This is a genomic window from Cocleimonas sp. KMM 6892 (assembly GCF_035798195.1).
GTDB lineage: Bacteria > Pseudomonadota > Gammaproteobacteria > Thiotrichales > Thiotrichaceae > Cocleimonas > Cocleimonas flava.
Genome location: NZ_JAPFBV010000001.1, coordinates 634,386 through 749,728 on the forward strand (window position 1 = coordinate 634,386; position 115,343 = coordinate 749,728).

Consider the following 115,343-nt stretch of genomic DNA (forward strand, 5'->3'; position numbering starts at 1 on the left):
CCGCAAATGATCCATGAGTATTGTCTACCTCAAATTCAGTGCACCACTCTTTCCATAATTCTATTCGAGTTTTGGTGTGAATTAAGGGGAAAGCTTTTATATCAGACGGATCTTTGAATATTTGCTCACTCAAAATACTCGGCGAAGCCACTACAATGAGCTGTTCCGAAAAAAGCATATCGTCACCTTCTTCAAATAAAGGCGATACTTCAGAAACGATTGCACAATCAATTTGGGTATATTCAAAATCCGGACGATCATCGGATATAGACAGATCCAGAATAATACCGGGATGAGTCTCTTGAAACTGTTTCAAGCGAGGCACTAACCACTTCAACGCAAAGCTCGATAGAGAACTGACTTTTATAATATTGACACCCGATTGCGTGGCACGGATTTTATTCGTCGCTTCCAGAATACTATTCAACGCAGGACTAATCTGAATATAAAACTCTTTGCCCGCTTCAGTAGGTACGCTTCCTGACTTACCTCGTTTAAACAGCCTGCAATCTAAAAAGGCTTCCAGCTTGGTAATATGGCGACTCACGGCACTCTGACTAACGAACAACACTCTAGCCGCTTCACTGATAGAACCTTCTCTTACAACTGCTTCGAAGGCTTTGACTGAATTTAATGGCGGCAATTGGTGATAAATCATATATGACTTTTAGGCATGGATAGCGTAGAAAATTATATTATCCACCCAATAAGAATGAGTGTAAATTTAATCTAGACAAATTCATCAATGCAAAAACAATGCAATAGTCAAAAACTCTCTACTGATAACAACTGATGTATTAACCAGGAAATCATCATGAACAAGCATTCCAACATCATGCAACGAACCAGCAACCCTCAATTGCCGACTATTGCAAAAGGTGAAGGGGTTTATTTAATCGATAAGCAAAATAATCGCTACCTTGATGCTTGCGGGGGTGCTGCAGTTTCTTGCCTAGGACACTCCAATAAACGCGTCAAACAAGCAATTATCGATCAGATTAATGCTGTGCCTTATGCACACACCAGTTTCTTTACCAATGATTCCCAAGAATTACTCGCCGAACACTTGATTGCACATTCTGAAGGTGATTTTTCTCAGGTATATTTTGTTTCTGGTGGTTCTGAAGCTGTAGAAACCTCATTGAAGCTCGCCAGACAATATTTTCTGGAAAAAGGAAAAACCGATAAGAAATACTTTATTGCCAGAAAGCAAAGCTACCACGGTAATACACTAGGTGCATTAGCGATTGGCGGCAATCTATGGCGACGTAAACCTTTTGATCCATTACTTGCTGAAGGTCATCATATTTCAGCCTGTTACGAATATCGAGAGCAGCGAGAATCAGAAACGAATTTCGAATATGGCCAACGTATTGCCAATGAATTAGAAACCATGATCCTCGACCTTGGCGAAGAGAATGTAGCCGCCTTTGTGGCAGAGACGGTCGTAGGTGCAACAGCTGGCGCATTAACCCCACCCGAAGGTTACTTTAAGCGTATTCGAGAAATTTGCGATCAATATGATGTGCTTTTAATTCTAGATGAGATTATGTGTGGAATGGGCAGGACAGGCACCTTGCATGCCTGCGAACAAGAAGGTGTACAAGGCGACTTACAAACGATTGCAAAAGGTATTGCGGCAGGTTATCAAGCACTTGGCGCTGTGCTCATCAGCAAAAAAATTGTAGATGCGATTGATAATGGTACTGGCTTCTTCCAGCATGGTCACACTTATATTGGGCACCCTACAGGGTGTGCCGCAGGCTACGCCACGCAATTAGAAATTCAAGAGCAAAATTTACTGGATAATGTCAAACAACAAGGCTTGAATCTCAAAAAAGCTCTTAAAAAGAGCTTTGCTGCAGATGATTTGGTGAGTGAACATATTGGTGATATCCGTGGTCGAGGACTCTTTTTAGGTGTTGAATTAGTTGCTGACAAAGCCTCGAAACAACCTTTTGACCCAGCGCTTAAGCTACATAAACACATTAAAAAGAAAGCCATGGAAAATTTATTAATGGTTTATCCAATGGGCGGAACACTAGACGGTGTCAATGGAGACCATATCCTCATCGCACCTCCTTTTATTATCGATGAAGAAAACGTGGCTCAAATTGCCGAACGCTTAAATAAGTCCATTAGAGAAGCAATTCTCTCTGTGAAATAGCCTAAACTTAAGCACTAACGGACAAAACATCTCAATAATTAGAACCCATAAAATGAAAGACACCCCCCTACTTATAGCGGTTGCTCCGAATGGCGCAAGAAAACTAAAAACAGATCATCCCCAGATTCCGTTAAATGCAGAAGAGCTATCAGAAACAGCATTGAATTGTGCTGCGGCTGGCGCTTCGATGATTCATTTACACGTAAGAGATGAAAACAATCGACACAGCCTATCTGTCGATACCTACAAAGAAGCGATACAAGAAATACAAAAAGCAGAACCTAATATCTTCATACAAGTAACTTCAGAAGCGGTTGGCATTTACTCTGCCGAAGAGCAATTTGAAATGATTCATGCACTCAAACCCAATGCAGTATCGATTGGGCTCAGGGAGATACGAGATTTAGACGAACACATCATTACCGATCACTTTCACAAAATGCGAGAGACAGAGACATTTCCCCAGTTGATTCTCTATAACGACCATGATTTAAACATGTATTACGATTGGGTAAAAAGAAAAGTCATTCCTGGAAAGGCTTACCCTATTCTTTTAGTGATCGGAAAAGAAACCCCTGAAGGATCTTTTGACAACAGCGTACTTAGCGCTGAAATCACTGACAAGCTACCTGCATCAAGCTGGATGATTTGCGCATTTGGTCCTAATGAGTACCCAGCAGGACAATTAGCGACAAAATTAGGAGGCCACATAAGACTCGGTTTTGAGAACAATTGCGAATTAGCTAACGGAAGTATTGCAAAAAACAATGCTGAACTGATCTCACAAATGGTAAATTACTTGGCTTCTGAAAACATCGCTGTTGCCAACTATCAACAAGCGATAGAAATAATGAGGCCAGATTGGTAATGACAACAAGTAAAAAAGCACTATGGACACCTAGTCAAGACACAGTAGATTCCGCTAATGTGACAGAATTCATCGAGCTAGTGAATAAAAACTATCAGGCATCCGTTACCAATTTTGCAGAATTGCATGCTTGGTCGATAAAACACCCGGAAAATTTCTGGTCACAAATCTGGGATTACTCACACGTCATCGCAGACCGCGGTGAGTCTGTTCTTGAAAATAAAGACAAAATGCCAGGTGCTGTCTGGTTCTCTGATTCTTCGTTAAATTTTGCTGAAAATCTTCTTAATAATTTTGAACGAAGCAATAACAACAACCCTGATCAAACCGCGATTGTTTTCTGGGGCGAAGATCAAGTCAAAAGAAGCTTGAGTTTCGCTGATTTAAAATATCAAGTTGCCAGCATGGCAGCATACCTGAAAAGCATCGGTCTTAAACAAGGTGATGTGGTCGCCGGCTTTATGCCAAACGTACCAGAAACGGTGATTTGCATGCTGGCGACAACCAGCATCGGTGGAGTGTGGACGTCTTGCTCACCTGATTTTGGCGTTCAAGGTGTAGTAGACCGCTTCGGACAAGTAGAACCTAAGATATTTATTGCCGCTAATGCTTATTTCTATAATGGGAAAACGCACAACTGCCTGGACAAGGTAAAAGAGATTTCAGAAAAGCTAACCTCTGTTGAACAGTTAATCACGGTTCCCTATGCGGATTCAACAACACTAGAAAATGCTGTTAATTACCCTGATATTCTAGAAACACATGCGAATGCAGAGCTTGAATACACACGTATTGGTTTTAATGAACCCCTTTACATCATGTACTCTTCAGGCACAACAGGTGTTCCAAAATGTATTGTACATGGCGTTGGCGGAACTTTACTCCAGCATTTAAAAGAACATTTATTGCACGTTAACCTGAAGCCAAAAGATAAGATCTTCTACTTCACTACTTGCGGCTGGATGATGTGGAACTGGCTGGTTAGCGCCCTATCTACGGGTGCGACTCTCATGCTTTATGACGGTTCACCATTCTATCCTGATGAAAATATTCTATGGGATTATGTCGATCAGGAAGAGATCAATGTATTTGGCACATCTGCAAAATATATCGATGTATTGCGCAAAGATGATGTCGATTTAAAAAGCTCTCATTCACTTAAAAGCCTGAATAGCATTTTATCGACGGGCTCCGTATTAGCCCCTGAAAGTTATGACTATATTTATGAAAAAGTGAAAACTGACGTGTGCTTATCATCCATATCAGGTGGCACTGACATTGTGTCCTGTTTTGCACTCGGTTGCGCTGTATTACCTGTTTATCGTGGAGAACTTCAGTGCAAGGGTCTCGGCATGCAGGTAGAAATCTGGGATGACAAAGGCCAACCTGTTATTAACGATAAAGGTGAACTGGTTTGTGCTAAGCCTTTCCCTTGTATGCCTATAGGCTTCTGGAATGATCCGGATGGCAAAAAATACTTCGATGCTTATTTTGCTACTTATGAAAACACCTGGTGTCATGGCGATTATGTAACCGAGACCGAAAACGGCGGATTAATTTTCTACGGTCGCTCAGATACAGTATTAAACCCGGGCGGTGTCAGAATCGGAACGGCTGAAATCTATCGTCAGGTTGAAAAGCTGGATGAAGTTCAGGAATCAATCGTTATAGGACAAAACTGGCAAGATGATGTTCGTGTAGTGCTGTTCGTGAAACTTACGGGCGACTTAAGCTTAGACGATGAGTTAATCAACAAAATCAAGAAACAAATCCGTAGCAATACCACGCCTCGTCATGTGCCAGCGAAAGTACTTCAAGTGGCAGATATTCCACGCACCAAAAGTGGAAAAATTGTTGAACTCGCAGTACGAAATATAGTCCATGGAGATAGTGTTAAAAATATCGAATCTTTAGCGAACCCAGAAGCCCTTGAGCTCTACAAATCAAGGGAAGAGCTGCAAAGCTAAGTGCCTTGATTAATGATTTTCACCCATTTAAAATCAAGGCGTTGACTCGATTTTAATCGTTCGGATTTTCCGGACATATCTAAGGAGATACAAAATGGCAGATGTAGAAAGCGCTATCGCAAACGTAAAAAAGTTCGACAAAGGTGCTGATGATAAATTAATAACTGCAGTTTTTAAGGGGTTGGGCCCATCTGTTCACAACAAAGACTCAAGCTCAGTGGCTTGTTCAGACCCAAAAGAATTAGCGACCGTTAAGAAAAACTACTTAATGAAAAAGCTAGGACTTGAAGACGGACCAGAGCTTGATGCAGCAATCAAAGAAGTGTGCGAAACCATGAAAGAAGACCGCATCAAATCGCGCGTTACTTTCTACTACCTTCTTTGCAAAAAGTTTAAAAAAGAATCTGTATACGCATAATTTAAGATAATTAACGTTTAGATTTTCAAAATGCTAATAGTTGGTCTTACAGGAGGCATCGGCAGTGGTAAAAGTACCGCTGTCGATGCCTTTCGTGTTTTGGGCATTCCCATAATCGATGCAGACAAAATCGCCAAAGACATGGTAGAAATTGGCAGCAAAGCACTCGACGAGCTAGCAGAACATTTTGGTGACGATGTGCTAACCCAACACGGAGCACTGGATCGTCAACAACTCAAAAGCATCATTTTTAAAGACGAAAGCGCACTGCAAAAAGTGGAAGATATCCTTCATCCACGTATAAAAAAAGAAATTAAAGATCAAATTGCCGAAGCTACGGATACCTCTGACGCAGACTACTTAATCGTAGATATCCCTTTACTGGTTGAGAAAAACTATCAGGAAATGTTCGACAAAATCATTGTTGTGGATATTTTGCCAGAACAACAAATAGAAAGAGTGAAGCAACGCGATAATCTCAGCACGGCTCAGATAGAAAACATACTTAAAGCGCAAGCCAGCAGGGAAGAGCGCATTGAACACGCGACACATATACTGGATAATTCAGAGTCGCCAGACTTTTTACAAGAACAAATAATATCACTGCATAAAAATTTTCTCGGTTTATCCAGACCTCAGCTCTGATATACTAAAACGATACTTGATTTAGAAAGCTCTAAACATCTAGATCAAAACTGAGATGTCCTATTGCAACAATTCTAAAATTAAATCGAGTGGGTTTTAATTACTAATAACTATGGCCGTTTACCAACAACCTTTAAATGAAAAAATCCGCCTGTTCATGAGATTAAGTTACCTCATCAAGCGATTTAATAAACATTTAGAAGACCCTACCCCCGTAAATTGCCAGGCAGCCATCATGGTGCTGTTAGAACTGTATAATTTATCATCACGTTTAGATGTTAAAAATGCCGCACTTCATGTGTTAGATATTCAAACACAAGCCGTTAGACAAGTGGAAGGCATGCAGGGCGTCGATAGCACAAGAGCCAATAGAATACTCGAGAAACTCGATGAAAAGAGTAAGCGCCTTTACAGCTTTCGCGGGCAATTGGGCCAACAGTTAAAATCACACAACTTTCTGAATATATTAAAACAACGTGCCTCTATTGCTGGTGGCATCAATGATATTGACGTTCCGCTATTTAATTACTGGCTCAATAAAGATGAAGAAGAAAGAGTTAGAGATTTAAAAGGCTGGGGCAGACCCTATGAGATTGCATTTGAGGCAATCGAGTTATTGATGGAGTTAATCTATCAAGGCAAAGAAGAAAGCGAAGCCGTTGCAAAGGGTGGTTTCTTTCAAGCGACGCTAAACCCAAACACTGACTATCAAATTCTCAGTCTCGAACTGGATGAAAGTGCTGAACTTTACCCAGAAATTAGCGCAGGCAAACAACGTTTTTCCGTTCGCTTTGTTGATGCCAGTACCCTTGAAGAAAAAGGGAAACAAATCATTGAAGATGTGAACTTCAAATTAACGCTATATAGCTTCTAAAAAGCGTTAACACTTTTAATTACTTACGTTATAAATACAAAAATATAGATACAAAAAAGGCCGATTTAGAAAACTAAACCGGCCTTTTTTTATTAAAGCCACCCCCCTACTTTAGAGGTTTTTTTTACAGGGTGACTTAATCGCCTATCACTCAAAACTTAGTGCAGCGTTTGATTTCCAAACACAAGCTTTCCATCTTTAGCATCTACAAAAATAGTATCTCCGGCAACAAACTCACCTGCCAATAATTTTTGCGCTAATGGATTCTCAAGCTCACTTTGAATCGCACGTTTGAGGGGACGAGCACCATAAACCGGATCAAATCCTTCTTCACCGAGTAAATCAAGCGCGCTATCAGTAAACTCAATATGCAATTCGTTTTCTTCTAAACGCTTGTTCAAAATACCAAGCTGTAGCGTTGCGATTTGACGAATCTCAGCTTTGCCTAGTGGTCTGAATACGACGCTATCATCGATACGGTTGATAAACTCAGGACGGAAGTGTGTTCCAACGACTTCCATTACGGCACTTTTCATCTCGTCGTAATTTTCCGCATAACCTTCTTCACCCGCCATTCTCTGAATAACGTCTGAGCCCATGTTAGATGTCATGACAATAACGGTATTTTTAAAGTCTACAGTACGTCCTTGACCATCTGTCAATCGACCATCATCCAACACTTGAAGCAAGATATTGAACACATCAGGATGCGCCTTTTCAACCTCATCCAGCAATACAACTGAGTATGGCTTGCGACGAACGAGCTCCGTTAAGTAACCACCTTCTTCATAGCCAACGTAACCTGGAGGCGCACCGATCAAACGAGCCACAGAATGCTTCTCCATGAACTCAGACATATCAATACGAACCATCGCATCTGGCGTATCAAACAAGAATGTTGCCAACGCTTTAGTTAACTCAGTCTTACCGACACCCGTTGGGCCGAGGAATAAGAAAGAGCCATTCGGACGATTCGGATCTGAAAGTCCGGCACGTGAACGTCTTATCGCATTCGATACCGCAATCACCGCTTCTTCCTGACCGATGACCTGTTTGCGCAACTCATCTTCCATACGGAGTAATTTATCGCGCTCACCTTCGAGCATTTTAGACACAGGAATTCCTGTCCAATGCGCCACGATCTCAGCAATTTCTTCTTCTGTTACTTTGTTTCTAAGTAACTGGAATTCTTTTGTGACATCTGAATCACCGGCTTCTTGTATCTGCTTTTCTAACTCAGGAATACGTCCATACTGCAACTCAGACATACGCTGCAAATCACCCGCACGATGTGCTGTCTCGAGCTCAATACGCGCCTGATCGAGTGCTTCTTTGATGTGCGCTGTTCCCTGAACTGCTGCCTTTTCAGACTTCCAGATTTCTTCCAGATCAGAAAATTCTTTTTCCTGATCATCAATCTTCTCTTGTAACTCATCGAGGCGCTTTTTCGATGCATCGTCAGATTCTTTCTTCAATGCTTCCCTTTCGATCTTGTATTGAATCAGCTTACGCTCAAGCTTATCCATCGCCTCTGGTTTAGAGTCAATTTCAAGACGAATACGTGATGCTGCTTCATCGATCAAGTCGATTGCCTTATCCGGCAGTTGACGATCCGCGATATAACGATGTGACAGTACCGCAGCACTCACAATCGCTGGGTCGGTAATTTCTACACCATGATGCGCTTCGTACTTTTCTTTCAAGCCACGAAGAATTGCAATCGTGTCTTCAACGGTTGGTTCATCAACAATAATTTTCTGGAAACGACGCTCGAGAGCCGCATCTTTTTCAATATATTTACGGTACTCATCCAGCGTTGTAGCACCCACACAGTGAAGTTCTCCACGTGCTAGAGCAGGCTTCAACATATTGCCGGCATCCATAGAGCCTTCCGACGCACCTGCGCCAACCATAGTATGAAGCTCATCGATAAACAGAATGACATTTCCTTCTGATTTTGCGATATCGCTAAGCACTGCTTTTAATCGTTCCTCGAAGTCACCACGGAATTTTGCACCCGCTAATAACGCAGCTAAATCCAATGACAATAAGCGCTTATTCTTGACGCTATCAGGTACTTCGCCATTCACAATACGTTGTGCCAAACCTTCAACCAAGGCTGTTTTACCAACACCTGGCTCACCGATTATTACGGGATTGTTTTTAGTTCGACGCTGTAATATTTGCACCATGCGACGAATCTCTTCATCGCGGCCGATAATAGGATCTATCTTGCCTTGTTCCGCACGTTCGGTAAGATCGATTGTGTATTTTTTGAGTGCCTCACGCTGATCTTCTGCATTTGGATCATCCACAGACTGACCGCCACGCATTGCATCAATGGCTTGTTCTATAGCTGCTTTGGTTGCGCCATTGTTCTTTAATATTGTGCCAAGCTCACCCTTATCTTCTAGCGCCGCTAGAATAAAAAGCTCAGATGAAATGTATTGGTCATTTCTTTTCTGTGCCAGCTTGTCCGTCACATTTAATACACGCGAAAGATCGTTTGATATATGCACTTCGCCAGCGTCTCCGCCAGACACACTCGGCATGCGATCAATCGCTTCGCCTAATTGTGAACGTAGTAAATTTACATTCACACCTGCCTGCATTAATAATCCGCGCGCACTGCCGCCTTCCTGGTCGAGCAATGCCAGCATTAAATGATTGGGTTCTATAAACTGATGATCGCGCCCTAGTGCTAGAGACTGAGCATCTTGTAGTGCCAGTTGAAATTTACTGGTTAATTTATCTGTTCTCATAGTCGTACCTACTTTAATTTTATGTGGGCATTAATTTCTTTAAATTACTCACTTGATGCAAACATCATGTGGACTACATTAGTTATATTCAAGATTCTTATACTAGTTAGTGACATATATCAAGTCAGGATATAACTCCTGAAAAAAGCCTTGTAAGTAGGGGGGTGGCTTAAGCGAAATTGACTTTAAAAAAGATTTGAATAAATTAAGAAAAAAGATGCATCCATTTATTTTAACCACACGTAGTTGATAATTAGATGTCTGCAGGTCGTCATATACCCAAGCATTTGATTGATTCGAATGCTTGGGTTTTTATTTGATTTTTTTGATGAGGTCTATATCCATAAAATTATTTAGCATTAAATCAAAAATAGTTTAGTCGCGATAATCAACAGAGAAACACCCAAAATAAGGCGAACAAATTTCTCGCCCTTTTTCAGAGAAACTTTCACCGCAACAAAAGTACCCAGAACCATTCCCACAGATAGCGCCACCGCGGCAAACCAGTCCACATTTCCCGTTACAATAAAAACAATCACTGCTGGTACAGTAAACACCATGACGATAAATACCTTGTGCATATTGACCTTTATTAGATCCATGCCATACAAGTGCAATAAAGCCGACATAATGATGAAACCCACACCGGCCTGAATGAATCCACCATAAAAACCTACGGCGAACATCACTGGCCATGCGAGCCATTTTTTCCACTTATGATTTTTAGCGTGAGCTATGACTTCTGATTTGGGAAACATTAAGGTGAAAATGATTAACACCATCACGACACCGAGCACTTTGGTGAATAATGCATCATCAATTTTTACTGCATAAAATGCACCCAGAATACCACCCGGGAGTGTCATCAAAGCTAGTTTTAAACTTAAGGGGAAATCGGAATGCTTATTCTTTTTATAGGCAGCCACTGCCGTTAAAGCTTCGACCTGAATAGCGATCCTATTAGAACCATTCGCAACGGTTGCGTCGTATCCTAAAAAGATCATTAAAGGAATCGTTAGCGCAGAACCACCACCTGCCAGAACATTTAAAAAGCCAGCCACGGCACCTACGACAGCTAAAATAACAAAGCTTACAGGATCAGAAAATGTCATCAGAAAGCTGCTTTATTCTTCTAGCTTAGTACTTCTAAGATGACTACCTACAGCAATCCAGGCACCAACAAGTCCGAGTAAACTACTGGCGAATAAAATAAAGAACGTTGTAGCGACACTTAAGCCACTGATAACAAAGGTGCTTCCGTATAACCGAGCCAATTCATTCACGGGCCCAACAAACCATAACAGCGCGAGATGAACCAGAACCAAACTCATGACTCCGCCAAACAAGCCGTACCAAACACCCGTATATAAAAAAGGCCGTCGAATATAAGCCGCTGTTGCACCGATTAATTTAGAGACCTTAATCTCTTCTTTTCGGTTTTCAATATTCAACCGTATGGTGTTACCGATTACCAAAAGAACGGTTAATGCCAGCAATGCCGAAATCACAAATATAGCCCTTTCTGCGATACGCAAAATACTGCGCAAACGCCTTACCCATTCGATATCCATTTGGACTAAATCAATTTCAGGATAAGTGTTTAGCTTAGCGGCGAGCTTTTCCATATCCTCTTCAGGATTGCCGATAAGATTAATATGGGGAGTTACTACCAGCACATGTGGTAAAGGGTTTTCGTCGAGTGTCTCTAAGGTTTCAGCGAAGCCCGTGATCTTGCGAAAATCTTTTAGCGCTTCATCACGCGGTACTAATACGACTTTATCAATTTGCGATAATTCTTCTAAGAGTTCGCCACGATCACGCGCACGCTGTTCTGAAATATCCTGTTTGATAAACAACGAGATCGTCGGCACTTCACGTTTATCGTCGGTCAATGATTTTAGATTTTGCAGTAACAGATGCAGACTCGCTGGCAAACATAACGCAATCGCAATCGCTGCTAAGGTTATCCAGGTCGATAGATTAGATTGCCAGAGTTTTGCAAGGCTATATACAATCGCCTCTTTATGGTGACCCATTAGGCTTCCCAAGAATGAGCCTGACTGGTGGTATTTAGCGCCCATTTTTTAATCCAGCTTTTGTATTTGTTGTTTTCACTTTACGTAAAACAATGATTCGCTTCTTCATTTCTTTAATCAGTTCATGGTCATGACTTGCGATCAGTACGGTAGAACCATATTCGTTGAACTGTTTAAACGTATGCATGATATCGCTTGCCAAATCGGGGTCTAAATTACCTGTTGGCTCATCAGCCAGAATAATCGCTGGCTTATTCACTACCGCTCTAGCGATACCGACACGCTGCTTTTCACCCGCCGACAACATCATCGGAAACTGATCTTCTTTAGACAATAGATTTACTTTATCCAAAGCCGCTCGGACTCTGCGTTTGATATCCTGATGCCGCATACCTTCTATTTTTAAAGGCAGGGCGATATTGTCGAAAACACTTCGATCGAGCAGTAAGTGATGGTCCTGAAAGATCATTCCGATATTACGTCTGAAAGCAGGAGTCTTACGTTGCTTAATCGTTTTCGTATTTTGGCCTGCTACAATGACTTCACCGGACGAAGGCTCATCTAACAAAGCAATTAGCTTTAACAGGGTACTTTTACCCGCACCTGAATGCCCAGTTAGAAATGCCATTTCTCCCTGATTGAGTTTCAAATTGACGTTATAAAGCGCCAACTGCCCAGTAGGGTATTGTTTACTTACCGCGTTAAATTCAATCATTGAATATAGTTTTTATTAGATTAGAGGCCCGTTTCAGGAAGTTTCGAATAACCTTGTCAAATTCTACTAGATTGTTCAGAATTTCCTTTAACGATACAGTGTACCTATTTTAGTGATGAACGCAATTGGTGCTTTTTCAAATCAGCACAATTTATTGGTGAGAAATACTATGAATAAATCGATAAAACTAATGTCATATTTACTGCTATGTGGTGCTTTCCTCATGTTTTCCGCCCACGCAGAAGATAAAAAGATGGGTGAATATTTCGGCGCAAAAACAGCAACCCATCCGGAATGGTTTAAAGAGAGTTTTCTCGATTTTGAAGAAGATATTGAGGAAGCTACAGAGAACAATAAACGACTGGTCTTATACTTTTGGCAACCCGGATGTCCTTATTGCAATCAACTTTGGGAAGAGAACTTTTCAAGTGAGGACGTCGTAAAGACATTCAGAGATAATTTCGATATTATCGCGATGAATATGTGGGGGGATCGCGAAGTAATCAGTGTTGCTGGTAAAAACTTCACAGAAAAATCGTTCGCCGCCGCGTTAAATATCAAGTACACCCCAACCCTCTTGTTCTTCAATGAAAACAAGAAAGTCGTGCACCGCTTAAACGGCTATATTCCCGTTGAAGAATTCCAGCAAAGCATGCGTTATGTTGCTGATAAAATGGAAAAATCACAGTCATTTGGGGAGTATGCCTCTGCTACCAAATCTCCTAAAAAAGCTGCTAGTAGCGATGATCGAAAAGCGCTTATTCCAGAAGATTTCTTCGATAAGACAGGCTCGGACTTGACTCAGAAAGCCAAAGAAATAGATAAATATCTTGCCGTGTATTTTGAAAAAGCGGATTGCCCTAATTGTGAGCTATTACACAACAAAACACTAAAAGATGAAGCAACCCGGGAATTAGCCAAAAAATTTATTTCAATTCAACTGGATAGATTTTCTGAAGCCCCAATAACAACGCCGTCAAATGTAAAGCTCTCATCAAAGGACTGGGCAGACCAACTCGGAATATCCTATCTACCTGCCATTCTCTTCTTTAATCATGAAGGAAAAGAGGTGATGCGTGTGGATGCCCAACTGAGAACTTTTCATATTCAGTCTGTTTTTGATTATGTCATTTCCGAAGCGTATAAAACGGAAGAAAATTTTCAGCGGTATATATCAGCCCGAGCAGAAAGAATCAGAGAAGAAGGAAAGGATGTTGATATCTTTGCTTACTAAAGTGCTTTCAATGCAACCATAAAATCTAAAGGCATCCCCCTACTTACAATGAGATTATTATTTCGTTTTTAGAAATGGCCTACTCATGTATGCGAAAGCTAAATACTAGCTCGCCTTTAGCCGAAACTAGAACTAAGCATGTATAAGGGGACTTTTTTATTTAATTTATTGAATTCATTTAATTTCTAATAGCCAAGACAACCGCTCATCATAAAACTTTCTGATTATTCAAAGCTTACTTTATAGTAAATAATGCCCAAAAAATTGAATAAGGTAACATCAGCCATGGTTAGTGATCCCCCAATCACACCATTAACTTTCACAAAAGAACACGCCCAATTGGTAAAAGACCAATTAAAACGTATTCTGGAAAGCAAACATTTTAGTTCCGCAAAACAAATGCAGAACTTTTTGTCCTATGTTGTAAAAAAAGTATTGGCTGGCGAAGGAAACTCCCTTAAACAATTCACAATTGCGATCGAGGCACTTGAATTTCCAGATGACTTTGATCCAAACCAAAGCCCTGTCGTCCGAATTTTAGGTGGTCGAGTAAGAACCCGTTTAAAGAAATACTACGACCAGGATGGAAGTAACGACGAGATAATCATCAACATTCCTACCGGCTCCTATTCACCAGAATTTCTTGGTGTAGAAGACATTCCAGTTACTACTAAAAAGAAGCAGGAAAAATCCGGTAACAAACAAAAGAAAATCATCGTGGAATCCACAGGACCGTTGCTTACATTAGCCTGCTTCTCGGATAAGACACAAAGCAATGAGGTGAATAAATCACTTTATTTAATCAGCGATAACATTGCCACAAAGCTCAGTCATTTTGTCTTTTCCAAGCTGATTGTATCGATTCCTTTTGCGGATAAAAGCAACTCGGAAGGATCACTGAAAAAGATTAAAAAGAAGCACCAGTCGGATTATTCTTTAACGTTATTGCTACAGGAATTACCAGACAAAAGAAACAATCTGATTTACAGACTTTATGATTCTAATTCAAAAGAGGTTTTGTGGTCAGAAGATTATATTATTGATGCAAAATTCTCATCAGAAGAACTATGCAAAATCAGCGGTAAGATCACTGCAGAAATAGCAGATATTTATAAAGGGGTTATGCAAGCTCATTGGACTAGAAATCTGCTTATAAACCCGGAACAGATTCCCGCAGAAAATCAGGCGCTGGCATATTATCGATATTATTCGAGCCATCTAAATAAAAGATCCATGCTCAAAGCCGTAAGAGTGTGTGAAAGCATTCTGCAGCAAAACCCCAAAGATTTGGTCGCCAATATTATAATGGCAGAGTATTGCCGCCGAGACTATGTGTACGGTTACCGATTAATTGAGCAACCTTTACAAACAGGTAAACTGTGCGCAGAAAAAGCAATACGTATCAGACCAAATTCGCATGAGGCACATTCTGCCTTGGCACAAATCTTATTTTGTTTGAATGAGTGGTCGCACGCTAATGAAGAATTCTCTTTAGCTCGTAGAATTTGCAAACATCATCCTGTGATTGAATATGTCGCGGGTTTCCATCTTTGCATGATGGGAAAATGGGAAGAAGGTATGTCACTAGTCAATGCAGTGCTGGAATTGCCTTATATTCCATCGTGGTATCACACCACGCCTTTCCTTAACTTTTTTAGACAAGAAAAGTACCAGGACGCATTAACGGAAGCCAAAAAAATCACTTCTCCAGGCATCATTCATGGTCCTTTAGCGCGAGCTGTATGCTTTGCCAAGTTAGGCTTAATCAAAGAGGCAAAACTTGAACTTGACGAAGTAATTGCCAGACACACTCATTTTTTAAAATTCGGCAAACTAGGTCTGGTTCGCTTTTTAGGCTCGGAAGAATTAGCAGATAAAATCTGGAACGCTGTAAAACTTATAAAATAATTCGGGAAAGACTTAAACTACTCGTCTTCAGCCAGTAAAGCACCAGCGAATTCGTAAGCATCAAATTCTTGTAAGTCATCAATCGACTCACCCACACCGATAAACCTGACAGGAATTCCTGTTTTTTCTGCCATCGCGAACAAGATACCGCCTTTCGCTGTACCATCCAGTTTAGTAACCGTTATTCCTGTAACGCCCAATGCCGCATTAAACTCAGTGGCTTGTGCCAAAGCATTTTGACCAATACTTGCATCAACGATTAACATAACTTCATGAGGTGCATTTGTATCGATTTTTTGCATCACGCGTTTAACTTTCTTCAGCTCTTCCATCAAGTTAGTTTGCGTATGTAAACGACCAGCAGTATCTGCAAGCAGCACATCAATCTTTTTCGCTTTAGCCGATTCCATCGCATCATAAATAACCGAAGCACTGTCTGCTCCCGTACCTTGTGCAACCACAGGAATATCGTTTCTTTCTCCCCAAACCTGCAATTGCTCAACGGCTGCTGCTCTGAAGGTATCACCCGCAGCAAGCATCACAGATTTCCCTTCATTCTGGAATTGTTTAGCCATTTTACCAATGGTAGTGGTTTTGCCAGCGCCGTTAATACCCACAAGCAAGATCACTGCTGGGCCATCAATATCTTCTAAATCCAATGGTTTAGCCACAGGGCGTAATATTTTAACCATCTCCTCGTATAATGCCGTCATCAAGGCATCGTAATCGCTTAATTCATTACGAGAGGTTCGCTTGGTCAAATCATCAATGATCCGCTGGGTTGCTTCGATGCCCACATCCGACATTAAAAGTCGGGTTTCTAACTCTTCAAGAACATCGTCATCGATTTTCTTCTTGCCTAAGACAAGCGCACCCATTCCTTCTGTTAAGGTACTGCCTGTTTTAGATAAACCGGATTTCAGGCGATCAAATAAGCCCTCTTTTTTAGGTTTTTCTTTTGGAATAGCAATGGCTGCTTCAGGTAGTTTAGGAGCTGCTGCTTCAGGGGCTGGGGCAACTTCTTGTTCGAGATTAACTTCCTGAGTTTTTTCTTCGTTTTTTTGCTGATCTGTTACCGCATTATTTGCCTCGGCAATTTCTGCGTTAACATGTTGTTGTTCAGGAACTTTTTCAGCCAAAACTTGTTCTAAGCTATCTGTTTCTGGTTGACTCTGATTAGCCGTTTCTGCAGCTTCATCTAATACAGTTGAAGAGTTTGGATCCTTACTGGCATCTTCTGCGTTAAAACTAGAGTCATCCTTGGATTCTGTGAGAGAATCCGTAGTTTGAGTGTCTATTGATTGCTGAATTGATTGCTGAGCTTCTTGTTCGACCGAAGCTTCTATCTGCTCATCTTTAGTCTCTTCAATTACTTTAGTTTCTTCAACTGGCTTTTTTTTCTTAAATAGTCGGAACATTGTTATACTTTAACTTTTTTGGGTTTATATGCGAAAAATAATGAATAGAAGTTTATCACCTGAGACACCAGCTCGTATTAGTTTTTTATCTATCCTATTGTTGTCACTTTTAAGTCTTACTCAACCAGCATTAGCCGAAAATGAAAACCCGGTTCACGAGTACGAACTCGATAACGGTTTAAAGGTTTTAGTGAAGCAAGATAAACGCGCCCCTGTTGCCGTTATCCAGGTCTGGTACAGAATTGGCACAAGCTATGAATACGAAGGTATCACGGGCTTATCTCATGCTCTTGAGCACATGATGTTTAAAGGCACTAAAAAGTATAAATCCGGCGAATTCGAAAAAATGGTATCTGCCATCGGTGCTCGGAACAACGCATTTACTTCTCAAGATTACACTGCATATTACGAAGTTTTGGCTAGCGACAAACTCGAAGATGCGATGGAAATTGAAGCTGATCGCATGAGAAACCTGGTTTTTGATCCAGCAGAATTCAAAAAAGAGATCGAAGTGGTTAAAGAAGAACGTCGTTGGAGAACCGATGACAAACCCAGCTCTCTGACTCGCGAACAATTTAACGCAGTCGCATTCCTGAACAGCCCTTACCGTGCTCCTGTAATAGGTTGGATGGTAGACCTTGAAGGCATGAAACTGAAAGATGCCAAAGAATGGTACAAAAAATGGTACACACCCAATAACGCAACACTAGTCGTTGTAGGTGATGTTGAACCTGAGAAAGTATTCGATATGGCGAAGAAGTATTTCAGCGTTTACGCCAGTAACGATTTACCTGAAGTTAAAGCCAGAACGGAAGTTGCACAAAAAGGTAAGAGAAACATCGAATTAAAGCTACCGGCGAAATTAGCAAATTTACGCATGGGCTTTAAAACACCCGGAATGATCAGCGCCAAAAAAGGCAAAGTCCCAGCCTGGGAACCTTATGCACTCGAAGTACTTGCTAACATACTTGACGGTGGCGACAGCGCAAGATTTGCTAAAAATCTGGTTCGTGGTAAAGAAATTGCTGCTTCTGCAGGCGCTGGATACTACGGCTACGGTAGATTAGATAACCTTTTGGTAATTTCAGGTGTTCCTGCCAATGGCGTCAAAACCAGCGACCTGAAAAAATCACTATTGGATGAAATCAACATCTTAAAAACTGAGTTAGTTAGCGATGCAGAACTTAAGCGCGTAAAAGCACAAGTGATTGCAGGTGAAGTTTTTGAACGCGATTCAATTCAGCACATGGCAACCTTATTGGGTTCTTTAGAATCAGTCGGGCTTGGTCATAAATACATCGACCAATACGTACCTGGTGTTCTTGCCGTTACCGCTAAACAGATTCAGGAAGTGGCAAATAAATACCTCATCGAAGACACATTGACTGTCGCAGAGCTTATTCCACTCCCCTTAAATTCGGGTAAAAAGCCTGCATTTAAAGCCAACTAACAAGTGAGAAATATTAAAGAGAGCAATAAGCTAATGACAACAAAGCTAACGACAATAAAAATCATGACTAAAATTCTTTTCACTGGGCTGGCACTGTTATTCGTACAGTTGAGTTTTGCTGCACCAAAAATTGAAAACTGGACAACAGATTCTGGATTACGTGTCTATTACGTCAACGTACCTGAATTGCCAATGCTGGATTTACGCCTAACCTTCGCGGCTGGTAGTGCCTACGATGGCGAGAAAATGGGAATCTCAGGCATGACCACCAGCATGCTAAGCAAAGGAGCGGCAGGTTTAAATGCTGACCAGATTGCAGAAGCATTTGAAACCGTAGGTGCTGAATTCTCAACCGGTACTGGCTTAGATTCTGCATGGATAAACTTACGTTCTTTAACCTTTGAAGAACAATTAGAACCTGCCTTACAAAACTGGTTAAAAGTCATCCAGAAACCTAATTTCCCAGAAGCCGATTTCGCACGCTTAAAGAAACAGGCGCTGGTAGGTTTAGAGGCCGAGAAACAAGACCCTGGCTCCATCGCTAGCAAAGCGTTTTACGCTAATCTGTACGCGGGACACCCGTACTCGCAACCTCAAAATGGTAATGAGAAAACTATTGATGCTTTAACCATCGATGAACTCAAAGCATTTTTTAAACAGTACTATGTAAATAAAAACGCGCAACTGGCACTAGTAGGCTCGATCAGTAAAGAGCAAGCCAAGAAGATCGCACTACAAGTGTCTAACGCACTCCTGGATGGTGACAGAGGCGTTGGCGAAAAAGCCGCTGATATCCCACCAGTTAAACCATTAACCGAAGCGAAGGTCGTGCATATTCCTTTCCCTTCATCGCAAGCACACGTAATGATCGGTCAACCAGGCAATAAGCGTGGCGACAAAGATTACTTTACGCTTTATTTAGGTAATCACGGTTTAGGAGGCAGTGGCTTTACCTCTCGTTTGATGAAAGAAATTCGTGTTAAACGTGGTCTTTCATACAGCGTATACAGCTACTTCATCCCGATGAAAGAAAATGGTCCATTCATGCTTGGGCTACAGACAAAACTCTCTCAAACAGATGAGGCCATTAAAGTCGCAAGAGACGTACTTAACACCTTCCAGAAAGATGGTCCATCTGAAGAAGATCTTGCTGCCTCAAAGTTGAATATTACAGGTGGATTTCCTCTACGTACCGCAAGCAATAGCGACATCATTGGCTATATTGACATGATTGGTTTCTATGGTTTACCGCTTGATTACTTGGATACGTTTACTAAAACTATCAACGCTATCACTAGAGATCAGGTTGTAGATGCATTTAAACGCAGGTTAGATACCGATAAGCTACTTACGATTATTGTTGGTGGCGAAGCGAAAGACGAAGAATCATCAGCAAGCAAAGATACCGCAGAAAAAGCACCTGATCTGACAAAAGCCCCAGTACTGCTTGCGGCAAATGAAGCAACCGCTAAGGCAGGCAACGAAACAGCAACTGATGAAGCCGCCGAAGATGATGCGGCTGAAGACGAAACTGCAGAAGACGAAGATGAAGAACCGGACTGCGACTAAAAAATCGCCTAACAATCATTCTGCCAGCCGCAATAATTCTTCCAGCAACGGAAAAAAAGGGTCAAATACCTTAAGAATAATTGGTGGTGAATGGCGCAGTAGAAAACTTCAATTTCTAGATGCGCCGGGTTTACGCCCTACTCCCGACCGAATCCGAGAGACTCTATTCAACTGGTTACAAGGCTCTATTCATGGCTCTCACTGTCTCGATTTATTTGCAGGCAGTGGGGCGATTGGATTAGAAGCGCTTTCTCGTGGCGCTAAATCCGTGGACTTCGTAGAAAAGAACGCAGCTGCCAGCAAACAGTTAAATTCAAATCTCAGCCTTCTCAAAAGTGATTTAACCGTGTTTCAAGTTGACGCTCTTCGTTTTCTGGAACAGCACGAGGCCAATCAACCCTACGATATTATTTTTCTCGACCCGCCATATCGACAAGGTTTGCTGGATAAGTCCCTAGAATTGTTAATCTCCAAATCATTAATCAATGAACACTCGTTGGTTTATTTAGAACATGAATCAGAAGAAGCATTCGATTTTACTAAGTTTGACCTAGAAGAAATTAAACAAGCATCGGCAGGTCAAGTACAAAGCTACCTGTTACAAGCTATTAAATAAAAAAACGCCCCAAAGTAGGGGGGTGCCTAAGCGCTCTTAAATAGTCTTTTTATTATGTTTATGGGTCAATCAGTAGTTCGATTTATGCGATAACTCTGATCAATCACTATACGTTGCTTCAGCCCTTTTCCAACAATGGCGGGGATATTATTGTATAAACTTTTATGCATTGCCTTTATCGCTGGGCTTTCAATTGATAAACCTAATTTTACCGCAACATACTCAGCCTCTATCGCAAACAGAATCTGTTCGAGACTGTCGTTGCTCGAATCTTCCAGAGCTTTCCAGTCGCTGATAATTTTAGTCAGTGGTTTCTCAAGATCACGGTTTTTATATAAATGATCCCTTAAAATTGCTGCTTGCTGGGCAGATAATCGAATCAGTTCCTGTAGCGTTTCTACTTCGTTTTTAAGACGCTCATCCAGACTCGCCAAAAACCTCAATAACTCACCAATCGCAAAATTATTAAACGGTATTATGCTTTCACGTAAGGCTTCATTCAAAGCCATCTGTTTTTTGGATTTCGACGGATTTCTATTCGCATCTAATAACTTTCGCGACTGATCGAGACTTTTAACCATCACATCCTGCACGCTATAAATATGCGCCTGATAGTCTTTCTCTGCTTTTTTTAACTGGGATTCTATCTGCACCGCCTGCTGGGAAAACTTGGCCAAAACATCCTGGCTGTCCATCGTATTGTGCGCAATCCACGCGCGCCTCACTTCCTTGTCGGCTTCAAGATAGGCCTTATGCAGATTTTTATAGGCAACGCCCCATTGGTCTTTAACATGCCTGATAACATCCGCATGATTGGGGTGTTCCATCTCCATATTTTCTACGTTACGAATCAAACCATTCATGGAAGAAAGGTTCTTCAGTAAAGAATGTCGGGATTGGGTCAGCGGTTCGTAGACACTACTGACAAAGGATTCTAATTTGATTTGATTATTTTCTTGCTGAATTTCAGCACGCCAATTTGAAATGCCTTTAAAAATCAGCGCAAAAATGATGATACTAGGGATAAACAAAACCCCAGCCAGCGTCGACATTTTTTCCGGAGGGAGGCGTCCATCTTTTTTGATTTGACGCATCAGTAACACTAAAACGGCAAAAACCAACAGTGATAACAGCAGAAAAATAACTAAAATGAAATTAGCAAATGTCAAAAATCACACCCATATTTGTCGAATTACTAACGTGATAAATTACTAGCTGGATAAACGCCAAGAAAAATTGATCATAAGGCTATTTTTTAAATAACTCAAAGTTTATATGCGAACGGTAGGTTAGATGCTTTGTAGATAATTTTTATAGTTAAAGCATCCACTCTTTATTGATTTCTGAATCTTTTAGCGGCTTCACTTTAAATTCTCTTTCTTCTTCGCCAAGCAAGCCAACACCAAATGTCACTTCGTCGGCATCTCTGCCCTGTCCATAACGTGCCGTAATACTCGCGGCCAAATGAATATCTTCCGCAGAAATATCACTACCATCCAGTAGTGTTAACGGACCGCCATGACTTAAAGTAGAAAGATAGGTGAATTGTTTTTTATATCCCTGCAAAAAGCGCGACTCGCCTTCTTCACGCGCAATAATCATTTTAAAATTATCACGAGGACGGAAATGGCGACCGATTTTCAATAACATGACATCATCAAGTTCGTAGGTTTTACCTTCCGCACGATGGCCTAATAAATCCTTCATTTTATCGGAGTAATTAGGATCGGTAAGGAAGCAACAACCACCTGCTGGCTGTGCATATTCATCAAAATTCCATTTTTCAGCTAAGGCAATTTGAGGTTTACGATTACGCCCAGAGAAGTCGAATAGTTTTTCACGATCTACCCAGCCTTCTTTTTCTGGTTTCGTCAGTGGCAAATTTTTGGCACAAAGGGGACGCAGCAATAAATCATCCGCACCGGATTCACTCGCGATAATCGGCATGGTTTGTTTGCGCTGTGACATAGGTCGCTGCCCCATCACTTCGCCAGTCACGATAAAATCGAAGTCATTTTCGGCAATCCATTCATGGGCTTTTTTAACCATGAAGATTTTACAATCCAGACAAGGGTTAATATTAGTCCCGTAACCATGTTTAGGGTTAATCACCACATCTTTGTATTCTTCAACAATATCGACGATATGCAGTTTTATGCCTAATTGTTCTGCAACCCATAAGGCATTGTTTCTTTTTGGCTTTGAAGACTTCTTCTTGCGAATAGCATGAGTATGCCCTTCCACGCAAAAGCCCGTGAAAAAGTTAACCCCTTCAACATGAATACCTTGTTCAATCATTGCTTTGGTTGCTAATAAAGAATCTAGACCACCAGAAATGAGTGATACTGCTTTGCGTTGTTCTGACATATCGATAAAAATTTAAGTGCGTTAAAAGCGGGATTATTACAGCGTTACCTCTATTTGTCACATTTACCCATTAAAAACCAAGTAATGCAGGTAAAAATACACTTCTCGCAGCAAAAATGGGGCTTTGGTTTTCACACTTTGATAACGAGTGGTCGGTGTTGCAGAAGCTTGGACAGCGACCAGACCAATGTCTTCTGCCATCATCATTGCGCGTTTGCTATGCAACGGATCGCTGACGACCAAGGTACTAGTTAAGCCTTTTGTTATGACTAATTTTTGCGCCTGGAGTAGATTACCTCTGGTGGTCTGAGATTCAATTTCCGTCAAAATATCTGTTTCTGGAACACCCAGAGTCACCGCCAGGTTTTTAGCGACAATAGATTCGGCATGCGTTTCGCCATCACCCAAACCACCGGTGAAAATGATTGTTTGGATATTCCCTGCTTTGTATAAATTAACCGCGTGATTAATCCGCTCTCTAAAAACAGGGGAAGGTTTATCGTCATATACCGCAGCACCAAGCACGATAGCCACATCAGCCTTGTCCGTTAATTGTCCGACCGGAAATGTTGCTATCTGATAAGCAAGAAACAATATCCATAAAAGGAAGACGAAGACTAACCACTTGCTAGCTTTGAATAGACGAGGAAAAAACATAAGCACTAGTTTATACGAATTATTTAGCTAGAGAAAAAGTGCCTCGCAAAGCATAAGTTCTTTGAGTTATATCAGACAACAAAATAAAAAACCCTTTATAAGTAGGGGGGTGCCTTAAGTAACAATCAGGCAGTTACAACTAGGCGCTATTGACAAGATACCAAAAGGTATCATATTATATAGTACCATTTGGTATCACATTGACTATATGACTGACAAGCTGCAACAATCCTTCAAAGCCCTCGCCGATCCATCCCGACGTGAGATCTTATTGCATTTGAGCAAACAGGATATGACCATCAAAGAAGTCTCTGAACACTTTGATATGACACGTGCCGCAGTAAAAAAACACTTAACGATATTGCAACAAGGCAACCTGATCTCTATTGAAAAAAGCGGCAGAGAACGCATCAATAGCCTAAAGCCTGAAGGCTTAAAAACAGTCACTAACTGGATGGCGTATTTTGATTCATTCTGGGATCAGAAACTGAATAACTTACAACAAGCAATGACAAACTACACGCAAGAGAAAGATCAAAAAAAGAAATAAAAGGAGAAAAAAATGAATAACAGCACGATTCACAAAACAGCCTTTTTTAACGCCCCACAAGAAACACTCTGGGCATTCCTGACCGAAGCAGACAAGCTCGGCCTTTGGTATCACCCCGCACGCCATGATCTGGAAGAAAATCAGGATTATGCCTTATATGATGCCGATGAAGATGACGGCGAAACTGCATTAATCTGGGGCAGCGTTCTCGAATGGCAACCCGTTTCAAAACTCGTCTATACCTTCAATATTTTTCCACTAGAAGGCGTTAGCACCACTGTCACCTGGCAACTGGAAAAAGCCTATGGCGGCACATTACTTACCCTCACTCATGAAGGCGTCGGCGACATTAATGAAAACCCACTAAACTTATTAATGGCACTCGACGATGGCTGGGATGAGCATCTCGGCAAACTAAGAGCACAATTGAAAAACAAAGAACAACAGACCCCAAGTTGCTCGGATCATTAAAGGATTCGATCATGAATAAAATTAACAGTGTTACTCGTGAAGAATGGCTAAAAGCCCGAAAAGACTTCCTGATTAAGGAAAAAGAATTCACTTACGCCCGCGAAAAGTTAAGCGAAGAGCGCCGTAATCTACCTATGGTGAAAATCGAAAAAGATTATCAATTTAACGCTGAAAGTGGCAGACAGACTTTGAGTGAGTTATTCGGCGATCACCAGCAACTCATTATTTACCATTTTATGTATGGTGCTGACTGGGAACAGGGTTGCCCGAGCTGCTCTTTCTGGGCAGATAATTTCGACGGAATAGATACTCATCTAGCTGCTAGAAATACATCTTTTGCCGTGACATCAAACGCGCCATTAGACACTTTAATTAAATATAAAAAACGCCTTGGCTGGAACTTCAACTGGGTATCTTCAACAGACCTTGAGTTCGGTACTGATTTTGGGGTGAGTTTTTATGATGAGGAAAATGACGGTGCTTATAACTATAGCGAGTGGACGCCAGAAGGAGAAATGCCGGGGATTAGTGTTTTCATTAAGCAAGACGGCGATATCTATCATAGTTATTCCACGTATGGACGAGGACTAGACATGTTAAATGGCGCTTATCATTACCTAGATTTGACACCCATTGGGCGAAATGAAAAAGACCTTGAATATACTCAGGCGTGGGTCAAACGGCATGATGAGTACTAGAAAAACCATGAAATATAAGACACCCCCCTACTTTAGGACACTTTTTTAAAAAAGCGCCCTAAAGTAGGGGGGTGTCAAATTAATGCTAAATGATTAACTAAACCCTTTCAAAGACCGTTGCAATACCCTGTCCATGACCAATACACATTGTCGCTAAGCCAAAGGTTGCGTCTTTCTGTTGCATAATATTCATTAAGGTTGTGGAAATTCTTGAACCAGAACAACCTAGTGGATGCCCGAGTGCAATTGCGCCACCGTGGAGATTCACCTTCTCATCCATTACATCCATAATGCCTAAGTCTTTCAGGACGGGCAGTGATTGCGCGGCGAATGCTTCATTGAGTTCGAACACATCAATATCAGCTACCGTTAAACCTGCTCTTTTCAGTGCTTTTAACGAGGCAGGTACTGGACCGTAACCCATAATAGCTGGATCAACACCTGCTAATCCCATTGATACAACGCGTGCGATTGGCGTTAGCCCAGCCGCTTGTGCTGCTTCTGCCGACATAATCACCATTGCTGATGCGCCATCGGATAATGCAGAAGATGTTCCAGCTGTAACCGTTCCGCCTTTGGGATTAAACACTGGGCGTAATGCAGAAAGTGTTTCAACTGTGGTTTCTGGACGAATGACTTCATCAATATTAGCCATCATCGGGACACCTAAGTCATCGTGGCCTGGTGTTGGGACTATTTCATTGGCGAATTTTCCGTCAAGCGTTGCTTGCTGTGCGAGTCGGTGCGACCTTGCGCCAAACTCATCTTGTGCTTCGCGAGTGATACCGTGTTGAACTGCCAGCATTTCAGCGGTCATGCCCATCATATTCGATGCCATTGCCGCATGCTTGGCAAAACCGGGGTTAATATCGATACCGTGATCCATCGGTACATGACCCATGTGCTCTACACCGCCAATTATGTAGCAATCACCCTGCCCTGACATAATGCTTTGAGCCGCTGTTTGTAATGCCTGCATCGAAGATCCACACAGGCGATTGACTGTTTGCGCCGGTACTTCATGAGGCAAACGTGTTAGTAAAGCCATTGTTCTGGCAATATTCAAACCCTGTTCCATGGTTTGATAAACACAGCCCCAAATCACATCATCTACTTTTGCCGGATTGAGGTTTTCATTACGGTCGAATAAGGCTTCAACTAAATGCGCGGATAGCGTTTCGGCACGCGTGACTTTATATATACCATTTTTAGATTTGCCCATTGGCGTTCTCACGCAATCAACGATTACGGCATCTCTCGGATTATATTTGTTACTAGAAATGCTCATGCTTCACCCCCAAAGAACTGGACATTATTAACAGCCATATCGGCCAATAGTTTTGGTACTTCGTAAGCCGCACCCAAATCAGAATATTTATTTGCCATCGCGACAAACTCTGCGGTGCCGATGGAATCGATATAGCGCAACGCCCCTCCTCTAAAGGGTGGGAAGCCAATACCCCAGATTAAACTCATGTCTGCTGCTTCTGGTGAATCAACAATCTTATCTTCAAGACAACGAACCACTTCTAAACACAATGACAACATCATGCGCTCGGTGATTTCTTCATCGCTGAACTCCTCTGCGCTTCGAATTGCGCTTGAAGTTTTAGCAACAAGTGTCGCGGCTTCTTCATCAATAAGCTTTTTCGGTTTACCACGTTTATCTGCTTCGTATTTATAATAGCCACTACCTGACTTTTGACCCAGGCGACCTAGTTTATACATAGCTTCAGTGCTTGAATTGAAATCAATTTTCATACGTTCTGGATAACCCTCTGCCATAACAGCAGAACCGTGACAGGCAACATCAAGCCCAACCACATCCAATAAATAAGCAGGTCCCATTGGCCAACCAAAGCGTTCCATCACTTTATCGATATGCAAGAAGTCAGCACCATCATTGACGAGCTTTTCAAAAGCATTTAAATACGGGAATAACACGCGGTTTACCATGAAGCCTGGGCAGTCATTAACCACAATCGGCTTTTTACCAATCGCCAAGGCATAAGCGACTGTTGTTGCGATCGTTTCATCTGATGTTTTCTCACCACGGATAATTTCAACCAACGGCATTAATGGCACAGGGTTGAAAAAGTGCATGCCACAAACACGTTCTGGTTTTTTCGTGGCTGTTGCAAGTTCTGTAATGGAGATCGTTGAGGTGTTTGATGCGAGAACGGTATCTTCGTCTACGATATCTTCCAGCTCTGCGAGCACCATTTTCTTGATCTTCACGTTTTCGACAACGGCTTCAACGACGATATCGGTATTTGCCACATCACCATAAGTCAGCGTGGTATTGATGCGAGCTAGCGTATCTGCCATCACGTCAGTCGTCATAATGCCGCGACCCACACGTTTAGCGAGAAGCTTTTTCGCTTCTTTCATGCCTAATTCCAGGGCTTCGTTGTTGATGTCTTTCATGATAATCGGCGTGCCTTTCAGCGCACTTTGGTAAGCGATACCGCCTCCCATAACGCCTGCACCCAAGACAGCTGCGGATTCAATTTTTGCCGCAGTTTTTGTGAGCTTTCTCGCCTGGCGATTCAACGCCTGATCATTAAGGAATAAACCAACCAAATTCGCCGCAACTTCGGTTTTGGCTGCTTTAACAAAGCCTTTGACTTCGACAACCATGGCTTCGTCACGATGCATATTGGCGTGAGTTTGCATCGCATCGAGTGCAATTTTTGGTGCAGGATAATGGGGTCCTGCTTTTGCCAGAATCATGCCTCTGGCTGTTTCGAATGACATTAACTGTTCGATTTTATTCAGCTTGAGGCCATTACGCTTTTCTTCACGGCGCGCTTCGTAATCCATCGAACCGTCGATACAACGTTTCAATAAGGTCATCGCTGCATCGTATAACTGATCTGGTTCTACAACCGCATCAACCGCGCCTTTTTTCAGGGCTTCTTCCGAGCGTTGTTGTTTACCCGTTGCAATCCACTCCAGTGCGTTATCCAGACCGATCAAACGAGGTAGACGGAAACTGCCACCCCATCCCGGGAATATGCCCAGACTGATTTCTGGCAGGCCAACTTTGGATTTTGTGGTGATTACGCGGTAATCGGTTGATAACGGCAGCTCGAAACCACCGCCTAATGCCACGCCATTGATGGCACAGACCGTGGGAAACGGTAAATCTTCGATCTCCGCGAATGCTTTTTGAATGTCGAGCAAGCGCTGTTCGAATTCTTCATCGGGTAATGCGAACCAACCCAGAAATTCAAAGATATCTGCACCGACGATAAAATCACGCTTACTGCTGGTGAACAGTAACCCTTTGATCTCGGAGACTTTCTCTTTGATTGACGAAACGGCTTCAATCACTTCTGAAATAGTGGCGAGATTGAGTTTATTTACCGACGAATCTTGCAGATCGAAATTTAGCTCTGCTATACCGTCTGAATTAAGTTTGACGGTTAGGCATTTGCCTTGATACATCATGCTTGCTCCTTTTTGTTATTACTAGCATTGTTATTACTTGTATTCTTATTGATTTATTAGTCACCCCCCTACTTACATCCGTTTTTTTGGACAGTGGGAGTCGTGATATTGAATTTAATTACAAACTTTAGTGTAGATCATTTGAACAAATAGTTATGTAAGATAAATCAAAATTAATGTTAGGCTTTAAAACTATAAAAATAAAATTAACACAACAATTAATACATATATGACGAGGTGAAAAATGACATTTAGCGCTTTTCAGGATGCATACCCGGAAGCACTCAGCCATTGCTATGGTTGCGGCAGTAATAACGATCACGGTTTACAACTAAAAAGTTACTGGGACGGTGATGAAACTATCGCCAGATACAATCCACGCCCTGAACACACGGCTATTCCTAATTTTGTCTACGGTGGCTTGTTAGCATCTATTATTGATTGTCACGGCACGGGCTCTGCATCTGCTGCGGCAACCAAAGAATTTGGTGTTGAAGGCGAATCGGCTTTGCGTTTTGTGACGGCTAATTTGAATGTGGATTTCCTCGCACCGACACCAATGGGAGTTGAATTAGAAGCGCGAGGGACTATTCGTGAACTCAAAGAAAAGAAAGTAATTGTGGATATCGTGGTTTCTGCAGATGGCAAACCTTGCGCAAAGGGATCTGTGATTGCGGTGAGAATGCCAGATTCGATGATGCCAGATTAAAGAATTTCAGATCAAGACTGGAATTTTCGGTGGCACTTAATAGCAGTCATCGAACATAGTCCCATATAGAGTTGCATAATACTTCAACTGTACTTTAAAAGTGACCACTGAGTATTAGGGTTTTGCCTAATAACAAACACCCTAATCTCTTCAGAACCTTTCTATACTGTAGTCAGTAATATACTCGTTTCACTATTTAGTACGCCATCAATGATACGCACACTACCTAGTACACGATCAAATTCGGCCAAGCTGGAGGTTTGTATCTCTGCCACCAAATCCCAAGCACCATTCGTCGAGTGCAAAGCCACCAACTCCGGAAATCCTCTTAATTCTCGAATAACTTGAGATGCTGACTTACCAACCACCTCAATCATCATGATCGCGCGGATAGTATCTAGACCTTGGTCTTCCCTTATTCTTACGGTAAACCCCAACAATACTCCTGAGGCCTGTAATCTATCCAATCTATTTTGCACGGTTCCACGAGATACTTTCAGTTTTTCCGCCAGATGCGTTAACGAAGCTCGACCATCCTTGCGCAGCAAAGAAATAAGTTCTCTATCAAGGTTGTCATAAGTATGTGTATTTGTTGGTGTCATATTTCTCACTAAATTGTCATTGTGTACAATAACAGCTAGCACTATGATAATTCATTGCTAAATATTTGCATACTTTTGCTATTTTGATTGAAATTTCTTTTCTTTATACTTTTTCTATACCGAAGAACTATCCCTACTTGAAAGAAATTGGAGAGCATTAAAATGTCTGACAACGAATTACAACTTAATAAAGATTTGAATATTGTCCCTTTTGTTAGTGTTGATCACATGATGAAAATAGTTGGACGTCTTGGCATGGAAAACATGCTTGAAGGAATGGCTGCGTATATTGAAGAGGACTTCAAACGCTGGGAGTTATTTGATAAAACCCCTCGCGTTGCGGCACATTCTGATGAAGGTGTTATTGAATTAATGCCAACTAGCGATGGTGAACATTATGGATTCAAATATGTAAATGGCCACCCTAAGAACATGAAAGAGGGCTTACAAACTGTAACAGCGTTTGGCGTACTATCAAAAGTTTATACCGGTTACCCTATTTTATTCTCAGAGATGACTATCTTGACAGCATTGCGCACCGCTGCCACTTCAGTGGTAGCGGCCAGATACCTTGCTCGTAAAAATTCACGCTGCATGGCGCTCATTGGAAATGGCGCACAATCTGAATTTCAGGCACTGGCGTTCAAAACCATGCTGGGTATTGATCAATTAAGACTTTACGATATTGATCCTGTCGCTACTGAAAAATTTATAGGCAATATGCAAGGTTACGGCTTTGAGATCGTTACTTGCAACTCAGCTCGTGAAGCAGCCAAGGGCGCAGATATCATTACAACCGCTACTGCAGACAAACAAAATGCCACAATCCTGACTGATGATATGGTCGAAGCGGGTGTTCATATAAATGCTGTGGGTGGTGATTGCCCTGGCAAAACAGAGTTGGAAAAAGCACTCGTTTTACGCTCTAGCCTTTTTGTCGAGTACCCACCACAAACACGTATCGAAGGTGAGTTGCAGCAATTAGATGCTGATTACCCAGTGAATGAAATGTGGCGGGTGATTCGCGGTGAACTAGTAGGCCGTAAAAATGATGAGGAAGTCACATTGTTCGACAGTGTTGGCTTCGCCACAGAAGATTTTTCGGCGTTACGTTATATCCGTGATATGTTGGATCGCCCGGGAATGACTGGCATGTATGAAAATCTCGACATGATTGCCGACCCTGATGAGCCACGCGATCTTTTTGGTATGGTTCGCCGTTCTGGTGCTATGTCTAAAGTAGCTGCCTAAAATGTCTACATCAAGTATTCAAGCTCCTGCTGCGGTCGTGATGATTCGGCCTCACCATTTTAGAGTTAATCCGGAAACCGCTGGTGATAATGTATATCAACAAGATACTGTCGCTATGGATCAAACCAAACTTGCACGGTTAGCTTTTCAAGAGCTAACCGTTGCAGCGAAGCTTTTAGAAGAGGCTGGTATTCGCGTTCATATATTTGAAGACGAGGGGACTGATACACCAGATTCCGTTTTCCCCAATAACTGGTTTTCAACACATTCAGGTGGACACATAGCACTGTACCCAATGTTCTCTGAGGCACGTCGTAAAGAGCGCCGCCCAGATGTAATTAACATGCTGAAAAGCAGCTATAGGGTACAGGATGTTATTGATTATTCAGGACTAGAACCTGACGGATTATTCCTTGAAGGCACAGGAGCTATGGTTCTGGACCATATAGATCGAGTCGCTTATGCGGTCAAATCGAATCGTACTGATCCAATTGCACTGGAACGGTTTTGTACTCACTTTAATTATGAACCGATGGTATTTGAAGCCGAAGATGAAAATGGTGTCCCCGTTTATCACACCAATGTATTAATGTGTATCGCTACATCGTTTGTAATGATCAGCCTGGACATGATAAAAAACCTGCAGCGCCGGAATGAAATCGTCAAACGCTTTGAAGCTTCAGGCCGCACGGTGATTGATTTAAGTCCTTCACAAATTGCAGATTTCGCCGGCAACGCAATAGAATTACATGGCGCAGAGCAAAATATTCTTGCATTATCGTCTAGGGCATTAGCCGCGCTAACTACCGAACAAATCAATATAATTGAGCAATCTGTAAACATCTTAGGGTTGGATATTCCCAGTATAGAATTAGCAGGTGGATCTGTTAGATGCACACTTGCCGGAATTCATCTTACGCCGCGCTAACTTTAGTATGACTAAAATTAACCTATAAATATTACAAACCCAGATTCATCAGTGATCAGCACAGATAATAAAAAACAGGGAGTTGTATCGTGAAAATTATTTATTCAGACAAACATTATCATCAAAGTCCAAAGCTAGAGTTAGCAGGCGGTGACTTAGTTCCTTCTTTTGAAAATCCTTCACGCGCTGAACACGTTTTAGAACGTGCTAGAACTGTTGGTTTAGATGAAATTATTTCACCAGACGAGTTTGGCATAGAACCTCTTTTAGCTGTGCATGATTCTGGGTATATCCAGTTTTTACAAACAGCTTGGCAGCAATGGATAGAAGCTGGATTTAAGGGAGAGATAATTCCATTGTGTTGGCCTGCTGGAAAAGCTTCCGATATTTTACCTCAACATATTAAAGGAAAGGTAGGTTATTACGCTCAAGGTACCGACAGCAATATTACAGAAGGTACCTGGACTGCCGCGTTGGCTGCTGCACAATCTGCATTAACGGGAGCTTCTCTAATTTGCAAATCAGTAAAAAGTGGTAATAAGGCCAGAGCATTTTCACTAGGTCGACCACCAGGGCACCATGCCGCAAAAGCTTCTTACGGTGGCTATTCGTTCTTAAATAATGCCGCCATTACTGCACAATATTGCCGCGATCAAGGTATTGCTAAAGTGGCTGTGCTGGATGTCGATTTTCATCACGGGAATGGCACTCAGGATATATTCTATGATCGTGATGATGTGTTTTTTGCTTCCATCCATGGTGATCCAATGGATAACTTTCCATACTTTTGGGGACATGCATCAGAACAAGGTGAAGGGATCGGTGAAGGTTTTAATTTGAATTTTCCATTAAGCAATGGCACAACATTCGCGGTATGGAGAGAAGCGTTAAAATCCAGTCTTTCTGCAATTAATGAGTTTGGAGCTGAAGTATTAATTGTTTCTTTAGGCGTAGACACATTTGAAGATGACCCGATCAGCTCTTTTAAGTTAAAAACTCCGGATTATCTGGTTATGGGCGCAGACATTGCCGACTTAGGCATCCCCACACTATTCGTGATGGAAGGTGGGTATAACGTAGAGGCACTTGGCATAAATATGGTAAATGTATTACAAGGCTATGAAGCCTCTTTATAACTAAGCCAAACGACTCACCATTACTGAAATACTTAATGTTAGTGGATCTGATTTAAGTATCTATAGTCTTGGTAAAGGCAACCCAGTTCCTGCTATAGAGAGACTATTACTTAATTGAGCAAAAACAGAATGAGGTGTTAAGGGTGAAGGGCTGCGTTTAATCTATGAACCAATCAAATTACACTATGATTTGGTAGTGCAAGTCATCGCTCTATTACAGTATACTTTCCGCCTTTAAATAATCACTACTTATAGGCGTTCGTAGAACATGTCGCAGCAAAATATACAACAGTACGACACATCAACATTCCAAGGTTTAATTTTTGCCCTACAGGATTACTGGGCAAAGCAAGGCTGTGCGATTTTACAGCCCTACGATATGCCGATGGGTGCGGGTACTGATAACCCAAATACATTCTTACGCGCGATTGGCCCAGAGCCATGGAATGCAGCGTTCGTTCAACCTTCGCGACGCCCTACTGATGGCCGATATGGTGAAAACCCAAACCGTCTGCAACGTTATTACCAGTTTCAGGTATTGATGAAGCCATCACCATTAGAGATTCAGGATTTATATCTGGGTTCTTTAAAAGCATTAGGTTTTGATCCGTTAGAGCACGATATCCGTTTCGTTGAAGATAACTGGGAATCACCCACGCTAGGCGCTTGGGGTCTCGGTTGGGAAGTTTGGCTAAATGGTATGGAGGTGACTCAGTTCACCTACTTCCAACAGCTTGGTGGCTTGGATTGTAAGCCGGTTACGGGCGAGATTGCTTACGGTTTAGAACGCCTTGCGATGTATTTGCAGGATGTTGAAGTGGTTTACGACCTGGTTTGGACGATTGACCCAGCAGGTAACAAGGTTACTTATGGCGATGTTTATCATCGCAATGAAGTTGAGCAATCGACCTACAACTTTGAAGTGGCAAATGTTGATGAGTTATTCCATCACTTTGACGCGGCAGAAAAAGAAAGCCAGGTACTTATCGAAAAAGGATTGCCATTACCGGCATACGAACAAATGCTAACGGCTTCGCACGCGTTTAATCTACTGGATTCTCGTAATGCGATTTCGGTAACAGAGCGTCAGCGTTATATGCTGCGCGTTAGATCATTATCACGTGCTATTGCAGAAGCTTATTATGCGTCTCGTGAAGCATTAGGTTTCCCTCTGGTGAAAGATAAACCTGAGTCAGATGCTGCCAAGAAGGAGGACGTATAATGTCAGATACAGCAAACGCAAACCTACTGATTGAAATCGGTACTGAAGAACTTCCTCCAAAAGCATTGAAAAAATTATCAGAAGCATTCACTTCTGGCGTGGTTGCTGGTTTAAAAGAAGCCTCATTAGAAGCTGAGGAAGTGATTTCTTATGCTGCACCAAGACGTCTAGCGGTATTGCTAAAAAATATTCCGGTTAAACAGGAAGATCAGTCGGTTGAACGCAAAGGCCCTGCGAAAAAAGCCGCATTCGATGCCGATGGCAACCCGACTAAAGCCGTTGAAGGTTTCGCACGTTCTTGTGGCATCAGCCCTCATGATCTAGAAGAGATTGAAACACCTAAAGGTATTTGGCTAGTATTCCGCCAAGATGTTGCGGGTAAATCAACTAGCGAGTTAGTACCAGAGATCGTCAGCAAATCACTGGCTAAACTGCCTATTCCAAAGCGTATGCGTTGGGGTAGTAGTGATATCGAATTCGTTCGTCCGGTACACTGGATTGTGATGATGCTCGGTAGCGATGTTATCGACGGTGAAGTACTTGGCATTCAATCTGGAAAGCAAACCTTTGGCCATCGTTTCCATCACCCTGAAGCTATTACGATTAATTCTGCCGAAAGCTACGCGCAACAGTTACACGATGAAGGTCATGTGATTGCATCGTTCGAAGCTCGTCGCGCTGAAGTGCGTAAACAAGCCGAAGAAAGTGCCCAAAAGTTGGGGGGGGTCGCGCATATTGAAGATGGATTACTCGACGAGGTCACGGCTTTGATCGAATTACCTATTGCAGTCAGCGGCAGCTTTGGTGAAGAATTCCTGGAAGTGCCTCAGGAATGTTTGATCACCAGTATGCAAGACCATCAGAAATACTTCCCCGTGGTTGATAGTAACGGCACATTGATGCCTTACTTTATTACCACCAGTAATATCAAAAGCTCGAATCCAGCTGCGGTTAGTCAGGGCAATGAGCGTGTCATACGCCCACGTTTTGCTGATGCCAAATTCTTCTGGGATCAAGACTTAAAGGTGAAGCTAGAATCGCGTAGAGATGCGACCAAGAAAATCGTGTTCCAACAAAAACTGGGAACGCTTTATGAAAAAACGGATCGTGTCTCTAAACTTGCGGGCTATATCGCCGGAGAAATCGGTACTGATCAGCAACTAGCAATGCGCGCCGCTGAATTATCTAAATGTGATCTACTCAGCAATATGGTTCAGGAATTCGCTGAACTTCAAGGCATTATGGGCAGCTACTATGCGAAGCACGATGGTGAAGATGCTGGTGTAGCAGCGGCAATGCAGGAGCAATACCAGCCCGGTTTTGCGGGAGATGTAATTCCAGCAGGCGAAGTCGGAAAAGTGCTGTCACTGGCCGATAGAACGGATACATTGATGGGTATATTCGCTATCGACATGAAGCCAACGGGCAGTAAAGATCCGTTCTCTTTACGTCGTGCGGCGCTGGGTTTGCTTAGAATCATTATCGAAGGTGATCTAAATCTAGATCTTAAATCGATGCTGACTGAAGCGGCTAAAGGCCTGTCGGATAAAGTCGATGCAACACCAGCGATTGACGATACCTTTGCCTTCATTATGGAGCGTTTAAAAGCGTATTATCAGGATCAGGGAATTAGCGCCGATACAGTAAACGCGGTTGCCAGCTTGAGTCCAAGTCATCCATTAGATTTTGATCAGCGCGTTAAAGCGGTTGCTGAATTTGCGAAAATGCCAGAATCAGAATCATTGGCTGCAGCAAACAAACGTATCAGCAACATCTTGAAGAAGGTTGAAACTGAGATACCTGCTGAGGTCGATCAGTCATTACTCAACGAACCGCAAGAAAAAGCGTTGTTTGATGCAATTAGCGCACAGCAAATGATCGTACAGCCATTATTTGCCAATGGTGATTACTCAGAAGCACTGTCATCGCTCGCGGTATTGCGCGAAGACGTCGATAACTTCTTCGACAACATTATGGTTATGGATGATAACGAAGCACTAAAGAACAACCGATTAGCGTTGTTATCGCAGTTACGTAATTTGTTTTTAGACGTTGCCGATCTGTCTAGACTTTAATTAGAGAAGATATTTCTAACGCTGTTTTGAAGAATCTACATAAGTCATAATCATTACTTATGTAGATTCTGATTTATTCGGTCGATGATTTTTGACCGTTCATTTCAAATCGACACTTTATAGCCTGGATCGCACGCACTATCTTTTTGGTGTTGGCAAATTTCTGATTGAGTTGCTATTATCCTTCCAAGTTAAGATAATAATTAAAAATAAGACAGATACTCTACACCTCAGGATTACCTTGCTAAGTTAACTGAACTAGCGTCTTATAAATTAATTAAGTTTTTTTAAATATCTTACTGAAATGTTTGTCAGGTTTTGTACGTTTGGGGAAATGTATTTTGACTGGATGAACGCTTATGCAGAAAAACGCATAGGCCAAATAAAGTTGTACCCCTCTGCCGGGGAAAGCAGAGAGGTACGGGGTAGAGACTGGTAGTTATTTTATTTTTATTTATTAACTAAACTACTCTTCGCCTCAGGGGCTTGCTAAAAAATTCCATTCGAGCTTTATTAAGCTTCTTTGTCTTCTGTTTGAATTATTATTAATCCATTTTGTTATGCCTAATATAATGCAAACACGATGCCAACTTTTCCAAAAAACGCTTAAGTCATTGATTTAAATAAATATAATAAATTCTATTTTGCGCGCAAAATTAAATTCAAGGTGCCAAAACACTGTCACTTGCTGACAATTTAACGGCATAAATGTCACTAATGTCAGGTTTAAACGTGTCATTTAATTTAGATGACACAATTAAATAATATCGATTTGCAATTCACCCTAAACTGATTTAAAACGCAGTTGTCTAAACGAGAAACAGAGGGCTAAAAATATGAAGAAATTATTAGTAGTGACGCTTATCACAGCATTTGGTTTATTTACCTTAAATGGTTGCAGCACCATTGCCGGAGCTGGCAAAGATATTCAGGATGTGGGCGGAGCAATCACAGATAAAGCTGAGAGAGCGAAGAAGAAAGAATAAGGTTTATCTCATGCATAAAAAAAGCCCTTCATTAGAGGGCTTTTTTTATGCGTGTAAATTGCATTTACACGATTTAATCGGGTAGCTAGTTATCACATCGTTAATGCATAACGCGCGATTCTGCGGTGTAAAATGGCACAATGTTCTCAACCATAAACTGACTGATATCCGGATCATCCTGGTCTACCACATAGAAGTCGACCGTCTCATACATCATGTCATCTTCGAGTAATGAGATCTTTTGAATCGCGGTATCAATGATTTTCTCGAATTTACCTTTACCTTGAATACCCACCATCAAATGCTCTTTGTCATCATCTGCTGGTATTTGAATGGTGCCTAAATATGCGGCTTCAACTTCTTTTTGACGTGAGAAGTATTCTGTCAAAACTCCGGTGAAGGTTTCAGAGACATTCTCCGGCATACCAAGAAGTACTTCGGTATGTTCATCCAGTGTGAGTTCGTTATTTTCCATTAAATCGGTATCCAGCAGGATAGCAATATCTTCCGGGTCAAACTCCATACCAAATTCAGAATTCGGGTTTAATACCAAAGGCGCGCCCATGGTTAGTTGAAACAAATCAACCGTGGTTAACTCAAGATACGGCTCATCGCTAGCGATTGCCTGTTGTAGCATCTGTAACGAAGTAAAGAAGGGTACGACTGGGCTTTGGTCTGTCTCGCGTTCCCAGTGCTGAATAATAACGGCTTGTTCTTCTTCTAAAGTGAAGTTACCCGTATCTTCCTCTTCTGGTTTACCCAAAACGAATATTTTAGATTCCATTAATGCTTCATAAAATGCGGGAGCTTCATTGTGATCTGCAGCTGCTTTATGGAGTGCTTTTTCAAGATCGTTTGTTGGAAGTAACATCTATTTTCTCTTTTATTAGTCGTGTTTCAGTCAAAATTATACAGTTAAATAGCAAGAGTCAACCGATTCAAGATAAATGCTCAGAGCAATCTGATCATAGTCATGAGCGGCCTATTAATTGCATGCAAAGCTTGTTCTGTAGAGCTTTTTGAGAACTCTGCTTATTTATTATACACCCCCCTACTTAGAGGCACTTTTTTAATCACAGTAACGGAAAGCAAATTTTTTAAATGCCCAGACTTTTACTATCTATCTCTTTTTAGCAATCGATCATAAATGCTTTAATTTTTACCTTTTGATATGATCTAGTTTTAAAGCGCTATGGATCAATGCATGACTTATCAAACCGGTATTATCGATGAAATTCCCCTACTTGCCCGTTATCAATACTATCGTTTGAAACCAGGCGCAAACGCCAAAGCGGTTTTGCAGGAACTTGCCGATATAGCGGTAGAAAAGAATATTGTCGTTGGTTTAGGCCAGTCATTAATTTTGGCAATGGATGCTGAAGTCCCTAATATGAGAAAAATGCCTGAGTTTAGTGGCAAGGGCATCGAAATCCCAACCACGCCTCACGCACTATGGTGCTGGATTCGTGGAGAAGACCGCGGAGATCTATTACACAAGGCACGCTTGATAAGAAATACCCTTGCACCTGCTTTTGTACTCGATAAAGTGACCGATGCATTCCGCTACGATAAATTCCGTGATTTATCAGGCTATGAAGATGGCACAGAAAACCCGACCGGTGATGATGCTCTGGAAGCGGCTATCAGCCAATCTTCTGAAAAAGGACTAAATGGCTCTAGCTTCGTTGCTGTTCAGCAGTGGACACATGATCTAGACACATTCCAGTCGATGTCTCGCCAGCAACAGAATCATACTTTTGGTAGAGATCAGGTAAGCAACGAAGAACTCGATGATGCCCCAGAATCAGCGCATGTAAAACGCACCGCACAGGAAGATTTCGAGCCTGAAGCGTTTGTCATCAGACGTTCTATGCCGTGGGCAAATGAAACCGAGGAAGGCTTGGTATTTGTTGCCTTCGGAAAATCATTCGATGCGTTTGAAGCCCTGATGCACCGCATGATTGGTAATGACGACGGTATTATCGATGGCTTATTCAGTTTTACCCGACCCACCACAGGTAGCTACTTTTGGTGCCCACCCATCACGGATGGAAAACTTGATTTAAGCGCCGTGTTAATCAAGTAAACGAAACAAGTAAAAAAACTCTCTGAAGCCTCAGTTAAGCAATGCTAACTGAGGCTTTATCCAACGGAATTACTCGTCAGAACTAACTAAGATAATGTCCAGTCTGGTCTTATCGCATGGCAAGTGTAACCAGTAGGATAACGTTCCAGATAGTCCTGATGTTCTGGCTCAGCCTCCCAGAAATCGCCCGCAGGCTTAAGCTCGGTCACTACTTTCCCAGGCCACTTGCCAGATTTATTCACATCTTCGATGGTCTGTTCTGCCACCGCTTTTTGTTCATCGCTGGTGTAGTAAATACCCGAACGATACGATGTGCCACGATCATTACCCTGTTGATTTAAGGTTGACGGATCGTGAATCTGAAAGAAGAATTCCAACAACGTGCGATAACTCACCACTTCGGGATTAAATTCAATTTCAATGCCTTCTGCATGCGTTCCATGATTGCGGTAAGTCGCGTTCTCTACATCGCCACCGGTATAACCAACGCGTGTAGCGATAACACCTGGACGTTTACGGATAAGGTCCTGCATTCCCCAAAAACATCCTCCTGCTAGTATTGCTAATTCTGTACTCATGGTTCACTCCTGTTATTTCTAATATGTATTTCCAAGAACCAATTCTAAGAAATAATAGTATGCTTAAGTCACCCCCCTACTTATAGGCTGTTTTTCCTATATCAATGACGCTGAGGGTTATTGATAATTACAAACACAATATATCCAATTAACTCATTGACGCGTAATACAGTTGATACGCAGCTAGCTTACAAAACGGATGAAATAAATTTGATAAACAATAGTGCTAATATAAAACACCTCTGTAAAACGTTAAAAACATTTACACTAAGTCTTAGCTAACGGTATACGGCGCTTTACTGTAATACGATATTTAACTCATTCTGGATATATAACGATGAAAAAAACAACCATTAAGCACAGCGTAGCAGATGCTGCAGACCTCGTAGTAAACTCCTTAAAAGAAAAAGGTTTTACCATTTTTGCGGATATTGACCATCAAGCGAATGCAAAATCTGTTGATCTTGAAATGCCTGCATCACGCGCTATTATTTTCGGTAACCCACTGTCTGGCACAAAGCTGATGCAGACCGATATTATGATGAGTCTGGATTTACCTTTACGTCTGGCAATCATCGAGAACGAGGGTGAAACACAACTGATTCATCAAACGCTGGATGATTATACGCCGAATTATCAAGTCAAAGATCATCCGGTTCTGATTAAAATTAAAGGCTTATTCGCCACGCTAGCCGCCGAATTAAATGTCTAAGCCTCATTTCTAGGCGCTATTAATGTGGTTAACATTAGTGGTAAACATAATCAGCTAACTTTTATGGCAATCGATAAAGCGAAACAAATTCCGGATACGAAAATAGCGCTTGAGCAAAAACTGCAAGAGCAACAGGCGATTCTACAAACTGCACAAGCGGATGCGGAATTTATACGTCGTCCGCATTGTAGAGATGCTGGCGAAATTGCCGAAGAAAGAGATCGTGCGGTGATTATTGATAACACCTTGCAACAAGCCCAGCAAAGTATCCGCCAGATTAAGACTGCTCTGGGTAAAATCGCAACCGATGAATATGGTTATTGCGATCGTTGCGGTGATGAAATTTCCCCCCAACGATTAAGTATTACCCCCGAAGTGGCGTTTTGTCTGAATTGTCAGGAAAAAACCGATAACCGATCCATCTAAAATTAAACAAAGCCACCCCCCTACTTTGAGGCATTTTTTTACTAACTAAGATGTTGATATAGCATGAACAAATTCATTTTCATTTTATTATTGATCACCATTAGCATGTCTTCTGCTGCTTACGATAAAAGTAAACTCACAAAGAAATGGCAGCACACACCGTATGATTTATATCTGAGTGCGAAAGAGGCTTATGAGATGAAAACCAGTAATCCTGAATCGGTATTGTTGCTGGATGTCAGAAATGAAGCAGAAATTCACTACACCGGAATCCCCGATACCGTTGATGCCAATATTCCCTATCGATTCGATTCCAATGAATGGAAGCTGAAGAAAAAAGGTAAATTCGGCACCTTTAAAATGCCTAAAAACAAACACTTTGTCGCCGCCATTAAAAATGTTTTAAAGGCGAAAAACATGAATACCGAGAATCCCGTGATTATTATGTGTGCAACCGGTAATCGTGCCCCCTTTGCAGTGAAAGCATTGCATGAAGCTGGCTTCAAAAAAGTCTATTCTCAGGTTGAAGGCTTTGAAGGTATTAGAGCCAAAGAGGGAAAAGACAAAGGAAAACGCACCGTCAGTGGCTGGAAAGTCAGCGGATTACCCTGGTCTTATGATCTTGTACCCGAGAAAATGTATTTCAATTTTGCGCCCAAGCAAAGTAAATAAAAAATCCTCTTTAATTGCTTTTCATATTAGCGATTTGAATCTTAGAAATGCGAAGTTAACCTAAACGGGTATACCCTATCTGCTGAATGCTGCGGCTATTTAATGCCAAACCTACCTAACGCTGCACCTATCCAATTAGGATATTTAAATTCTACAGCAAACCTCATAACATGAATCTCACCCCTTTATCTCAGTCATTTGATGATAAATATCACCTTTTAGGGTTTAAGCACCCCCTTCAAATTTAAAAGTAAGTAAGATAATTAATGACATAGAAATAATTATTGAGCATTCGAATATGACAAAACTAAAACACTTCTGGTTTCTGGGCATTATGATGATGCTATTCAGCTTTAATATTAACTCGGTATCTGCGGCAGAGAATCTTAAAGATGCTAATTCTGGTTTGGCCGATGCCGTTTCCTTACAACAAGAACGCGTGCAAAGCCCGGGTAGTGATTTGTGGCGAAATGTGCGTCAAAGAGATGCAACCATCTCAGGTAGAACACAAGTCAAAGGCCTGAAATCAGGGACGCTGATTGATACCAAAAACAACCAATGGCGCAAGGTACGTAGAGAGCTACTATTACCTTATGGTGGCTATTTTCTGATGGGTGCTTTGGGAATAATTGCTCTTTTATTTCTTTTTATAAAGCGTCAGAGAATACCCAATGGCAAGAGTGGCCAAACGGTCACCCGAATGTCGACTATGCAAATGATCACCCACTGGTTTCTGGTCGTCATCGTGGGTTTCATGTCGATTACCGGCTTACTGTTATTGTTTGGGCGCTTCGTCATTATCCCTTTAATGGGTGCCAGTGCTTTTTCTCCCATTGCATCAGCAAGTAAGGAAGGCCATAACCTGATGGGTCCATTGCTGGTAGTTGCACTGTTAATGATGCTGATTTATTACGTGCGACATAATTTTCCTGCAAAAGGAGACCTCAAGTGGCTGTTAACAGTCGGAGGCTTGTTTAGCAAAAAACATTTAGAGGTTGGCTACTTTAATGCTGGCGAAAAAATATTGTATTGGGCGACTATCGTGCTTTGTACGGTGTTATCCATTACCGGCTTATTGCTACTTTTCCCTTATTACGAACCCACTATTGACCGCACGCAACTTGCCTTATTGATTCATGCGATTGCCGCACTGGCACTGATTGCGATGGTCTTCGGTCATATCTGGATGGTATATACCGTTGAAGGCACATTCGATGCGATGGATACGGGCGAGGTCGACGAAAACTGGGCTAAGTCACATCATTCACGCTGGTACAAAGAAAAAACCCAGACAAACGAAGATGATGAGGGTGAATCGAGCGCCTCAAGCGAAGGCACAATAAGCAAAGACCCGTCCAGTGAAAAAGAACAAGGAGCATACTCATGATAGCCAGCTTTATTGATGGGCCTTTATGGTACTTCTCGTTATTCATTTTCTTTGCTGGTGTTATTTTACGTCTGGGTAGCATTATATTTAGCAAACACAAAGTCGACTTATCCGTGGCTAAAGGGCCTGAAACCCCTGGCGCGTTGCGAACCCTTTTCAGCCGCTTTATTCCTGACAAGGGTTTATTCAAACACATAAAGTTTCAGGTGATTGCGGGCTATGTATTCCACTTAGGCTTGTTTGCAGTCATATTTTTTGCTGCACCCCATATCAAATTTTTAGACGAACACTTTCTTGGTTTTTCCTGGCCTGCACTGCCGCACTGGGGATTTCTGGTTGCTGCTCAACTCGCTTTCTTAGGTTTAATTTTATTATGGTTGCACCGCATAATGAGCCCAGTTAGCCGCCTTATATCAACCAAAGGGGATCACATCTCATCTATTCTGACCTTTGTTGTGTTACTAACAGGTTGTTTGGCATTACTGGAATCGTTTAGCTCTTTACGATTACTGCACCGATTTAGCGTTGAATTATTTCTGATTTATTTTCCGTTTAGCAGCTTGATGCATGCGTTCACTTTTGTACCGAGTCGTATCTTTACTGGTGCATGGTTTGGACGTCGTGGAATTAAATCCTAGTGTCAGGTAAACAGGAGAACATTATGAGCGAAACAATGAGCGAAAGACTAGAAAAAGGAATAACAGCACTACGTGGGCAAATGGATTCTAAAGTAGAAACCTATTTTTCCAGTTGTGTGAATTGTGGCATCTGCGCAGAATCCTGCCTGTTTTATACCGAGACCAAAGACCCTCGTTATACCCCCATTTATAAAACCGAACCTCTGCGCAAACTGTGGAAACAGGAGTATTCATTCTGGGGCAAATTCGCAAGTAAACTGGGATTATCGAAACCACTTACAGAAGCTGATTTTGCCGACTGGGAAGAGTTAGTCTACGACGGCTGTTCCATGTGTGGGCGCTGTAGCATGGTGTGCCCAATGGGCATCGATGTGGCGGATATTATTGCCAGAGTCAAACAAGGCTTGTCAGCAGCGGGTTATACGCCAGAAGGTCTGGTTGGCGCGGCCCAGAGAACGCTCGAATTTGGTAGCCCAATGGGTAATATTTTGCCGGCACTTCAGGCACATATTAAACATATCGAAGCAGATACTGGCCTAACTGTGCCATTTGATGTGCAAGATGCAGATTATATGGTCACGATTTCTGCCAATGAGGTCGTTACCTTTCCCGAGTATATTGCTTCACTAACGCGTATTTTCCATCATGCTGGTGTGAACTGGACGATTTCAACTGAAGCTTTTGAAGCCACTAACTCTGGCTTGCAAATGGGTAACAATACGATTGCCACAGAATTAGTCGGCAGGATTGTGACAGCCGCAGAAAAGCTCAACGTAAAATACGTAGTAAGTCCCGAATGCGGTCACGCTTATGCCGCAATTCGCTGGAATGGCCCGAACTATCTGGGTAAAAAGTTTAGCTTTGGCGTGGTGCATATTCTTGAATTACTCGATGAGCTTTACCGCAGTGGTCGCATCAAAACCTCTGGAATGGAAACCTCGAGAATGACTTTCCACGACCCTTGCCAGATTGTTCGTCGTGGCGGTGTTGAAGCGCAACCGCGAGAACTGCTTGCGAGCGTTGCGTCTGACATTACCGAAATGAAAGATCATGGACGTATGAATTGGTGCTGCGGAGGCGGTGGCGGTGTCAGCGCGAATGAGCGTGCCGAAGAACTTAGACTTAAGGTTTTCAATCGCAAGAAATCACAGCTTGAAGAAATAAAAGTAGAGACCATGGTTACTGCGTGTTCGAATTGCCGAACAGTGCTTGAAGATGGTCTTGATGAAAACGAAATGGATATGGAAGTATTGGGTTTGACTGAGTTAATTGCAGAGCATTTAGTCGAAGACGAAGCAGCGCTTAAAGCTTCTTAGCTTCTCGAGTTAATACAATTATAGCAATCAGGACTCATTAGCCCCCCCCCTACTTTGGGGCACTTTTTTCTATTTATTGTCGACAGATGATTGTTCAGACAAAGCGCAGGTAATAAAAAGGCGGATCAAATGATCCGCCTTTTTATTAGGGTTAAAACGATTAGATTACTGCTTATTCCGCATACTTTCTTTTCTTGCCGTGTCTAGATTTACGGTTTTCATGCATCGCTTTTTTCGCAGCTTGCTGTTCTGGAGTTAGAATTCCAGCCATTTGCTTACGTTTATTTGCTTGTGCAATGGTAGTTTGTCGAACTATTGCAGACTCTCTGTTTGCAATGTCTTCAACCTTTGCATCAAAATCAGAAGCCGATGGATCAAGATTCATCATCTCAGTGCGTAATGCGCGCTTTTCATCTCTGAGCGGCTTCATCACATTTCTGTGGTTTTGCATCAGTTCCTGAACTTTAGTCTTCTGCTCATCAGTTAAGCCTAATTTCGTAGACATACGGTCAAAACGCTTCTGCATAAATTCTGATTTATCCATGCCTTTCTTGCCGTGTTTTCCACCTTTATTGCACATGGAATCAGCACTCGCCATAGTACCCATCGCTAAAGCACCAGCAACCATAGAGCTTAAGAATAGTCTTTTTGTCATTTTATTTTTCATGATTTTCTCCATTTTAATAACGCTGAGCTTTTTAATATTCATCTGCTACTTCAGTGAGCACCAGTGAGTAAATTATTTGCCAGCTTGTATTTTTCATTCATTGTTTCGATGAATTAATTATGAGCTTAAACGGTGTAAATAAGGGTTTACTCTATGTAAATTTGTGTAAATTAATTTTATTCTTATTGCTAGTCTTTATTTTTTTTATTCACTTTTTTCGTTATTTTATTACTTTAGCGATTAATAGCTGGTGAACCGTTCACTATTCTCTAAATCTGATTCAATTATTCTTCTACAGGTAAAATAATATCAATGCACAATCCGCCTTGATCTCTATTTCTCGCAACAATTTCACCCTGATGGAAAACGATTGAGCGCTGCGCTATCGCCAAACCTAGACCATAGCCTCCGCTATCTCTATCTCTGGCTTCTGAAAGCCTGACAAAAGGCTCGAACAGGCGTTTCAGTTTGTCTTCTGGAACACCAGGGCCACGATCGCAAATAGAAATCTGAATATGTGATTTATCCTTAATGGTAATCGCTACTGTAACTTCTGTACCTTCTTTGGTATATCGAATCGCATTTCGAATAATATTTTCTAAGGCGCGATGTAACAGTTCAACATTGGCGTTTAATGTCCATGATTGCGAATGCTGTAAAACGACTTTTTTATTTTTGCTGCTCGCTTCAAAATCACAATCTGCAATAATTGCCTCTAACAATTCTGCAATATCGATAAAATCATCTTTTGGATAAAGCGCACCAGCATCTAATCTTGAAAGCGTTAGTGATAAACCAACGAGCTCATTAAGACGTTCTGTTTCGTACTCGATTCTTTGCATTTCGGTGTCTACTTCAGCACCCGTTTTCTTGCGGGCCAAAGCGATTGCTACATGCATGCGTGCCAAAGGTGAGCGCAACTCGTGAGAAATATCACTCAACAATTGTTTTTGATTGGTGATCAAGCCCTGCAGTTGGGTTGCCATTTGATCAAAGTCTCTGCCAAGATCAGCAATTTCATCTCGACGACCACCCATTTCTTTTGCGACACGGGTATCTAACTTGCCTTGCGAGAATTCTTTTGCAGCAGATTGCAGTTTTTTAATCGGTTTCGTTAAGTACCAGGCCAACCAAAAACACACTAAACTACTTAATAAAATGGCGATTGCAAACCACAGGAAGAACACGCCCTCCGAACCTCGAAAAGGTCGATACATTTGTGAAACAGTGCTTATGTTTTTAGCTCTTTTGGGTGCTGCGGTGAATATTCTGTAGGTGACGCCATCTATTGACTCTACAGACTCAAACTCATTTAAATCGGGTGCATCTACTGAAAATGGGCGACCTAAAACATCATTCCCAAAACCATCGACAACAAAAAAGTCCAGGCGGCGCGAAGTGAGTTTTTTATTTTCGAGAAATTCTATCGCCGCTTCTTCACCACCGTAATACAGAATCTGTCTCAACGACTCAACACGGTTATCAATAAAACGGGAACGATATTCCTGTTGCGTATTATCATCGGAATTCTTGATGTAAATGGCGGTGCCCCACGAAGCACCCACACCTATCAAAATAAGTGTGATCCAAAACCACAAAAAGATTTTCCAGAATAAACGACCCATTACTGGCTTACGATTGAACCGTTAATTGATATCCAATGCCACGAACGGTTTGAATCAAATCCTGATTTTCATCACCCAATTTCTGGCGTAACTTACTCATGTGCATATCGATACTACGATCGTAAGCAGTCAGTTTTTTTCCTAAGGCTTGCTCTGAAAGTGTTTCTTTATCAACTACTTGACCGACTTGACGAGCCAGTGCCTCTAGTAAGTTATATTCACTGCTGGTTAGCGGTAAAGCTTCTGATTTGTAATACGCTTTGCGCGATTTTGGCTGTACTTCCAAATCACCTGTTTTGATTTCTTCTTGTACTTCAGGCGCAAATTGAGTTCTTCGTAAAACAGCTTTTAATCGGGCGACGAGCTCTCTTGGGTTACACGGTTTGGGTAGATAATCATCGGCACCCATTTCAAGACCGACGATTCTATCGATGTCTTCGCCCTTTGCGGTTAACATTATTACTGGGGTTGACTGGCTTTGACGTAATTCACGCAATACTGAAAATCCATCCATTTCAGGCATCATCACATCTAACACAATCGCATCATAATTTTTGCTACGCGCTTGATTCAAGCCCGCCAAACCATCATTAGCCTGATCGACATTAAACGATTCAGAAGTGAGGTATTCACTTAACATACTCGTTAGTTCTGTGTCGTCATCTACAAGTAATATATCAGCCATAATTATTATCTAATTTTAATAAGAAGTTGTATTTTGCCATAGCTTGCTGCTTTTGCTGTTTCTTTTACACAAAATTACAACGAAATTTAGATAGTTATAGACTAGAAGAGTCACCCCCCCACCCTTTTAGGCACTTTTTTACAGTTAAATAAACAGGCTATAAGTAGGGGGGTGTATTAAATATATGGTTTAAAAAAGATGTTATTAGAATATAAACAGCAACCCAATATCACACATCAACCAAAACCTAGGCAAGATAAGTTTATAGGCTGACTAACAAAGCTGTAGACTCTCAGAAGACCTCAGAGTAACGATAATCACGGGCCGAGGACCATTTAGGTAATAAGTCCTCCGACCCATACAGTTGCAGACATTCCAACATTTAGTGCTTCAAGTATTGAATTCACTCTATCAACTTATGCTGCAGCCCAGATTTGATGACCTTCTTCTATAGGTAATTCGGGATCTCTTGACCACTCATTCCATGAACCAAAATAAATCCTCACATCTTTGACACCCGCTTCTTTTAAAGCAATATAAGTATTTGAAGCTCTGGCTCCTTTGAAGCAATATACATATACTGTAGAGTCTGGACCTATACCAACCGTTGCACTTTCAGCCTGTAACTCTTCTTTAGATTTAAATACCGGTACTTCTTCACCCGGTTTCATCATGCGATACCACTCTAACCATACTGCGCCTGGAATACGTCCTTTTCTCGGGCAAAAATCAATTCCATAAGGGGATGAACTCGTAGCGACCCACTCATCAACATCTCTAACATCTAATTTCACTATCTCAGGTTTATCTAGAGATTCAAGCATGTCATCTTTTGTAAGCATGACATTTGCAGCTGAAGGATCTACCGGGAACGTTTTGGCTTCTGGAGTTGAAGGGACATCTGAAATAGGCAGTTTTTCTGCCAGCCAGCCTTTGTAGCCACCATGTAAAATTGCGGCTTTAGGATAACCTAGAAACTCCAACAAAAAATAACCTCGACAAGATTGACCAAATCCTGTGTCCATCGAATCTTCATATATGACAGCGACTTCTTCTCCTGATAATCCAGCATCACCAAAAGCTGAAGCAAATTTTCCACTTAATTCCGCCAGCCCTTCTTTTGTAGAAGTGGCGAGGAATGTAAAAATATCATGCAAATTTACGGCACCTGGAATATGACCAGCAGCATAAGCTTCAGGTGATCTAGTATCAATAATTACTGTGGGCAATGATTCCGCCATTTGTTGTAACTGGTGAGGCGTAATTAAAATTTTATCTGTCATAGTGTTATTCTCCTGAGACTGTTTTAAGAGTAAAGTTTTGGGCTAAAACATTGCGATTTACCAAGACTTATACGGTAAGAATTTTCCATTCATGGTTATTACTACACGATCACCCATCGGGTTTTCTTCTTTATCAATATGCATTGAGTAATCAATTGCACTCATAATCCCATCACCAAATTTTTCATGAATAATTTCTTTGATCGTTTCCCCATAAACACCCACTATTTCATAGAATCGATAAATAACAGGATCTGTCGGAACCAACTTATCCCAGCTCTTGTGAGGGAATTCTTGCAACGTCTCGGCAACTTCCTCAGAAAGACCCAGTATCTCAGTAACTTTATAAGCAGCTTCTTTGCTTAAATGATTCATACCAAGACAGGCTGAAGTAAGATATACCGGCGAAATTCCAACTTTTTCACTCAAGGTTTCCCAACTTGTACCTGTGGATTTTTTAGCTACCATTATTTCTTCGGTCATTTCAATTTTTTTCATGTTAACTCCTGTTTTAATAAATTTTAATAGCTACCAATCCATCTAAAAACCATTCTTTAAATTACACATTTTCGCGGTTTGATAACTACTGCATATTCCTGATTTATTTCTTAAACCTTCAAAATTTGAAGGAGCAATTTATATGCCAAAACGAGTAAGCAATTGTTTTACATATAATTAATTTCAATTTTTGAATTTTAAGTCAGAATAACACTGAATGAGTGCCCGACATTGTCGTCAATGTCGGCACAAGGTCTGCATTGATCGATAGAGACAATTTGGTTAGCCACTGGGTTAGCCCTATTAAAACAACCTGTTAAGTGTTTTGGCACAGTGATTGCAAGATAATAAAAAAATTAAACATGAGTTCTTCACTATGAGCGCTAATATAAATATTGATTTTATCTCGCATACTTTTAAAGGCCAGGAGAAACCAACGCTTAAAGATATCGCTTTAAATATCCCAGCAAGAGAGCGAGTAGCCTTAATTGGGCGTAGTGGATGCGGCAAGTCAACCCTACTGCATATGCTCGCGGGTTTATTGATGCCAAGTGAAGGTTGTGTACGAATCAAAAGTCATCAAGTCACTAAACCAAGTGCCAAATGGAATATGATGTTTCAGAAACCATCATTATATCCATGGATGAATGTCAGAAAAAATATTGAGCTCGGTTTAACCTTCGCTGGTGAGAAAAATCCAGAAAAAATCAACTACCTTCTTGATCTGGTTGATTTAAGTGATAAGGCTGATGCCCACGTACAAAGTTTATCAGGTGGACAGCAACAACGAGTAGCACTCGCTAGATCATTGGCCACATCTCCAGAAGTACTTTTACTTGATGAGCCTTTTTCAGCACTTGATGCATTTACTCGAGCCAGCCTTCAAGATGAGGTAGCAGGTATAGCAGAAAAGGAAGATCTCACAATGGTACTTGTTACTCATGATATCGATGAAGCCGTTGCCATGGGAGACAGGGTATTAATCATGTCAGCCAATCCTGGAAGCATCGTTGGCGAAGTAAAAGTCGACCTACCTTTTCCTAGAGAAAGAAGCAGTAGTGAATTCAATCTTGTGAAAAAAGAATTGATGAAGACATTCGAATCTCTTGTTGGAGATTCTGCCCCAATTAATATTTCTCCCGTAGAAGTGCAAGCTGCTGCATCTGTGCATAAAGCTGATGCAGCTTAAACATATTTGCGGTCACGAATATTACTTTTTTAGCCTACTAACCTAGAAGCTAGATAAACCATAAATCAGGAGTTAACCATGAGCAAATACGAAGATGATAAACTGGATTTAGATTATTTGAATAAATATGAAATGAGTCGCCGTGATTTCATGATGGATGTGATGGCAATGGGAGGACTGGCAGCAGGAATGACTATGCCAGGGCTTGGTTTTGCCAACGCTACTCCTCCCGATGATGAAGTGGTTAGAATTGGTTACCTTCCTATTACTGATGCAACCGCATTATTAGTTGCTCATGGAATGGGGTTCTTTGAAGACGAAGGCCTTAAATCAGAAAAACCTACATTAATAAGAGGCTGGTCTCCATTAGTTGAAGGATTTGCCGCTGGAAAATTCAATTTGGTGCATTTTCTAAAACCTATCCCTGTTTGGATGCGTTATAACAACGCTTTTCCTGTAAAAATTATGTCATGGGCTCATATTAATGGTTCCGCTTTAGTCGTTGGTAAGCACACTGGCGCAGAAGACTTTAAAGATCTGGGTGGTATGCAAGTTGCAGTGCCTTATTGGTACTCTATGCACAATATTGTTCTGCAGATGGGTTTACGAAATGCTGGATTAAAACCTGTAATTAAAGACCAAAGCGAAAAACTGGCTAAAGATGAAGTCAATCTCACTATCATGCCACCTCCTGACATGCCACCCGCATTAGCAGCGAAAAAAATTGATGCATTCATCGTCGCAGAACCATTCAATGCATTCGGAGAGATGAAAGCAGGCGGCAAAATATTGCGCTTCACTGGTGACATGTGGAAAAACCACCCATGTTGTGTCATTTGCATGAATGAAAATACAGTGAAAGCCAAACCTGAATGGACACAGAAAGTTATGAACGCCATTGTTAGGGCAGAAGTCTATGCACAAGAAAACAAAGAAGAAGTAGCAATGATGATGTCCAGAGACGGCAAGAAATATTTGCCTATGCCGGGTAAGGCAGTAGTTCGTGCAATGACTGCTTATGATGAAACTAGCTACGAAACGCCCAACGCAATTCGTAATAAAGCCGAGTTTGAAAATGGAAGAATCGATTTTTCACCCTACCCTTATCCTTCAGCGACAAAGTTAATTATTGAATCGATGAATGAGACGCTTGTCGGTGGAGATAAAACCTTCCTCAAGAAACTGGATCCTCAGTTTGTTGCAGATGATCTGGTTGACTATAAACATGTAAAAGTGGCTATGGAAAAATATAAAGGCTGGGAAAAAGCACCGGGAGTTGATCCCGCCAATCCTTTTGAAAGAGAAGAAGTGGTGAAGATATGAGTTCTACACAGCCATTCAGTACTACCACATTTGATATTGCAGAAAGTGGCATAGATTGGAAAAAGTTTGGCTATACGTTACTTTCTCAAGTCGGATACCCAATAGCAGGAATAGCAATCTTAATATCCGTTTGGTGGCTGGGCGGCTGGGCAATTGCCAGCAACCCTGATACAGAATCATTTGCAGATTTTGCTCCTGCTCCAGCATTTAGTAAATTACTTGAGCTATTAGCAAATGGTTATATATGGGAGGCCGCAATTCCAAGCCTCGAACGAATTGGCTTGGGTCTGTTGTGGGCGATAGTAATTGGTGTTCCGGTAGGGGTTGCAGTTGGCTTATACAGTAATCTTCAAAAGCTAACGAATATCCCGTTTCAATTACTACGCATGATAAGCCCTTTGGCATGGATGCCAATAGCCGTTCTCGCTTTTTCGACATGGAGCGGCGCGATTGTTTTTCTCATTGCTATAGCAGCGGTTTGGCCGATTCTATTTTCAACAGCTCAGGGAGTTCGCCGTATGGATCCTCTCTGGTTCAAAATAGCTAAAAATCTTGGAGCAGATAGTTTAAAGATGTTAAGCAAAGTTATTCTTCCAGCTATCGGTCAGGATATTTTTGCAGGAATTCGTCTAGCTGTTGGTGTCGCCTGGATTGTACTTGTTCCAGCAGAATATCTTGGTGTTACGAGTGGTCTTGGATATGCAATAAATGATGCACGTGACACTCTTGAATATGACACCTTGGCTGCTATGGTTGTGGTGATAGGTATTATAGGCTTCTTTCTTGATGGCCTATGTGTTTTTTTGATAAAGAAATTTAGCTGGCATCAGGAAGGCTAGACGTGTAAATCCCCTATTTACTATGAAATACTGTTCTAGCACTCTTTCAATTTAAATTCATACCTTTAAACAAAAAAGTCCTAAAATGCCTATATTCATTTCAAATTGAATATAGGCGGTCTAGCCTATTTGGCTTAAATCTTGCTTAATTCTTTTTACACAGTAAAAGAATTGGATATCAAGCATGATTCAAAGAATCCCAAACACGTCAACAGAATCAGAATTACTGGTCATAAGCCAGGCAGCAAAACTGATTACTGATGCCTCGAATCCCAGACCTGCTATTGAAGGAATATTAAGATTACTCTCTGAGTTACTGGGACTCAATCGCGGACGAGTCGTTTTACCTTCTGAAAATTCTGAACTTTTATCTATTACTTATTCCTATGGTTTGACTGAGGACGAAAGGACAAAAGGTAATTATGTTATTGGAGAAGGTATAACTGGTAGAGTATTCAAATCCGCTCAGATTGCACTGATTCAAGATATTGATGATGAACCTATTTATTTAACTCGAGCTGTAGATCGAATAAATTTACCAGAGGAAGCTGTTGCATTCTTAGCTGTACCTATCATCCTTGACGAACTCCCTATTGGCGTATTGGCGACACATCGATTAAGAAATAGAAATCGACCCTTCCAACGTGATCTAACTCTTTTACAAATAATTGCCACATTGATTGGTCAAGTACTTCAAGTTAAAAGCTTGATTGAAGAGCGAACTGCAAATTTACTGTCTGAAAACAAATTATTGCGTAATCAGTTAGAAAGCAAAGCTGCAAAGTACGGAATCATTGGAGAAAGTCAGGCGCTTCAACAGGTTGTACAACAGGCATTACAAGTCTCAAAAACTAACGCTACCGTTTTATTACTAGGAGAATCTGGAACAGGTAAAGAAAGATTTGCTCGTCTGCAACATCTGGCTAGCGATAGAGCTGATGGACCATTTATTGGAATCAATTGTGCCGCCATTCCAGCTACATTAATTGAATCAGAATTATTTGGTCATGAAAAAGGCGCTTTTACGGGAGCGACTTCGATGAAAAAAGGTAAAATAGAAATGGCAAATGGAGGCACGCTTTTTCTTGATGAAATTGGTGACCTTGAACTTGATTTGCAAGTTAAACTTCTTAAGGTCCTTGAAACGCGCTCCATTCAAAGAGTCGGCAGCAGTAAGGATTTTTCGATAGATGTTAGAATTTTGGCGGCTACTCACCAAAATTTACAAGAAGCTGTAAACGAACAACGCTTTAGACTCGATTTATTTTATCGTTTAAATGTCTTTCCTATTCGACTACCTCCTTTACGTGCGCGACATGGTGATGTGCCACTATTGGCTCAACACTTTTTAATTGCGGCAAATGAAGAATACGGAAAACAATTAAACTTCTCCATCTCTGCATTGGAATTATTAGAAAATTACTCCTGGCCTGGAAATATCCGTCAATTAGAAAATTTGACAAAACGAGCAGTATTACTTTCTACCAAAAACACAATTGATCGGGTATTAATAAAAAAAATATTACAAGAAGAACAAGGAATAGTATCTCCAGCTTCAGATAAAAGAATGAAAGTAGATAGTTATGAGCATATCAATAATTTTAACTCAAATAATTACAATGAGATCAATGTCTTACGTCCTTATTCTCGTATTCGAAAAGATGAAATAGGAGAAATTCAAAATGCTCTGCGTCACAATCGTGGGAATAAAACTAGGGCTGCAATTTCTTTGGGTCTAACTCCCAGACAGTTAAGATACAGAATGCAAAAACTTAAAATATCATCCGATACTTAATGTTAACTAATCAGAATGGACAAAATGTCAGCATTTAAACAGACATTGTCGACAATTGATTAGGAAATAAAGATGAAAATCACTAAAAATAACACAAGCCATTGAATTATATAAACTTATAGACTTTGGCACGTTAGTTGCAATTTTCAGATTAACTATTTTTCATTAATCTGGAGATTAAAACCATGTCAACTTCACCACAAACAATCGCAAAATCAATGAGCTGCCTTCGCCCTTTAGATGCAGAAGGTCTAAAAAACTTAGGAGAAAAAGGCAAAGCTAATCCTCAATCAGTAGTCACCTTAAAAGCTAAAACAGTCTGTGAAGGCCAATTCCGTATGCAGACCTATGTTCGAGATCTTGAACCCATGTTGATTGATGAACCACCCCACTTATTGGGTGAAAATAATGCCCCAAACCCATCAGAAGCCGTGCTCGCTACATTAGGAGCCTGTCTTGCTGTTGGTGTACATGCAAATGCGACGGCTCAAGGTGTTTCTCTTTCAAAATTAGAACTTGAATTAGAAGGCGATATAAATGTAACAGCGGTATGGGGGACGGGAGATCTTGATGAAGCTAAAACACTAGGGTTTTCTGCAGTACGCGTCAAAATTGATGCTGAAGGTGATGGGAGCAAAGAGCAAATTGATGAAATTATCTCGCACGCAAATGTATGGTCACCCGTTGCTAATACATTAAGAAATAATGTTGAAATTGAAGTGGTTCCTGCATAATAAAAACTAGGAGTTTGATATGAATAGCATAGCCTCAAATCTATTGAACACAGATACCCCCTTAGATGAACTACTTGATGCGACTCGAAAAATAGTCGATACAGATTTGAAACCCTTAACCGTAAAAATCGATTTAGAAGGTTATTACCCCGAATCTGTAATGCGCAAATTAGGTAGTGAAGGTGTCTATAGACAGCATTTATCAGATATGCGATCCAGCGGCATACCAGACATGGGAGCAGCGATCCAGGCAATGGGTGTTGTTTCGCATGAATGTATGTCTACAGGATTTGCCATATGGTGTCAGGATACCTGTGGCTGGTATATTCAAAATGCTGCGAATTCAACCGTTCGAGACAACTGGTTAGGCAAAGTATCGAGTGGAAACGTTTTAGGTGGAACTGGCATGTCTAATACCATGAAAGCATTTGCTGGAATTGAAGATTTACGTCTAAAAGGAAAAAAAGTTGATGGCGGTTACATTGTTAATGGCAATCTTCCCTGGGTCTCCAACTTAGGAAAAGATCACGTTTTTGGCACTCTTTTTGAACTTGAAGGACACCCAGGTGGCTCCGTAATGGCACTTGTGGATTGTAATTCAGAAGGTTTTGAGCTTCGATTATCAGCACATTTCGTAGCACTTGAAGGGACACGAACATTCGCTTGTATTTTTAAAGATGTATTTATCCCAGATGAGATGATCATTGATGATGATGGTGCTGCGTTTTTAAGAAGATCACGCACCGGTATAGTTCTTTTACAGCTCGGCATGGGAATTGGAAATATACAATCCTGTATCGATATTTGCAGATCTGTTGAACCACTGTTGGGACATGTGAATGGCTATCTTGATGATAGACCTAATGAATTACAAGAAGAGTTAGATGACGCCGTAGAAGCGGCTTTAGTTCTTGCTGAAGAACCTTATGAGACTGATGATGATTACTTCCGTGAGGTGTTACAACTTCGCTTGACTGCTGGTGAGCTTGCTCTTAAGGCCTCACAGTCCGCCATGCTTCACACCGGGGCACAAGGTTATCTTCAGACAGCCCCAGCGCAGCGTAAATTACGTGAATCTTATTTTGTTGCGATTGTAACGCCTGCGATAAAGCATCTGAGAAAAGAGCTCGATACTTTGGCGCAAGCAGCGTAGAAAAAATAATACGAGGGTACAGTGAAGCACTTTTCAGCACGTTACCATTTGACGATGATATCGCTATATTAGAAGAAGTACCCGGAGACTTAAGAATGAGTACGGAAGAATTTCAACGTTACGTATGTGACGCATGTGGATTTATTTATGATGAAGCACTAGGGGATCCTGATTCTGGGTTACTCCCAGGAACGCGATATATTGATATACCAGAAGATTGGGAGTGCCCTTTATGTGGCTTAACTAAAAGTGATCTTCGTCTTTTACCTGAAGTAGCGGCACTCCCTCAAATAAATCGAACTTCTTCACGATCACAAAAAATCAATAAAGGCAGTGAACACACGACTGTAATAGTAGGTGCAGGTATTGCAGGCTGGTCAGCAGCGGAAGCTTTACGAAGGAAAGACCCAGAAAGGTCCATTCTCTTAGTTAGCGCATGTAAAGGTTATGTTTACCCAAAACCTGCAATTTCATTGGCATTGAGTCAGGGTAAAAAAGCAGAAGATTTAATCAGTATGGATGCCGAAGCAAAGGCACTCGAACTTGGTATTGATGTGCGTACAGAAACCCGAATTATGCGTGTTGATACCAACAAGAAACGATTAGTAACAGTTAAAGGTGGAATCGAATACGACAAACTGATATTGGCGATGGGCGCTCATCAAAAAGAATTGCCAATTACAGGGAATGCGGCAAGGAATATTTTAAGTGTCAATGATTTACAAACGTATAAGAAACTCTGTGAAAAATTGGAAAATGAGATTAAACACATCACAATTCTTGGTGCTGGTCTTATTGGGTGTGAATTTGCAGACGACATAACTAAGGCAGGTTACAAAGTCACTGTTATTGATCCACAACAACAACCTCTTTCTGCTTTACTACCTGAAGCTATGAGCAACGAACTTGTACAGAAGTTAAGTGATAATGGCGTTGAATGGAAATTTGGCGCCACGCTTGATTGCTTGAATAATGATGTTGATGGCGCTTATGTTGCAGTATTGTCAGACGATAGCATTTTAAAAACTGACCTTGTCTTGTCAGCAGCGGGACTGATTCCAAATACCAAACTAGCAACAAAAATGGGCTTGAAAATCGACAAAGGAATATGTGTAAATAATGATATGCAAACCAGTAATCCTGATGTTTATGCAATCGGAGACTGTGCATCGGTAGAAGGGGAAGTTTTTGCCTTTATCGAGCCTATTAAACGCCAAGCTGAGACTATCTCTGCAGATATAACGGGTCTACAGGAAAAATTCTTGTCTTTACCACCATTGGTAAAAGTAAAAACACCTTCATTTCCATTAAGTATTTGCCGTCCAATAGGAGTAGATGATTTTGAGTGGACTACGATTTCAGATCAGGAAAAAGGTGGATATTTTGAACTTCGTGAAGGTGAAAATATAGTAGGGTTTGCATTAAGCGGCGATTTGGCATCAGGCGCAGGCTCTATTTATAAACAACTAAGTAGCTAATAATTGGTAACTCATATAAGGATTACTAAACTTCTTTTACTGTGCCCCAAATGGCGTATACAGGGTCTGAGGTTTTTATCTCGTCAAAATGCTGATCATCCGCTGGCCTTGGCATGCCACGTTTCGAATAGGTATTTAAGTCACTAAATAATCCTGAGTCTCTAAAGTATTCCAGTACCAGTTGCATTCTTTCGAATGGGTGAAGTTGCGACCACAGCGTAATTGCTTTGCTGGGAAAGCAGCGCTCGGAAAATGTCACCACAAACTTTCCACCGGGTTTAATTACCCGCGCTACTTCTGTCATGATTTTTAATGGGTAGGTTAAGTACTCTATTGACGCCGTACAGATTGCCGCATCAAACTGGCCATCTGCATAAGGCAAAATCTGCTGAAGGTTTATATCCTGAACCGTGAAATCGTTCAGTCGTTTATTTGCTTTCAATTCTTCCTGATTCATCCCCAAACCAGTCACATGAGTCAATGATAATTCATCACTAAGGGGGGAGCTCCAACTGCTCATTAAATCGAGCACTCTGGAATGCTTGTTGAGTAAAGTATTGTGCAGCTGAGTAATTTCAGCAATGGCTGTAGCATCCAGATGATGAACCATGCGCGGCTCTTTATAAAACGCTGCATCATCCGTTTCATCTAAGCGTTTAAACGGATATTCGTCAAAGTAGGAAGGCTCGCCATACTCAAAAGGTACTTGCATGCCGGGGCCTCTGTTACAGACCAGTTTGCCGATATGTTTTTTTCTTTTTATTTCCTGATCAGCGGCCGTTGCCGATGATGTTTCAGGCTCAAGCCATTCGACGATAGTAGCGGATAAGGTTAAAAAGTATTTCGCCAAGGGATGATTGCAATCACCCGTCATATTCTCGCCTTCCATAGACATTATACGGAAGGGGTTTAAATCTCTTGGGTCAGTGCCGAGTCCTTTGCAAGCTACCGCACTCGGGAAATAGCGGTATAACTTGGGCACAATATTCTGACCACGAAAGGTCGTGTCAAAATCCTTAACGTTAAAGGTTTTAACTTTATCCGGGTCGAATCCAGTGCTTAGTAAGCCATTAGCCGGAAAGGTTTCTGTATTGCTCTCGCCTAGTGCTAATGCTTTCAGTTTATCAGCGAAACCTTCAGGAAAAACATCCTTGGTTAAATCGATATCTTCCGCATGAAAGACATCACAATGCTGGGCTGTGGCGCTGACCCAACTCAATGAGAAATCTATTTTTGCCCGGGTATTTTTTATCATTAGAAATGGTCTTTGAAATTACTGGGAAGTGTTTTTTGTCTGAAATCACTGATGTTACTGATGCTGCCAATACAACCGATACTAGGTTTTATCGGTATTCAGGTATTTTTTCGGCACCTGATAAACCAGGTTGTGTACCTGATAATCAATTAGTTGACTGCGGTGTTGTTTTTTTCGGTCGTCAAAATAGCATTGTAAGGTTTGGGTGATGACGTTAAATGCCATCTCTGACCATGGAATATCTTCTTCATCAAACAACTGCGTCTCAAGGCTTTCGATACCGGGTGAAAAGCTATTACCCACGATATCACCCTTGAAAATCATATACACCTGATTGATTTGGGGCATGCTCATGACTGAATATAGTTTGAGGTTATCAAGCTCTACGTTTGCTTCTTCCTGCGATTCTCTTAGGGCTGCTGCTTCTACCGTTTCACCGTTTTCCATAAAGCCTGCAGGTAACGTCCATAAGCCATAACGAGGCTCAATCGCACGCTTGCACAGCAATACTTTTTCTCTACCATCATCACCCATGATTAAGGGCAAAGTGCCAGCAACAATATTGGGATTTTGATAATGGATTGTCTCGCAGGAAACGCAGACATAGCGCAGGCGATTATCATTTTCAGGAATTGCCTGATCTACTTTTTCACCACATTGATTGCAGTACTTCATCCGCCAATTAGCCTCAAAGAAATGTTACAACAGGATAACGAGACACAACGTGATATTGCAAATACCCCTGTTAACTCTTTACTGTTTTTTTGATTGTAGCACAGCGAATTGAGCTTCTTATCTTTGACGTTATTCTAAGTAGTAGAATCACTCGCAAACATTAAAAAGTAACAACCAAAGCCACCCCCCTACTTTGGGGCGTTTTTTTATTGGTTAGGTGTTGAACTCGCTACATTATTGTTAGTTGCAGGTTTTACCGCTGAGTTTTTCTTGAATAACTTAGAGAAACGAAGAACGGTGAAGGTCACAGACTGACTCTTTAACACTTTGCCCGACTCGTTGATTATGTTGACGTTAATGGTGTGATCACCACGTGCCAGATTAGTGAAATTATTCGTACGAGAACTACCTTTCGCGACTTCTTTGCCATCAATCGAGAACGTGATCGCATGACCCGGCTTTAGTTTTGGCTTAAGGCTAATTATCGCAGAGACATCACCATCATTTGCACGAATAGGTTGATTCGCCTTTGGCGCGATAAAGGATAAGGTTGTGTAAGCGCCAGCGGTTGCCTTCGCTTTTTCTTCTTGTTGATAAGGATCAGATTCTTTCGGGAAATTCACAGGCTTCCACTGCTCACCGTAATTCTCTATCACCGTAAGTTTTGGCATATTCATACGTTCCGCTTTTGCATTCGCGGGAGGTTGGTCACCATATTGCGTATTACCATGTGCATCTTTCCACTTATAAAAACCTTCTGCCAATGCCGCAGTTGCGAAAGTGCATGAAAGAATAAGTAACCAATGTGTTATGGTTTTCATCTGATTTACCTTGAAAAACATGAATATGGCATGATTATAACAAAATAGAGCGCCGTGCTAGATAAATTCCGATAACCGCGACATTATCAATGCATTATAGCCACTTAAACGCCCTATTAGACGTATAGCTTACACACATAGCCTGTTAGAAATAAATATACCAAAGGAACAACAATGAGTAATGATTTACTACCGCAAACCCCAGAAGAACGTAAATGGGCTAGCGCTATGCATGCGGCAGCTTTAATCGGATTATTATTAGCCCCCGGATTAGTACTCGGCCCTTTAATTGTGTGGTTTCTTAAAAGAGGGGACAGCCCGTATCTTAACGAACAAGGCAAAAAAGCGATTAATTTTCAGCTGACTATATTACTTATTGTGTTTGTCTTCGCATTATTGTCGGTGATTATTAAACCACTGCTCGCGATCGCTTTTATGACTGGCTTTGGTGGCATTATTTTTGCGGGAATGGCAGCATTTTCTGTGTATAAAATTGGAGATTTCCAGTATCCATTTTCCCTTTCAATCATAAAATAAGTCCTACAGATTGAGGAAGCACCAACATGAGTGAGATTACCTTTGCAACCGAAGAAAAAACTGAAATCGTTCACAAGGTGCAAAAATACTTTAGCGATGAGCTCGATCAAGACATCGGCAGTTTTGATGCTGAATTCTTAATTGATTTTTTCACCAAAGAAATCGGTGCACACTTTTACAACCGTGGTTTATTAGATGCGCAACAACTGGTGACAGAGAGAATGGATGAAATTGGGTATTCGATTCAAGAGTTAGAAAAACCAATAAGCCGTTGATAACTGCTATGCTAAACAATAAATAACTCAAACAATCAATAGCTTCACCAATACGTCCGTTTAAAACCCAAGGAACCACTATGAATCTAAGCTTTAACTTAGAAGATGCCAGTCAGGTTGCGATTGGATCGTTTGCCTTAGCCGTTCCTATTTCATTCTCGGAAGAAGCGTGGAGAATCGGAGAAAAGCTGCCCTTATCAAATCTGTTTCTGGTCTTCATCTTGTCGGTGACTTTCCTTAGCTTTTTCGCTTATGGCAGCGTGTTTCAATCAAACATCAAATATAGAGTTCCCGTATTTGTGGTGCGTATTATTATTGCCTATTTGATTGCTGCATTTGTTGTCGCGCTGGTGCTGTCTTCGCTGGATAAATTCCCATTACTGACGGAACCAGATATCGCATTAAGACGGTTGATTGTGATTACAATGCCTGCTTCCATGGGCGCTATTATTGTGGATAGCTTCGATAAAGAGTAAGTTTTCAATAAACTGTAACAATCTTTAAAAAAGTGCCCGTAAGTAGGGGGGTGGCTTAATAAATTTACTACTGATGCTTAAAATTCTTTCTCTTTAGATTTGTTTTAAAAATGCCAATTGAATGACATAGTTACGCTTGGCCACTCTCTACTGTTTCGCACTAGTCTCGATTTATTATGGCAATCATCGAAAAATTATTTTGCTGAATTTGCATAAACTTCCTAAAATATACTCGTAGATAATAAAAATACAGTAAATATTATGGCAATAGAAACAGATGAAATAAAAAATCTCGATAGAATCGATCGCCGCATTCTGCAAGAAATGCAAAACAATGGGCGAATTTCGTATGTTGATTTAGGGAAGTTAGTAGGCTTAAGTACGTCACCTTGCCTGGAACGCGTTAGACGACTGGAAAAACAAGGCTATATCAAAAGTTACACCGCAAACCTGAATGCCGATTTACTGGGCTCTGGCTTATTAGTATTTGTTGAAATCAACCTCACTTATCGTAAAGCTGATGTATTTTCTGAATTCAAACAAGCCGTAGCCAAGTGGCCACAAATTCAGGAATGCCATCTGGTTTCTGGCGACTTTGATTATCTATTAAAAATTCGCATTGAAAATATCGCGATATATAGGCAATTACTCGGTGATATCTTACATACTTTGCCAGATGTTAGAGAATCAAAAACCATGGTTGTGATGGAAACAGCGGCGGAAACGAGCAAGATAGATTTAAAGGCATAAAGCCGAACTCGTCGTTTATATAACCCTTCCAAATCCCCAGGAAAATGCCAGATTAAGCTGACCCATGCCGCCAACTCTTACGCCATGAAACATCGTTTCCGCCATTTTGGTTGAGCCTCTTAAGCGAGCGACATCAATCATTAATTCAGCATCAGCAACCAACCTTTCAACATCTTCACCGGGATAGCCTGCCCAATATTTTAAGTCGTGTAAGAAACATGCCTGATAGATACTTTTGCCGCCAGTCACATTCGGCCACATGGTACAACCATCACTAACAAACACCAGCGCAGGTGGATCATTTTTTATTTTCAGCCACAAGTCAGGCAGATTAAAATGTTCGCAAATCTCTTTTATTCTCGGCAAAGGGACTTCTTCATTGATCTCAGGTAGCTTGAAAGGTTTTTCTGACATGATTTAATCCACTTATGATCCACTGGTATAATGAGCCTGATTATAGACTTAAATGTAAACCTTATGCATATTGACGAAAGAGCCAAAGACAAAGAACCCGCATCGAAGGCAGAAAAGTATTTTGTGATTATTCTGAGCCTCGCTTTTCTATTTATGATGAGCATGGAAATACTCAGTAATTACGAACCTAAAAAATTAGGCGCATTGTTGTTTGTGGTGTTCTGGATTCCATTATTATTTATTCATGAATTCGGGCACGCCATTATGGCGAAGATGCTTGGTTGGCGCATTGAGAGAACCGTTATTGGCTTTGGTCGCATCCTAGCGCAAACGCGCTTACTTGGTGCTCCCATGGAAATCCGCACGATTCCGCTCGAAGGTTTTGTGCAGATTACACCCAAAACAACCCATTTAGCACGTTATAAACATGCACTGATTTACTTCGCTGGCCCTGGCATAGAGCTCCTTCTATTCTTTCTCATTCTTATCTATCTCGGCGGCGTTGAGGGATTCTTTTCCATTAGCAATGACTATATGCGCATTGCTCTACAAAGCTTTGCTTTTGCAGCACTCGCTGGTGCGGTCATCAATTTAATTCCCATCGGCATAATCACTAAAGACGGCAGCACACCTAATGATGGGATGGGAATTCTATTGTGTTTGTTTTCAACGGGAATGGATTACGAACTGTGGATACGTGAATCTGAAGAAGAGCGAAAAAAGGACAATAGCGCCCCATTTTAGTGATTTTAAATGGGTGAGTTGCTTATGAGTGAATGATTTGAGTACTTTTGGAAACTAAAGCAGGAGGGTTAGCCACCCCCCTACTTTGAGGCATTTTTTTAAATCTGTCTGTTAATAGATTCTATAACTCTATTAAGACTTCCATGAATTAAAGAACTGCTGGGCGATACGTCCTGAACGACTGCCTCTTTCTCGCGCGAATCTATCAGCAAGAACATGCATCTGGGCAATATCGCCTACCTCAATCTCGGCGAACAACATATCTACAATCGAAAAGTATTCATCTTGAGTCATCGGGTAAAACGAAAGTGCTAAGCCGAAACGATCTACCAATGACATTTTTTCTTGTATGGTATCCGAATGATGAATCTCACCCTCTACCAGTGCTGACTGCTCATTGTCTTTCATCTGCTCAGGAATAAGATGACGACGGTTCGATGTAGCGACAATCAATACATTTTTGGGTGGCTTTTCTATCGAACCTTGCAAGGTACTTTTTAGTTCTTTGTAAGTTGTTTCCCCCTCTTCAAAAGAGAGGTCGTCACAAAACACAATAAAACGATAATCCAGATGTCGGATCTCGTCAGTAATATCGACTAAAAAATGCAAATCATCTTTTGATATTTCTATGACTCGTAAGCCTTTCTCATGATAAGAATTTAAAGCAGCTTTTACTAACGATGATTTTCCCGTACCGCGCGCACCCCATAATAAAACATGATTATTTGGCTCAGATGCCATAAACCGTTCCAGATTTTCGGTAAAGGCATTTTTCTGCCTATCGATACACAATAAGCGGTCCATATCCTGTAAATCGATATCCAACACTGGTTTTAATTGTTCTTTTCTAGATCGCCAGCTTGCAGCCAGTGTCTTACCCCAATCTATTCCTTCCATTCCTATCCCTCTTTTGCAAAATGATTCATCTTGGTGCATTTTATGAAATACTCGCACCATTATTGTGCTTCTGTTATTTTTCAGAGCTCGCTTTTATACTTAAGTTTAAGCATTCCTTATAGAATACCCCTATTTTTCCAAGACTTAGAGAAGAATAATTCTAAACACTACTGTATGATGGTTTGGCACAATAATTGCTAACCTTTATAGTGTTTAACTCTAAGTATATTAGCGAAAGAATAGAACATTTTATTCAAGTGCCATACCCCTGATTTTCTGGTGCTTTACTTAGCTTTACACAACACAAAATACACAGATTATCGATGAGTTTTAGGTTGTTAGAATTTATCGATAGTTTTTAAGCATTTAGATAAATAGGAGTATTGAAATGAGTGGAAATGAGTCCCGCGCCCAAGCGGTTTTTCAAGTTACAAACAGCGAGCCGCTAAAGGTTAAGCCACCAAAGTCGCTAGATAAAATTTGGGCAACTGATGTTTTTACTTTAGTAAAGATGGAAGAAGCTTTATCTAAAAAAGCATTTAAGTCGATGAAGAAGACTGTCGAAACTGGCGGTGCTTTAGATCCAGGAACTGCTGATGTTGTTGCTGCAGCAATGAAAGACTGGGCAATGTCTAAAGGCGCAAAATTCTATTCGCACATTTTCTACCCAATGACTGGTGCATCAGCTGAGAAGCACGATGGATTCATTCTTTCTGATGCTAGCGGTAAAGCGATTACTGATTTCACAGGTAGTTTGTTAATCAAAGGCGAGCCAGACGGATCATCATTCCCGAATGGCAGCATCCGTATGACTAACGCTGCACGAGGTTATACTGCTTGGGATCCAACCAGCCCTGCATACATTATGCACACTGATAATGGCGCAACTCTGATGATTCCATGTATCTTCATCTCATGGACAGGTGAAGCACTGGATAAGAAAGTACCTTTACTACGTTCTAACTCAGCGATGAACGACGCTGCACAGAAAGTACTTAAGTTAATGGGCGAAAAAGAAGTTGCTACATTAAACTCAAGCTGTGGTGCAGAGCAGGAATACTTCCTGGTTGATTCGAACTTCGCTAACCTACGTCCAGATTTACTACTTGCTGGTCGTACTTTATTCGGCGCTCCATCGGCTAAAGGCCAAGAGTTTGACGATCACTACTTTGGTGCTATTCCACAACGTGTACAAAACTTCATGCAAGACACTGAAGATCAATTGTACCGTTTAGGTATCCCAGCAAAAACGCATCACAACGAAGTAGCACCTGGACAGTTTGAAATTGCGCCTTATTACGAAGCAGCAAACGTTGCGGCGGATCATCAGCAATTATTAATGACAATCTTCAAAAACACGGCGAAAAAACACGGTTTTGATTGTTTGTTCCACGAGAAGCCTTTCGCTGGTATCAATGGTTCTGGTAAACACGTTAACTGGTCTGTAGGTAACTCTACACAAGGTAACTTACTTGATCCTGGCAAAACACCTCATGAGAACCTAAACTTCTTATTATTCTGTGGTGCTGTTATTCGCGGCGTTCACAAATTTGGTCCACTACTACGTGCTGTTATTGCATCTGCAGGTAATGATCACCGTTTAGGCGCTAATGAAGCACCTCCAGCGATTCTTTCTGTTTACCTTGGTTCTCAAATCGAAGAAATTTTTGAGCAAATCAGAGAAGGTAATCTGGATGGTACGGACGAAGGTGGCATCATGGATATGGGTCTGTCTCAAATCGTTCCATTTGCTAAAGATGCTGGCGATCGTAACCGTACGTCTCCATTCGCATTCACTGGTAACCGTTTTGAATTCCGCGCGGTAGGATCAGAGCAATCAGTTTCTGGCCCATTAATCGCAATGAATACCATGCTTGCTGATTCTTTGAACTGGATTGCTGATGAGCTTGAAACAGAACTAAAGTCTGCTTCTAACAATACTGCGGCTGTTATTGCAGTACTGAAGAAGCTTGTAACTGAGCATGGTGTAGCAATATTTGGTGGTGACGGTTACTCTTCAGAGTGGCATGAAGCTGCAGTTAAAGAACGTGGCCTGAAAAACCTACCTACAACTGCTGATGCGCTTCCTTACCTTAAAGACGAAGCAATCAAAGAGCTATTCGCAAGCACAGGCGTATTGTCTGAAACTGAACTAGCAAGTCGCTTTGAAGTTTATGCAGAGCAGTACATCTTGTCGATTGAAGTTGAAGCTAAGCTAGTAATCAACATGGCTACAACCAGCATCTACCCTGCAGCTACTCGTTACTTGTCTGACGTATCACTAGCATCATCATCTGCTTCTGAGTTAGGTATTGATCTGGATAAGACTGTTGCTACAAGCATTGCTGCTAACATTAATGGCATGATGGCATCTGTTGATAAGCTTTCTGAAGCACTTGCGAAAGAAGACCATGCATCTGAAGAAGAGCACATGCAATTCTGTGCAAACACTATCAGAGGCCTTATGGATGAAGTTCGTGGATATGCTGATGCACTTGAAAGTGAAGTTGCTGATGATCTATGGCCACTTCCAACTTATCAGGAAATGCTATTCATTAAGTAATAGTTAACTGATATTAAAAAAGGTCGCCTAGTGCGGCCTTTTTTGTGCCTGTTAGTTTTTGCTTTAATAAACACAAGTAGGCACTACTCTAGAAATAATTTAGTAAAATTTAGTAATAAGCAGGCATAAAAAAAGACCGCAACTGCGGTCCTTTTTATCATTCAAGTTTAGGGTTAAGGTCGTCCAAAGTTCTGAGTCCAATAATGGGTATATGTTGTTCCCGATTTACTGGATAAAGCCATTCCAACTTGAGTAACGTTTGCATCCATGACGTTTTTACAATGGCCATCACTGTCCAACCAGGATTGAACAGCCTCTTCTGGTGTATCTCTTCCTGTTCCAGCTGAAACATTCTCAGATAATCTAGACCAGCTATATCCGTAAGTCGCAACTCTATCAGTCATGGTACTTTGCTTACTTAATGGATACCCGCTCCAATCCGATACCGTGCCTGACCCATCATGAGAGAATGTATTGGTCTCCGTTAAATCCTGACTATGCTCATACGCCGCTTTATAAAGTTTATCACTCCAGCTTACCGCAGGCGCAGCAGGGAAGCTTCCATACTCGCCACAAGATCTTGCTTGCGCTCTCGCTTCGTTAATTACCGCAAGATAGTTTTGCTGGGTTGATGCGGATAAAACAGGAATCTGATTATCCGAGCTTTCGATGATTGAAACACTACGTGTTACCTCAATCGCTGAATTTCCAGCGGCATCAGAAACATTATAAGTAATCGTAAACGTCGTTCCTGGCGATGCACTGGTATTCACAGTATCACCAGCAATTAGAATTTTTGTCGTGATATTTCCATCGCGGTCATCGTTCGCAGTCGCACCAGATTCAACATAGTTAGCACCCTGAATAACTTCAACGGTTGAAGGTCCGCTTAAGGTTATTACCGGGTCTGTAGTATCAACCGCTGAAACCACATTTACCGTACGAGTCACCTGAGAGGCTGCATTTCCAGCGGCATCCGTAACGTTATAAGTAATCGTAAACGATGTACCAGCGGCAGAATTGGTATTAACCGTATCACCCGCCACAATAATATTGGCTGTAATAGAACCATCGGCATTATCAGACGCGGTTGCTCCTGCATCATTATAAGATGCCCCCTGATCCACACTGACTGGATTTTCACCCAATAGCGATATCACCGGAGGTGTCGTATCAGACGTGGGTGCTGCGATGACTTGCACGTCCATTTCATCAACAGAACTGTCACCATCATTATCAGTCACTTTTAAGGTTAAGGTGTCCGTTCCTGTATCCGTCGGTGTATAGGTGAATGAAGCTGACGTCGCCAAGATAGTTGGCCCTTTGCTCCATTCATAGCTACTTATTGTTCCATCACTATCAGCACCACTTCCTGCGATTAATATACCTTTATTTACCTGGGTAACTTTATCTGCACCGGCATTCGCTGTAGGTGCTTTATTCGGTGTAAACGTGGCTTCGGTTACGACAATTTTGACCGTATCAGTCGCTTCACTTCCATCATTATCCAACACTGACAATGTTAAAGTATCCGTACCAATTTCAGATGGCGTATAGAGAAACGTTGAAACGCTAGATAAAACAGTTCCATCGATTGACCATTCATACGCTGATATCGAGCCATCACTATCTGTTCCACTTCCTACCATTTCAATCGATTGACCTACTTCTACTGTTTTATTACTACCTGCATTAGCCGTAGGTGCTTTATTTGGAACAGTCTGAACAGCGGTAACAACTAAAGAGATTGAATCACTGGCTGTAGCTCCATCGTTATCAGTCACAGTCAAGATTAATGAATCAGTACCTACTGTGGTTGGGGTATAAACAAAAGTTGCGGTTGTTGCCAAAACTTGATCATCTTTTTGCCATGAATATGAAACAATTTTTCCATCACTGTCAGTAGCAGTGCCGGTAATTTCTATACTCTTGTTTACTTCTACCGTTTGATTTCCGCCAGCGCTAACTTCAGGAGAAATATTGACACCTAGCTGCGTAGTTAAGGCCTCTAATTCACTGGTAGAGTCGACTTCTTCAGGAGATAGCTCTTTTACAACGTTATTCAGCTCTGAAAGTGTTTCATTCGTTACACCTAAAACACCGGCTGCAACATAATCATTTATAGTAGGAGCAGTATTACTTTCACCATTTGAATACGCTTTGATTTTCTCAATAGCAGACTCTTTTTCACTGTAGCCTCCGGATGGATCACTATCAGCGCTACTGCTGCTTCCTCCTCCACCGCAAGCGGATAATGCGATTGTTATTAAAATAGATAGACTAGCCTGTAGAACATTCAACTTATTAAAATGCACGATGTACCTCGGGGTTTATTTTTATTGCTAAAATAATTTGAAGAGATGTTTTGAAAACCAATAAATATATTTTTATTATGTTGGTTTCCCACACAGAGAGGGTCTAACGACTCTTTCAGGCTTATTTTTGAGCCTTATCCGATTCATACTAGCAATTAAAAACACCCTCATCAAAACCATCCGACAAACGAAACATTTGCTGCTAAAGCACGAATTATCTTTTTTCTAAACTCGCTTCAAGTAACATGGTGTTACTCACGATAATCAAATTCGATGTTTAGATATTATTGTCAAAGCCACCCCCCACCTTTCGGGCGTTTTTTTCATCCCTTTTCTAAATGGTAAAACGTGCTGATGCGTGGCGAAATGACAACTCATTTTTGTTTTTTAAAAATGATATTGCGATTTATGCTCTGTAAGGCACTTTCTATAGATTTAAGCTTGACCTGCTGGTATTTTTATTCAGAATAGCCACCCTGATTTTTAGGACTAAAACGCATGATTAAAGAATTTCATCCCGGCCAACGTTGGGTTAGTAATACGGAAGCAGCGCTCGGCATAGGCTTTATCGAAAAGGTGGAGGGTCGTCATCTGACTATTATCTTTCCTGCTGTTGATGAAACTCGCGTTTATGCGACTGACAATGCTCCTTTGAATCGCGTTAAGTACCCTGTTGGTGAAGTGATCAGCACCGAAGGTGAAGGCAGTAAAATTAATATCACGGGTCATTCAGAGCATAATCATTGCATTGTCTATAAAGGCATCGATGAAAACGGTGAAGAAGTACAGATTCATGAGTTGGAACTGGATAGCTTTTCTCAGTTCAGTCAGCCACAAGATCGTTTATTTGCTGGCCAAGTAGATAAAACCACGCACTTTGAACTTCGTGTGGCTACACAAGAGCATCTGCATCGCCAGCAACAATCTGATAGCTACGGACTTGCTGGTCCACGTATTCAACCTTTGTCGCATCAGCTTTATATCGCTCATCAGGTGGCTCGTCGTCATGCTCCACGTGTGTTACTGGCCGATGAAGTTGGCTTGGGTAAAACCATCGAAGCAGGCTTGATTCTGCATCAACAAATTCTCACAGAACGCGTCAAGCGTGCGTTGATTGTTGTACCTGAAACACTCACTCACCAATGGCTTGTTGAAATGCTACGTCGCTTTAATCTGCACTTCACCGTGCTGGATGAAGAGCGATGTTTTGCGATTGAAGATGAAGGTGACGAAGAAACTCACATCAATCCCTTCGAAAGCGCCCAATTAGTCCTGTGCAGTTTATCTTTTCTTACTGAAAATCCAATGCGTCATCAGCAAGCGGTTGATGCTGGCTGGGATATGATGATCGTCGATGAAGCGCATCACCTTAACTGGAGTGAAAAACACATCAGTAATGAATACCTGTGCATTGAATCACTCGCTTCAAAAATTCCAGGCTTGTTATTACTTACAGCGACTCCTGAACAATTAGGTGTTGAGGGTCATTTCGCTCGATTACGCCTGTTAGACCCTGATCGTTTTTACGATTTACACAAATACGTCGAAGAAGAGAAAAACTACAAACCAGTCAATGATCTGGTGCAATGGCTGCAAGATGAAAACAGCGAACCTAACGATACGAAAATGCTCGCTGAACTAGAAAAATATCTCGGTAAAGAGGCTGTTGCCAGCTACCAAAAAGACTACGAAACCGATCACCTCATTCAAGATCTGCTGGATCGACACGGTACTGGCAGAGTACTTTACCGAAATACACGTGATTCAGTAGGTGGATTTCCAGAGCGCGAACTGCATAGCTATGCCTTGGAAGCGCCTGAGATTTACGCCGCTGACTCAAATGACCTTGAGCAACAATTACATCCTGAAAATGGACATGATGCCGACAACTGGTTAGCTGAAGACCCTCGAGTTGAGTGGCTAGAAGACTGGCTCATTGAAAATCCAAAAGACAAAGTACTGTTAATTTGTGCTCACGCTGAAACGGCTCTAGCGCTTGAGGAGCACTTACGTTTAAGAACGTCAATAAACGCGACTGCGTTCCACGAAGGCTTGAACATTATCGAGCGTGATAGAGCGGCTGCTTATTTTGCTGCACAAGCGAAAGATGGAGAGATCGGCGCGCAAATTCTTTTGTGTTCTGAAATAGGCAGTGAAGGCCGTAACTTCCAGTTTGCACATCACCTGATCTTATTCGATTTACCCCTAAATCCGGATTTATTAGAGCAACGTATTGGTCGTCTTGATCGAATTGGTCAAACCAGCACGATTAAAATTCACGCGCCTTATTTCAAAGATACAGCGCAAGAAAAATTGCTCAACTGGTATCACCAAGGCCTAAACGCTTTTCAGCATGTTTGCCCGGTGGGTCACAGCATTTTCGAAGTGTTCGAGAATGAATTACGCCGTGAATTGATTACTACAGACAATGATAACTTTGCAGACCTCATTACTCGAAGCAAAGCATTAGCAGATGAAACACTCGAGCAAATGCAGCAAGGTCGAGATCGATTATTAGAGCTAAATTCATGCAATAAAGAACATGCCGAAGAAGTCATCGATGAATTAATCACCACCATGAATACGGCAGAATTAAGCGGTTATATGGATGCGGTTTTTGATGAGTATGGTGTAGATCAGCAAGGTCATGGTATTGATAGCTTTATCCTTAAGCCAACCGATCACATGATCAATTCCGACTTTCCGGGCTTAAGCGATGAGGGTCTAACAGCCACTTATCAACGTGATTTAGCGCTATCTCGCGAAGACATGCACTTTATTAGCTGGGAACACCCGATGGTGACTGGCGCAATCGATATGATTTTAACCAGTGAATTTGGTAACGCGACGTTCTGCTCAATCGCACTGAAAAAAGCTCAAGTCCCTGCTGGAACACTGATTTTAGAGTCAATTTATACGATTAACTGTCCTGCACCAAGCTTCTTGCAAGTGCATCGTTATCTGCCTGTATCCAGCGTTAGAGTTGCGGTTGATAACCACAATCGTGATTTGAGTAAATTCCTTAAGCATCAACAGATTAATCAATTGGCAGAGCGTGTTAACAAACGCACTACGCAAGACTTAATCCAGCATGCGCGCCCTCAAATTCAAACATTGATCGATACTGCGAATAAATTAGCGAAGCCTCAACAAGCAAAAATCATTGAGGAAGCACAACAAAGATTTGCAGTGACAGCGAAAGACGATTTAGAAAGATTGCAGGCTTTGGCTAAAGTGAATCCGAATATTCGTGCTGAAGAAATTACGCAACTGGAAGAAAACCAGAAAGCATTAGCGGGTTATTTAGCCAATGCGCAATTAAAACTGGATGCGATTCGAGTGGCGCTGGTTACAGAATAACTCGATATTACTATTACAACTTCTATAAAAAACCCCCTCAAAGTAGGGGGGTGACTTATTCTATTTTAACCTCTGCCTCTATAAGGCGGAACGCCCTGCTCTGGCACCCAGACACCTTTCGGGATTTCGCCTTGCGCAAAAAATACGTCAATCGGTATTCCGCCACGTGGATACCAGTAACCGCCGATGCGTAACCACTTCGGGGCAATTTCATCAATAATGCGGCGCGCGATACTTACCGTACAATCTTCATGAAATGCGCCGTGATTTCTGAATGCACCAAGAAATAGCTTTAGTGATTTACTCTCTACCAATTTCTGATCTGGAATATAATCAATCATTAAATGGGCGAAATCGGGTTGAGCCGTCATTGGGCATAATGATGTAAATTCTGGCGCGGTAAAACGCACCACATAATCAACGTCTGACTGTGGATTTTCTACACTTTCTAAAATCGCAGTCTCTGGAGAATCAGGCAGTTTTGTATCCCCACCTAATTGTTGCAGGTTTTCATAGATGTTTTTATCGCTCATGCTATATCTCAAATTCAATTTAGCGAGATTATATCTAATTCCATCTCTCTATCTATAGCTACTTTTTAGACTGTAGGTAGTCAGACAAAGGTTTGCTATTATCCTTTCATGCAAGCACCTGATAAAAAACCACAAAAACAATCAAGAGTTAGACGTGGTTTTTTATCCGCATGGAAACGATTCGGGCGTTTTGTCATCAACACCTTCTACAGTCGTTTTGAAGTCAGCGGTGAAGAGACGATTCCGAATGATGCGGGCGTGATCTTGTGCGCTAATCATGTGAATGCATTGATTGACGGTGTTGTATTGCAAGCATCAACCAAAAGAAACATTCGCCCCTTAGCCCGCAGCGGTTTATTCAAAAACCCGATTCTCAGGCCTATTTTACAAACCATTGGCGCAGTGCCTATTTATCGACGCAATACTGAAACCAGCGATACCTCTAAAAACGAGGACAGCTTTTCTCAAGTTTATAAGCTGTTGGCTGAAAAAGAGACGATTGTTATTTTCCCTGAAGGGCAAAGCCACGCCAATCCTTATGTTCAGGAGATCAAAACAGGTGCAGCGCGTATGGCGCTTGGGGCAATCAAAGCAAATGGCGTTGCCCCTGTCGTTATTCCTGTAGGCATGACTTTTACACGAAAGAAGCGTGCTAGAACCGAAGTTTTAGTACGTTATGGTAAAGCCATTGATCTTTCTGTAGATGAAGAAATGAGCGAGCAAGATGCCGTTCGCTTGATAACTTTACGCGTCAAACAAGGCATTGAGTCGGTTACCTTAAATACTAAATCCTGGAAAGACATGGCATTGGTTCATCGACTAGAACGCTTTTTTGCGCTGCGCGGCGGCAAACGACGAAAAACCAGTCTCACTCAACGTTTTACCGCACTTCAAAGACTCATAGAAGCACAGGATTTATTACAACAGCACGAGCCAGACAAAGTACGCAGCCTGATGAGCAAAATGCGTATGTTCGAACGCCTCTGTGATGCCTGCGGCATCGACCATTATCACCTTGCGGTTAATTACAAACCGCTATTTTTGATCCTATACACCTTAAGAACTCTGGGTATCGTATTGATCGGTTTCCCAATTGCGCTATGGGGGATTCTAAACAGTATTATCCCGTTTAAGCTTACAGAATATTTAACCCGAAAATTATCAAAAGACGTAGATCAGTACGACACAGCGCGTGTTCTGATTGGGATGTCTGCCTTTAGTTTATTCTGGGGAATCCAGAGCTATCTGATATACGATAACTTCAGTTTGCACTGGGCGATTATCTATCTCACCAGTCTTTTTATCAGCGCGGTGGTCGCGATATCATTACAAGGAGAATACCGCTGCACACTGGTTAATCTGAAAGTGTTTTTCCTGTTTATGCGCAAGCAAGACCTCAAGGCTTACTTAGAAACGAAAAGAGATGAATTAGAAGTGGAATTGGCTCAAATGGTTCGTATAGCGAAACGTTTATCTAAAACTGAAAAGTAGATAATAAATGAAAGCCACCCCCCTACTTTGGAGACCTTTTTTCATTTAATCACTTCTAAGAAGTATGTGATAGGATTGCGCCATGACAGATATAAATAGATCAAAAAACAAGCAAGCAATCGCTAAACCCATTCATTCAGACACATTTACTTTCCCGGTTCGTGTCTACTACGAAGACACCGATGCAGGTGGTGTTGTGTATCATTCGAATTACATCAGTTTCTTCGAAAGAGCCCGTACTGAGTGGCTTAGAAGCCTGGGTTATGAATTGGATGTGCTCTCTGAAGAGCAGCATGTCATCTTCGTGGTAAAAGCGCTCAATTGTGATTATTTACGTCCTGCGCTATTTAATGACGAACTTTTTGTCTCCGCTGAAATCTTAAAGCTGGGAAACACCAGTATCACCTTTGAACAAAAGATACTTCGTGAAGTAAAAGATGACGCTGTAAGAGATGATGCTGAAGAAAAAACAACAGAAAAACTTTACGAAACATTAGCAATTGGAAATGTCACCGTAGTCAGTGTGGATACCATTAAGTTCAAGCCTAAACGCGTGCCAAAAAATATTTTAGAGAGAATACAAAATGTCATTTGACCAAACTATTTTAAAACTCATTATGGACGCCAGCCTTATCGTTAAGGTGGTGATGGCCATTTTAGTTTTAGCTTCACTCGCATCATGGACATTGATGTTGATAAAAAGCAGTCAATTGAGCAAAGCACAGAAAAGACTCGAAATTTTTGAAGACCGCTTCTGGAGTGGAATATCTCTAAACAAACTCTATAGCGATCTTGCTAATCGTAGCGATAAAGATGGCATGGCGGCCATCTTTTTTAATGGCTATCACGAATATGCGCGCTTAAACAAAGGTGCAACACCTAGGCACTTACCGCCAACTGATACAGCCCACCGAGCCATGCGAGTTGCAGAAACCCGCGAAATGGATAAGCTTGAACAAAACCTGTCTTTCTTAGCAACCGTCGGTTCTACCAGTCCGTATATTGGTCTGTTCGGAACGGTATGGGGAATCATGAATTCATTCATTTCTTTAAGTGAAATGAAACAGGCAACGCTAGCGGTAGTCGCTCCCGGAATTGCAGAAGCCTTGATTGCAACTGCAATTGGTTTATTCGCGGCGATTCCTGCGGTAATTGCCTACAACCGGTTCAGCGATAAAGTCGATCGTATAGCCGTTCGTTATGAAAACTTCCGTGAAGAATTTACCACCTTGTTAGAGCGCCAGGCGCACATCAAGAAGGATGCTCAGTAATGTCTCGTCGTTTTAAAAAACGCCGCGCTATGGCAGAGATGAACGTCGTACCTTATATCGACGTCATGCTCGTGCTATTGGTCATCTTTATGGTAACGGCTCCAATGATGCAATCTGGCGTTAATGTGAATATGCCAGACGCCGATGCAGCGATGTTAGAGAGCGACAGCAAGCAACCGCCTCTGTATATATCAATCAGGGAAAATGGGGAAATAAGCCTTGGGGAGTCAGATGAGGTGATTAGTACCACTGAACTAACCGAACAAATGAAAGGTCAATTAGGTGAGACAGGAACACGTCCTGTATACATACGCGCAGATGGTAACGCGATACATACTTATGTAACACGAGCCATGATTGCAGCGCAAAAAGCAGGCGCAAAAAAGATCAGCTGGATGACAGATCCAGAATCTAATAATTAATACATTATCTACAAGATAAGCAATAAAAAGACATGTTAAAAGTACTATTAAGACACCCGGGGGCAGTACTAGGCGCAATTATTTTGCACCTGTTATTGGGTGGATTATTCTTTTTCAGTTTTGATTGGTCCGAGAAGCCAGATCTTCACGAAGCCGGAATTCCAATCGCGATTATCACCGAAGGTTCTTTAGAAACTCAGGCAAATAATGTTGCCGAGGAAGAATCAGCAAAACCGTCTGAAAAACAAATTATCAAAGAGAAACAAGAAGCAGCGGATGCCAGGGAAAAGGCAGAGAAACTAGAACAACAAAAAATCGCTGAAGCGCAGAAAAAAGCCACCGCGGAAAAAAAGGAAATAGCAAAAAAACAAGCCGAAGCACAAAAGAAAGCTGAGGCTGAAAAACAAAAAGCGGCACTAGCAGCAGCTCAAGCATTAAAACTGAAAAAAGAATCCGACAACAAAAAACGTCTTCAGTTAGAAGCTAAACAGGAAGAAGAACGTCTGGAACGCGAAGCCGCAGAGCAAGAAAAAGCGATCGCAGAACGAGAAGCCCAAAGAAAAGCAGATGAGGCAGAAAAAGCTCAAGCTGAAAAAGCACAGGCTGAAGCGGAAGCTAAGGAACAAGAGAAAAAAGAACAGGCGGCAAAATTAGAAGCTGAACAAATAGAAAAAGAGAAAGCTCGCGAAAAAGCGGAAAAATTAGTTGCTAAAAAAGCGGCGGAAAAAAAGGCAGAAGAAAAAGCCGAAAAAGAAGCTGAACGCAAAGCTCAAAAACTTGCTGAAAAGAAAGCTAAAGACAAAGCCAAGAAAGAAGCGGCAAAGAAAGAAGCCGCTAAGAAAAGAGCAGAAGAAAAGAAACAGGAACGGCTAGCCAAAGAAAAAGCTGAGAAAAAAGCCGCAGCACTCGCAGCCGAGCGCAAAAAAGAGAAAGAGGCTGAAGAAGCTGCCGAACGCAAACTCGCAGAAAAGAGAAAAGCAGAGGAAGCAGAACGTGCTAAGGCTGCGAAAGAAAAAGCGGAAAAAGAAGCGGTAGCCAAAGCTGCAGCAGAAAAGGCTAAACGTGAAAAAGCTGAAGCATTAGCGGCAAAGAAAGCGGAATATCATCGTAAATGGCAAGAAGCTCAAGCGAAGAAAAAAGCAGAAGCCGCCGCCGCAGATGCCAAAAGAAAATCTGATGCAGAAGCAGCAGCTAGAAACAAATCGTTAGAAAAAGCTAAATACGGTGCTTTGGTTTCATGGGGTGGAAAAATACAGCAACACGTAAAAAGGCGTTGGCATCCACCTCCAGGAACAAAGGGAGAACAGGCAAAAGTTAGAATCACCATTTCTAATAGTGGCTTTATTTCAAGCGGGATACAGATAAAATCCTGTAGTGGCAATCCTGAGTTTTGCGCATCGGTGAAAGAAGCGTTCGAACGCTCAGAACCGTTACCCAGACCGCCGAGCAAATATAATTTAAGCAAATCAGATCGAACTATTACGTTTAAAATGGACTAATCAATTATGATTAAAAAATTTCTATCGCATTTTCTATCCCCTTCTCTATCCCGTTTGCTATTGCAACCCGTAGCGCTTGTCGTTTTACTTGCTAGCAGCGTCCCTGCGCTTGCAGAGTTAGAATTAACGATCTCTAAAACCAGCGACGACGGTATTCCTATATATATCGGGAATATTCCCGGTGGCGCGACAGGTGTGATTGAAGGTGATCTTAAACGTAGTGGTCGTTTCACTATCATTGAGCGTTCAAAAATAACTAACTTAAGCGCTTTTGGTGGAGAATTAAATGGCGGTGAATACAACGATATTACAGATTATATTGTTCGTGGCAAAGAGCATGAAGGCGGTCTTCAAGTTGAATTAATCAGCACTTCTGATAATGCTAAAACAACCTATACCATCTCTAAAAATACCAATCCTCGACGTGTTTTCCATAAAGCGGCTGACAAAATTTACGAAAAAATCACTCGTGAAAAAGGGGCATTTGATACGCGTTTGGCTTATGTAACGGTTACCAATAAAACCAGCGACAATCGTCAATTTAGATTATATGTTTCTGATGCTGATGGGCATAAACCACAGGTTATTTTAACCTCCAAGCAACCCATTATGTCTCCAGCGTGGTCTCCAGATGGCAAAAAACTAGCTTATGTCTCTTTTGAAGATAATAGTTCTGCTATTTATGTTCAGGATATTTTCACCGGAGAAAAGTTTATGCTTTCTTCTCGCGAAGGGAGCAATAGCGCGCCTGCATGGTCTCCTGATGGTACCAAAGTAGCCATGAGTCTTTCATTTAATGGAAGCCCAGATATTTACATAGTTGATGCCAAAAGTGGCGATTTTACCCGCGTAACAACCTCATCGGCGATTGATACCGAACCTAGCTGGAGTGGCACAAATTCGATCGTTTTTACCTCTGACCGAGGTGGCAGCCCGCAGCTGTATCAAATTGCGGCAACAGGCGGCAAAGCCAAAAGACTGACTTTTGATGGCAAATACAACAGTGCTGCTGATATCGCCAACAAGAAACTGGCATTTATCACAGGAAATCGTGGTGCGTACAATGTAGCTATTAAATCACTGAGCGGAGAAGGTAAAGACTTCCTGTCAAATGGCACCTTAGACGAGTCACCCACTCTGTCTCCTAATGGCGCGATGGTTGCATACACAACCATGAAAAACGGGGAAAACTCGCTAGCGGTTGTCAGTGATAACTCAAAAGCGAGACAGTTTCTAACCTCTCCAGTTGGTGATATCAGAGAGCCTGCATGGTCTCCTTATTTAAATCACTAATTTTACTGAAAAAATTAAAGTCACTAAGCTTAAGTCACCAACCTTATGTGATTAATATATAATCAAATTCACACGCAAGAAAGGAATCAAATATGAGAAGTATCAGAACAAAGTTAGTTTTTTTACCTATTCTACTATCGGCATTAACCATTGTTGGTTGTAGTAGTCAGAATGTAGATAAAGATACTACCGCTGATGGTTCTATCACCAGCTCAACTACCACTGAAGATGGCACTAAAACCGGAACAGTAGGCGCTGGTGGCGCTTCAGGTGTTAATTCTAAAGATAGCCAGGGTGATCGTTCTAACTTTAATTATTTACCCGGTGAAAATAACGGTAATAATACAAATGATATTACGTTAGCTGGGTTAAACAACCCTGATAACTTACTTTCACAACGAATCATTTACTTCGATTATGATAAAGCCGCTATTCGCCCAGAGTACATGGTGCTAATCAATACGCACGCTAAACTACTGGCAAAATACCCTAGCCTTAAAATGCGTCTGGAAGGCCACGCTGATGAACGTGGATCACGTGCATATAATGTGGCATTATCCGAGTCACGTGCGCAATCGGTAAAGAATATTATGGGCGTTCAAGGGGCACTTAGTTCGCAAATAAAAACCATAGGTTACGGTGAGGAAATCCCGATAGTACGTGGACAATCTCAAGAGTCTTGGCAGAAAAACCGTCGTGTTGAAATCAAATACGATGACTATTGATTATCAATAGATGACAAGCCATAGAACTAAATGGGCTAGATCGAAACAAACAGATCGAAAATAATAGATGAATAAAATAATGAAAGGAATCCTATGAAAAACTTAAGCTTAGGGCTAATCCTGGGTTTATTTGTATTTTTTACTCCGAGTTTTGCTGAAGTAAACACGGAGTCAATCATCCAAATTTTTCAGCGCTTAGAAACGTTAGAGCAGAAAACCAGAGAGCTTCACGGTGAAAATGAAGTACTCACCAATCAAATCGAACAATTAAAGAAAACCCAGAAACAGGGTTTTCTTAATGTTGACGAACGTATTGATGAGCTTTCTAACACCATTAAAGCCAGTAGTAGTAGTCAGGGCGCAGCCAGCTCAGAAACAAAACCTGAGCCGACAGTGAAAGTGGTTGACCCCAAACCTGCCGTTGCAACTCCTGCAGCAACACCTGAGAAAAAAGAAACTCCTGTAGCAAAACCTGAAGTGGCGAAACCTTCTGTACAAACACCTCCTGCGGCCAAAACACCAGCTGCTGAGAAACCTGCAGCGGCAAAAACAGAGGAAGCTAAACCCGAGCCAACTGCGAGCACCACAGCATCAGGATCTAGTCAGTCAAGCCCTAGAGCACCGACAGATTACGAGAAAGAAACCTATCAAGCTGCGTTTAATAAGATGGGTTCTTCACCTACTGCTGCAACCAAAGCATTTCAAGAATACATAAAAATGCAGCCAAATAGTCCACTTGCAGCTAATGCGCAGTACTGGATTGGTGAGATCATGTACTCGCACAATAACTACAAAGGTGCGGTAGATGAATTTATCAAGGTTTTACAAAAGTATAAGAACAGTAACAAAGCCCCTGATGCTGCAATCAAACTGGGCTATAGCTTTTATGCACTAAAAAACTGGCCTTACGCGCGAAGAACCTTTGAAGATGTTTTGAAATATTTCCCTAAAAATGAGAATGCAGTGAAACTGGCAACTCAACGCCTAGAGAAGATGAAGGCGGCGGGTCATTAATAGTTTTCAGTCAATTTTGACCTGAAAAATACCCCCAAAGTAGGGGGGTGGCTTATGAAATTACGAGGCCTTCAATATGAATAACGCTTCACACTATAACGCCACTGTCGTCTGGCAACGTGGCTCTCAAACTTTTTCCGATAATAAATATAGCCGTGCCCATCAATGGGTATTTGATAGCGGCACGAGTATCGCCGCATCCTCATCTCCACATATTGTTCCCCTGCCCTATTCTGTGGACGAGAATATCGACCCAGAAGAAGCTTTCGTCGCTTCGCTATCCAGTTGCCATATGTTGTTCTTTTTATCCTTCGCAGCGAAAAATAAATGGATCATTGATAGTTATGAAGATAGCGCCAGTGGTACTTTAGAGAAAAACGAAGAAGGTAAGTTAGCGATGACGAAAGTCGTGCTAAACCCTGAAATCAAGTATTCAGGGGAAACACCCTCGAAAGAGCAAGAGGCGGAAATCCACCACCTTGCTCACGAAGCATGCTTTATTGCTAATTCTGTAAAAACAGTCGTTGAAATCAAATAATCTCAAGCTGTTTCCATCACTTAGTTTGGCTTGTAAATAACCAGACTTGTTTTAACAAACGGATTCTGCGGATAACGACGCACCACTTTATCTTTTACCGCGACTGCTTCTGGTTTATGGCTATAAGGTCCAAGGCGGACTTTATAAATCGTCCGGCCTTTTGACTGACTTGCCAAAACAAATGCCGAATAACCGTCGCGCGCAAAATCATTCATAACCGTTTCTGCTTGTTCCAGCTGCTTCGTTGCCATTAGCTGTACGCCATACCCTTTGAAGCTATCAGAACCTGAGAACTTATTGGAAATAGTACTTTTTAATGAGGTAAATTTTTTCGCGTTGATCAAGCCTTTATCATTCGCAATATAAGCCCCATAAGCAATGCCACCAATGACGATCATAAGCATCAATTTACTTAAAATAGAACCGGTCTGTTTAGTTAAAGGCTTACGCCCGCAATAGGCTTTTTTACCTTGTAGAGCCGAAATATTCGGCGAGGTTTTCTTATTCATTTTTATATCCCCTAATGGATTTACCATTAAGAGTTATATTACTAGAGAGAACATTTATGCAAGATTAACGATAATTAAGACACTCGTATCCGTAAAATATGCCCCAAAGTAGGGGGGTGGCTTTTGCTCTTATTTAGGGCTTTCAAAGAAAATATAGGACGTGGAATAATCACTAAATTCAAAATAGATTTTTTTCTTTTCATCTGCATCAACAATATCATTCAGGTTTTTGTCGAGATACCCATATCCATATCGATAAGGTCGATGCTCCTCATTACCAGTTCCACCTGCTGTACTTAGCTTATCTATTTTAATAAAGCGTCTGACTAATTTCTCTCCTGCGTATACTTCAAGTATCCCATTGGTTCCTGTCCAGTTATTTAATGCTCTACCGAGCTGGTTTTGGGTTTCCTGAGTACAGCCTGCCAGTGCGACTAAAATTGCGATAATAAAAAGTTTTTGTTTCATAAAATGTCTCCTATACTTGTCTTCATGATACTTTACTATGTGCATGACCCAATGTGTAGCTGGTGCTGGGGCTTTAGCCCTACCTGGTCTAAAATTCGAACGCAACTTCCTGACAATATTGAAGTGAAATACTTGTTGGGTGGACTCGCTCCTGACTCTGACGAGCCGATGCCAGAGCAAATGCAGGAAGCGATTGCAGGCTACTGGAAACGAATCCAGCAACATATTCCCGGAACTAAATTCAACTTTGATTTTTGGCAAGAATGCGAACCGAGAAGATCGACCTACCCTTCTTGCAGAGCGGTAATTGCAGCACGAAAGCAAAAACCAGAAATCGAGCGCAAGATGATCGATGCTATTCAAAAAGCCTATTATCTGAAAGCAAAAAACCCCTCTAATGATGAAACATTAATCGATATTGCAGAATCATTAGGCTTAGACAAAGAAGCTTTCTCAGCCGACCTTAATTCAGCTGAAACCCAGCAACAACTTGAAGAAGAAATGACCTTTGCCAGACAAATTGGCGCGCAGGGATTTCCGAGCATGATGCTGGAGATAGAGGGTAGATATGAATATCTACCACTGGATTATAACGACTCGAGTAAGACACTCGAACTGCTAAACCAAATAAATACCTAGAAGAAAAACCTTTAGGTCACCCCCCTACTTACGAATGCTATTTACGTTTTTGTTCTTTTAAAACGTAAATAGCATTTATGCTCCGCGAGTGGGCGCTTTACATTATCAATTACGAATCAATCAAAGACTTGGGAAGGTACTTATTCCAGGCGACTGTGTTATTACCTATGGCAAAGAAATATGGGTTTAATAATGAATCTTTAGTGTTGTAGAGTAACGGCGACATATCAATGTTCACGATTTTTCCACCCGCTTCATTCAATATACAGTGAGCTGCAGCAGTGTCCCATTCTGAGGTTAGCCATAATCGCGGATACAAATCAGCATTACCTTCAGCCACCATACACATTTTTAGTGAACTACCCATGCTCTGCAGATCATACTGGCCATTATCTGCTTCGTAATTTTCCAGAAACTTAACCATATCTTCGCCCGTATGCGAACGACTGCCGACGAAAATAGCAGTATCCGGCACATCACGAGAATGAATCGCTTCTGGTTCAGTCGAGCTTTTATCGCTAGTCTTAAAACTCCCAAGACCTTTGCCAGCAAAATAACTTAAACCCAAAGCAGGCGCATAAACAACACCCAGAATAGGTTTATGTTGATCAATTAAAGCAATGTTTACGGTAAAGCTATCCCTTCGATTGATAAACTCTTTAGTACCATCCAAGGGGTCGACCAGCCAGTAGGTGTCTCTTGACGCTCTCTCTTCAAAAGGAAGATGAGCTGACTCTTCTGAGAGGATTGGAAATTGCAGGTCCAATTTTTTTAATTCTTCGTCGATGAATTTATTTGCTGCAAGGTCTGCCGATGTTACAGGGGAATCATCAGATTTAGTTTCTGTGTCGAAACCACTCTTATAAATCTCCATTATTTTTTCACCCGCACCTACTGCGATACGACGAATTTCTGGCAATAATATTGATAGCTGTTCTTGATTCATTTCTTCGGCTCTTATCGTTTATGGATTTTTAGCTAAGTGTTGTTTTAATAAATACACAGCCGCCACACTTCTACCTTCCGCAAAATCATCTCTTTCTATGAGCTGATCTATTTCACTTAACTTCCACGGAACCACTTCAATTTCTTCAGGTTCGTCACCTTCTTCACGACGTTCAGATAAATCTTCAGCTAAAATAATATTAGTTACATGTCCCAAATAACCAGGCGCTAAACTCAATGCTTTTAACAAGGTTAGTTTGGCTGATTGATAACCAACTTCTTCCATAATTTCGCGATTAGCTGCATGCAGGGTTTCTTCGCCAACTTCCACTTTGCCCTTAGGAAAAGCTAATTCATAGCGTTCTGTACCCGCTGCGTATTCACGAATCAATAGCACTGTGTCTTCTTGACCCTCTTTTCTCAGGATAGGGACAATAAGCACTGCGCCAACGCCACGACTGACTAATCGTTCATATTCTCTTTTTTCGCCGTTTGAAAACTCGAGATCCAATGCTTCTATTTCAAATAAACGGCTACTGGCAACTTTTCTGGTTTGATGTATGGTGGGTAACTTATTTTTCAATTTTTGATCGCTCATGGCTGAGGAGTTTACAGGCAGATGAAAGCAATTCCTATTGATTGGCAAAACATATCTACCGTTTTTCTCGATATGGACGGCACCCTTTTGGATTTACATTATGACAACCACTTCTGGCTAGAACATATCCCTAAACGCTATGCAGAAAAGCACGGTTTGAGCATTAATGAAGCAAGTGAGCTGCTAGAGAAAAAGACATCTGCGATTGCTGGCACTCTAGACTGGTATTGTCTTGATTACTGGCAAGATAATCTGGATATGGATATTGTGAGTCTAAAACATGAAGTGGCAGAAAAAATTGCTATTCGTGAAAATGTAGTGGAATTTCTTGAACATCTTCGAGCGCTGAATAAAAGAATTGTGTTGCTTACAAATGCGCACAAAAAAACCATTGAGGTAAAGTTTTCATACGTTTCTATAGAACAATATTTTGATCGTATTATCACTTCTCACGATATTGGAATCGCCAAGGAAGAAGATGGTTTTTGGGATGAACTCGAGAAGACTGAAGCTTTTTCGCGAGAACAAAGTTTATTTATAGATGATAATTTAGATGTTTTAAAAGCAGCGCAAAAATCTGGAGTAAAACATTTACTATCAATTTCTAGACCAGATTCTAATCAAGCCGCTAAAGACACGGAACATTTTATAGCTGTAGATTGCTATTCCCAATTATTAACGAGTAATAATTAATTAAAAAAGTGCCCTAAAGGTGGGGGGTGGCTTTCTTGATTTAACTTCTAGTTACAAAAGGTCGTTATAGTAGATCGCCACTCTCTTGAGAGCTTTTAGGAGCATTTAAACCAAAATGCTGCCAAGCATGGCGTGTTGCAACACGGCCTCTTGGTGTACGCATTAAAAATCCTTGCTGAATTAAGAATGGCTCAATCACATCTTCTATAGTGCCGCGCTCTTCACCAATTGCGGCCGCAATACTTTCAACGCCTACTGGACCACCATCAAATTTTTCCATAATAGCAAGCAAGACGCGTCGATCCATGTGATCGAAACCTAAATTATCGACATTGAGCATATTCAGTGCCAGATCTGATATTTCCTTGGTGATTTTCCCGTCTGACTTTACCTGAGCATAATCACGAACACGTCGGAGAAGTCTATTCGCTATACGAGGTGTGCCTCGTGATCGGCAGGCAATCTCTGCGGCACCATCGTCGTTAATTTCTACATTAATGATTCCTGCAGCTCTTTTAACAATATGCGTGAGGTCTTTGACATTATAGAACTCAAGTCGCTGCACAATCCCAAAGCGGTCTCTTAACGGAGAGGTCAATAACCCTGCTCGTGTCGTAGCACCGACCAATGTAAATGGAGGGAGGTCTAATTTTATGGACCTTGCTGCAGGTCCTTCTCCGATCATGATGTCCAGCTGAAAGTCTTCCATAGCTGGATATAAAATCTCTTCAATCACTGGACTTAAACGATGAATTTCGTCAACAAACAACACATCATTTTCTTCAAGATTGGTCAATAATGCAGCTAAATCACCGGCTTTTTCTAAAACAGGTCCAGAGGTTTGTCGCAGGTTTGCGTTCAATTCATTCGCAATAATGTGTGAGAGCGTCGTTTTACCTAAACCCGGAGGCCCAAAAATAAGCACATGATCCAGCGCTTCGCCACGTGCTTTTGCTGCTGGAATAAATATTTCCATCTGCTCACGAACGGTTGGCTGCCCTACATAATCTTTCAGGTATTTTGGGCGTATCTTTTCTTCAATATCATTGGTCGCATCATCTAGACCGGCAACAGGTGAGATTATACGATCACTACCGAAGTCGTTGAATGGATCGTCACTCACGATAGGCTTGCCTTAAGTGCTTTTCGTACGATTTCTTCTACAGACAATCCATCACTTGAATATTTTGAGACCATTTGGCTCGCATGAGTTGGTTTGTAGCCTAAAGCGAGAAGTGCTGCGGTCGCTTCATCTTCCATGTTTCTTGCAGAAACAGGAATTGAAACGTCGGCTTCTAATTGCGCGGATGGCTCTGGTAAACGATCTCGCATTTCTATAATCAATCTTTCTGCGGTCTTTTTACCAACCCCGGGTAATTTGGTTAAACCTGCAACATCATTAGCATGAACACGCTGAGAGAATTCGTTTGCAGTCATCCCTGAAACAATAGCAAGCGCCATCTTAGGGCCGACACCATTAACTTTTAATAAGGTCCGGAAAAGTGCGCGTTCTTCTACCGAACTAAAAGCATAGAGCGTGTGCGCATCTTCTCTAACAATCAGGTGTGTATATAAAGTAACTTCATTATCTATCTCTGGAAGATCGATAAACGTTGTCAGTGAAGCAAGTAGTTCATAACCAACACCACCCACATCTAATAATAATTCTGGTGCTTGCTTTTGCAAGATATTACCGCGTAATAAACCAATCATTTCGACATTGTTTCCATAGCTTGTTGTAATCGTATTTTAGTTGAGCCGACATGCGCGTGACTCAGAGCTATTGCTAAACCATCTGCTGTATCTGATTGCAGTTTACCTGAAAGATTTAGCAGTAATTTAACCATATGTTGTACTTGTGATTTATCTGCGTTTCCTTTCCCCACAACTGCTTGTTTTATTTCGCGAGCACTGTATTCATAAACGGGAATATCCTGCATCACAGTTGCGCAGATTGCTGCTCCTCGAGCCTGCCCCAGTTTTAATGCAGAGGAGGGGTTGTTCGATAAGAACACATCTTCAATTGCCATTTGTGTTGGCTTGAATTCTCTAATGATTAATTCAATTTCTTTATATATTTTACCCAAACGCAAAGGAAATGCATCATTGCCTAAACGAATACAGGTACTGTAAACATGCTGACTGTAACGCCCATCACTATCAATAATCCCAATACCTGTAATTCTTGAGCCTGGATCTATTCCGAGAATTCTCATAATAAAACCAGTTTAACGTTTAGAGGAAGTGATACAGGAACATGTTAAAGAGATCTTTGTAGTGCAGCTTCTCTCTTTCTTTTTTTTATTAATCATTCTTTCCCCTAATTATCATTTTGATTCAAATAATAACATAGAAGGGGAAAAGTGAGATAATTGAGCGCTATCCTTGAAGATTAAATTTCAATCATTTCAAATTCTGACTTACCGACGCCGCAATCAGGGCATTCCCAGTTTTCCGGAACATCTTCCCACTTGGTTCCTGGTGCAATCCCATCCTCTGGCCACCCTTGTTCTTCCTCATAAACAAGCCCGCAAACAATACACATATATGACTTCATGGTTTTAATCTCATCAATATCTTTTAAATAATTCTTAAGCATGGAGGTGGAAACCACAATTTCAAATATTCTCTATTTTAACTAGGGTTATCAATGGATTTTCTATAACTACAATTTAATAATTAAAATGAAAACTACCGATTATCTTGAGAATCTTCCAAATCTTCTTGAGTAACTTTAGAATGCTTAATGTGTCTACCTAAATAAATCTAATAATAAAATAATAGAGACAGAGTCCTTAAATAATAATGACAACGGTTCAAAACAAAAATCTTCCCAGCCTACTAAAGAAATTAGTTGCTGATAAGAAACTAGCCCAAGACGTCGCAGAAAAAGCTGTTGCTGATTCGACTGAAAGGGGTGTTTCTATCACGACGCATTTGGCTCAGCGGAAATTAGTCGATGAAAACGATCTTGCTGTTTATAACAGTAAAGAGTTCGGCCTGAGTCTGGTAGATATTGACACCATAGAAATAGCTATGGATGTTGAAAATTTACTCCCGAAAGAAATGATGCGGAAAACTCAGCTTTATCCGCTATTCAGAATGGGCAAAGCGATTACAATTGCTGTAGCTGATCCTTTCTTTCTCTCCCACTTAAGTGATGTCAGATTTGCTACAGAGTTAATGCCAGAGCCTGTCATCGTTGAATACTCTAAATTACAAAAACTTTTGAATCCTGACTACAGTGATTCTGCCGTTAGTTCAGGAATGACCATTTCTTCTGATACAGCGGCCCAAGATCTTGTAATTGAGACCAATGAACTAGAATCAGAAGAGGAAGAAGATGATTCTGGTGTGGATGTTACTGAGTTCTTAAATGAACTTTTATCACATGCTATTAAAAAGAAGGTTTCGGATATTCATATCGAACCTTATGAGAAAATTTTACGCGTAAGGTTCCGCTTGGATGGAATGTTACAAGTGGTAAGTATGCCACCAAAAGCTCTGGCGAGAAAAATGACATCTCGTATTAAAGTCATGGCTCAGCTAAATACTTCTGAAAGACGTATACCGCAAGATGGTCGTATTCACTTCAGAATGGGTGAAGATAAATATATCGATTTTCGTGTAAATACATTACCGACTTTATACGGTGAAAAGATCGTAATGCGTATCCTCGATTCTGATACCGCAGCTCTAGGCATCGACGTACTTGGCTTTGACGACAAACAAAAAAGCGACCTTTTAGTAGCGCTAGGTAAACCAGATGGAATGATTCTGGTAACAGGGCCAACCGGTAGTGGTAAGACGGTAACCTTATATGCAGGTCTAAATATTCTCAATACTTCAGAGAGAAATATCTCTACTGCTGAAGATCCTGCGGAAATTCAAGTACCTGGCATTAATCAGGTCAACGTAAATAATAAAGTCGGCCTTACCTTTGCAAGTGCACTAAGGGCTTTTTTACGTCAAGATCCAGATATCATAATGGTTGGTGAGATTCGAGACCTTGAAACTGCAGAAATTTCTGTGAAAGCCGCACAAACAGGTCACTTGCTGTTATCAACCCTACATACAAATAGCGCTCCAGAAACACTGACTCGTTTAATCAATATGGGTGTTCCGGCATTTAATATTGCATCCTCAGTTCATTTAATCGTTGCTCAACGCCTTGCTCGAAGATTATGTAAGGAATGTAAGGTTTTAGTTGAAGATGTTCCAAAACAGGCCCTCATTCAGCTTGGGTTCGATGAGCAAGAGATAGAATCTATTGAAATTTACGAACCCAATGGATGTGGTGAGTGTGCAAATGGCTATAAAGGCCGTGTAGGTATCTATCAAGTGATGCCTATTTCTACAAAAATGGAAACCATGATTATGGATGGTGCTAATTCATTGGAATTAGCAGCACAAGCAAAATTAGAAGGGATCAACGATTTAAGACAATCAGCATTAAACAAAGTAAAACAAGGGGTCACCTCTTTAGCTGAATTAGAACGTGTCACGAAAGATTAATATCAGGAAATTATTATGGCCACAGCAGTAGCAAAAAAAACTAATAAATTAGATCAGCCTACTTTTGTATGGGAAGGGATTAATAAAAGTGGAGTAAAGATTCGTGGTGAGAACCAGGCAACGAATGAAAACTTCCTTAGAGCTGAACTAAGAAGGCAGGGTATTAGCCCGAAATCTATTAAAAAGAAAAGTAATAGACTCACTGGCGGTAAAATTAAACCTGTCGATATTGCTCAATTTGCCCGTCAGTTAACTACGATGATGCGTGCAGGCGTTCCAATGGTTCAATCTTTAGAATTGATTAGCAACGGTCATGAAAAACCTGCGATGCGAGAATTGATCAAAAAAATCACCAAAGATATTGAAGGCGGTGAAGACTTAGCAGGCGCTCTTACCCATCATCCTCTTTACTTTGATAGTCTATTTGTTAACTTGATACGAGCAGGAGAACAGGCGGGTACTTTAGAAGATATGATTGACAAAGTAGCTACCTATAAAGAAAAAACGGAGAGAATGAAAGCCAAAGTTAAAAAAGCGATGATGTATCCTGTTATTGTTATCATTGCTGCGGTAGTTGTTTCGGTGATAATGCTTGTATGGGTTATTCCAACCTTCAAAGATATATTTGAAGGTTTTGGAGCTGATTTACCAGCCTTTACACTTTGGGTTATAGGGCTATCTGAGTGGTTACAAGCCAACTGGTGGTTACCTCTTATTATGACTATAGGTGGTATAGCTGGATTTACTCAGGCAAGACGTAGATCCAAAAAATTTCATCGTTTTATAGACAGACTATCTCTTAAAATCCCATTAATGGGGGTTATCATCAATAAATCTGCTGTTGCAAGATTCTCTCGTACACTTTCCACGATGTTCGCAGCAGGTGTTCCGATGGTGGAGGCTATGGATGCTGTAGCAGGAGCCACAGGTAACGTGGTTTATGAAGAAGCTACTTTGCAAATTAAAGAGGATACCTCTAAGGGTGTTCAATTACACGTAGCAATGACTACCACACAGGAATTTCCTAGTATGGTTGTTCAAATGGCTAAAATAGGTGAAGAGTCCGGACGACTTGAAGAAATGTTGGATAAAGTTGCTGACTATTTTGAAGAACAAGTTGATGATTTAGTAGATACACTATCAAAACAGATGGAACCTATGATTATGGCTGTTTTGGGTGTTCTAGTTGGTGGATTAGTTGTAGCGATGTACTTACCAATCTTTAAGTTGGGTGCAGCAGTAGGTTAAACTGATTGATCTAAAGGGCTCAGGGGAAAATAAATGGAATTGATTTTACTTTTAAGGGAGAACACATTGTTCTTTCTTACAGTTATAGGGTTGTTTTCACTGCTTGTGGGCAGCTTCTTGAACGCAGCTATCTACCGTATTCCAATAATGTTACAGCAGGGCTGGAGAGAAGAATGCGAAGAGCTTTTTGGCGGGAATCACTCAGATCCTAATCATGATTCTTCTAAGAAATTCAACTTATTTGTGCCAAGATCACAATGCCCTCACTGCGGACATATGATTACTGCCATTGAAAATATTCCTGTTATCAGTTATCTCTTTTTAAAAGGTAAATGTTCCTCTTGTAAAACAGGCATTTCCATTCAATATCCTCTGGTAGAGCTAGCAACGGCTGCAATATCAGTTTTTGTTGCCTGGAAAGTTGGTTTTGGTTGGCAAACTCTTGCCGCTTTAATCTTCACTTGGACGTTAATTACTTTATCATTAATTGATGCTAAAACCATGCTGCTACCGGACAATCTTACGATTCCATTAATGTGGTTAGGGATTGTAGTAAATTACCAAGAAATCTTTATTGACCTCAGAAGCAGTGTTCTAGGGGCAATGATAGGCTATATGTCTTTATGGAGTCTTTTCCATCTATTCAAATTAATAACTGGCAAAGAAGGTATGGGCTATGGAGACTTCAAAATATTAGCAGCTATCGGGGCATGGGCTGGCTGGCAAATATTACCTTTTACAATTTTTGCAGCTTCACTGGTTGGGGCAGTCGCAGGAATTTTGATGATCGTTTTAAAAGGTCAAAAAGAGAGTCAACCAATACCATTTGGTCCATGGCTAGCGCTTGCAGGTTTTGTTGGATTCATCTGGAGAGAGCCCATCGTAAATTATATGACAAATTATTTTGGTTTAACTTAAAAGACAACTTACCAGAAGGAGTTCCCTCCTTAGTATAATACGTTAAGACATCTCGTATGAGTAATAACCAGTGAAATTGACATACCAATAGGTATGCTGGAGACTACCTGTATGGACGCTAGTACAATCAAGATTATTTTATCCAAATATGTATTGTTAATTCTCTGCATATTAATGCCATATAAAATATATGGCGAAAACAAGTTATTAAACGTAAGCATAGTGCCGCTTTCTTCCGTCCTCATTTCTACCAAAAATAGCGCACCTGCAAATATTATTAGCACAAATCACTCTACACTGAGTGCGGAAATCACAGGCAGAGTAAACTCTATAGACACTGAAGCTGGCTCTTTTGTTCGAAAAGGGGAAAAACTCGCTTCATTAGATTGTAGAAGTTACCTTTTAGCCAAGAAACAAGCAGAAGCCGCACTGAAAGTAGCGGAAACCCAACTCAACTTAGCCAAAAAACAGCTTGTTCGAAATCAACGATTAATCAAAAACGGCACAATACCTCGAGAACTATTCGAGAGAACAGAAGCCACTCAACAGACTTCTCTAGCAGATATCGAACTAAAGAAAGCGTCCATAGAGAACACAGAACTGACTATTGAACGCTGTACATTCAAAGCACCTTTTTCAGGGCAAATCACCCAAAAAATAGTACAACAAGGGCAACTTGTTTTACCAGGAACTGCCCTTTTTCAATTAATGGAAGATGCGGCATTAGAAGTTAAAGCGAACATACCAGTTACATCTATCAATGAGGTTAAAGGCGCAAAACTGATTGAGTTTGTTTCTGGCGAAGAAAGAATCAAAACATCTATTCGAAGTATTATTCAAAACGTTGACGTGACAAGCAGAACCCAGGAAGTTCGCTTATCCTTACCTGACTCTACTCACCTTGCTGCGGGATTATCCGGAAGAATTGAATGGAGTAACGGCAACTTGCAAATACCAACCGAATATATTCAAAGAAAAGGCCAAAACCTCGGCATTATGATTGCTGAAGATATCGTGGATGGCACTGGTAAAGCAAAGTTTATCGCGCTAAAAAATGCCATAGAAGGTCAACCAGCAAATATCGATTTACCCCAACAAACAGCAATCATCAATAAAAATCAATTCAGGGTTAGTGATGGACAACTTATTAGTACTCAGTAGCTAATAAGAATAATCCTAAACATTTATGTATTCACGCCTCATCCAAAATCATGTACTTGCAAATCTAACATTTGTATTAGTGCTGATTATTGGATTCTTATCCTACAAAGAAATGCCTCGTCAGCAAGATCCGACCATAAATTTTAATTGGATAACTATCATCACCGCCTTACCCGGCGCTTCTGCATCAGATGTAGAAAAAAGAGTAACGGATGTACTTGAAGATTCTATCAATGGCATCTCAGACATGAACTTCGTCTCCAGTAATAGCCGTGAAAATATTTCAAGCATTCTGGTTCGTTTCGAAGATATTCCTGAAAGGCGCTATGATAAAAGACTCGCTGATTTACGCCGTGAATTACAAAATGTACAAAACGAATTACCTGAAGAAGCGTTAGATTCTCAAATATTGGAGATTACATCGGGTAATGCATTTCCTGCAGCACTAGTTGCCGTAGTTTCAGATGCTGATGATGAGCGATTACGAAAACGCGCCCAGACTGTTAGTGACTCAATAGAACAAATGACAGGCGTTGATCGTGTAGATTCTGTCGCACTTGATGACCCTGAACTGCAAATCAATTTTATTCCTGAAGCACTTGAATCGTTACAACTCACTCCCGGAAAACTCGCTGATTCACTCAAACTTTGGTTTCAAGACGTATCTGCCGGAACCACAAGCATCGGCAAACAAAGTTGGCTAGTTAGAATAGTGGGAAAAAATAGTGATCCATCTGAAGTGGCTCAATTTCCTATTCCTGATTTAAATGGCGAGGTACCACTTTCTCGTGTTGCCGTTGTGCAACGAGCACGAAAAAAAGCCTCTCAAGAAGTCAATATCGATGGAAAACCCGCGGTTTTACTATCAGTAATGAAGCAAGATAACACCAATGTTATCCAACTCATTGACCAGTTAAATCAGTGGGTTGAAGAACAAAACATCATTACTGAAAGCACTGGCATTCAATTACAAATGGTCGATGACCAAACCTTACCGACAAAACAAGCGATTAACATCATGCAAAGTAATGCACTGATTGGCTTGTTACTGGTATTGATTGTGGCATGGCTATTTTTAGGTACTCGTATAGCCCTGTTAACCGCGATTGGCATTCCTTTTATCTTGGCAGCCACATTCTGGGTATTGGCAGCGAACGGAGAAACCCTGAATATCACAGTATTGCTAGGTGTTGTGATTGTATTAGGAATGCTGGTTGATGACGCCGTGGTTGTGGTTGAATCGATTTATTACCGACTTCAAAGAGGCATGAATTCTCTAGATGCCGCAACTGGCGCTATGAAGGAAGTTGCTCTTCCGGTTACTACGGCAGTTTTAACCACGATTGCTGCTTTTCTACCATTAATGTTATTGCCCGGGATTTTGGGTAAATTCATGCGTGTGATACCGATGGTAGTGACCATTGCTTTAATTATTAGCCTGATAGAAGCCTTTTGGATGCTTCCTTCTCACGTTCATGGCGCTAGAATTAACTTTGCTAAACCCTCAAGAATTCAACGATGGCGTGAATCCTTTATTCACTGGATTCAGCTCAAATACTCTAAAATTCTAATCCGTGCATTGCGTTGGCCGAAAATGACGCTTCTCACTATTTTCCTAGCGTTTGCCACAGCCATTGGTGCACTTAGTGCAGGAATGATTCGAGTCGATTTTTTCGCATCAGATACCTTAAGAATTTTCTATGTAAATGTTGAAATGCCAACATCAACCCCTTTGGATGAAACACTAAATACCACGTTGAAGGTAGAAGCAGCCATTAAAAAACACCTTAAAGGCGCTACAGAAAATATCAAAGAAAACCCGGATACTGTTAGAGATGCCCGCTCAGTCGCTAGTTATGCTGGTCTTATGTTTACCGAAACAGAACCCATGTACGGCGATCAATACGGACAGATTGTTGTAAGCCTGTTGCCGATGGATCAAGGCTCACGCGATGTAGACACTATTATTAATGAAATGCGAGAAGACGTCACAAGTGTCGTTGGGGCAAACAATATCTCATTCTTAAAACTTCAGGGCGGTCCACCTTCAAGTAAACCAATCAGTGTGAAAGTTCGAGGCGATGACTACCAGACTATCAAACAAGCCAGCGACAAACTTCGTGAAATTTTAGAAGGCATCAAAGGCATAAAAGACATCAGTGATGATGCCAGTCGTGGTCGTATGGAACTCACCTTGAAGATGAATCACGATGCGGTTCGCCGTTCGGGTATAAATCCTATGGATATCACAAGAACCGTTCGTTTGCTCGTTGACGGTGAAGTCGTAGCAGAGATGCAAGACAAAGGTGAAAAACTACAAATCCGTGTGAAAGCAGACTCAACCAAAAGCAATGATATCGGCGAATTACTAAGATTCAGAATGCCCACTCCTAGTGGTTCGAGCATTCCACTAAACCAGTTAATGACCCAGGAACGTGGCGTATCTTTGGGTAATATTCGTCACTACAATTTCAGAAGAGCGATTACATTAGAGGCAGATATTGATAAGCCCAAAGGAAAAGAAGACTTTATGGCTTGCCGTTTACGTCCCGCACTTTATGGAGAAGAGCGTGACTACAATCAATGTGAATTAGATACGGTGACCGCCAATAAGTTAATGCTCGATGGTTGGGAAAAGTATCGTAAGGATTTCCCCAGTATTGACCTCGATTTTTCAGGACAACTGGATGATATCAAAGACAGTATAAACTCAATAGCCAAGCTATTCTTGATTGGAATCGGTTTGATGTATCTAATATTAGGCACTCAGTTCAAAAGTTATTTTCAGCCTTTTATTATTCTTGCAACCGTTCCACTTGCTTTTACGGGTGTTATTTTAGGGTTATTAGTCACGCAAAACCCGCTAAGTTTATATACCTTATATGGTGTTGTTGCTTTAGCTGGAATTGCAGTAAATGCAGCGATTGTGCTTATATCTGCTGCCAATGACCGAATTTATGCCGGCATGTCGGCTGTTCACGCAACCATCTATGCATCACGACGACGTGTCATTCCTATAATGATTACAACATTAACCACTATTGCCGGGTTAATGTCATTGGCAATTGGGTTAGGTGGTCAGTCTCTAATCTGGGGGCCTGTTGCCACTTCCATTGTTTGGGGTGTCGGCTTCTCATCTCTACTCACTTTATTTGCTATTCCTACCCTGTATCTTGCGGGGATGAGAAGAAAAGAACGAAAACGTAGAAAGCAATTGAAGAACTAGGCACACCTTAAGAATAAAAAAGCCTTAGTGAATTTCTAGATAAAATAATCATCACCACGACAACATATTGATATTTAAGTCGTTGATTTATATTAAGCCTAGTCTATGATTCCACCTTCAATATTTAAGCTTTTTAAAAGAGATTCTAATAATAAATGGCAAATTTCAATACACATTTAGGTGTAGCAGCCGTTGGCTCTGGCATGCTCGCGACGCTTTGTTTACAAGTAGGTTTAGTCGACGCAAAAGACGCAATACTGCTTGCAAGTATGGGGGTGGTTGGCGGAATTTTACCTGATATCGATTTACACTATTCTTACCCTAGTCGTATTTTGTTTTCGTTATTAGGCATAGTGGCGGCATTTCTCTGGGTGTTTGCTGCTGAAAATGATCTGCCCATCATCTATCTGTGGGGAGCAGGTTTAGGTGTGTATTTGATCGTTCGTTATCCCATCTGGAGCGTGTTTCAAAAAATGACCGTTCACCGCGGAGCGATTCATTCTATTGGTGTCGCTATTCTATTCGCCTTTGCAACAGCAGCAATCAGTTATCACTTTTTTGCCAGACCGGCGTTTATCTCCTGGTTGGTTGCGTTTTTTATCTTTTCAGGATTTATTCTGCATCTGTTGCTCGATGAGATATATAGCGTAGATTTTATGGGGCAACGACTCAAACGGTCTTTCGGTACAGCGCTCAAACTTATAGATTACAAAGATAAAACCAGCAGTGCAGTCATCATCTTAGGTATTGTTGGACTCTGGTTTGTGACCCCCGATACTCGGATTTTTATCGATACAATCACAAGCCCTGAAACCTATCGTGTTATCTCTGAACGCTTATTTTAGTAAATAGATTTATCCAGAGATTCAAATGGCACCCCCCTACTTACAGGGGGGGGGGGGTTCATTAAACTGAAGTTTTAAGCAGCTGCTTTCGCTAGCGCTTTTTGAATCACCGGCACTAAACCTTCAGGTAATTTCACACTGCCAGAAAGCGCAAAATCGTGCGCAGCTGGTGACATTTTTTTCCAGGTACGAATAATGATATCGATCCATTTATCTTCATCATACTCGGTAAATTTTTCATACATCGCGGTCATATAATGTTCGATAAACGTTAGTGCTGCGATATCTTCAACGACTTGTGTATCGGTATTTGTTTTTAAGTTTTTCTTACCGATGGCTAATTTAACTCGCTCTATCGTTTCTTCATCATATCCAACCTTTTCTAATAACGCAGCGGCAGTATCCGCGTGAAATTTATACAGATTGGTTCGCCAAAGATGATAGCCCTTGCGATTCATTGGATAGTCGCTACGAGGAGATTTCCAGCGTTCAATATGCTGTGCCGCAACGGAAAGTTTAGCAACATCCTCAGCATCGGGAATAAAACGTGACAGCATATCTAGCATACGCTTCGAATAAAGTAGTTCCTTTGGAACCTCTTTCCCTTCATCCATTTCGATATTAGGATCTTTGCTATTCGCTGCATCATAAAGCGCTAGTGCGTCTTCTAGCATCTGTGTGTTTGATGAACTCATAGTAACTCCATTAGTGTTTGCTTATTTAGATTAGCTATTCTAACGGAAAAAAGATCTTTTAAAAATGAGAATTATATTTACGCGGTTATTCTAAGACCTTTGCTTACACACTTATTGAGCAACTAGCCATGAAATAACTATCGATGTATTAACTAATTCAACCAGCCATTATCAAAATCCTGATCCTGCATTTCATCGACTTTCTTCTCGATGGTATTCAGTGCCCGAATCATGGTGACTGTTTTCTTTTCCAGGTCTTTAAGCTTTTTCATACGGAATGGTGTTTCATCGACTGGCACTTCAACCTCATCTGCTGTGATTAAGGTAGAGCGAGCTTTCTTACGTCGATCGAATGTAATGTAATACAAAGACGTATAGGCCTTATGAATCTCTTCATGAAGTGCATCAACATCCCTCAGTTGCGGGATATTAACCAGCTTAAACCCTTCTTCTTGATACCACTTGCCAAAGGCACAGGCTTTACAATCTACTGGTTTTTTTACCTGCTCTTCAGGCACACCTTTAACCAGTTTGTAACCTTGTTTGATCCATTCGATATGGTCTGGTTTAGCCTGCTGTAGGCTTTTAATAATATGCGCTTTATTCATGATGGTTTGATTATTTTTAATATTTTAAGCACTGGTAGTAACTGATTGATTTAGTTGAATCAATTACCCTATCTAACAATCATAAACGGCTCGGCAACAATTTCAATAATATTCAGATTAACTGCAATATTGTTTCTTTTCGTGTTCAATCATATCTTCCAGAGTCTTACCCTTTTCGTGCGGATAACTGTCAGTGAGAACCCTCAATACCTGAATTCTATCCAAACGAAAAACACGAAACTCCTGACGTAATTCACACCACGCGCCGATGGTCCAGATTGATCCCCAGAAAAACAGTCCTAATGGCCAGATTGTTCTTTCCGATGCTTTGCCGTCAGCACGCGTGTATTGCATATTCAATTTAAAACGGTTATCAGCTGCTTTGCGCACCTGCGTCATCATCGATGCGACTTTGGGGTGAATCCGCATATACGGTGAAAACATTTTGGTTTCATCGAGGCTGGATTTTAAATCAGCGGGCAAGACCGTTTCGATTTTGCTCAATACCGATTGAGCGGCGGTCGCTAATTCAGGATCTGCCCAACTATCTACTAATCGTGCCCCTAATGTTAGAGCACTAATTTCCTCTTTTGTGAACATCAGTGGCGGTAGATCAAATCCGCGCCTAACGACATATCCTATGCCCGCTTCACCTTCAATATTCACACCCGAAAGCATTAAATCTTTGATGTCTCGATAAATTGTGCGCTCAGATACCTCTAGTCTTTCAGCTAACCATGCTGCTGTCGTTACACGTCGTGTACGAAGAAATTGTACTATTTGAAAGAGTCTGTCGGCACGCCTCATAGATCCATTTATCCTTAATTATTGGTAGTCAACCCCATACTTACAGGCCCTTTTCTATCATATCCCTAATCTTATGAGCCTTCTCAAAATGATCTAATTGATGCGTTTGAATCCACCAGGTGGCAACTTCCATCAAACTCTCAGGGTCAGTGTTTTTATTAGCAAAAAATGCATAGAAAGACACCCCCACCGATTGCCCTTTTTCCGATATTTTCTTATCGCATATCTGAATCATTTGAGTTTTTAACTCTGCTCTCAGTTTTGTCATAAATGATCCGCTTTAAAAAAGTGCCTCAAAGTAGGGGGGTGACTTAATAAATCGATTCCAATTATTCCTGTTCGAAATAGCTAATAATAGTTAGAGCAGCACCTTGAGGGTCACTAATGACACACATGCGCCCTACCGTAGGAATATCTCTAGGCTCTAGTAATATCTTACCGCCCAGTACTTCGGCCTGTTTCGCGCTGGCTTCGACGTCATTCACTGTAACATAAGCGCCCCAGTATGGAGGCATCTCACCACATTCTGGAGTTAATGGCATTAAGCCTGCTTTCATTTCATCGTCAATCTTTGCCAGTGTATAAGGTTGATCCATTTCCATGTCTTCCATCTGCCAGTTGAACATTTTACCGTAGAAGGCTTTTGCGGCTGCCACATCTGTAGTCATTAATTCATTCCAGCTAAATGCACCGTGTTGTTTCATTGGGTTACTCATTTCTTCTATCTCCTTTCTTTTGTGTCTATTGCGTGATTTAAAAGCTTGTTAGCTTTATTAGTATTTGCTCTGTGTTTGCCTACTCACAAACAAACTATACGACAGCCATGCTGACAGCATTGTGTCAGTAGTCTTAAAATAATCGTATTTAAATGAAATTTTTACAAAGCTCCGTATAATCTGCGTTTTTCAAATTCAAGAGATACGTCTATGAGACCTAGTGGTCGCGCCAACGATGAAATGCGCCAAGTTAAATTTACCCGTAATTACACCATGCATGCTGAAGGCTCAGTTTTAGTTGAATTTGGAAACACCAAAGTGTTATGTACGGCGACGATTGATGAACGCACACCACCCTGGTTACGCGGTAAAGGCCAAGGCTGGGTAACGGCTGAATATGGCATGCTGCCACGTTCGACAAATTCACGTATGGGTCGTGAAGCGGCACGCGGCAAGCAAGGTGGTCGCACCATGGAAATTCAGCGATTAATTGGGCGTTCTTTACGTGCGATTGTTAATCTTGAAGCATTGGGCGAACGCCAAATCATCGTCGATTGTGATGTTATTCAGGCAGATGGCGGCACCCGAACAGCTTCTATCAGTGGTGCTTACGTTGCTTTGTGCGATGCGGTGCAAACTCTACTAGACTCTAAGAAAATCAAGAGAGATCCACTCATGGGTCAACTTGCTTCGGTTTCAGTCGGTATTTATAAGGGAAACCCAGTACTCGATCTTGATTATGCGGAAGACTCCAACGCAGAAACAGATATGAATGTCGTGATGAACAACGCAGGACATTTCATAGAAGTGCAAGGTACTGCAGAAGGTCATGCTTACAGCCGCGATGAAATGAATGCTATGCTTGATTTAGCAGAGAAAGGCATCAACGAGATCATTGAAATACAGGATGAAACACTAAAATAGTGAATACAGACGCCACAACACCAAAACAGAAAGTCGTACTTGCCAGCGGAAATGCAGGAAAGTTGCGCGAATTCTTTGAAATTCTCGGTAGCGCGGGTTTCGAAGTTGTGGCGCAATCTGATTATGATGTAACAGACGTGCCTGAAACAGGTCTTACATTTGTTGAAAACGCAATTATCAAAGCACGAAATGCAGCACAACAAACAGGTTTGCCTGCTTTAGCGGATGACTCAGGAATAGAGGTTGATGCACTGAACGGTCAGCCCGGTATTTACTCCGCACGTTATTCGGGCGAAGGTAATGCGGCAAACAATCAAAAACTGCTAGAAGAAATGAAAAATGTACCAGATGAGAAACGCACAGCGCGTTTTCGCTGTTGTATCGTCTTCATGCGCCATGCAGAAGACCCATCACCATTGATCGCTGATGCGAGTTGGGAAGGCACAATTCTAAAAGAATTATCCGGTACGAATGGCTTCGGATATGATCCTCTTTTTTATGTGCCTAGCTTTGGCAAAAGTGCTGCAGAACTCGATGCTGACGAAAAAAACAGTGTTAGTCATCGTGGTAAGGCGCTAGCAATCATGTTGCAGCTGATGAAAGATAACGTTTCATTATCTCTTGAAGACTCTTTGTCCGTTAAAGATTCTTTATCCGTTGAAGACTCTCTAATCGTCGAAGACTCATAATCCATTGAATACGCCTCTACTTTACATTCGCGCTACTTTATATTGGATTGGATTACTTACCAGCACCGTTTTCTACGGTTTATTTTCACCCCTTTTGTTGATGCTAGGGCCAAAACTCAGCTATCGAACAGTATTGCCATGGACACACTTTAATATCTGGTGGTTAAAAGTAACCTGTGGGGTCAATTACAACATTATCGGCAAAGAGAATATCGACCTGAATAATCGTGGCATTATTCTCGCAAATCACCAGTCAACATGGGAAACCATGTTAATACCAACACTGCTACCGACAACATCATGGGTATTGAAAAAAGAACTCACCTGGATTCCTTTTTTTGGTTGGGCGCTAATTACCACCAAACCTATTGCAATAGACAGAAAATCGGGTGCTTCAGCAGTTGAGCAAGTAAAAAAACGTGGTAAAGAACGCCTCGATGAAGGCAACTGGATTTGCATGTTCCCAGAGGGAACCCGTGTTTTACCAGGACAAAAGAAAGCCTATCGGATGGGTGCGGCATTACTTGCTGAATACAGTGGCTACCCTGTTTACCCACTTGCACATAATGCCGGCGAATGTTGGCCAAGGCATAGTTACATCAAATTACCCGGTACAATTACCGTGAGTATCGGAAAACCGTTTAGCGTAGAAGGTTTAACAGCCGAAGAAATCAATGATAAGGTCAGAAACTGGATTGAAGCAGAGATTGAAAAAATGCCACCAGCAGTAAAAAAATAAGATAAAAAACGAACTAAAACTGCATTTTGCGCTCTTCTATTAATTACAATTCATTAATAATAATCTATTTATAACAATAATTAGAGCATAACCATAATCGGGCCAGTTCTACTAAGCATGTTACTAAGTATGTAAAGCCACCCCCCTACTTTGAGGGCTTTTTTTGAGGCTTTTTTTCAAAGTAGCATTGCTATCAAACATTATAACAAACTATGCATTCACTTATAGATACACTTAAAAAACATCTCCATTTGGGTCTAATGAGCGCACTGCTAGTTTCCAGCAGTCTTGTACTGGTTGGCTGTTCTGTAGAACAAAAACAATCAACATCAGAAGTCGTTGTCATACCAGAAGAAAATCAAGAACTGGATGAAATCGTCAATGATTCAGAAAATAAGGTATTACCTCCGCCTGGACCATACGGGCAGCAAGTGTATGAAGAAAGACCACCGGAAAAACCTCCTTTATCGCGAGCAAAACTATTTTCAGGTGTATTGGATTCACATAATAAAGTTCGTGCCAAACATCGCCTTCAGCCACTTAAATGGTCAGATAAACTTGCAAGATATTCACAGGAATGGGCAGATCAATTAGGCTCAGGATCACGTTGTACGATGCGCCACAGAAGTGGTCAACCGCCTTACGGTGAGAACCTGTATTGGTCAAGTGCGGTTGTGTGGAGTGATGGAAAACGTGAAACTAATCGCGTCACAATTAAGGATGTAGTGAAAGTCTGGACCGATGAAGAGCTTTGGTACAATTATCAAAGTAATAGCTGTAAACCCGGACAAAAATGCGGTCACTACACACAAGTCGTTTGGAAAAATACCACGGAAGTCGGTTGTGCAATGAAAGTATGTAGCGATAAATCACAAACATGGGTTTGTAGTTATAACCCACCCGGCAATTTTACGGGTATGAGACCTTACTAAGCAGTCGAACGTTTGAGCTCTTTTTCATTCTAAAACAGTATTATTGGCTCAGCACATGAAAACTCTGTTCAACACGATTACCTTTTTCATCCACCAAAGTAAGTCGATGTTTGCCAGCAGCTAGCCATATTGCTTGCTCATGGTAAGTTTGTGTTGTTCCCAGAAAATCATCATCCAGATGCCAGAATAACTGTGCTTCTGGATTTCCGTGGATTGCCTGGAAGACCGTTTTACCTTTCTCTCCCGTTAATTCTTTAGGGATATAAATCTGCGTGTTTCGCCTGGGATAAATCAATGAAATAGGACTGTCTTTAGACGCGACTGTTTCCACTTTTTGGCAATCTTCTCGCCATTCAGGCATGACTTTGTAATTAGCATGAAACTGTTGATAGTAATAAGCTTCATCGGGCGGCAAAACGAACCAGTCTATATGCTCCATTGCAGCCACTGATTCACAACCGCTATGCACGCGAAGCTGGGTTTGTTTATCTAGATGAATACGCTGATGATTGGGTGAAACACGATCGAAATGACTACTTGCGGGAATATAATAATCTTTCGCTTCGCAATTTTGATTCGCCAGGAAACCATCGTCTTTGCATATCGAAACCAGTTTCATTTGCTCGACAGGCTTTCTAAACCATTTTGAATCCAGTGAAAGCCGGTTAAAGACATCAAACAAAACGGGGGCAGCGACTTTCACTCCGGTCATACCTTGACGTCCTTCTCCGGCAGCATTTCCGACCCAGACTCCAACGGTATATTTTGGCGTAGTACCCAATGCCCACGCATCACGGTGACCAAAGCTTGTGCCTGTTTTCCAGGCTATTTTGTGCGTACTGTTAAATCGTTTCCAATACGCTTCACTTCCCGGTCGGCCAACTTCTAGTAACGCTTGTAAGGTCATCCAGGCACTTGCAGGGCTGAGTTGATTTTGTTTGGATGTTTGCGCTTTTTGTTGCTGTAGAATAACCGGTTGTAGCATTTGTCCTTGTTGAGCATCCGAGTCATGATCAGAATCTAAACCTTGCTGTGCCCGATTAGCTAAATTGGCGTACATTCCTGTTAAATCCCAAAGCGTCCCTTCTGCGCCACCCAGAATCAGCGGCAAACCGTATTCACGAGAACGTCTATGCAGAGTACTCATACCCATATTCTTTAGCGTTGCTAAAAAGCGTTCGACACCGTGATAACTCAGCATATTCACCGCTGGAATATTTAATGAGCTGGCTAGTGCCTGTTTTGCCCGCACAGCACCCCGATACTTACGATCGAAATTTTTAGGGCGATATCCTGTGTAGCGAATCGGTGCATCTGCCACTAGCATTTCAGGCAACAACTCACCCTGTTCAATCATGCTTGCAAACAGGAACGGCTTGAGCGTACTTCCGGTACTTCTAGGGCGTTGGATCAAATCAATCGCCTGACCATGTTCAGCTTTGTCTTTTAGTGGTGGCGCATTACCCACATACGCCTTTACTTCAAAGCTGTCATTGTCGATCACGACAATTGCGAGATTATGGATATCCTTTAACGCGTTTAATTGACCGTAGTGTTTGGCGATTTGATTAACTTGAGACTGCAATACATAATCAATGGTGGTGTTAAACCGCTTGTGATTTTCGGTAGAATTTGCCTTCGCTTTAGCAATTAAAGTGTCTAATAAATGCGGTGCCATTCTTGGCAATAAATTGGGTTTCTCAGGCAATGGTTCGGCAATTGCTAATTGATAATCGAGCTTGCTGAGTTTCTCTTGCTGGAATAGTTTGAGTAATAAACGATCGCGCTTGGCTTTTAAGGTATCGCGTTTTCTACCGGGATGAATCAGTGCAGGACTATTTGGAAGAACCGCCAACATCGCACTTTCAGCCCAGGATAACTGTTGCGGATTACGCCCAAAATAACGCCACGATGCCGCTTCCAGACCAACCACGTTTCCACCAAATGGAGCGTGACTGGCATAGTAATTCAGGATTTGATCTTTGCTGTAACGAGTTTCCAAACGTAGGGCTCGAAACGCTTCGATGGCTTTCTCAGTCAATGAACGCTCCGGATTTTGTGAGGCAAGTCGAATCACTTGCATCGAAATAGTACTACCACCACTGACAATGCGACCCGCCTTCAGGTTTAATTTAAGCGCACGCCCAATGGCTAAAGGGTCAACACCAAAATGCTTATAGAAACGTTTGTCTTCAAAAGCGACGAGGCTGGTTTTGAATTTATCGGGGATCTGTTGTAGCGGGGGAAAACGCCACTGCCCATCTTTTGAAATATGTGCACCTAGCAACTTACCCTCTTTACTCAGCAAGATACTTGATACGGGTGACTTAAACAGCGGCTCAGGCAGGCAAAAATAGAAGGCGGTGATTCCTATCAAGACAAAGATAAACAGTAATGATCTGCCTTTGCTTTTTGTTAGTGACTTGAATGGTTTCACGGTTATCTTATAAAAAGTGGCTGAAAGGTGGGGGGTGGCTTTTCTAGGCTCTCCAAGAGCCAGAAATGTTCATCGTAGATTCCATAAGGAATCGTCGATGTACAATGTTTATGCTGGGTTAGCTGTAGTTAAATAACAAAAGCCACCCCCCACCTTTGAGGCGTTTTTTTAACTCCTCATTTCTACTTAACAATATTAATAAAGCGACCTTTCTCAATGGCCTTTAAATTACCATCGTACATCGCTTCAACAGTTATCGCGGGTTGGTAATAACGCCCTTGATAGGAAGCATTCGCTAATAATTCAAAGTTTTTGACTTCACCTTTCTTTAATGAGAAATAGTAATAAATGCGATCATCACGCAAATCACGATAATCATATTTACTCTTGGTCGCGGTCTGTTCTGACGCTAACAGTATTTCCATGCCCGCTGCTACTGGTATCGTAAGTGCTATATTTTCAGCGTCATAATTACCGTTATTTTGAATGCTCACAGATAACTTCGCATCGTTGCCCTGAGCAACTTTCCATTCGCTATCATCAGCAAGATCATTCCACAGCTTTTTGTTTTCAGCATCGCGCACGCTAAACTCAGTATCAATGGTTAAACCTTTTGATTGACTGATTTCATCACCAGCTACAGGTACACCCTTAGTCACTAGGTTCGCGAATAATCTCACTCCAGATGTGTTTTCTACACTGATGTTAGAGTCTGCTTTTACCAGCATGGTGCTGGATATAGGTTTGCTGCTATTGATGGTTTTTGGCGTGCCATCTTGCGACAGATTTGCAGTGAAACTGCTGGTATCTCCGCCCAAATAACGGGAAACACCCATTAATGCCCAGGATATACCTTGAGTACTCTGGAATCCATCGCCACTCATTTGCTCTGCAATTTTTTCTAATAACTGATTCGCATCCTGCTTTTTATTCAAGGCAACCAGATTATCTAACTGCAATCCAAGATCTCCCAACGTCGAGCTGAAGGTTTTATCAGGCGTAGTAATGTTATTGACTTTAGTAGCATCGGAATCCATACCCTGAATCAATGCTGTCGCCGCTTCAGGTTGTGATGCCGTTTGGTATGCAGCAGCGAGTAACCAGCGCCCTTTGTTGTTCAATCGACTGTTATTTCCACCAGTTTCGGTACTCGCCGTATTAGCCGTATTAGCCGCCTCACGAAGACGATTCATCGCGCCTAATTGCGGTTGACCTGCTAACGCTAAAACATAAAGGCGATAAGCTTGAGTATGAGAATATTTATTGCTCGCAACAATGTAGCCTTGCGCTGCTCCGACCTGATAATTCAGCCAGTTATTGAGTAGGTTCGCTGGCAATTTATAGCCCAGCTTCTTTGCTTCTAATAAAAAGTGACCGGCATAAATACTTGCCCAATCGTTTTGATAATTACCGCCCGGCCAATAACTAAAATCACCGGTTCCGTTTTGGAAGCGTCTTAACTTATCAATCGCTTTTTGAACGTGTAGCTGAGTATCCTGCTTTTGCTTATCGGTTAAATCCATCACCTTCGACAAGAATAATTGTGGGAAAGCCGATGACGAGGTTTGTTCTAAACAACCATGCGGATACCGGATTAAGAAATTCAGCCTTTTCTCAATATTCAATGGTGGCACCGCTGATAACTCTAGTACCGATTGATTAGTGCCTTCCAGACCAAAGGCCACTGCTTTGTTATCCCAACTTTTACCCGGCTCGATAACCTGAGTAATGGTGCGTGTAGTTTCCTGATTGGCTCTGCGAATATCGAGATAAACTATTTTTTCAGATTTAAATTCACCATTACGTCCATCCTTATCAGAAGACGTTGAAGTGCTGTTGGCAGAAGCTGTCGCCGTAAAGCGCAAGCGTGTTTTACCGACTTTATTGGCTGTTTTAACTTTGATAAAGGCAATTTTCTCACCCATCTTGTTAAAGCTAATGTGTTGAGTGGGTTCTCCAATAACGTTGACTAAATCATCTGTTTCGACCAATACGGTCACATCTTTAATTCTGTCGTCCATCGAGAATAAAGTCACAGGAATAGACACTTCTTCCTGAGGTCCAAGCACACGTGGCAAACTGCTTTGCAGCATTAACGGTTGACGCACAAAAATAGATTGTTGCGATTTACCGTAAGCCCCTTTTTCGCCCGCAACCAACATCACACGAACTGCGCCTAAGTAAGGAGGCAATTCTATTTCGTGTTTTCTGGTTTCGCCTTGCGCTAAAGTAAAGGGACCGAGGTATTTAACCACAGGTGGGAAGCGACGCTTCTTGCTATCGTCATCATCCGTTTCTTCATCATCGCCACCACCTAAGGCAAGCATGCGTTCTAACTTACCACCATAGGCACCGACAACATGATCAAACAAATCCCAGGTTTGAATGCCGAGTGCTTCTTTGCTGTAGAAATGACGATGTAAATTTGGCGTCTTAAATGAGGTTAAACCCAACAAGCCTTCATCAACAACTGCCAAGGTATATTTCATGCTTCTACCATTGCCTTCGCTAACCGTTACGGTCTGCTTAGATTCTGGTTTCCATTCTTTTTCAGCCTGAATTTTAGGTAGTAGATAGCTTTCAGCGTCTTTTACATCTAATGGAATAATGCCATACAGGCGAATCGGCCTATCGTTAGATTTACCTTCATGAGGCTGCAATAGAGTGATATGCACATAAGCGTTGGGTGCCATTTCTGCGGTAATAGGCACTTCAAACTGCAATCGCTTCTCGGAGCTATTGACGCCTGCAGCGGCTGCCGTTGATGCTTCTGTAAATTTAACCCAGCGCTGTTCTAGTATTCGGCTACCGGTTTCAATGCTCAGTAATGCTCTGCCTTGAGAGGTTGCAGGTAATTGAATCGTTGCAACATCGCCCACGCTGTATGCGGTTTTATCAGAGAACAGATTTAGACGGCTAGCGGCACCACTGTCTTCTTCTTGTGCGCGACCTGCCCATCCCGGCCAATCGATATAAACTGTTTTGCCCGTACAGTGTGTGCCTTCTAAATCACACGCCCGAATTAGATAACGACCCCAACTAGGGTATTTAACTTCAAAGTTCCATTCGCCCACGCCATCTGTTGTGCTGACGATATCCTTTTGCAGAAGTCGTTGGTAACGGCTATCTGCGTACTCTGCGAGAGATTCGCTGGATTTATCCCACCACCACTTCCATTTGATTTTATATAGGCTAACCTGGACTTTATTTAACGATACTTCTTCGCCCTTAGCGCTCAAACTGGCAATGCTTACCTTGTGCTTAACATCGGTGAGCAACATGCCACGTGTAGCATCTCCTTTAGGTAACTTGATACCAACGTAATTAGTGTATGGATGGTAATCGATATTGCTGCGGCTGATGCTAAACGCTCCACCTTCTTCAAACACTCGCGAGGTAAATTTTGCTTTCAGCATGCCAGCTGGCTTACCTTTCACTTTGAAGTCTTTGCTAAATTTTAAGTAGCCTTCTTCATCCAAACGACCTTCTAAAAGCATCGTGTCCTGACTTCTTAATGAGCGCGCTGGATCATCAAACACATAGTCAGTGAATTTGCCGAATTGTGTTTTCTTTTGGGTGAATTTAACGGAAACATCTGCTTTTAATTTACTTGCTGTGGCGCCATGTAACCATTGCGAGAACAACGTCCCTTCTGGTGTTCCTTCACTGCTGTAAATAACCTCAGCCGGTTTATCGCTGGCATTTTCCCCTTGCGCTTTAAAATTGAGTTCCAGCTTTAAGCGATTTGGACGGACGGTTTCAATCATCAATGATTTGCTGAAAGAGCTTCCACCGACAAAGGCTTTTACCATCCAGTTTCCTGTTTGCGCTTTCTCTTCCGTTTTAAATTTAAACGCATAAAAACCACCAACCGAATCAACGCTGGTTTTCGTATCAACCACTCTGCCTCTCGGATCGATGAGCTTCATTGTTACTGGATGGCTGTCTGGAATCTTCTTGGCATCTTTTTCATTTAACGCCTGATTCTGCAGCACAAACGTCAAAAAGATATCATCGCCGGGGCGCCATACACCGCGCTCTCCATAAATGAATCCTTTAATTCCTTTTTTGATTTTTTTGCCACCAACATCAAAATGACTGACTGCCAACGCTGTTTTGGTGTTGAGCTTTAAATAAGCCGTATCTTGAAACTTTTTAGCAACCAATAGGAAAGGCGTTTCCGATAATTGCACTTTGGCAAAACCTTCTCCATCAGATGTTGCCTTTGAAAGTAACTGGCCCTGATAATTCCTGATTTCAAACTCCGTGCCCGTTAACGGTTTAGCCGTTCTGATATCGGTTGAAATAATACTTAAATCACCGTTAGCTTCGCGTTTCGTGATTAAGCCGATATTGCTCGCAATGAAGTTTTGACTAGCACTTGTCTTGTCGCTGTTATATCGATAGTACGAATCGGTACAAGGATCGTTTCTGCTATCCCAACCAGAATTGTCATTGTTATAACCTTCTACATAATCACTGATTCCATCCCAGCCACTATTCTCTAACACACCGTAATCTTCCATATCTTTAAGCGGTGCGTCTTTACTATCTGCCACTGGTGTATCTGCAGCACAACGATACGTTGAGTGACGACGTTTTATCGATAACGTAAGACGAATCATTCCACCGGAATATTTTTTCATTAACTCCGTTGCGTTAAAGGTATAGCGATTCCATTTATTTGGATCAGCAGATTTCAGTGGAATCACTTTACGCCAGAGATGACGACCGCTACGGCCTAATTCATTTGAACCCGACAAGTTTCCAACCTGCAGAAACTGCTTCATATTGTCTGAATAAATACGAAATGCGGTGACTTCTACCGCATTAACACCGACCGCTTCGAACGGGATTTCCAAGGTAGAATTTTCTGGAAGGATAGAGCCTTTGCTAACAAATTTAACTTTTGGCTTGGCATCATCAAAGGCTACTTTTTGTTCTATTTTCTTAGATAAAACCTTATTACCTTCTTTGGATTTAATGCCACCGTAAAGTCTTACCAAAAAACTTCCTGCGAGATTTCGGTTTGGGTAGATATTGATTCGATTTCCATCAATGCTGACTTTGTATTTATTTTTTGCCAGCTCCACCAGCCCTTTCAAGTTTTGATTGGGATCCAGGTCATCTGAAAAACGCACTTCTACAAAAGGAGAACTATCTGCTTTGTGGATCACGGCGATTTTAGTGACTTCAAATTTATCAGATCCCGGAACCGTTATACTTTTTCTGCCTTTGGTTTTGATATCGATCGCTGAGCCATTCCATGACAAATGCAAATCAGCATCAAAGGTTTCTTTGACGATGTCTCTCACAACGAATTTATGGCTCTTACCATTGGTGTTGTGTGTCCACTCGATGGGCAATGTTTTGTCCTGAAATTTTGCAGAGACTACTTTTTCGACAAGTTTCGAGGGCACACGATCAGACACCAGTAATTGTCCTTCCAGCATCATCCCATTACTGACCGCTGGATCGGTTGTTAAACCTACAGTTTTGATTTCATATTCGAGAGGAATGACTTGAAACGTGTATTGAAAAGGCGCCGCTTTATTAGGAATATCAAAAAGCCCAACGGGTTTAATGCTGACCTTGTAAACGGTGCTCGGTTTTAAATGCTCGAGAGGTTTCCACACTATACTGGACTTACTGGCAAATACCGGCTTGCCTTTAACCTCTGGCGAAATGAACATGATCTTACTGGCGTCTTTGCCCACCATCGATTCATCAACGACATCACGATTAAAATCAATATGGATTGGAGTGTCACGAGAAACAATCCCTTGCGTGTGCCAGCCACCGAGTTGCTCCCAGCTAAATGCAGATAAATCATCTTTTGTTTCAATCGGGGGCTCTGCTTCGGTAGTATCCTGAATAATTGCCGTTGCTTGATCAACGCTACTCGAAGGACTCGCTGCCTGACTATAATTGTCAGCAGTATTGCTTGCAGGCGCTGATTTCGAGGCAGTCTTGATGGCCTCTGTCTTGTTTGAATTGCCAGTACTGTTCGTATTACCTTTATCACCACCGCATGCATTTAGCATAAGCGCAAAAATAATTGTTAGGGGTAGTGAGCGTTTTAGATCGCCAGCAAAACCTTTAAATAGCACTGATTTATCCCTCATAGAAAGTAAGCTAATTGATCAAACTATAACAGGTTAGTTCCACTGTTATGCGTAACTTTAGCAAATTTTATATGGAGATTTTGTGCAGTTCAAATGAGCATCGATGTCTAGCCAATCAATAAAAAAGTGCTTATAAAAAGTGCCTATAAGTAGGGGGGTGGCTTTTCCTTCTAATCAGCTAGTCTTTTCTAATGAATTAATCCCCTAAATTAAATTATGTTCTGAAACTTGCGAGGCTAGAGCGTTGCTGCCCGTTTTCATCAAAATTTTGTGGGTCTAACCAACTTTTGAACGCCGCTTCTAGTTTCGGCCATTCTTTATCCAGAATAGAAAACCAGGCAGTGTCACGATTTCTGCCTTTGTACATGGTCAGTTGACGGAATATCCCTTCAAACTGAAAACCCAGTCGTAAAGCCGCGGCTCTTGATGGACCATTTAGTGAATCGCATTTCCACTCATAACGGCGATACCCCAATTCATTGAATACACGTCTCATCATTAAATACATGACTTCTGTAGAAATGGGGGTCTGCTGCATGAGTGGTGAAAAATGAATATGTCCTACTTCAATAACGCCATCCTTAGGGTTAATGCGCAAATATGTCGCTACTCCAACGGCCTGATTTGTTTTTAAATCAATCACCGTATAAAACAGCGGATCATCTCCGAGGCTTGTTACTTCTAACCACGTGACAAAGTCTGCTTTATTTTCAAAGGGCCCATAGGGTAGGTACGTCCAGTTGCTCTGATCCTGGTCTTTGCCATAGGCTTGATAAAGATCGTCTGCGTGTAATTGTATATCTATCGGTTCAAGCCGACAGTATTGCCCTACCATTTCAGAACGGGAGGGAAATTCGCAGCCGGTCCAATCTTGCATAGGAAAACCAATTGGCTGCCCCAGGCTGTTTTTATGTTCGCTCATTGATCTTTTCTCCGTGCTGATTGTTTTCGCTACTGATACTTAAATTTATAAAAACATCTTTAATTTATAGTCTATTATCAAAGAATATTGGTTTATTTAAAGCACCAATTACACACAATATTTAGGAACCACTTCGAGCAATAATGATTAAATTAAGCGGCCAAGGCTCTCTGTATAGACAACTCTACGAAAGCCTTAAAAATACGATTTTAGCTGGGGAATACAAAGCGGGTGAAAAGCTACCGTCTAGTCGTGAGTTAGCCAAATCATTGCATGTTTCTCGTAATACGGTGATTAATTGTTATGAACAACTATTGGCAGAAGGCTATATTGAGACACGGTTTGGCTCTGGAAGTTTTGTCGCGGATAATGATTTAAGCAAGCAACAACAGTTACCAAAACAACACTATCGACCGCCCAAGCTCAGCGACTCAGCACAATATTCATTGAAACAATGGCAAGCTTATGACCTGAATCATCTTGATAGGGCGGCGCTTGATGTCAATTTTCAATATGGCCCCGTTGATATCAATGAGTATTTATTAAAAGACATCAATCAGATTGCTCGTCGCTTTAGCCAAACTCTGGACTCAAATTACCAAAGGCCCGAAGGGCTTTTAAAATTGCGTGAAAGCATTGCACGCTATGCGCAACAAAACAGGGGGTGCCAATGCAATGCCGATAATATTGTCATCACTAATGGGTCACAGCAGGCTTTAGATTTAATCGCACGCTTGTTGATTCAAAAAGGTGAAAAAGTCATTATCGAAGAACCGGGATATCGTGGCGCGGCACAGGCGTTTTCGAATGCCGGCGCAGAATTGATCAGATGCGATGTGGATATTGAAGGCATTGATCTTGATAAAATCGATCCAGACAATAAATCAAATTCCACAAGAAATAACAACGTACGTTTGGTTTACACAACGCCCTCTCATCAATTTCCTACTGGCGCTGTTCTGCCATTATCGAGGCGTATTAAATTACTCGAATGGGCGAATGCAAATAATGCTTTTATCGTGGAAGATGATTATGACAGTGAATTCCGCTATCAAGGTCCTCCAATCGAAGCCATTCAGGGATTGGATCAATCGGGGCAGACGATTTATATAGGCACCTTCTCGAAAGTACTTTCGCCCGTTTTACGCATTGGCTATGTTATTTTACCGACACCTTTGGTTGAGCCTTTTACTGCCTTAAAGTGGTGTAGCGATCGACACAGCCCATTGCTTAATCAGCAAATACTGGCTGAATTTATTAACTCTCCGCTTTATGCAAGA

General features: G+C 41.5%; 106 protein-coding genes (2 of these 106 cut by a window edge). 64 read left to right on the forward strand and 42 right to left on the reverse strand.

What is annotated here, in order from left to right:
- Positions 1-658, reverse strand: partial view of a LysR substrate-binding domain-containing protein gene (locus tag OO007_RS02885; RefSeq protein ID WP_325807674.1) — the 5' portion only. The gene continues 245 nt to the left of window position 1, outside the view; only the first 658 of its 903 coding nucleotides appear in the window; the start codon lies at positions 656-658; its stop codon lies beyond the left edge, outside the window.
- Between the two features lie 156 nt (positions 659-814).
- Between OO007_RS02885 and OO007_RS02890 the strand changes: the two genes are divergently transcribed.
- The 6 genes from OO007_RS02890 (at position 815) to OO007_RS02915 (ending at position 6,939) form a co-directional block, all read left to right on the forward strand.
- The gene (locus OO007_RS02890; protein ID WP_325807675.1) at positions 815-2,167 is read left to right on the forward strand and encodes an aspartate aminotransferase family protein; all 1,353 of its coding nucleotides are present in this window, start codon (positions 815-817) and stop codon (positions 2,165-2,167) included.
- A 52-nt stretch (positions 2,168-2,219) separates the two neighbouring features.
- Complete coding sequence (locus OO007_RS02895; RefSeq protein WP_325807676.1) at positions 2,220-3,035, forward strand: 3-keto-5-aminohexanoate cleavage protein; 816 nt, start codon at positions 2,220-2,222, stop codon at positions 3,033-3,035.
- Entirely contained in the window at positions 3,035-5,002 is a 1,968-nt protein-coding gene (locus tag OO007_RS02900; protein WP_325807677.1) for an acetoacetate--CoA ligase, read from the forward strand. The genes OO007_RS02895 and OO007_RS02900 overlap by 1 nt, the downstream gene beginning before the upstream one ends.
- Positions 5,003-5,096: 94 nt before the next feature.
- Complete coding sequence (locus OO007_RS02905) at positions 5,097-5,420, forward strand: DUF2853 family protein (protein WP_325807678.1); 324 nt, start codon at positions 5,097-5,099, stop codon at positions 5,418-5,420.
- 30 nt (positions 5,421-5,450) lie between these two features.
- Complete coding sequence (coaE, locus tag OO007_RS02910) at positions 5,451-6,065, forward strand: dephospho-CoA kinase (protein ID WP_325807679.1); 615 nt, start codon at positions 5,451-5,453, stop codon at positions 6,063-6,065.
- A 112-nt stretch (positions 6,066-6,177) separates the two neighbouring features.
- Entirely contained in the window at positions 6,178-6,939 is a 762-nt protein-coding gene (locus OO007_RS02915; RefSeq protein WP_131904529.1) for a cell division protein ZapD, read from the forward strand.
- Positions 6,940-7,097: 158 nt separating this feature from the next.
- Here the strand turns inward: OO007_RS02915 and clpB are convergent, their stop codons facing one another.
- From clpB to ftsE, 4 genes are all read right to left on the reverse strand, one after another.
- Positions 7,098-9,701 carry an ATP-dependent chaperone ClpB gene (gene clpB, locus OO007_RS02920; protein ID WP_325807680.1) on the reverse strand — a complete coding sequence of 868 codons (2,604 nt, stop codon included), beginning with the start codon at positions 9,699-9,701 and terminating at the stop codon, positions 7,098-7,100.
- Between the two features lie 359 nt (positions 9,702-10,060).
- Positions 10,061-10,813 carry a sulfite exporter TauE/SafE family protein gene (locus OO007_RS02925; protein WP_325807681.1) on the reverse strand — a complete coding sequence of 251 codons (753 nt, stop codon included), beginning with the start codon at positions 10,811-10,813 and terminating at the stop codon, positions 10,061-10,063.
- Between the two features lie 12 nt (positions 10,814-10,825).
- Entirely contained in the window at positions 10,826-11,782 is a 957-nt protein-coding gene (gene ftsX / locus OO007_RS02930; protein ID WP_131904532.1) for a permease-like cell division protein FtsX, read from the reverse strand.
- Positions 11,772-12,452 (reverse strand): cell division ATP-binding protein FtsE, encoded by a 681-nt coding sequence (gene ftsE, locus OO007_RS02935; protein ID WP_131904533.1) that lies wholly within the window; start codon positions 12,450-12,452, stop codon positions 11,772-11,774. Before ftsE ends, ftsX begins: the two co-directional genes overlap by 11 nt.
- Positions 12,453-12,621: 169 nt before the next feature.
- Here ftsE and OO007_RS02940 point away from each other — a divergent pair, with 169 nt between their 5' ends.
- Positions 12,622-13,686 (forward strand): thioredoxin family protein, encoded by a 1,065-nt coding sequence (locus tag OO007_RS02940; protein ID WP_325807682.1) that lies wholly within the window; start codon positions 12,622-12,624, stop codon positions 13,684-13,686.
- Positions 13,687-13,971: 285 nt separating this feature from the next.
- On the forward strand, positions 13,972-15,594 hold the full coding sequence (locus OO007_RS02945; protein WP_325807683.1) for a tetratricopeptide repeat protein: 1,623 nt from the start codon (positions 13,972-13,974) through the stop codon (positions 15,592-15,594).
- Between the two features lie 17 nt (positions 15,595-15,611).
- Here the strand turns inward: OO007_RS02945 and ftsY are convergent, their stop codons facing one another.
- Positions 15,612-16,691, reverse strand: a complete 1,080-nt coding sequence (gene ftsY, locus OO007_RS02950; protein ID WP_325808050.1) for a signal recognition particle-docking protein FtsY — start codon at positions 16,689-16,691, stop codon at positions 15,612-15,614.
- Between the two features lie 361 nt (positions 16,692-17,052).
- Here ftsY and OO007_RS02955 point away from each other — a divergent pair, with 361 nt between their 5' ends.
- From OO007_RS02955 to rsmD, 3 genes are read left to right on the forward strand one after another with little or no spacing between them, the layout of a single operon-like run.
- The gene (locus OO007_RS02955; protein WP_325807684.1) at positions 17,053-18,462 is read left to right on the forward strand and encodes a M16 family metallopeptidase; all 1,410 of its coding nucleotides are present in this window, start codon (positions 17,053-17,055) and stop codon (positions 18,460-18,462) included.
- Between the two features lie 33 nt (positions 18,463-18,495).
- Positions 18,496-20,031 carry a M16 family metallopeptidase gene (locus OO007_RS02960; RefSeq protein ID WP_325807685.1) on the forward strand — a complete coding sequence of 512 codons (1,536 nt, stop codon included), beginning with the start codon at positions 18,496-18,498 and terminating at the stop codon, positions 20,029-20,031.
- Positions 20,009-20,647, forward strand: a complete 639-nt coding sequence (gene rsmD, locus OO007_RS02965) for a 16S rRNA (guanine(966)-N(2))-methyltransferase RsmD (protein WP_325807686.1) — start codon at positions 20,009-20,011, stop codon at positions 20,645-20,647. The genes OO007_RS02960 and rsmD overlap by 23 nt, the downstream gene beginning before the upstream one ends.
- Positions 20,648-20,712: 65 nt before the next feature.
- On the opposite strand, the gene OO007_RS02970 is transcribed toward rsmD, so the two are convergent.
- The 3 genes from OO007_RS02970 to OO007_RS02980 form a co-directional block, all read right to left on the reverse strand.
- A complete protein-coding gene (locus tag OO007_RS02970) occupies positions 20,713-21,816 on the reverse strand; it encodes a hypothetical protein (RefSeq protein ID WP_131904539.1) in 1,104 nt (367 codons plus the stop codon).
- A 148-nt stretch (positions 21,817-21,964) separates the two neighbouring features.
- Positions 21,965-23,014 carry a tRNA (5-methylaminomethyl-2-thiouridylate)-methyltransferase gene (locus tag OO007_RS02975; RefSeq protein ID WP_131904540.1) on the reverse strand — a complete coding sequence of 350 codons (1,050 nt, stop codon included), beginning with the start codon at positions 23,012-23,014 and terminating at the stop codon, positions 21,965-21,967.
- Positions 23,015-23,077: 63 nt separating this feature from the next.
- On the reverse strand, positions 23,078-23,671 hold the full coding sequence (locus OO007_RS02980; protein WP_325807687.1) for a YdcF family protein: 594 nt from the start codon (positions 23,669-23,671) through the stop codon (positions 23,078-23,080).
- Positions 23,672-23,879: 208 nt separating this feature from the next.
- On the opposite strand from OO007_RS02980, the gene OO007_RS02985 reads away from it, so the two are divergent.
- Genes OO007_RS02985 through OO007_RS02995 form a run of 3 tightly spaced genes read left to right on the forward strand, consistent with a single transcriptional unit; the run spans position 23,880 to position 25,390 of the window.
- Positions 23,880-24,221: an ArsR/SmtB family transcription factor gene (locus tag OO007_RS02985; protein WP_325807688.1), complete on the forward strand. Its 342-nt coding sequence runs from the start codon at positions 23,880-23,882 to the stop codon at positions 24,219-24,221.
- A gap of 12 nt (positions 24,222-24,233) precedes the next feature.
- Positions 24,234-24,692 (forward strand): SRPBCC family protein, encoded by a 459-nt coding sequence (locus OO007_RS02990; protein WP_325807689.1) that lies wholly within the window; start codon positions 24,234-24,236, stop codon positions 24,690-24,692.
- A gap of 11 nt (positions 24,693-24,703) precedes the next feature.
- On the forward strand, positions 24,704-25,390 hold the full coding sequence (locus OO007_RS02995) for a DUF899 domain-containing protein (protein ID WP_325807690.1): 687 nt from the start codon (positions 24,704-24,706) through the stop codon (positions 25,388-25,390).
- Positions 25,391-25,487: 97 nt separating this feature from the next.
- Here the strand turns inward: OO007_RS02995 and fadA are convergent, their stop codons facing one another.
- Positions 25,488-26,678: an acetyl-CoA C-acyltransferase FadA gene (gene fadA / locus OO007_RS03000; RefSeq protein ID WP_325807691.1), complete on the reverse strand. Its 1,191-nt coding sequence runs from the start codon at positions 26,676-26,678 to the stop codon at positions 25,488-25,490.
- Positions 26,675-28,843 (reverse strand): fatty acid oxidation complex subunit alpha FadB, encoded by a 2,169-nt coding sequence (fadB, locus tag OO007_RS03005; RefSeq protein ID WP_325807692.1) that lies wholly within the window; start codon positions 28,841-28,843, stop codon positions 26,675-26,677. The genes fadA and fadB overlap by 4 nt, the downstream gene beginning before the upstream one ends.
- A gap of 244 nt (positions 28,844-29,087) precedes the next feature.
- Between fadB and OO007_RS03010 the strand changes: the two genes are divergently transcribed.
- On the forward strand, positions 29,088-29,552 hold the full coding sequence (locus tag OO007_RS03010; protein WP_325807693.1) for a PaaI family thioesterase: 465 nt from the start codon (positions 29,088-29,090) through the stop codon (positions 29,550-29,552).
- A gap of 161 nt (positions 29,553-29,713) precedes the next feature.
- Here OO007_RS03010 and OO007_RS03015 read toward each other — a convergent pair whose 3' ends face one another.
- Positions 29,714-30,154 (reverse strand): Lrp/AsnC family transcriptional regulator, encoded by a 441-nt coding sequence (locus tag OO007_RS03015; RefSeq protein WP_299878279.1) that lies wholly within the window; start codon positions 30,152-30,154, stop codon positions 29,714-29,716.
- Between the two features lie 162 nt (positions 30,155-30,316).
- On the opposite strand from OO007_RS03015, the gene OO007_RS03020 reads away from it, so the two are divergent.
- The 6 genes from OO007_RS03020 to OO007_RS03045 all read left to right on the forward strand — a co-directional run bounded on the left by OO007_RS03020 (position 30,317) and on the right by OO007_RS03045 (position 37,752).
- Complete coding sequence (locus OO007_RS03020) at positions 30,317-31,405, forward strand: ornithine cyclodeaminase (protein ID WP_299878282.1); 1,089 nt, start codon at positions 30,317-30,319, stop codon at positions 31,403-31,405.
- Position 31,406: 1 nt separating this feature from the next.
- Positions 31,407-32,333: a citrulline utilization hydrolase CtlX gene (gene ctlX, locus OO007_RS03025; RefSeq protein ID WP_299878285.1), complete on the forward strand. Its 927-nt coding sequence runs from the start codon at positions 31,407-31,409 to the stop codon at positions 32,331-32,333.
- 89 nt (positions 32,334-32,422) lie between these two features.
- Positions 32,423-33,469, forward strand: coding sequence for a histone deacetylase family protein (locus tag OO007_RS03030; RefSeq protein ID WP_299878288.1), 1,047 nt, complete (start codon positions 32,423-32,425; stop codon positions 33,467-33,469).
- A gap of 268 nt (positions 33,470-33,737) precedes the next feature.
- Positions 33,738-34,691, forward strand: coding sequence for a glycine--tRNA ligase subunit alpha (gene glyQ, locus OO007_RS03035; RefSeq protein WP_325807694.1), 954 nt, complete (start codon positions 33,738-33,740; stop codon positions 34,689-34,691).
- Positions 34,691-36,766 carry a glycine--tRNA ligase subunit beta gene (gene glyS, locus OO007_RS03040; RefSeq protein ID WP_325807695.1) on the forward strand — a complete coding sequence of 692 codons (2,076 nt, stop codon included), beginning with the start codon at positions 34,691-34,693 and terminating at the stop codon, positions 36,764-36,766. The genes glyQ and glyS overlap by 1 nt, the downstream gene beginning before the upstream one ends.
- Before the next feature lie 836 nt (positions 36,767-37,602).
- The gene (locus OO007_RS03045; RefSeq protein WP_131904550.1) at positions 37,603-37,752 is read left to right on the forward strand and encodes an entericidin A/B family lipoprotein; all 150 of its coding nucleotides are present in this window, start codon (positions 37,603-37,605) and stop codon (positions 37,750-37,752) included.
- Positions 37,753-37,852: 100 nt separating this feature from the next.
- Here the strand turns inward: OO007_RS03045 and OO007_RS03050 are convergent, their stop codons facing one another.
- A complete protein-coding gene (locus tag OO007_RS03050; RefSeq protein WP_131904551.1) occupies positions 37,853-38,623 on the reverse strand; it encodes an enhanced serine sensitivity protein SseB C-terminal domain-containing protein in 771 nt (256 codons plus the stop codon).
- 333 nt (positions 38,624-38,956) lie between these two features.
- Here OO007_RS03050 and OO007_RS03055 point away from each other — a divergent pair, with 333 nt between their 5' ends.
- Positions 38,957-39,838 (forward strand): Dyp-type peroxidase, encoded by an 882-nt coding sequence (locus tag OO007_RS03055; RefSeq protein ID WP_131904552.1) that lies wholly within the window; start codon positions 38,957-38,959, stop codon positions 39,836-39,838.
- A gap of 86 nt (positions 39,839-39,924) precedes the next feature.
- Here OO007_RS03055 and msrA read toward each other — a convergent pair whose 3' ends face one another.
- The gene (gene msrA, locus OO007_RS03060) at positions 39,925-40,416 is read right to left on the reverse strand and encodes a peptide-methionine (S)-S-oxide reductase MsrA (protein ID WP_325807696.1); all 492 of its coding nucleotides are present in this window, start codon (positions 40,414-40,416) and stop codon (positions 39,925-39,927) included.
- A 337-nt stretch (positions 40,417-40,753) separates the two neighbouring features.
- Between msrA and OO007_RS03065 the strand changes: the two genes are divergently transcribed.
- The 6 genes from OO007_RS03065 (at position 40,754) to OO007_RS03090 (ending at position 45,567) form a co-directional block, all read left to right on the forward strand.
- On the forward strand, positions 40,754-41,128 hold the full coding sequence (locus tag OO007_RS03065; RefSeq protein WP_131904554.1) for a DUF302 domain-containing protein: 375 nt from the start codon (positions 40,754-40,756) through the stop codon (positions 41,126-41,128).
- A gap of 63 nt (positions 41,129-41,191) precedes the next feature.
- A complete protein-coding gene (locus tag OO007_RS03070; protein ID WP_325807697.1) occupies positions 41,192-41,554 on the forward strand; it encodes a TraR/DksA family transcriptional regulator in 363 nt (120 codons plus the stop codon).
- A 63-nt stretch (positions 41,555-41,617) separates the two neighbouring features.
- Positions 41,618-42,226 (forward strand): rhodanese-like domain-containing protein, encoded by a 609-nt coding sequence (locus OO007_RS03075; RefSeq protein WP_325807698.1) that lies wholly within the window; start codon positions 41,618-41,620, stop codon positions 42,224-42,226.
- Between the two features lie 298 nt (positions 42,227-42,524).
- Positions 42,525-43,613 carry a formate dehydrogenase subunit gamma gene (locus OO007_RS03080; protein WP_325807699.1) on the forward strand — a complete coding sequence of 363 codons (1,089 nt, stop codon included), beginning with the start codon at positions 42,525-42,527 and terminating at the stop codon, positions 43,611-43,613.
- Entirely contained in the window at positions 43,610-44,251 is a 642-nt protein-coding gene (locus OO007_RS03085) for a hypothetical protein (RefSeq protein ID WP_325807700.1), read from the forward strand. Before OO007_RS03080 ends, OO007_RS03085 begins: the two co-directional genes overlap by 4 nt.
- A 23-nt stretch (positions 44,252-44,274) precedes the next feature.
- On the forward strand, positions 44,275-45,567 hold the full coding sequence (locus OO007_RS03090) for a (Fe-S)-binding protein (RefSeq protein ID WP_243651453.1): 1,293 nt from the start codon (positions 44,275-44,277) through the stop codon (positions 45,565-45,567).
- A gap of 172 nt (positions 45,568-45,739) precedes the next feature.
- On the opposite strand, the gene OO007_RS03095 is transcribed toward OO007_RS03090, so the two are convergent.
- The 5 genes from OO007_RS03095 to cynS form a co-directional block, all read right to left on the reverse strand.
- On the reverse strand, positions 45,740-46,234 hold the full coding sequence (locus OO007_RS03095; protein WP_325807701.1) for a Spy/CpxP family protein refolding chaperone: 495 nt from the start codon (positions 46,232-46,234) through the stop codon (positions 45,740-45,742).
- Positions 46,235-46,518: 284 nt separating this feature from the next.
- Positions 46,519-47,832 carry an ATP-binding protein gene (locus tag OO007_RS03100; RefSeq protein ID WP_325807702.1) on the reverse strand — a complete coding sequence of 438 codons (1,314 nt, stop codon included), beginning with the start codon at positions 47,830-47,832 and terminating at the stop codon, positions 46,519-46,521.
- A 34-nt stretch (positions 47,833-47,866) separates the two neighbouring features.
- Positions 47,867-48,544 (reverse strand): response regulator transcription factor, encoded by a 678-nt coding sequence (locus OO007_RS03105; protein ID WP_325807703.1) that lies wholly within the window; start codon positions 48,542-48,544, stop codon positions 47,867-47,869.
- 416 nt (positions 48,545-48,960) lie between these two features.
- Positions 48,961-49,827 (reverse strand): sulfurtransferase, encoded by an 867-nt coding sequence (locus OO007_RS03110; protein WP_325807704.1) that lies wholly within the window; start codon positions 49,825-49,827, stop codon positions 48,961-48,963.
- A gap of 57 nt (positions 49,828-49,884) precedes the next feature.
- A complete protein-coding gene (cynS, locus tag OO007_RS03115) occupies positions 49,885-50,325 on the reverse strand; it encodes a cyanase (RefSeq protein WP_325807705.1) in 441 nt (146 codons plus the stop codon).
- A gap of 376 nt (positions 50,326-50,701) precedes the next feature.
- Between cynS and OO007_RS03120 the strand changes: the two genes are divergently transcribed.
- From OO007_RS03120 to OO007_RS03155, 7 genes are all read left to right on the forward strand, one after another.
- Positions 50,702-51,514 carry an ABC transporter ATP-binding protein gene (locus tag OO007_RS03120; RefSeq protein WP_325807706.1) on the forward strand — a complete coding sequence of 271 codons (813 nt, stop codon included), beginning with the start codon at positions 50,702-50,704 and terminating at the stop codon, positions 51,512-51,514.
- A gap of 78 nt (positions 51,515-51,592) precedes the next feature.
- Positions 51,593-52,837, forward strand: coding sequence for an ABC transporter substrate-binding protein (locus OO007_RS03125; protein ID WP_325807707.1), 1,245 nt, complete (start codon positions 51,593-51,595; stop codon positions 52,835-52,837).
- Positions 52,834-53,676, forward strand: coding sequence for an ABC transporter permease (locus OO007_RS03130; RefSeq protein ID WP_325807708.1), 843 nt, complete (start codon positions 52,834-52,836; stop codon positions 53,674-53,676). The genes OO007_RS03125 and OO007_RS03130 overlap by 4 nt, the downstream gene beginning before the upstream one ends.
- Before the next feature lie 184 nt (positions 53,677-53,860).
- Entirely contained in the window at positions 53,861-55,471 is a 1,611-nt protein-coding gene (locus OO007_RS03135) for a sigma-54-dependent Fis family transcriptional regulator (RefSeq protein WP_325807709.1), read from the forward strand.
- Between the two features lie 185 nt (positions 55,472-55,656).
- Positions 55,657-56,205 (forward strand): OsmC family protein, encoded by a 549-nt coding sequence (locus OO007_RS03140; RefSeq protein ID WP_325807710.1) that lies wholly within the window; start codon positions 55,657-55,659, stop codon positions 56,203-56,205.
- Positions 56,206-56,224: 19 nt separating this feature from the next.
- Positions 56,225-57,358, forward strand: a complete 1,134-nt coding sequence (locus OO007_RS03145; protein WP_325807711.1) for an acyl-CoA dehydrogenase family protein — start codon at positions 56,225-56,227, stop codon at positions 57,356-57,358.
- A gap of 95 nt (positions 57,359-57,453) precedes the next feature.
- Positions 57,454-58,836, forward strand: a complete 1,383-nt coding sequence (locus OO007_RS03155) for an FAD-dependent oxidoreductase (protein ID WP_442784326.1) — start codon at positions 57,454-57,456, stop codon at positions 58,834-58,836.
- 25 nt (positions 58,837-58,861) lie between these two features.
- Here OO007_RS03155 and OO007_RS03160 read toward each other — a convergent pair whose 3' ends face one another.
- The 3 genes from OO007_RS03160 to OO007_RS03170 form a co-directional block, all read right to left on the reverse strand.
- Positions 58,862-60,091 carry a class I SAM-dependent methyltransferase gene (locus OO007_RS03160; protein ID WP_325807712.1) on the reverse strand — a complete coding sequence of 410 codons (1,230 nt, stop codon included), beginning with the start codon at positions 60,089-60,091 and terminating at the stop codon, positions 58,862-58,864.
- 81 nt (positions 60,092-60,172) lie between these two features.
- A complete protein-coding gene (locus tag OO007_RS03165; RefSeq protein ID WP_325807713.1) occupies positions 60,173-60,766 on the reverse strand; it encodes an NUDIX hydrolase in 594 nt (197 codons plus the stop codon).
- A 206-nt stretch (positions 60,767-60,972) separates the two neighbouring features.
- On the reverse strand, positions 60,973-61,587 hold the full coding sequence (locus tag OO007_RS03170; RefSeq protein ID WP_325807714.1) for a DUF4124 domain-containing protein: 615 nt from the start codon (positions 61,585-61,587) through the stop codon (positions 60,973-60,975).
- Positions 61,588-61,761: 174 nt separating this feature from the next.
- Between OO007_RS03170 and OO007_RS03175 the strand changes: the two genes are divergently transcribed.
- The 4 genes from OO007_RS03175 to OO007_RS03190 all read left to right on the forward strand — a co-directional run bounded on the left by OO007_RS03175 (position 61,762) and on the right by OO007_RS03190 (position 63,625).
- The gene (locus OO007_RS03175; RefSeq protein WP_325807715.1) at positions 61,762-62,124 is read left to right on the forward strand and encodes a DUF4870 domain-containing protein; all 363 of its coding nucleotides are present in this window, start codon (positions 61,762-61,764) and stop codon (positions 62,122-62,124) included.
- Positions 62,125-62,150: 26 nt separating this feature from the next.
- On the forward strand, positions 62,151-62,399 hold the full coding sequence (locus OO007_RS03180; protein WP_325807716.1) for a DUF2164 domain-containing protein: 249 nt from the start codon (positions 62,151-62,153) through the stop codon (positions 62,397-62,399).
- Positions 62,400-62,479: 80 nt separating this feature from the next.
- Positions 62,480-62,875, forward strand: a complete 396-nt coding sequence (locus OO007_RS03185; protein ID WP_131904567.1) for a DUF2391 family protein — start codon at positions 62,480-62,482, stop codon at positions 62,873-62,875.
- Positions 62,876-63,136: 261 nt separating this feature from the next.
- The gene (locus OO007_RS03190) at positions 63,137-63,625 is read left to right on the forward strand and encodes an Lrp/AsnC ligand binding domain-containing protein (protein ID WP_325807717.1); all 489 of its coding nucleotides are present in this window, start codon (positions 63,137-63,139) and stop codon (positions 63,623-63,625) included.
- Positions 63,626-63,640: 15 nt separating this feature from the next.
- Here OO007_RS03190 and OO007_RS03195 read toward each other — a convergent pair whose 3' ends face one another.
- Positions 63,641-64,039, reverse strand: coding sequence for a hypothetical protein (locus OO007_RS03195; protein ID WP_131904569.1), 399 nt, complete (start codon positions 64,037-64,039; stop codon positions 63,641-63,643).
- A 63-nt stretch (positions 64,040-64,102) separates the two neighbouring features.
- On the opposite strand from OO007_RS03195, the gene OO007_RS03200 reads away from it, so the two are divergent.
- Positions 64,103-64,783, forward strand: a complete 681-nt coding sequence (locus OO007_RS03200; protein WP_325807718.1) for a M50 family metallopeptidase — start codon at positions 64,103-64,105, stop codon at positions 64,781-64,783.
- Between the two features lie 132 nt (positions 64,784-64,915).
- Here the strand turns inward: OO007_RS03200 and OO007_RS03205 are convergent, their stop codons facing one another.
- On the reverse strand, positions 64,916-65,680 hold the full coding sequence (locus tag OO007_RS03205) for an ATP-binding protein (protein ID WP_325807719.1): 765 nt from the start codon (positions 65,678-65,680) through the stop codon (positions 64,916-64,918).
- A gap of 388 nt (positions 65,681-66,068) precedes the next feature.
- Here OO007_RS03205 and OO007_RS03210 point away from each other — a divergent pair, with 388 nt between their 5' ends.
- The gene (locus OO007_RS03210) at positions 66,069-68,243 is read left to right on the forward strand and encodes a glutamine synthetase III family protein (protein WP_131904572.1); all 2,175 of its coding nucleotides are present in this window, start codon (positions 66,069-66,071) and stop codon (positions 68,241-68,243) included.
- A 173-nt stretch (positions 68,244-68,416) separates the two neighbouring features.
- On the opposite strand, the gene OO007_RS03215 is transcribed toward OO007_RS03210, so the two are convergent.
- Entirely contained in the window at positions 68,417-70,558 is a 2,142-nt protein-coding gene (locus tag OO007_RS03215) for an immunoglobulin-like domain-containing protein (RefSeq protein WP_325807720.1), read from the reverse strand.
- Between the two features lie 498 nt (positions 70,559-71,056).
- Between OO007_RS03215 and rapA the strand changes: the two genes are divergently transcribed.
- Positions 71,057-73,918: an RNA polymerase-associated protein RapA gene (gene rapA / locus OO007_RS03220; protein WP_325807721.1), complete on the forward strand. Its 2,862-nt coding sequence runs from the start codon at positions 71,057-71,059 to the stop codon at positions 73,916-73,918.
- 65 nt (positions 73,919-73,983) lie between these two features.
- Here rapA and queF read toward each other — a convergent pair whose 3' ends face one another.
- A complete protein-coding gene (gene queF / locus OO007_RS03225; protein WP_131904575.1) occupies positions 73,984-74,451 on the reverse strand; it encodes a preQ(1) synthase in 468 nt (155 codons plus the stop codon).
- A gap of 108 nt (positions 74,452-74,559) precedes the next feature.
- Here queF and OO007_RS03230 point away from each other — a divergent pair, with 108 nt between their 5' ends.
- The 9 genes from OO007_RS03230 (at position 74,560) to OO007_RS03270 (ending at position 82,704) form a co-directional block, all read left to right on the forward strand.
- The gene (locus OO007_RS03230) at positions 74,560-75,942 is read left to right on the forward strand and encodes a 1-acyl-sn-glycerol-3-phosphate acyltransferase (RefSeq protein ID WP_325807722.1); all 1,383 of its coding nucleotides are present in this window, start codon (positions 74,560-74,562) and stop codon (positions 75,940-75,942) included.
- Positions 75,943-76,024: 82 nt separating this feature from the next.
- On the forward strand, positions 76,025-76,537 hold the full coding sequence (locus OO007_RS03235) for a YbgC/FadM family acyl-CoA thioesterase (protein ID WP_325807723.1): 513 nt from the start codon (positions 76,025-76,027) through the stop codon (positions 76,535-76,537).
- Positions 76,527-77,213 (forward strand): protein TolQ, encoded by a 687-nt coding sequence (gene tolQ, locus OO007_RS03240; protein ID WP_325807724.1) that lies wholly within the window; start codon positions 76,527-76,529, stop codon positions 77,211-77,213. Before OO007_RS03235 ends, tolQ begins: the two co-directional genes overlap by 11 nt.
- A complete protein-coding gene (locus OO007_RS03245; RefSeq protein WP_131904579.1) occupies positions 77,213-77,635 on the forward strand; it encodes an ExbD/TolR family protein in 423 nt (140 codons plus the stop codon). The genes tolQ and OO007_RS03245 overlap by 1 nt, the downstream gene beginning before the upstream one ends.
- Positions 77,636-77,667: 32 nt before the next feature.
- A complete protein-coding gene (gene tolA, locus OO007_RS03250) occupies positions 77,668-79,134 on the forward strand; it encodes a cell envelope integrity protein TolA (RefSeq protein ID WP_325807725.1) in 1,467 nt (488 codons plus the stop codon).
- Positions 79,135-79,140: 6 nt separating this feature from the next.
- The gene (gene tolB, locus OO007_RS03255) at positions 79,141-80,427 is read left to right on the forward strand and encodes a Tol-Pal system beta propeller repeat protein TolB (protein WP_325807726.1); all 1,287 of its coding nucleotides are present in this window, start codon (positions 79,141-79,143) and stop codon (positions 80,425-80,427) included.
- Between the two features lie 92 nt (positions 80,428-80,519).
- Positions 80,520-81,152, forward strand: a complete 633-nt coding sequence (locus OO007_RS03260) for an OmpA family protein (protein WP_325807727.1) — start codon at positions 80,520-80,522, stop codon at positions 81,150-81,152.
- A gap of 93 nt (positions 81,153-81,245) precedes the next feature.
- On the forward strand, positions 81,246-82,166 hold the full coding sequence (gene ybgF / locus OO007_RS03265) for a tol-pal system protein YbgF (RefSeq protein WP_325807728.1): 921 nt from the start codon (positions 81,246-81,248) through the stop codon (positions 82,164-82,166).
- A gap of 76 nt (positions 82,167-82,242) precedes the next feature.
- Positions 82,243-82,704, forward strand: a complete 462-nt coding sequence (locus OO007_RS03270; RefSeq protein ID WP_325807729.1) for an OsmC family protein — start codon at positions 82,243-82,245, stop codon at positions 82,702-82,704.
- 20 nt (positions 82,705-82,724) lie between these two features.
- Here the strand turns inward: OO007_RS03270 and OO007_RS03275 are convergent, their stop codons facing one another.
- Together OO007_RS03275 and OO007_RS03280 are read right to left on the reverse strand one after the other, a co-directional pair.
- Positions 82,725-83,213, reverse strand: coding sequence for an SPOR domain-containing protein (locus OO007_RS03275; protein ID WP_325807730.1), 489 nt, complete (start codon positions 83,211-83,213; stop codon positions 82,725-82,727).
- 129 nt (positions 83,214-83,342) lie between these two features.
- Positions 83,343-83,681, reverse strand: coding sequence for a hypothetical protein (locus OO007_RS03280; protein ID WP_325807731.1), 339 nt, complete (start codon positions 83,679-83,681; stop codon positions 83,343-83,345).
- Between the two features lie 3 nt (positions 83,682-83,684).
- Here OO007_RS03280 and OO007_RS03285 point away from each other — a divergent pair, with 3 nt between their 5' ends.
- Entirely contained in the window at positions 83,685-84,320 is a 636-nt protein-coding gene (locus OO007_RS03285) for a DsbA family protein (RefSeq protein ID WP_325807732.1), read from the forward strand.
- A 109-nt stretch (positions 84,321-84,429) separates the two neighbouring features.
- Here the strand turns inward: OO007_RS03285 and cysQ are convergent, their stop codons facing one another.
- Together cysQ and nudE are read right to left on the reverse strand one after the other, a co-directional pair.
- On the reverse strand, positions 84,430-85,266 hold the full coding sequence (gene cysQ / locus OO007_RS03290; protein WP_325807733.1) for a 3'(2'),5'-bisphosphate nucleotidase CysQ: 837 nt from the start codon (positions 85,264-85,266) through the stop codon (positions 84,430-84,432).
- A gap of 18 nt (positions 85,267-85,284) precedes the next feature.
- On the reverse strand, positions 85,285-85,863 hold the full coding sequence (nudE, locus tag OO007_RS03295) for an ADP compounds hydrolase NudE (RefSeq protein ID WP_325807734.1): 579 nt from the start codon (positions 85,861-85,863) through the stop codon (positions 85,285-85,287).
- A 21-nt stretch (positions 85,864-85,884) separates the two neighbouring features.
- Between nudE and yrfG the strand changes: the two genes are divergently transcribed.
- Complete coding sequence (gene yrfG / locus OO007_RS03300) at positions 85,885-86,556, forward strand: GMP/IMP nucleotidase (protein ID WP_325807735.1); 672 nt, start codon at positions 85,885-85,887, stop codon at positions 86,554-86,556.
- Between the two features lie 64 nt (positions 86,557-86,620).
- Here the strand turns inward: yrfG and ruvB are convergent, their stop codons facing one another.
- The 4 genes from ruvB to OO007_RS03320 form a co-directional block, all read right to left on the reverse strand.
- Positions 86,621-87,679: a Holliday junction branch migration DNA helicase RuvB gene (gene ruvB, locus OO007_RS03305; protein ID WP_131904591.1), complete on the reverse strand. Its 1,059-nt coding sequence runs from the start codon at positions 87,677-87,679 to the stop codon at positions 86,621-86,623.
- Positions 87,676-88,269: a Holliday junction branch migration protein RuvA gene (gene ruvA, locus OO007_RS03310; protein ID WP_325807736.1), complete on the reverse strand. Its 594-nt coding sequence runs from the start codon at positions 88,267-88,269 to the stop codon at positions 87,676-87,678. Before ruvA ends, ruvB begins: the two co-directional genes overlap by 4 nt.
- Positions 88,266-88,772: a crossover junction endodeoxyribonuclease RuvC gene (gene ruvC, locus OO007_RS03315; protein WP_325807737.1), complete on the reverse strand. Its 507-nt coding sequence runs from the start codon at positions 88,770-88,772 to the stop codon at positions 88,266-88,268. The genes ruvA and ruvC overlap by 4 nt, the downstream gene beginning before the upstream one ends.
- A gap of 176 nt (positions 88,773-88,948) precedes the next feature.
- Positions 88,949-89,113, reverse strand: a complete 165-nt coding sequence (locus OO007_RS03320) for a rubredoxin (RefSeq protein ID WP_131905052.1) — start codon at positions 89,111-89,113, stop codon at positions 88,949-88,951.
- 248 nt (positions 89,114-89,361) lie between these two features.
- Between OO007_RS03320 and pilB the strand changes: the two genes are divergently transcribed.
- From pilB to OO007_RS03350, 6 genes are all read left to right on the forward strand, one after another.
- The gene (gene pilB, locus OO007_RS03325) at positions 89,362-91,071 is read left to right on the forward strand and encodes a type IV-A pilus assembly ATPase PilB (RefSeq protein WP_325807738.1); all 1,710 of its coding nucleotides are present in this window, start codon (positions 89,362-89,364) and stop codon (positions 91,069-91,071) included.
- Between the two features lie 15 nt (positions 91,072-91,086).
- Positions 91,087-92,319: a type II secretion system F family protein gene (locus tag OO007_RS03330; protein ID WP_325807739.1), complete on the forward strand. Its 1,233-nt coding sequence runs from the start codon at positions 91,087-91,089 to the stop codon at positions 92,317-92,319.
- 33 nt (positions 92,320-92,352) lie between these two features.
- Positions 92,353-93,237, forward strand: coding sequence for a prepilin peptidase (locus OO007_RS03335; RefSeq protein WP_325807740.1), 885 nt, complete (start codon positions 92,353-92,355; stop codon positions 93,235-93,237).
- A gap of 111 nt (positions 93,238-93,348) precedes the next feature.
- Positions 93,349-94,398 (forward strand): efflux RND transporter periplasmic adaptor subunit, encoded by a 1,050-nt coding sequence (locus OO007_RS03340; RefSeq protein WP_325807741.1) that lies wholly within the window; start codon positions 93,349-93,351, stop codon positions 94,396-94,398.
- A 25-nt stretch (positions 94,399-94,423) separates the two neighbouring features.
- Positions 94,424-97,624 (forward strand): efflux RND transporter permease subunit, encoded by a 3,201-nt coding sequence (locus OO007_RS03345; RefSeq protein ID WP_325807742.1) that lies wholly within the window; start codon positions 94,424-94,426, stop codon positions 97,622-97,624.
- Between the two features lie 155 nt (positions 97,625-97,779).
- Positions 97,780-98,469, forward strand: a complete 690-nt coding sequence (locus tag OO007_RS03350) for a metal-dependent hydrolase (RefSeq protein WP_325807743.1) — start codon at positions 97,780-97,782, stop codon at positions 98,467-98,469.
- Between the two features lie 74 nt (positions 98,470-98,543).
- On the opposite strand, the gene OO007_RS03355 is transcribed toward OO007_RS03350, so the two are convergent.
- The 5 genes from OO007_RS03355 to OO007_RS03375 all read right to left on the reverse strand — a co-directional run bounded on the left by OO007_RS03355 (position 98,544) and on the right by OO007_RS03375 (position 101,295).
- Positions 98,544-99,164 carry a DUF4202 domain-containing protein gene (locus OO007_RS03355; protein WP_325807744.1) on the reverse strand — a complete coding sequence of 207 codons (621 nt, stop codon included), beginning with the start codon at positions 99,162-99,164 and terminating at the stop codon, positions 98,544-98,546.
- A 152-nt stretch (positions 99,165-99,316) separates the two neighbouring features.
- Positions 99,317-99,772 (reverse strand): CZB domain-containing protein, encoded by a 456-nt coding sequence (locus OO007_RS03360; protein ID WP_325807745.1) that lies wholly within the window; start codon positions 99,770-99,772, stop codon positions 99,317-99,319.
- Positions 99,773-99,889: 117 nt separating this feature from the next.
- Positions 99,890-100,579, reverse strand: a complete 690-nt coding sequence (locus OO007_RS03365; protein ID WP_325807746.1) for a helix-turn-helix transcriptional regulator — start codon at positions 100,577-100,579, stop codon at positions 99,890-99,892.
- A gap of 40 nt (positions 100,580-100,619) precedes the next feature.
- A complete protein-coding gene (locus OO007_RS03370) occupies positions 100,620-100,847 on the reverse strand; it encodes a DUF6500 family protein (RefSeq protein ID WP_325807747.1) in 228 nt (75 codons plus the stop codon).
- A 61-nt stretch (positions 100,848-100,908) separates the two neighbouring features.
- Positions 100,909-101,295 carry a VOC family protein gene (locus OO007_RS03375; RefSeq protein ID WP_325807748.1) on the reverse strand — a complete coding sequence of 129 codons (387 nt, stop codon included), beginning with the start codon at positions 101,293-101,295 and terminating at the stop codon, positions 100,909-100,911.
- Positions 101,296-101,505: 210 nt separating this feature from the next.
- Between OO007_RS03375 and rph the strand changes: the two genes are divergently transcribed.
- The 4 genes from rph (at position 101,506) to OO007_RS03395 (ending at position 104,579) form a co-directional block, all read left to right on the forward strand.
- Positions 101,506-102,219 (forward strand): ribonuclease PH, encoded by a 714-nt coding sequence (gene rph, locus OO007_RS03380; protein ID WP_131904603.1) that lies wholly within the window; start codon positions 101,506-101,508, stop codon positions 102,217-102,219.
- Positions 102,219-102,908, forward strand: a complete 690-nt coding sequence (gene rdgB / locus OO007_RS03385; protein ID WP_325807749.1) for an RdgB/HAM1 family non-canonical purine NTP pyrophosphatase — start codon at positions 102,219-102,221, stop codon at positions 102,906-102,908. The genes rph and rdgB overlap by 1 nt, the downstream gene beginning before the upstream one ends.
- A 4-nt stretch (positions 102,909-102,912) precedes the next feature.
- Positions 102,913-103,647 carry a lysophospholipid acyltransferase family protein gene (locus tag OO007_RS03390; RefSeq protein ID WP_325807750.1) on the forward strand — a complete coding sequence of 245 codons (735 nt, stop codon included), beginning with the start codon at positions 102,913-102,915 and terminating at the stop codon, positions 103,645-103,647.
- Positions 103,648-103,907: 260 nt separating this feature from the next.
- Positions 103,908-104,579, forward strand: a complete 672-nt coding sequence (locus tag OO007_RS03395; protein ID WP_325807751.1) for a pathogenesis-related family 1 protein — start codon at positions 103,908-103,910, stop codon at positions 104,577-104,579.
- Between the two features lie 40 nt (positions 104,580-104,619).
- On the opposite strand, the gene pbpC is transcribed toward OO007_RS03395, so the two are convergent.
- The 3 genes from pbpC to OO007_RS03410 all read right to left on the reverse strand — a co-directional run bounded on the left by pbpC (position 104,620) and on the right by OO007_RS03410 (position 114,063).
- Positions 104,620-107,016 carry a penicillin-binding protein 1C gene (gene pbpC, locus OO007_RS03400; RefSeq protein WP_325807752.1) on the reverse strand — a complete coding sequence of 799 codons (2,397 nt, stop codon included), beginning with the start codon at positions 107,014-107,016 and terminating at the stop codon, positions 104,620-104,622.
- Between the two features lie 182 nt (positions 107,017-107,198).
- A complete protein-coding gene (locus OO007_RS03405) occupies positions 107,199-113,126 on the reverse strand; it encodes an alpha-2-macroglobulin family protein (RefSeq protein ID WP_325807753.1) in 5,928 nt (1,975 codons plus the stop codon).
- A gap of 229 nt (positions 113,127-113,355) precedes the next feature.
- Positions 113,356-114,063: a GNAT family N-acetyltransferase gene (locus tag OO007_RS03410; protein ID WP_325807754.1), complete on the reverse strand. Its 708-nt coding sequence runs from the start codon at positions 114,061-114,063 to the stop codon at positions 113,356-113,358.
- 143 nt (positions 114,064-114,206) lie between these two features.
- Here OO007_RS03410 and pdxR point away from each other — a divergent pair, with 143 nt between their 5' ends.
- Positions 114,207-115,343, forward strand: partial view of a MocR-like pyridoxine biosynthesis transcription factor PdxR gene (pdxR, locus tag OO007_RS03415; RefSeq protein WP_325807755.1) — the 5' portion only. 333 nt of this gene lie beyond the right edge of the window; 1,137 of the gene's 1,470 nt are visible here — the first part of the coding sequence; its start codon is at positions 114,207-114,209; the stop codon falls past the right edge of the window.

Excerpts from the sequence above, each read along its gene's own strand:
- OO007_RS02890 (WP_325807675.1), top strand. The coding sequence starts at position 815 with ATGAACAAGCATTCCAACATCATGCAACGAACCAGCAACCCTCAATTG.
- OO007_RS02895 (WP_325807676.1), top strand. The coding sequence starts at position 2,220 with ATGAAAGACACCCCCCTACTTATAGCGGTTGCTCCGAATGGCGCAAGA.
- OO007_RS02900 (WP_325807677.1), top strand. The coding sequence starts at position 3,035 with ATGACAACAAGTAAAAAAGCACTATGGACACCTAGTCAAGACACAGTA.
- OO007_RS02905 (WP_325807678.1), top strand. The coding sequence starts at position 5,097 with ATGGCAGATGTAGAAAGCGCTATCGCAAACGTAAAAAAGTTCGACAAA.
- coaE (WP_325807679.1), top strand. The coding sequence starts at position 5,451 with ATGCTAATAGTTGGTCTTACAGGAGGCATCGGCAGTGGTAAAAGTACC.
- OO007_RS02915 (WP_131904529.1), top strand. The coding sequence starts at position 6,178 with ATGGCCGTTTACCAACAACCTTTAAATGAAAAAATCCGCCTGTTCATG.
- clpB (WP_325807680.1), bottom strand. The coding sequence starts at position 9,701 with ATGAGAACAGATAAATTAACCAGTAAATTTCAACTGGCACTACAAGAT.
- OO007_RS02925 (WP_325807681.1), bottom strand. The coding sequence starts at position 10,813 with ATGACATTTTCTGATCCTGTAAGCTTTGTTATTTTAGCTGTCGTAGGT.
- ftsX (WP_131904532.1), bottom strand. The coding sequence starts at position 11,782 with ATGGGCGCTAAATACCACCAGTCAGGCTCATTCTTGGGAAGCCTAATG.
- ftsE (WP_131904533.1), bottom strand. The coding sequence starts at position 12,452 with ATGATTGAATTTAACGCGGTAAGTAAACAATACCCTACTGGGCAGTTG.
- OO007_RS02940 (WP_325807682.1), top strand. The coding sequence starts at position 12,622 with ATGAATAAATCGATAAAACTAATGTCATATTTACTGCTATGTGGTGCT.
- OO007_RS02945 (WP_325807683.1), top strand. The coding sequence starts at position 13,972 with ATGGTTAGTGATCCCCCAATCACACCATTAACTTTCACAAAAGAACAC.
- OO007_RS02955 (WP_325807684.1), top strand. The coding sequence starts at position 17,053 with ATGAATAGAAGTTTATCACCTGAGACACCAGCTCGTATTAGTTTTTTA.
- OO007_RS02960 (WP_325807685.1), top strand. The coding sequence starts at position 18,496 with ATGACAACAAAGCTAACGACAATAAAAATCATGACTAAAATTCTTTTC.
- rsmD (WP_325807686.1), top strand. The coding sequence starts at position 20,009 with ATGAAGAACCGGACTGCGACTAAAAAATCGCCTAACAATCATTCTGCC.
- OO007_RS02975 (WP_131904540.1), bottom strand. The coding sequence starts at position 23,014 with ATGTCAGAACAACGCAAAGCAGTATCACTCATTTCTGGTGGTCTAGAT.
- OO007_RS02980 (WP_325807687.1), bottom strand. The coding sequence starts at position 23,671 with ATGTTTTTTCCTCGTCTATTCAAAGCTAGCAAGTGGTTAGTCTTCGTC.
- OO007_RS02985 (WP_325807688.1), top strand. The coding sequence starts at position 23,880 with ATGACTGACAAGCTGCAACAATCCTTCAAAGCCCTCGCCGATCCATCC.
- OO007_RS02990 (WP_325807689.1), top strand. The coding sequence starts at position 24,234 with ATGAATAACAGCACGATTCACAAAACAGCCTTTTTTAACGCCCCACAA.
- OO007_RS02995 (WP_325807690.1), top strand. The coding sequence starts at position 24,704 with ATGAATAAAATTAACAGTGTTACTCGTGAAGAATGGCTAAAAGCCCGA.
- fadA (WP_325807691.1), bottom strand. The coding sequence starts at position 26,678 with ATGAGCATTTCTAGTAACAAATATAATCCGAGAGATGCCGTAATCGTT.
- fadB (WP_325807692.1), bottom strand. The coding sequence starts at position 28,843 with ATGATGTATCAAGGCAAATGCCTAACCGTCAAACTTAATTCAGACGGT.
- OO007_RS03010 (WP_325807693.1), top strand. The coding sequence starts at position 29,088 with ATGACATTTAGCGCTTTTCAGGATGCATACCCGGAAGCACTCAGCCAT.
- OO007_RS03015 (WP_299878279.1), bottom strand. The coding sequence starts at position 30,154 with ATGACACCAACAAATACACATACTTATGACAACCTTGATAGAGAACTT.
- OO007_RS03020 (WP_299878282.1), top strand. The coding sequence starts at position 30,317 with ATGTCTGACAACGAATTACAACTTAATAAAGATTTGAATATTGTCCCT.
- ctlX (WP_299878285.1), top strand. The coding sequence starts at position 31,407 with ATGTCTACATCAAGTATTCAAGCTCCTGCTGCGGTCGTGATGATTCGG.
- glyQ (WP_325807694.1), top strand. The coding sequence starts at position 33,738 with ATGTCGCAGCAAAATATACAACAGTACGACACATCAACATTCCAAGGT.
- glyS (WP_325807695.1), top strand. The coding sequence starts at position 34,691 with ATGTCAGATACAGCAAACGCAAACCTACTGATTGAAATCGGTACTGAA.
- OO007_RS03045 (WP_131904550.1), top strand. The coding sequence starts at position 37,603 with ATGAAGAAATTATTAGTAGTGACGCTTATCACAGCATTTGGTTTATTT.
- OO007_RS03050 (WP_131904551.1), bottom strand. The coding sequence starts at position 38,623 with ATGTTACTTCCAACAAACGATCTTGAAAAAGCACTCCATAAAGCAGCT.
- OO007_RS03055 (WP_131904552.1), top strand. The coding sequence starts at position 38,957 with ATGACTTATCAAACCGGTATTATCGATGAAATTCCCCTACTTGCCCGT.
- msrA (WP_325807696.1), bottom strand. The coding sequence starts at position 40,416 with ATGAGTACAGAATTAGCAATACTAGCAGGAGGATGTTTTTGGGGAATG.
- OO007_RS03065 (WP_131904554.1), top strand. The coding sequence starts at position 40,754 with ATGAAAAAAACAACCATTAAGCACAGCGTAGCAGATGCTGCAGACCTC.
- OO007_RS03070 (WP_325807697.1), top strand. The coding sequence starts at position 41,192 with ATGGCAATCGATAAAGCGAAACAAATTCCGGATACGAAAATAGCGCTT.
- OO007_RS03075 (WP_325807698.1), top strand. The coding sequence starts at position 41,618 with ATGAACAAATTCATTTTCATTTTATTATTGATCACCATTAGCATGTCT.
- OO007_RS03080 (WP_325807699.1), top strand. The coding sequence starts at position 42,525 with ATGACAAAACTAAAACACTTCTGGTTTCTGGGCATTATGATGATGCTA.
- OO007_RS03085 (WP_325807700.1), top strand. The coding sequence starts at position 43,610 with ATGATAGCCAGCTTTATTGATGGGCCTTTATGGTACTTCTCGTTATTC.
- OO007_RS03090 (WP_243651453.1), top strand. The coding sequence starts at position 44,275 with ATGAGCGAAACAATGAGCGAAAGACTAGAAAAAGGAATAACAGCACTA.
- OO007_RS03095 (WP_325807701.1), bottom strand. The coding sequence starts at position 46,234 with ATGAAAAATAAAATGACAAAAAGACTATTCTTAAGCTCTATGGTTGCT.
- OO007_RS03105 (WP_325807703.1), bottom strand. The coding sequence starts at position 48,544 with ATGGCTGATATATTACTTGTAGATGACGACACAGAACTAACGAGTATG.
- OO007_RS03110 (WP_325807704.1), bottom strand. The coding sequence starts at position 49,827 with ATGACAGATAAAATTTTAATTACGCCTCACCAGTTACAACAAATGGCG.
- cynS (WP_325807705.1), bottom strand. The coding sequence starts at position 50,325 with ATGAAAAAAATTGAAATGACCGAAGAAATAATGGTAGCTAAAAAATCC.
- OO007_RS03120 (WP_325807706.1), top strand. The coding sequence starts at position 50,702 with ATGAGCGCTAATATAAATATTGATTTTATCTCGCATACTTTTAAAGGC.
- OO007_RS03125 (WP_325807707.1), top strand. The coding sequence starts at position 51,593 with ATGAGCAAATACGAAGATGATAAACTGGATTTAGATTATTTGAATAAA.
- OO007_RS03130 (WP_325807708.1), top strand. The coding sequence starts at position 52,834 with ATGAGTTCTACACAGCCATTCAGTACTACCACATTTGATATTGCAGAA.
- OO007_RS03135 (WP_325807709.1), top strand. The coding sequence starts at position 53,861 with ATGATTCAAAGAATCCCAAACACGTCAACAGAATCAGAATTACTGGTC.
- OO007_RS03140 (WP_325807710.1), top strand. The coding sequence starts at position 55,657 with ATGTCAACTTCACCACAAACAATCGCAAAATCAATGAGCTGCCTTCGC.
- OO007_RS03145 (WP_325807711.1), top strand. The coding sequence starts at position 56,225 with ATGAATAGCATAGCCTCAAATCTATTGAACACAGATACCCCCTTAGAT.
- OO007_RS03155 (WP_442784326.1), top strand. The coding sequence starts at position 57,454 with ATGAGTACGGAAGAATTTCAACGTTACGTATGTGACGCATGTGGATTT.
- OO007_RS03160 (WP_325807712.1), bottom strand. The coding sequence starts at position 60,091 with ATGATAAAAAATACCCGGGCAAAAATAGATTTCTCATTGAGTTGGGTC.
- OO007_RS03165 (WP_325807713.1), bottom strand. The coding sequence starts at position 60,766 with ATGAAGTACTGCAATCAATGTGGTGAAAAAGTAGATCAGGCAATTCCT.
- OO007_RS03170 (WP_325807714.1), bottom strand. The coding sequence starts at position 61,587 with ATGAAAACCATAACACATTGGTTACTTATTCTTTCATGCACTTTCGCA.
- OO007_RS03175 (WP_325807715.1), top strand. The coding sequence starts at position 61,762 with ATGAGTAATGATTTACTACCGCAAACCCCAGAAGAACGTAAATGGGCT.
- OO007_RS03180 (WP_325807716.1), top strand. The coding sequence starts at position 62,151 with ATGAGTGAGATTACCTTTGCAACCGAAGAAAAAACTGAAATCGTTCAC.
- OO007_RS03185 (WP_131904567.1), top strand. The coding sequence starts at position 62,480 with ATGAATCTAAGCTTTAACTTAGAAGATGCCAGTCAGGTTGCGATTGGA.
- OO007_RS03190 (WP_325807717.1), top strand. The coding sequence starts at position 63,137 with ATGGCAATAGAAACAGATGAAATAAAAAATCTCGATAGAATCGATCGC.
- OO007_RS03195 (WP_131904569.1), bottom strand. The coding sequence starts at position 64,039 with ATGTCAGAAAAACCTTTCAAGCTACCTGAGATCAATGAAGAAGTCCCT.
- OO007_RS03200 (WP_325807718.1), top strand. The coding sequence starts at position 64,103 with ATGCATATTGACGAAAGAGCCAAAGACAAAGAACCCGCATCGAAGGCA.
- OO007_RS03205 (WP_325807719.1), bottom strand. The coding sequence starts at position 65,680 with ATGGAAGGAATAGATTGGGGTAAGACACTGGCTGCAAGCTGGCGATCT.
- OO007_RS03210 (WP_131904572.1), top strand. The coding sequence starts at position 66,069 with ATGAGTGGAAATGAGTCCCGCGCCCAAGCGGTTTTTCAAGTTACAAAC.
- rapA (WP_325807721.1), top strand. The coding sequence starts at position 71,057 with ATGATTAAAGAATTTCATCCCGGCCAACGTTGGGTTAGTAATACGGAA.
- queF (WP_131904575.1), bottom strand. The coding sequence starts at position 74,451 with ATGAGCGATAAAAACATCTATGAAAACCTGCAACAATTAGGTGGGGAT.
- OO007_RS03230 (WP_325807722.1), top strand. The coding sequence starts at position 74,560 with ATGCAAGCACCTGATAAAAAACCACAAAAACAATCAAGAGTTAGACGT.
- OO007_RS03235 (WP_325807723.1), top strand. The coding sequence starts at position 76,025 with ATGACAGATATAAATAGATCAAAAAACAAGCAAGCAATCGCTAAACCC.
- tolQ (WP_325807724.1), top strand. The coding sequence starts at position 76,527 with ATGTCATTTGACCAAACTATTTTAAAACTCATTATGGACGCCAGCCTT.
- OO007_RS03245 (WP_131904579.1), top strand. The coding sequence starts at position 77,213 with ATGTCTCGTCGTTTTAAAAAACGCCGCGCTATGGCAGAGATGAACGTC.
- tolA (WP_325807725.1), top strand. The coding sequence starts at position 77,668 with ATGTTAAAAGTACTATTAAGACACCCGGGGGCAGTACTAGGCGCAATT.
- tolB (WP_325807726.1), top strand. The coding sequence starts at position 79,141 with ATGATTAAAAAATTTCTATCGCATTTTCTATCCCCTTCTCTATCCCGT.
- OO007_RS03260 (WP_325807727.1), top strand. The coding sequence starts at position 80,520 with ATGAGAAGTATCAGAACAAAGTTAGTTTTTTTACCTATTCTACTATCG.
- ybgF (WP_325807728.1), top strand. The coding sequence starts at position 81,246 with ATGAAAAACTTAAGCTTAGGGCTAATCCTGGGTTTATTTGTATTTTTT.
- OO007_RS03270 (WP_325807729.1), top strand. The coding sequence starts at position 82,243 with ATGAATAACGCTTCACACTATAACGCCACTGTCGTCTGGCAACGTGGC.
- OO007_RS03275 (WP_325807730.1), bottom strand. The coding sequence starts at position 83,213 with ATGAATAAGAAAACCTCGCCGAATATTTCGGCTCTACAAGGTAAAAAA.
- OO007_RS03280 (WP_325807731.1), bottom strand. The coding sequence starts at position 83,681 with ATGAAACAAAAACTTTTTATTATCGCAATTTTAGTCGCACTGGCAGGC.
- OO007_RS03285 (WP_325807732.1), top strand. The coding sequence starts at position 83,685 with ATGTCTCCTATACTTGTCTTCATGATACTTTACTATGTGCATGACCCA.
- cysQ (WP_325807733.1), bottom strand. The coding sequence starts at position 85,266 with ATGAATCAAGAACAGCTATCAATATTATTGCCAGAAATTCGTCGTATC.
- nudE (WP_325807734.1), bottom strand. The coding sequence starts at position 85,863 with ATGAGCGATCAAAAATTGAAAAATAAGTTACCCACCATACATCAAACC.
- yrfG (WP_325807735.1), top strand. The coding sequence starts at position 85,885 with ATGAAAGCAATTCCTATTGATTGGCAAAACATATCTACCGTTTTTCTC.
- ruvA (WP_325807736.1), bottom strand. The coding sequence starts at position 88,269 with ATGATTGGTTTATTACGCGGTAATATCTTGCAAAAGCAAGCACCAGAA.
- ruvC (WP_325807737.1), bottom strand. The coding sequence starts at position 88,772 with ATGAGAATTCTCGGAATAGATCCAGGCTCAAGAATTACAGGTATTGGG.
- OO007_RS03320 (WP_131905052.1), bottom strand. The coding sequence starts at position 89,113 with ATGAAGTCATATATGTGTATTGTTTGCGGGCTTGTTTATGAGGAAGAA.
- pilB (WP_325807738.1), top strand. The coding sequence starts at position 89,362 with ATGACAACGGTTCAAAACAAAAATCTTCCCAGCCTACTAAAGAAATTA.
- OO007_RS03330 (WP_325807739.1), top strand. The coding sequence starts at position 91,087 with ATGGCCACAGCAGTAGCAAAAAAAACTAATAAATTAGATCAGCCTACT.
- OO007_RS03335 (WP_325807740.1), top strand. The coding sequence starts at position 92,353 with ATGGAATTGATTTTACTTTTAAGGGAGAACACATTGTTCTTTCTTACA.
- OO007_RS03340 (WP_325807741.1), top strand. The coding sequence starts at position 93,349 with ATGGACGCTAGTACAATCAAGATTATTTTATCCAAATATGTATTGTTA.
- OO007_RS03345 (WP_325807742.1), top strand. The coding sequence starts at position 94,424 with ATGTATTCACGCCTCATCCAAAATCATGTACTTGCAAATCTAACATTT.
- OO007_RS03350 (WP_325807743.1), top strand. The coding sequence starts at position 97,780 with ATGGCAAATTTCAATACACATTTAGGTGTAGCAGCCGTTGGCTCTGGC.
- OO007_RS03355 (WP_325807744.1), bottom strand. The coding sequence starts at position 99,164 with ATGAGTTCATCAAACACACAGATGCTAGAAGACGCACTAGCGCTTTAT.
- OO007_RS03360 (WP_325807745.1), bottom strand. The coding sequence starts at position 99,772 with ATGAATAAAGCGCATATTATTAAAAGCCTACAGCAGGCTAAACCAGAC.
- OO007_RS03365 (WP_325807746.1), bottom strand. The coding sequence starts at position 100,579 with ATGAGGCGTGCCGACAGACTCTTTCAAATAGTACAATTTCTTCGTACA.
- OO007_RS03370 (WP_325807747.1), bottom strand. The coding sequence starts at position 100,847 with ATGACAAAACTGAGAGCAGAGTTAAAAACTCAAATGATTCAGATATGC.
- OO007_RS03375 (WP_325807748.1), bottom strand. The coding sequence starts at position 101,295 with ATGAGTAACCCAATGAAACAACACGGTGCATTTAGCTGGAATGAATTA.
- rph (WP_131904603.1), top strand. The coding sequence starts at position 101,506 with ATGAGACCTAGTGGTCGCGCCAACGATGAAATGCGCCAAGTTAAATTT.
- OO007_RS03395 (WP_325807751.1), top strand. The coding sequence starts at position 103,908 with ATGAGCGCACTGCTAGTTTCCAGCAGTCTTGTACTGGTTGGCTGTTCT.
- OO007_RS03410 (WP_325807754.1), bottom strand. The coding sequence starts at position 114,063 with ATGAGCGAACATAAAAACAGCCTGGGGCAGCCAATTGGTTTTCCTATG.